Annotated in this window: 121 protein-coding genes (2 of these 121 running past the window's edge); 77 read left to right on the forward strand and 44 right to left on the reverse strand. The window is 56.1% G+C overall.

The features are described 5' to 3' along the window. The 34 genes from rpoB to P8T57_RS15585 form a co-directional block, all read left to right on the forward strand. On the forward strand, window positions 1-1,053 hold the 3' end of the coding sequence (gene rpoB, locus P8T57_RS15420; RefSeq protein ID WP_341365379.1) for a DNA-directed RNA polymerase subunit beta. 3,114 nt of this gene lie to the left of the window's left edge; the window shows 1,053 of its 4,167 coding nt (coding positions 3,115-4,167); its start codon lies beyond the left edge, outside the window; its stop codon occupies window positions 1,051-1,053. A gap of 105 nt (window positions 1,054-1,158) precedes the next feature. Then, on the forward strand, window positions 1,159-5,352 hold the full coding sequence (gene rpoC, locus P8T57_RS15425; protein ID WP_007092428.1) for a DNA-directed RNA polymerase subunit beta': 4,194 nt from the start codon (window positions 1,159-1,161) through the stop codon (window positions 5,350-5,352). Window positions 5,353-5,726: 374 nt separating this feature from the next. After that, complete coding sequence (rpsL, locus tag P8T57_RS15430) at window positions 5,727-6,098, forward strand: 30S ribosomal protein S12 (protein WP_007092427.1); 372 nt, start codon at window positions 5,727-5,729, stop codon at window positions 6,096-6,098. Between the two features lie 12 nt (window positions 6,099-6,110). Then, a complete protein-coding gene (gene rpsG / locus P8T57_RS15435) occupies window positions 6,111-6,578 on the forward strand; it encodes a 30S ribosomal protein S7 (protein ID WP_007092426.1) in 468 nt (155 codons plus the stop codon). A 27-nt stretch (window positions 6,579-6,605) separates the two neighbouring features. Further along, on the forward strand, window positions 6,606-8,687 hold the full coding sequence (gene fusA, locus P8T57_RS15440; RefSeq protein WP_037991697.1) for an elongation factor G: 2,082 nt from the start codon (window positions 6,606-6,608) through the stop codon (window positions 8,685-8,687). A 28-nt stretch (window positions 8,688-8,715) separates the two neighbouring features. Beyond that, window positions 8,716-9,906: an elongation factor Tu gene (tuf, locus tag P8T57_RS15445; RefSeq protein ID WP_040059651.1), complete on the forward strand. Its 1,191-nt coding sequence runs from the start codon at window positions 8,716-8,718 to the stop codon at window positions 9,904-9,906. Between the two features lie 118 nt (window positions 9,907-10,024). Next, window positions 10,025-10,333, forward strand: a complete 309-nt coding sequence (gene rpsJ / locus P8T57_RS15450; RefSeq protein ID WP_007091508.1) for a 30S ribosomal protein S10 — start codon at window positions 10,025-10,027, stop codon at window positions 10,331-10,333. Between the two features lie 16 nt (window positions 10,334-10,349). After that, window positions 10,350-11,066, forward strand: coding sequence for a 50S ribosomal protein L3 (gene rplC / locus P8T57_RS15455; RefSeq protein WP_007091507.1), 717 nt, complete (start codon window positions 10,350-10,352; stop codon window positions 11,064-11,066). A 5-nt stretch (window positions 11,067-11,071) separates the two neighbouring features. Next, window positions 11,072-11,692 (forward strand): 50S ribosomal protein L4, encoded by a 621-nt coding sequence (gene rplD, locus P8T57_RS15460; protein WP_007091506.1) that lies wholly within the window; start codon window positions 11,072-11,074, stop codon window positions 11,690-11,692. Next, window positions 11,689-11,991 carry a 50S ribosomal protein L23 gene (locus tag P8T57_RS15465; RefSeq protein ID WP_007091505.1) on the forward strand — a complete coding sequence of 101 codons (303 nt, stop codon included), beginning with the start codon at window positions 11,689-11,691 and terminating at the stop codon, window positions 11,989-11,991. The genes rplD and P8T57_RS15465 overlap by 4 nt, the downstream gene beginning before the upstream one ends. Before the next feature lie 3 nt (window positions 11,992-11,994). After that, window positions 11,995-12,822 carry a 50S ribosomal protein L2 gene (rplB, locus tag P8T57_RS15470; protein WP_007091504.1) on the forward strand — a complete coding sequence of 276 codons (828 nt, stop codon included), beginning with the start codon at window positions 11,995-11,997 and terminating at the stop codon, window positions 12,820-12,822. Between the two features lie 16 nt (window positions 12,823-12,838). Continuing rightward, window positions 12,839-13,117, forward strand: coding sequence for a 30S ribosomal protein S19 (rpsS, locus tag P8T57_RS15475; RefSeq protein WP_007091503.1), 279 nt, complete (start codon window positions 12,839-12,841; stop codon window positions 13,115-13,117). Window positions 13,118-13,119: 2 nt separating this feature from the next. Next, window positions 13,120-13,500 carry a 50S ribosomal protein L22 gene (gene rplV / locus P8T57_RS15480; protein ID WP_007091502.1) on the forward strand — a complete coding sequence of 127 codons (381 nt, stop codon included), beginning with the start codon at window positions 13,120-13,122 and terminating at the stop codon, window positions 13,498-13,500. Beyond that, a complete protein-coding gene (rpsC, locus tag P8T57_RS15485) occupies window positions 13,500-14,186 on the forward strand; it encodes a 30S ribosomal protein S3 (RefSeq protein ID WP_007091501.1) in 687 nt (228 codons plus the stop codon). Before rplV ends, rpsC begins: the two co-directional genes overlap by 1 nt. 12 nt (window positions 14,187-14,198) lie before the next feature. Beyond that, entirely contained in the window at window positions 14,199-14,618 is a 420-nt protein-coding gene (gene rplP, locus P8T57_RS15490) for a 50S ribosomal protein L16 (RefSeq protein ID WP_007091500.1), read from the forward strand. A 6-nt stretch (window positions 14,619-14,624) separates the two neighbouring features. Then, window positions 14,625-14,825: a 50S ribosomal protein L29 gene (gene rpmC, locus P8T57_RS15495; protein WP_007091499.1), complete on the forward strand. Its 201-nt coding sequence runs from the start codon at window positions 14,625-14,627 to the stop codon at window positions 14,823-14,825. Between the two features lie 26 nt (window positions 14,826-14,851). After that, a complete protein-coding gene (gene rpsQ, locus P8T57_RS15500) occupies window positions 14,852-15,085 on the forward strand; it encodes a 30S ribosomal protein S17 (protein WP_007091498.1) in 234 nt (77 codons plus the stop codon). 34 nt (window positions 15,086-15,119) lie between these two features. Further along, window positions 15,120-15,488 (forward strand): 50S ribosomal protein L14, encoded by a 369-nt coding sequence (gene rplN / locus P8T57_RS15505; RefSeq protein WP_007091497.1) that lies wholly within the window; start codon window positions 15,120-15,122, stop codon window positions 15,486-15,488. Then, window positions 15,488-15,805: a 50S ribosomal protein L24 gene (rplX, locus tag P8T57_RS15510; RefSeq protein ID WP_007091496.1), complete on the forward strand. Its 318-nt coding sequence runs from the start codon at window positions 15,488-15,490 to the stop codon at window positions 15,803-15,805. Before rplN ends, rplX begins: the two co-directional genes overlap by 1 nt. A gap of 11 nt (window positions 15,806-15,816) precedes the next feature. Then, window positions 15,817-16,356: a 50S ribosomal protein L5 gene (gene rplE / locus P8T57_RS15515; protein WP_007091495.1), complete on the forward strand. Its 540-nt coding sequence runs from the start codon at window positions 15,817-15,819 to the stop codon at window positions 16,354-16,356. Window positions 16,357-16,370: 14 nt separating this feature from the next. Beyond that, window positions 16,371-16,676 (forward strand): 30S ribosomal protein S14, encoded by a 306-nt coding sequence (rpsN, locus tag P8T57_RS15520; RefSeq protein ID WP_007091494.1) that lies wholly within the window; start codon window positions 16,371-16,373, stop codon window positions 16,674-16,676. A 12-nt stretch (window positions 16,677-16,688) separates the two neighbouring features. Further along, window positions 16,689-17,087, forward strand: a complete 399-nt coding sequence (rpsH, locus tag P8T57_RS15525) for a 30S ribosomal protein S8 (RefSeq protein WP_007091493.1) — start codon at window positions 16,689-16,691, stop codon at window positions 17,085-17,087. A 12-nt stretch (window positions 17,088-17,099) separates the two neighbouring features. After that, window positions 17,100-17,633, forward strand: a complete 534-nt coding sequence (rplF, locus tag P8T57_RS15530; protein ID WP_007091492.1) for a 50S ribosomal protein L6 — start codon at window positions 17,100-17,102, stop codon at window positions 17,631-17,633. 11 nt (window positions 17,634-17,644) lie between these two features. Beyond that, the gene (rplR, locus tag P8T57_RS15535) at window positions 17,645-17,998 is read left to right on the forward strand and encodes a 50S ribosomal protein L18 (RefSeq protein ID WP_007091491.1); all 354 of its coding nucleotides are present in this window, start codon (window positions 17,645-17,647) and stop codon (window positions 17,996-17,998) included. 11 nt (window positions 17,999-18,009) lie between these two features. Further along, entirely contained in the window at window positions 18,010-18,591 is a 582-nt protein-coding gene (gene rpsE, locus P8T57_RS15540) for a 30S ribosomal protein S5 (protein ID WP_007091490.1), read from the forward strand. A 6-nt stretch (window positions 18,592-18,597) separates the two neighbouring features. Beyond that, window positions 18,598-18,792: a 50S ribosomal protein L30 gene (rpmD, locus tag P8T57_RS15545; RefSeq protein WP_007091489.1), complete on the forward strand. Its 195-nt coding sequence runs from the start codon at window positions 18,598-18,600 to the stop codon at window positions 18,790-18,792. 30 nt (window positions 18,793-18,822) lie between these two features. Beyond that, window positions 18,823-19,308 (forward strand): 50S ribosomal protein L15, encoded by a 486-nt coding sequence (gene rplO / locus P8T57_RS15550; RefSeq protein ID WP_071240404.1) that lies wholly within the window; start codon window positions 18,823-18,825, stop codon window positions 19,306-19,308. A gap of 81 nt (window positions 19,309-19,389) precedes the next feature. After that, window positions 19,390-20,736, forward strand: a complete 1,347-nt coding sequence (gene secY / locus P8T57_RS15555; RefSeq protein ID WP_071240405.1) for a preprotein translocase subunit SecY — start codon at window positions 19,390-19,392, stop codon at window positions 20,734-20,736. Between the two features lie 37 nt (window positions 20,737-20,773). Further along, complete coding sequence (locus tag P8T57_RS15560; protein WP_037990968.1) at window positions 20,774-21,418, forward strand: adenylate kinase; 645 nt, start codon at window positions 20,774-20,776, stop codon at window positions 21,416-21,418. Window positions 21,419-21,538: 120 nt separating this feature from the next. Beyond that, on the forward strand, window positions 21,539-21,907 hold the full coding sequence (rpsM, locus tag P8T57_RS15565; RefSeq protein ID WP_007091485.1) for a 30S ribosomal protein S13: 369 nt from the start codon (window positions 21,539-21,541) through the stop codon (window positions 21,905-21,907). Window positions 21,908-21,922: 15 nt separating this feature from the next. Next, window positions 21,923-22,315, forward strand: a complete 393-nt coding sequence (gene rpsK, locus P8T57_RS15570) for a 30S ribosomal protein S11 (RefSeq protein ID WP_007091484.1) — start codon at window positions 21,923-21,925, stop codon at window positions 22,313-22,315. Window positions 22,316-22,435: 120 nt separating this feature from the next. Further along, window positions 22,436-23,452: a DNA-directed RNA polymerase subunit alpha gene (locus tag P8T57_RS15575; protein ID WP_007091483.1), complete on the forward strand. Its 1,017-nt coding sequence runs from the start codon at window positions 22,436-22,438 to the stop codon at window positions 23,450-23,452. A 196-nt stretch (window positions 23,453-23,648) separates the two neighbouring features. Further along, a complete protein-coding gene (gene rplQ / locus P8T57_RS15580; RefSeq protein ID WP_007091482.1) occupies window positions 23,649-24,080 on the forward strand; it encodes a 50S ribosomal protein L17 in 432 nt (143 codons plus the stop codon). A 229-nt stretch (window positions 24,081-24,309) separates the two neighbouring features. Beyond that, window positions 24,310-25,749: a DegQ family serine endoprotease gene (locus P8T57_RS15585; RefSeq protein WP_007091481.1), complete on the forward strand. Its 1,440-nt coding sequence runs from the start codon at window positions 24,310-24,312 to the stop codon at window positions 25,747-25,749. Window positions 25,750-25,848: 99 nt separating this feature from the next. Here the strand turns inward: P8T57_RS15585 and P8T57_RS15590 are convergent, their stop codons facing one another. Both P8T57_RS15590 and P8T57_RS15595 read right to left on the reverse strand, forming a co-directional pair. After that, the gene (locus tag P8T57_RS15590) at window positions 25,849-27,063 is read right to left on the reverse strand and encodes an MFS transporter (RefSeq protein ID WP_037990964.1); all 1,215 of its coding nucleotides are present in this window, start codon (window positions 27,061-27,063) and stop codon (window positions 25,849-25,851) included. 45 nt (window positions 27,064-27,108) lie between these two features. After that, entirely contained in the window at window positions 27,109-27,516 is a 408-nt protein-coding gene (locus tag P8T57_RS15595) for a PadR family transcriptional regulator (RefSeq protein WP_083379383.1), read from the reverse strand. 165 nt (window positions 27,517-27,681) lie between these two features. Between P8T57_RS15595 and P8T57_RS15600 the strand changes: the two genes are divergently transcribed. From P8T57_RS15600 to P8T57_RS15620, 5 genes are all read left to right on the forward strand, one after another. After that, complete coding sequence (locus P8T57_RS15600) at window positions 27,682-28,992, forward strand: replication-associated recombination protein A (RefSeq protein ID WP_037990961.1); 1,311 nt, start codon at window positions 27,682-27,684, stop codon at window positions 28,990-28,992. A 119-nt stretch (window positions 28,993-29,111) separates the two neighbouring features. Beyond that, on the forward strand, window positions 29,112-29,717 hold the full coding sequence (locus P8T57_RS15605) for an NAD(P)H-dependent oxidoreductase (RefSeq protein ID WP_341363605.1): 606 nt from the start codon (window positions 29,112-29,114) through the stop codon (window positions 29,715-29,717). 208 nt (window positions 29,718-29,925) lie between these two features. Then, window positions 29,926-30,453: a DUF1499 domain-containing protein gene (locus tag P8T57_RS15610; RefSeq protein WP_051682309.1), complete on the forward strand. Its 528-nt coding sequence runs from the start codon at window positions 29,926-29,928 to the stop codon at window positions 30,451-30,453. Window positions 30,454-30,554: 101 nt separating this feature from the next. Continuing rightward, window positions 30,555-30,947, forward strand: a complete 393-nt coding sequence (gene crcB / locus P8T57_RS15615) for a fluoride efflux transporter CrcB (protein WP_007091475.1) — start codon at window positions 30,555-30,557, stop codon at window positions 30,945-30,947. Then, window positions 30,944-32,041, forward strand: a complete 1,098-nt coding sequence (locus P8T57_RS15620) for an RluA family pseudouridine synthase (protein WP_037990960.1) — start codon at window positions 30,944-30,946, stop codon at window positions 32,039-32,041. The genes crcB and P8T57_RS15620 overlap by 4 nt, the downstream gene beginning before the upstream one ends. Window positions 32,042-32,129: 88 nt before the next feature. Here P8T57_RS15620 and P8T57_RS15625 read toward each other — a convergent pair whose 3' ends face one another. After that, entirely contained in the window at window positions 32,130-32,402 is a 273-nt protein-coding gene (locus P8T57_RS15625; protein WP_007091473.1) for a hypothetical protein, read from the reverse strand. A 203-nt stretch (window positions 32,403-32,605) separates the two neighbouring features. Here P8T57_RS15625 and P8T57_RS15630 point away from each other — a divergent pair, with 203 nt between their 5' ends. Beyond that, on the forward strand, window positions 32,606-33,304 hold the full coding sequence (locus tag P8T57_RS15630; RefSeq protein ID WP_341363606.1) for an HAD-IA family hydrolase: 699 nt from the start codon (window positions 32,606-32,608) through the stop codon (window positions 33,302-33,304). Beyond that, entirely contained in the window at window positions 33,294-33,779 is a 486-nt protein-coding gene (locus tag P8T57_RS15635) for an SRPBCC domain-containing protein (protein WP_341363607.1), read from the forward strand. Before P8T57_RS15630 ends, P8T57_RS15635 begins: the two co-directional genes overlap by 11 nt. 7 nt (window positions 33,780-33,786) lie before the next feature. On the opposite strand, the gene P8T57_RS15640 is transcribed toward P8T57_RS15635, so the two are convergent. After that, window positions 33,787-34,401, reverse strand: a complete 615-nt coding sequence (locus tag P8T57_RS15640; protein WP_341363608.1) for an HAD family phosphatase — start codon at window positions 34,399-34,401, stop codon at window positions 33,787-33,789. A gap of 279 nt (window positions 34,402-34,680) precedes the next feature. Between P8T57_RS15640 and P8T57_RS15645 the strand changes: the two genes are divergently transcribed. Then, window positions 34,681-35,505: a dienelactone hydrolase family protein gene (locus P8T57_RS15645; protein ID WP_341363609.1), complete on the forward strand. Its 825-nt coding sequence runs from the start codon at window positions 34,681-34,683 to the stop codon at window positions 35,503-35,505. Between the two features lie 74 nt (window positions 35,506-35,579). On the opposite strand, the gene P8T57_RS15650 is transcribed toward P8T57_RS15645, so the two are convergent. From P8T57_RS15650 to P8T57_RS15660, 3 genes are all read right to left on the reverse strand, one after another. Continuing rightward, window positions 35,580-36,350: an ABC transporter permease gene (locus P8T57_RS15650; RefSeq protein ID WP_037990952.1), complete on the reverse strand. Its 771-nt coding sequence runs from the start codon at window positions 36,348-36,350 to the stop codon at window positions 35,580-35,582. 18 nt (window positions 36,351-36,368) lie between these two features. Then, complete coding sequence (locus P8T57_RS15655) at window positions 36,369-37,163, reverse strand: ABC transporter ATP-binding protein (protein ID WP_220150879.1); 795 nt, start codon at window positions 37,161-37,163, stop codon at window positions 36,369-36,371. A 77-nt stretch (window positions 37,164-37,240) separates the two neighbouring features. Continuing rightward, window positions 37,241-38,263: an ABC transporter substrate-binding protein gene (locus P8T57_RS15660; RefSeq protein ID WP_007091466.1), complete on the reverse strand. Its 1,023-nt coding sequence runs from the start codon at window positions 38,261-38,263 to the stop codon at window positions 37,241-37,243. Between the two features lie 265 nt (window positions 38,264-38,528). Between P8T57_RS15660 and P8T57_RS15665 the strand changes: the two genes are divergently transcribed. Further along, entirely contained in the window at window positions 38,529-39,248 is a 720-nt protein-coding gene (locus P8T57_RS15665) for an ATP12 family protein (protein WP_240478834.1), read from the forward strand. 16 nt (window positions 39,249-39,264) lie between these two features. On the opposite strand, the gene P8T57_RS15670 is transcribed toward P8T57_RS15665, so the two are convergent. Beyond that, window positions 39,265-40,242, reverse strand: coding sequence for an ABC transporter ATP-binding protein (locus P8T57_RS15670; protein ID WP_341363610.1), 978 nt, complete (start codon window positions 40,240-40,242; stop codon window positions 39,265-39,267). Window positions 40,243-40,549: 307 nt separating this feature from the next. Between P8T57_RS15670 and P8T57_RS15675 the strand changes: the two genes are divergently transcribed. Beyond that, on the forward strand, window positions 40,550-42,082 hold the full coding sequence (locus P8T57_RS15675) for a carboxyl transferase domain-containing protein (protein WP_007091463.1): 1,533 nt from the start codon (window positions 40,550-40,552) through the stop codon (window positions 42,080-42,082). Between the two features lie 32 nt (window positions 42,083-42,114). Next, complete coding sequence (gene accC, locus P8T57_RS15680) at window positions 42,115-44,115, forward strand: acetyl-CoA carboxylase biotin carboxylase subunit (protein WP_341363611.1); 2,001 nt, start codon at window positions 42,115-42,117, stop codon at window positions 44,113-44,115. Between the two features lie 76 nt (window positions 44,116-44,191). On the opposite strand, the gene P8T57_RS15685 is transcribed toward accC, so the two are convergent. Beyond that, on the reverse strand, window positions 44,192-44,719 hold the full coding sequence (locus P8T57_RS15685; RefSeq protein WP_063093740.1) for a TetR family transcriptional regulator: 528 nt from the start codon (window positions 44,717-44,719) through the stop codon (window positions 44,192-44,194). Between the two features lie 66 nt (window positions 44,720-44,785). On the opposite strand from P8T57_RS15685, the gene P8T57_RS15690 reads away from it, so the two are divergent. The 5 genes from P8T57_RS15690 to P8T57_RS15710 all read left to right on the forward strand — a co-directional run bounded on the left by P8T57_RS15690 (window position 44,786) and on the right by P8T57_RS15710 (window position 48,583). After that, complete coding sequence (locus tag P8T57_RS15690) at window positions 44,786-45,862, forward strand: alcohol dehydrogenase family protein (protein ID WP_341363612.1); 1,077 nt, start codon at window positions 44,786-44,788, stop codon at window positions 45,860-45,862. 222 nt (window positions 45,863-46,084) lie between these two features. After that, window positions 46,085-46,831, forward strand: a complete 747-nt coding sequence (locus P8T57_RS15695; protein ID WP_341363613.1) for an HAD family hydrolase — start codon at window positions 46,085-46,087, stop codon at window positions 46,829-46,831. Then, on the forward strand, window positions 46,824-47,207 hold the full coding sequence (locus P8T57_RS15700; protein WP_341363614.1) for a DUF1244 domain-containing protein: 384 nt from the start codon (window positions 46,824-46,826) through the stop codon (window positions 47,205-47,207). Before P8T57_RS15695 ends, P8T57_RS15700 begins: the two co-directional genes overlap by 8 nt. 23 nt (window positions 47,208-47,230) lie before the next feature. Continuing rightward, window positions 47,231-47,545, forward strand: a complete 315-nt coding sequence (locus P8T57_RS15705) for an acylphosphatase (protein WP_341363615.1) — start codon at window positions 47,231-47,233, stop codon at window positions 47,543-47,545. 192 nt (window positions 47,546-47,737) lie between these two features. Beyond that, window positions 47,738-48,583: an HAD family acid phosphatase gene (locus tag P8T57_RS15710; RefSeq protein WP_114095331.1), complete on the forward strand. Its 846-nt coding sequence runs from the start codon at window positions 47,738-47,740 to the stop codon at window positions 48,581-48,583. A gap of 52 nt (window positions 48,584-48,635) precedes the next feature. Here P8T57_RS15710 and P8T57_RS15715 read toward each other — a convergent pair whose 3' ends face one another. Genes P8T57_RS15715 through P8T57_RS15725 form a run of 3 tightly spaced genes read right to left on the reverse strand, consistent with a single transcriptional unit; the run spans window position 48,636 to window position 51,871 of the window. Beyond that, complete coding sequence (locus tag P8T57_RS15715; RefSeq protein WP_341363616.1) at window positions 48,636-49,385, reverse strand: DUF4336 domain-containing protein; 750 nt, start codon at window positions 49,383-49,385, stop codon at window positions 48,636-48,638. A 39-nt stretch (window positions 49,386-49,424) separates the two neighbouring features. Continuing rightward, window positions 49,425-50,840: an FAD-binding oxidoreductase gene (locus P8T57_RS15720; RefSeq protein WP_341363617.1), complete on the reverse strand. Its 1,416-nt coding sequence runs from the start codon at window positions 50,838-50,840 to the stop codon at window positions 49,425-49,427. Between the two features lie 35 nt (window positions 50,841-50,875). Then, window positions 50,876-51,871, reverse strand: coding sequence for an L-threonylcarbamoyladenylate synthase (locus P8T57_RS15725; RefSeq protein ID WP_341363618.1), 996 nt, complete (start codon window positions 51,869-51,871; stop codon window positions 50,876-50,878). 258 nt (window positions 51,872-52,129) lie between these two features. Here P8T57_RS15725 and P8T57_RS15730 point away from each other — a divergent pair, with 258 nt between their 5' ends. Beyond that, complete coding sequence (locus tag P8T57_RS15730; protein ID WP_341363619.1) at window positions 52,130-53,347, forward strand: MFS transporter; 1,218 nt, start codon at window positions 52,130-52,132, stop codon at window positions 53,345-53,347. 284 nt (window positions 53,348-53,631) lie between these two features. Here P8T57_RS15730 and P8T57_RS15735 read toward each other — a convergent pair whose 3' ends face one another. Further along, the gene (locus P8T57_RS15735; protein ID WP_341363620.1) at window positions 53,632-54,675 is read right to left on the reverse strand and encodes a LysR substrate-binding domain-containing protein; all 1,044 of its coding nucleotides are present in this window, start codon (window positions 54,673-54,675) and stop codon (window positions 53,632-53,634) included. On the opposite strand from P8T57_RS15735, the gene P8T57_RS15740 reads away from it, so the two are divergent. After that, on the forward strand, window positions 54,635-55,141 hold the full coding sequence (locus tag P8T57_RS15740; RefSeq protein ID WP_341363621.1) for a DMT family transporter: 507 nt from the start codon (window positions 54,635-54,637) through the stop codon (window positions 55,139-55,141). The two genes, P8T57_RS15735 and P8T57_RS15740, sit on opposite strands and share 41 nt — an antisense overlap. 206 nt (window positions 55,142-55,347) lie before the next feature. On the opposite strand, the gene cysQ is transcribed toward P8T57_RS15740, so the two are convergent. Together cysQ and ftrA are read right to left on the reverse strand one after the other, a co-directional pair. Beyond that, entirely contained in the window at window positions 55,348-56,169 is an 822-nt protein-coding gene (gene cysQ / locus P8T57_RS15745) for a 3'(2'),5'-bisphosphate nucleotidase CysQ (RefSeq protein ID WP_341363622.1), read from the reverse strand. Between the two features lie 158 nt (window positions 56,170-56,327). Beyond that, window positions 56,328-57,323, reverse strand: a complete 996-nt coding sequence (gene ftrA, locus P8T57_RS15750; protein ID WP_341363623.1) for a transcriptional regulator FtrA — start codon at window positions 57,321-57,323, stop codon at window positions 56,328-56,330. 134 nt (window positions 57,324-57,457) lie between these two features. On the opposite strand from ftrA, the gene P8T57_RS15755 reads away from it, so the two are divergent. Both P8T57_RS15755 and P8T57_RS15760 read left to right on the forward strand, forming a co-directional pair. Then, entirely contained in the window at window positions 57,458-57,859 is a 402-nt protein-coding gene (locus P8T57_RS15755) for a rhodanese-like domain-containing protein (RefSeq protein WP_341363624.1), read from the forward strand. Between the two features lie 82 nt (window positions 57,860-57,941). After that, a complete protein-coding gene (locus tag P8T57_RS15760) occupies window positions 57,942-58,424 on the forward strand; it encodes a GNAT family N-acetyltransferase (RefSeq protein ID WP_114095340.1) in 483 nt (160 codons plus the stop codon). Here the strand turns inward: P8T57_RS15760 and P8T57_RS15765 are convergent. After that, entirely contained in the window at window positions 58,414-58,794 is a 381-nt protein-coding gene (locus tag P8T57_RS15765; RefSeq protein ID WP_007091448.1) for a DUF2750 domain-containing protein, read from the reverse strand. The two genes, P8T57_RS15760 and P8T57_RS15765, sit on opposite strands and share 11 nt — an antisense overlap. After that, the gene (gene amrB / locus P8T57_RS15770; RefSeq protein WP_341363625.1) at window positions 58,791-60,278 is read right to left on the reverse strand and encodes an AmmeMemoRadiSam system protein B; all 1,488 of its coding nucleotides are present in this window, start codon (window positions 60,276-60,278) and stop codon (window positions 58,791-58,793) included. The genes P8T57_RS15765 and amrB overlap by 4 nt, the downstream gene beginning before the upstream one ends. A gap of 102 nt (window positions 60,279-60,380) precedes the next feature. On the opposite strand from amrB, the gene amrS reads away from it, so the two are divergent. Both amrS and P8T57_RS15780 read left to right on the forward strand, forming a co-directional pair. After that, a complete protein-coding gene (gene amrS / locus P8T57_RS15775; RefSeq protein WP_341363626.1) occupies window positions 60,381-61,499 on the forward strand; it encodes an AmmeMemoRadiSam system radical SAM enzyme in 1,119 nt (372 codons plus the stop codon). Window positions 61,500-61,571: 72 nt separating this feature from the next. Then, entirely contained in the window at window positions 61,572-62,036 is a 465-nt protein-coding gene (locus tag P8T57_RS15780; protein WP_341363627.1) for a GNAT family N-acetyltransferase, read from the forward strand. Window positions 62,037-62,096: 60 nt separating this feature from the next. Here P8T57_RS15780 and P8T57_RS15785 read toward each other — a convergent pair whose 3' ends face one another. After that, window positions 62,097-63,368, reverse strand: coding sequence for a hypothetical protein (locus P8T57_RS15785; protein ID WP_341363628.1), 1,272 nt, complete (start codon window positions 63,366-63,368; stop codon window positions 62,097-62,099). Between the two features lie 232 nt (window positions 63,369-63,600). After that, a complete protein-coding gene (locus P8T57_RS15790; RefSeq protein WP_341363629.1) occupies window positions 63,601-64,836 on the reverse strand; it encodes an NnrS family protein in 1,236 nt (411 codons plus the stop codon). 276 nt (window positions 64,837-65,112) lie between these two features. Between P8T57_RS15790 and P8T57_RS15795 the strand changes: the two genes are divergently transcribed. Beyond that, window positions 65,113-66,582, forward strand: coding sequence for a leucyl aminopeptidase (locus P8T57_RS15795; RefSeq protein WP_341363630.1), 1,470 nt, complete (start codon window positions 65,113-65,115; stop codon window positions 66,580-66,582). Between the two features lie 83 nt (window positions 66,583-66,665). Beyond that, window positions 66,666-67,121 carry a DNA polymerase III subunit chi gene (locus tag P8T57_RS15800; protein ID WP_063093781.1) on the forward strand — a complete coding sequence of 152 codons (456 nt, stop codon included), beginning with the start codon at window positions 66,666-66,668 and terminating at the stop codon, window positions 67,119-67,121. A 36-nt stretch (window positions 67,122-67,157) separates the two neighbouring features. Here P8T57_RS15800 and P8T57_RS15805 read toward each other — a convergent pair whose 3' ends face one another. Beyond that, the gene (locus P8T57_RS15805; protein ID WP_341363631.1) at window positions 67,158-67,796 is read right to left on the reverse strand and encodes a GNAT family N-acetyltransferase; all 639 of its coding nucleotides are present in this window, start codon (window positions 67,794-67,796) and stop codon (window positions 67,158-67,160) included. Between the two features lie 36 nt (window positions 67,797-67,832). Further along, the gene (locus tag P8T57_RS15810) at window positions 67,833-68,792 is read right to left on the reverse strand and encodes a homocysteine S-methyltransferase family protein (RefSeq protein ID WP_341363632.1); all 960 of its coding nucleotides are present in this window, start codon (window positions 68,790-68,792) and stop codon (window positions 67,833-67,835) included. Between the two features lie 240 nt (window positions 68,793-69,032). Here P8T57_RS15810 and P8T57_RS15815 point away from each other — a divergent pair, with 240 nt between their 5' ends. After that, on the forward strand, window positions 69,033-69,698 hold the full coding sequence (locus P8T57_RS15815; RefSeq protein WP_051682163.1) for a TetR/AcrR family transcriptional regulator: 666 nt from the start codon (window positions 69,033-69,035) through the stop codon (window positions 69,696-69,698). Between the two features lie 12 nt (window positions 69,699-69,710). Here the strand turns inward: P8T57_RS15815 and P8T57_RS15820 are convergent, their stop codons facing one another. From P8T57_RS15820 to P8T57_RS15830, 3 genes are read right to left on the reverse strand one after another with little or no spacing between them, the layout of a single operon-like run. Continuing rightward, window positions 69,711-70,352: a hypothetical protein gene (locus P8T57_RS15820; RefSeq protein WP_341363633.1), complete on the reverse strand. Its 642-nt coding sequence runs from the start codon at window positions 70,350-70,352 to the stop codon at window positions 69,711-69,713. A 30-nt stretch (window positions 70,353-70,382) separates the two neighbouring features. Beyond that, the gene (locus P8T57_RS15825) at window positions 70,383-72,728 is read right to left on the reverse strand and encodes a protein-arginine deiminase family protein (RefSeq protein WP_341363634.1); all 2,346 of its coding nucleotides are present in this window, start codon (window positions 72,726-72,728) and stop codon (window positions 70,383-70,385) included. Further along, on the reverse strand, window positions 72,694-73,527 hold the full coding sequence (locus P8T57_RS15830; RefSeq protein ID WP_341363635.1) for a hypothetical protein: 834 nt from the start codon (window positions 73,525-73,527) through the stop codon (window positions 72,694-72,696). Before P8T57_RS15830 ends, P8T57_RS15825 begins: the two co-directional genes overlap by 35 nt. 312 nt (window positions 73,528-73,839) lie before the next feature. Between P8T57_RS15830 and P8T57_RS15835 the strand changes: the two genes are divergently transcribed. From P8T57_RS15835 to P8T57_RS15845, 3 genes are all read left to right on the forward strand, one after another. Next, on the forward strand, window positions 73,840-74,652 hold the full coding sequence (locus P8T57_RS15835) for an ATP-binding cassette domain-containing protein (RefSeq protein WP_063093791.1): 813 nt from the start codon (window positions 73,840-73,842) through the stop codon (window positions 74,650-74,652). A gap of 2 nt (window positions 74,653-74,654) precedes the next feature. Continuing rightward, window positions 74,655-75,314 (forward strand): methionine ABC transporter permease, encoded by a 660-nt coding sequence (locus P8T57_RS15840; RefSeq protein ID WP_007091436.1) that lies wholly within the window; start codon window positions 74,655-74,657, stop codon window positions 75,312-75,314. A gap of 67 nt (window positions 75,315-75,381) precedes the next feature. Then, the gene (locus P8T57_RS15845) at window positions 75,382-76,182 is read left to right on the forward strand and encodes a MetQ/NlpA family ABC transporter substrate-binding protein (protein WP_007091435.1); all 801 of its coding nucleotides are present in this window, start codon (window positions 75,382-75,384) and stop codon (window positions 76,180-76,182) included. A 156-nt stretch (window positions 76,183-76,338) separates the two neighbouring features. On the opposite strand, the gene P8T57_RS15850 is transcribed toward P8T57_RS15845, so the two are convergent. The 7 genes from P8T57_RS15850 to P8T57_RS15880 form a co-directional block, all read right to left on the reverse strand. Continuing rightward, complete coding sequence (locus P8T57_RS15850) at window positions 76,339-79,113, reverse strand: DUF2339 domain-containing protein (protein ID WP_341363636.1); 2,775 nt, start codon at window positions 79,111-79,113, stop codon at window positions 76,339-76,341. Between the two features lie 214 nt (window positions 79,114-79,327). Continuing rightward, window positions 79,328-80,059 (reverse strand): thioredoxin family protein, encoded by a 732-nt coding sequence (locus P8T57_RS15855; protein WP_341363637.1) that lies wholly within the window; start codon window positions 80,057-80,059, stop codon window positions 79,328-79,330. Between the two features lie 151 nt (window positions 80,060-80,210). Next, window positions 80,211-80,906: a GNAT family N-acetyltransferase gene (locus tag P8T57_RS15860; RefSeq protein WP_341363638.1), complete on the reverse strand. Its 696-nt coding sequence runs from the start codon at window positions 80,904-80,906 to the stop codon at window positions 80,211-80,213. 5 nt (window positions 80,907-80,911) lie between these two features. Then, the gene (locus P8T57_RS15865) at window positions 80,912-82,561 is read right to left on the reverse strand and encodes an MFS transporter (protein ID WP_341363639.1); all 1,650 of its coding nucleotides are present in this window, start codon (window positions 82,559-82,561) and stop codon (window positions 80,912-80,914) included. A gap of 139 nt (window positions 82,562-82,700) precedes the next feature. Then, window positions 82,701-83,159 (reverse strand): SRPBCC domain-containing protein, encoded by a 459-nt coding sequence (locus P8T57_RS15870; RefSeq protein WP_341363640.1) that lies wholly within the window; start codon window positions 83,157-83,159, stop codon window positions 82,701-82,703. A 6-nt stretch (window positions 83,160-83,165) separates the two neighbouring features. Continuing rightward, window positions 83,166-83,531 carry a metalloregulator ArsR/SmtB family transcription factor gene (locus P8T57_RS15875; protein ID WP_341363641.1) on the reverse strand — a complete coding sequence of 122 codons (366 nt, stop codon included), beginning with the start codon at window positions 83,529-83,531 and terminating at the stop codon, window positions 83,166-83,168. A gap of 37 nt (window positions 83,532-83,568) precedes the next feature. Further along, the gene (locus P8T57_RS15880; RefSeq protein ID WP_341363642.1) at window positions 83,569-84,216 is read right to left on the reverse strand and encodes a LysE family translocator; all 648 of its coding nucleotides are present in this window, start codon (window positions 84,214-84,216) and stop codon (window positions 83,569-83,571) included. A 176-nt stretch (window positions 84,217-84,392) separates the two neighbouring features. On the opposite strand from P8T57_RS15880, the gene P8T57_RS15885 reads away from it, so the two are divergent. The 6 genes from P8T57_RS15885 (at window position 84,393) to P8T57_RS15910 (ending at window position 90,165) form a co-directional block, all read left to right on the forward strand. Then, on the forward strand, window positions 84,393-85,031 hold the full coding sequence (locus P8T57_RS15885) for a VOC family protein (RefSeq protein WP_341363643.1): 639 nt from the start codon (window positions 84,393-84,395) through the stop codon (window positions 85,029-85,031). A gap of 113 nt (window positions 85,032-85,144) precedes the next feature. After that, window positions 85,145-85,471 carry a helix-turn-helix domain-containing protein gene (locus P8T57_RS15890; protein WP_007091426.1) on the forward strand — a complete coding sequence of 109 codons (327 nt, stop codon included), beginning with the start codon at window positions 85,145-85,147 and terminating at the stop codon, window positions 85,469-85,471. Between the two features lie 33 nt (window positions 85,472-85,504). Continuing rightward, window positions 85,505-86,590: an ACR3 family arsenite efflux transporter gene (arsB, locus tag P8T57_RS15895; RefSeq protein WP_341363644.1), complete on the forward strand. Its 1,086-nt coding sequence runs from the start codon at window positions 85,505-85,507 to the stop codon at window positions 86,588-86,590. A gap of 9 nt (window positions 86,591-86,599) precedes the next feature. Further along, window positions 86,600-87,019 carry an arsenate reductase family protein gene (locus P8T57_RS15900; protein WP_341363645.1) on the forward strand — a complete coding sequence of 140 codons (420 nt, stop codon included), beginning with the start codon at window positions 86,600-86,602 and terminating at the stop codon, window positions 87,017-87,019. A 10-nt stretch (window positions 87,020-87,029) separates the two neighbouring features. Then, window positions 87,030-87,725 (forward strand): arsenical resistance protein ArsH, encoded by a 696-nt coding sequence (gene arsH, locus P8T57_RS15905; protein ID WP_210766364.1) that lies wholly within the window; start codon window positions 87,030-87,032, stop codon window positions 87,723-87,725. A 277-nt stretch (window positions 87,726-88,002) separates the two neighbouring features. Further along, the gene (locus P8T57_RS15910) at window positions 88,003-90,165 is read left to right on the forward strand and encodes an autotransporter domain-containing protein (RefSeq protein ID WP_341363646.1); all 2,163 of its coding nucleotides are present in this window, start codon (window positions 88,003-88,005) and stop codon (window positions 90,163-90,165) included. Window positions 90,166-90,169: 4 nt separating this feature from the next. Here the strand turns inward: P8T57_RS15910 and P8T57_RS15915 are convergent, their stop codons facing one another. From P8T57_RS15915 to P8T57_RS15925, 3 genes are all read right to left on the reverse strand, one after another. After that, window positions 90,170-91,096: a helix-turn-helix domain-containing protein gene (locus P8T57_RS15915; protein ID WP_341363647.1), complete on the reverse strand. Its 927-nt coding sequence runs from the start codon at window positions 91,094-91,096 to the stop codon at window positions 90,170-90,172. A gap of 562 nt (window positions 91,097-91,658) precedes the next feature. Next, the gene (locus tag P8T57_RS15920; protein ID WP_341363648.1) at window positions 91,659-92,933 is read right to left on the reverse strand and encodes a calcium-binding protein; all 1,275 of its coding nucleotides are present in this window, start codon (window positions 92,931-92,933) and stop codon (window positions 91,659-91,661) included. A 119-nt stretch (window positions 92,934-93,052) separates the two neighbouring features. Next, window positions 93,053-94,963 (reverse strand): ABC-F family ATP-binding cassette domain-containing protein, encoded by a 1,911-nt coding sequence (locus P8T57_RS15925; RefSeq protein ID WP_341363649.1) that lies wholly within the window; start codon window positions 94,961-94,963, stop codon window positions 93,053-93,055. 376 nt (window positions 94,964-95,339) lie between these two features. Here P8T57_RS15925 and ndk point away from each other — a divergent pair, with 376 nt between their 5' ends. Continuing rightward, window positions 95,340-95,762, forward strand: coding sequence for a nucleoside-diphosphate kinase (ndk, locus tag P8T57_RS15930; protein ID WP_007091418.1), 423 nt, complete (start codon window positions 95,340-95,342; stop codon window positions 95,760-95,762). Between the two features lie 118 nt (window positions 95,763-95,880). On the opposite strand, the gene P8T57_RS15935 is transcribed toward ndk, so the two are convergent. From P8T57_RS15935 to purM, 5 genes are all read right to left on the reverse strand, one after another. Further along, on the reverse strand, window positions 95,881-96,015 hold the full coding sequence (locus tag P8T57_RS15935) for an aa3-type cytochrome c oxidase subunit IV (protein WP_139328191.1): 135 nt from the start codon (window positions 96,013-96,015) through the stop codon (window positions 95,881-95,883). Window positions 96,016-96,194: 179 nt separating this feature from the next. After that, on the reverse strand, window positions 96,195-96,323 hold the full coding sequence (locus P8T57_RS15940; RefSeq protein ID WP_007091417.1) for an aa3-type cytochrome c oxidase subunit IV: 129 nt from the start codon (window positions 96,321-96,323) through the stop codon (window positions 96,195-96,197). A 114-nt stretch (window positions 96,324-96,437) separates the two neighbouring features. Beyond that, the gene (locus P8T57_RS15945) at window positions 96,438-96,815 is read right to left on the reverse strand and encodes a hypothetical protein (protein ID WP_341363650.1); all 378 of its coding nucleotides are present in this window, start codon (window positions 96,813-96,815) and stop codon (window positions 96,438-96,440) included. A gap of 177 nt (window positions 96,816-96,992) precedes the next feature. After that, window positions 96,993-97,667 carry a phosphoribosylglycinamide formyltransferase gene (purN, locus tag P8T57_RS15950; RefSeq protein ID WP_341363651.1) on the reverse strand — a complete coding sequence of 225 codons (675 nt, stop codon included), beginning with the start codon at window positions 97,665-97,667 and terminating at the stop codon, window positions 96,993-96,995. Beyond that, window positions 97,655-98,728 (reverse strand): phosphoribosylformylglycinamidine cyclo-ligase, encoded by a 1,074-nt coding sequence (gene purM, locus P8T57_RS15955; protein WP_341363652.1) that lies wholly within the window; start codon window positions 98,726-98,728, stop codon window positions 97,655-97,657. Before purM ends, purN begins: the two co-directional genes overlap by 13 nt. 318 nt (window positions 98,729-99,046) lie before the next feature. On the opposite strand from purM, the gene P8T57_RS15960 reads away from it, so the two are divergent. From P8T57_RS15960 to rnd, 7 genes are all read left to right on the forward strand, one after another. After that, a complete protein-coding gene (locus P8T57_RS15960; protein WP_223305040.1) occupies window positions 99,047-100,171 on the forward strand; it encodes a DUF2066 domain-containing protein in 1,125 nt (374 codons plus the stop codon). A 96-nt stretch (window positions 100,172-100,267) separates the two neighbouring features. After that, window positions 100,268-101,365 (forward strand): AI-2E family transporter, encoded by a 1,098-nt coding sequence (locus tag P8T57_RS15965; RefSeq protein WP_007090849.1) that lies wholly within the window; start codon window positions 100,268-100,270, stop codon window positions 101,363-101,365. A gap of 7 nt (window positions 101,366-101,372) precedes the next feature. After that, window positions 101,373-102,125, forward strand: a complete 753-nt coding sequence (locus P8T57_RS15970) for a DnaA/Hda family protein (RefSeq protein ID WP_007090850.1) — start codon at window positions 101,373-101,375, stop codon at window positions 102,123-102,125. 84 nt (window positions 102,126-102,209) lie between these two features. After that, a complete protein-coding gene (locus P8T57_RS15975; RefSeq protein WP_341363653.1) occupies window positions 102,210-102,746 on the forward strand; it encodes a RimK/LysX family protein in 537 nt (178 codons plus the stop codon). Window positions 102,747-102,807: 61 nt separating this feature from the next. Beyond that, window positions 102,808-103,713: a 30S ribosomal protein S6--L-glutamate ligase gene (rimK, locus tag P8T57_RS15980; RefSeq protein WP_007090852.1), complete on the forward strand. Its 906-nt coding sequence runs from the start codon at window positions 102,808-102,810 to the stop codon at window positions 103,711-103,713. 3 nt (window positions 103,714-103,716) lie between these two features. Continuing rightward, entirely contained in the window at window positions 103,717-104,805 is a 1,089-nt protein-coding gene (locus tag P8T57_RS15985; protein WP_007090853.1) for a succinylglutamate desuccinylase/aspartoacylase family protein, read from the forward strand. Window positions 104,806-104,893: 88 nt separating this feature from the next. Continuing rightward, a complete protein-coding gene (rnd, locus tag P8T57_RS15990) occupies window positions 104,894-106,063 on the forward strand; it encodes a ribonuclease D (protein ID WP_037988767.1) in 1,170 nt (389 codons plus the stop codon). A 98-nt stretch (window positions 106,064-106,161) separates the two neighbouring features. Here rnd and P8T57_RS15995 read toward each other — a convergent pair whose 3' ends face one another. After that, window positions 106,162-106,623: a nuclear transport factor 2 family protein gene (locus P8T57_RS15995; protein WP_341363654.1), complete on the reverse strand. Its 462-nt coding sequence runs from the start codon at window positions 106,621-106,623 to the stop codon at window positions 106,162-106,164. After that, the gene (locus P8T57_RS16000; RefSeq protein ID WP_341363655.1) at window positions 106,620-107,480 is read right to left on the reverse strand and encodes an SDR family oxidoreductase; all 861 of its coding nucleotides are present in this window, start codon (window positions 107,478-107,480) and stop codon (window positions 106,620-106,622) included. Before P8T57_RS16000 ends, P8T57_RS15995 begins: the two co-directional genes overlap by 4 nt. A gap of 105 nt (window positions 107,481-107,585) precedes the next feature. Here P8T57_RS16000 and P8T57_RS16005 point away from each other — a divergent pair, with 105 nt between their 5' ends. After that, window positions 107,586-108,500, forward strand: coding sequence for a LysR family transcriptional regulator (locus tag P8T57_RS16005; RefSeq protein WP_037988761.1), 915 nt, complete (start codon window positions 107,586-107,588; stop codon window positions 108,498-108,500). Here P8T57_RS16005 and P8T57_RS16010 read toward each other — a convergent pair. The 3 genes from P8T57_RS16010 to P8T57_RS16020 all read right to left on the reverse strand — a co-directional run. Then, window positions 108,497-109,741, reverse strand: a complete 1,245-nt coding sequence (locus tag P8T57_RS16010; RefSeq protein WP_341363656.1) for a DUF1835 domain-containing protein — start codon at window positions 109,739-109,741, stop codon at window positions 108,497-108,499. The two genes, P8T57_RS16005 and P8T57_RS16010, sit on opposite strands and share 4 nt — an antisense overlap. A 192-nt stretch (window positions 109,742-109,933) precedes the next feature. Further along, window positions 109,934-111,430, reverse strand: coding sequence for an exopolyphosphatase (gene ppx / locus P8T57_RS16015; protein ID WP_007090859.1), 1,497 nt, complete (start codon window positions 111,428-111,430; stop codon window positions 109,934-109,936). A gap of 26 nt (window positions 111,431-111,456) precedes the next feature. Then, a protein-coding gene (locus tag P8T57_RS16020) for an RNA degradosome polyphosphate kinase (protein WP_007090860.1) crosses the window boundary here: on the reverse strand, window positions 111,457-111,599 show its final stretch. Its footprint extends 2,005 nt past the window's final position; only the last 143 of its 2,148 coding nucleotides appear in the window; the start codon falls outside the window, past its right edge; the stop codon is at window positions 111,457-111,459.

Consider the following 111,599-nt stretch of genomic DNA (forward strand, 5'->3'; position numbering starts at 1 on the left):
CTGTGGCGTCAGATTGCCGTTGCTGATGACAGTGTCATGTCCGACATCGAAGCCCTGAAGAAACAGTTCGAGGAATCGATTGCTGTTCTGCAGGCTCGTTTCGACGACAAGGTCGACAAGCTTCAGGCTGGTGACGAACTGCCGCCGGGCGTGATGAAGATGGTCAAAGTCTTTGTTGCGGTTAAGCGTAAAATGCAGCCGGGCGATAAAATGGCCGGCCGTCACGGGAACAAGGGTGTCGTATCGCGCATCATGCCGATGGAAGACATGCCGCATCTCGAAGACGGTACGCCTGTCGATATCGTTCTGAACCCGCTTGGTGTTCCGTCGCGTATGAACGTCGGCCAGATCCTTGAAACCCACCTTGGCTGGGCGTCACGTGGTCTGGGTGAACAGATCGGCGAGCTCGTCGATGCTGTTACCGATGGTCGTGCCGAGATGGACAGCCTGCGTGGCAAGCTCAATGAAGTGTACGAGGACGAGCAATACGTCACCGGCATCAAAGAGCTGAGCGATGGCGATGTTATCGAGCTTGGTAACAACCTGCGTCGTGGTGTGCCGATGGCAACCCCGGTCTTTGACGGTGCACGTGAACCCGATGTGGTTCGCATGCTCGAAAAAGCAGGCCTTGATGGTTCTGGCCAGGTCGACCTTTATGATGGTCGTACCGGTGAGAAATTCCATCGCAAGGTGACCGTGGGCTACATTTACATGCTCAAGCTGCATCACCTGGTTGACGACAAGATCCATGCCCGTTCGATTGGTCCGTACTCGCTTGTTACCCAGCAGCCGCTGGGTGGTAAGGCACAGTTCGGTGGCCAGCGTTTCGGGGAGATGGAAGTGTGGGCACTCGAAGCTTACGGTGCTGCCTACACCCTTCAGGAAATGCTTACTGTCAAGTCGGACGACGTTTCAGGCCGTACCAAGGTCTATGAGGCGATCGTTCGCGGCGAAGACACCTTCGAGGCGGGCATTCCGGAATCCTTTAACGTTCTCGTTAAAGAACTTCGGTCGCTTGGTCTCAATGTCGAGCTTGAGCAAGACGACGTTTAAGAGCTTGGCGGGCGGGTACCATTCGGGTAACCCGTCCGCCATCAAGCATCTTTCGGCCTGAAATTGGCGAAACCCGGCGAGACCGGGCATAGCGGGAGAGCCTTTATGAACGAGTTGATGAAGATCTTCGGGCAGCCGCAGGGCACCCAGAGCTTCGATCAGATCCGGATTCAGATCGCCAGCCCGGAGCGTATCCGCTCCTGGTCGTTTGGCGAGATCAAGAAACCGGAGACCATCAACTACCGGACCTTCAAACCGGAACGCGACGGCCTGTTCTGTGCGCGCATTTTTGGTCCGGTGAAGGATTACGAATGCTTGTGCGGCAAGTACAAGCGTATGAAATATCGCGGCATTATCTGTGAGAAATGCGGCGTCGAAGTGACTCTGGCCAAAGTTCGTCGTGAACGTATGGGCCATATCGAACTGGCGGCACCTGTTGCCCATATCTGGTTCATGAAGTCGCTGCCGAGCCGCCTTGGTCTGCTGCTGGACATGACGCTCAAGGATCTTGAGCGCATTCTGTATTTCGAAAACTATGTGGTCATCGAGCCGGGTCTGACCCCGCTCAAGATGGGTGAGCTTCTTTCAGAAGATCAGTACATGACCGCACAGGAAGAGTATGGCGAAGACAGTTTCCGTGCCGGTATCGGTGCCGAAGCGATCCGCGACATGCTTGCAGCGATCGATCTTGATGACGAACGCGAAACCGCGAAAATCGACCTCAAGGAAACCAATTCCGAAGCCAAGCGCAAGAAGCTGGTCAAACGCCTGAAGCTGATTGAAGCTTTCCAGGAGTCCGGTGCGCGTCCGGAATGGATGATCCTTGAAGTGATTCCGGTCATTCCGCCGGAACTGCGTCCGCTGGTTCCGCTGGATGGCGGCCGTTTCGCAACGTCCGACCTTAACGACCTTTACCGTCGTGTGATCAACCGTAACAACCGTCTGAAGCGCCTGATCGAGCTTCGTGCGCCCGATATCATCGTGCGTAACGAAAAACGTATGCTTCAGGAATCGGTTGATGCGCTGTTTGACAACGGCCGTCGCGGTCGTCCGATCACCGGTGCCAACAAGCGTCCGCTCAAATCGATGTCGGACATGCTGAAAGGCAAGCAGGGCCGTTTCCGTCAGAACCTTCTGGGTAAACGCGTCGACTATTCCGGTCGTTCGGTTATCACGGTTGGTCCGAACCTGAAACTGCATCAGTGCGGCCTGCCGAAGAAAATGGCGCTCGAACTGTTCAAGCCGTTCGTCTATGCGAAGCTTGAGCTGTACGGGATGGCAACCACCATCAAGGCTGCAAAGCGTATGGTGGAAAAAGAGCGTGCCGAAGTCTGGGATATCCTTGAACAGGTTATCCGTGAACATCCGGTCATGCTCAACCGTGCACCGACCCTTCACCGTCTTGGTATCCAGGCTTTCGAGCCTACCCTGATCGAAGGTAAGGCGATCCAGCTGCATCCGCTCGTCTGTACGGCTTTCAACGCCGACTTCGACGGTGACCAGATGGCCGTTCACGTGCCGCTGTCGCTTGAAGCACAGCTTGAAGCACGTACCCTGATGATGTCGACCAACAACATCCTTTCGCCGGCTTCGGGTAAACCGATTATCGTGCCGTCGCAGGATATTGTCCTTGGTCTGTACTACATCTCGATGGAACGCGACGGTCAGCCGGGCGAGGGCATGTCCTTTGTCAATATCGCTGAAATCGAACAGGCACTTGATGCCGGTGTTGTGACCCTGCATTCGAAAATCAATGCACGTTACAAAACCGTCGATGAGAACAACGAGCCGATCACCATCCGTGTTCAGACCACGGCGGGTCGCATGTTGCTGTCCGAACTGCTGCCGCGTCATCCGCGCATCCCGTTCGCGACCATCAACAAGCTGCTGACCAAGAAAGACGTGTCGAACGTTATCGACGTCGTCTATCGTCACTGTGGCCAGAAAGAGACCGTTATCTTTGCTGACCGCATGATGGGCCTTGGCTTCAACTGGGCGTGCAAAGCCGGTATTTCGTTTGGCAAGGATGACATGATCATTCCGGAAGCCAAGGAAACCCTGGTTGGTGCGACCCATGACAAGGTCAAGGAATACGAGCAGCAGTATCAGGACGGTCTGATCACCCGCGGTGAGAAATACAACAAGGTCGTCGACGCCTGGTCGCAGTGCACCGATGACGTTTCCGAAGCGATGATGAAAGTCATCTCGGCAACGGCAGAAGGTGACAATGTGAACTCGGTTTACATGATGGCGCACTCCGGTGCCCGTGGTTCTGCTGCCCAGATGCGTCAGCTGGCTGCCATGCGCGGCCTGATGGCAAAGCCGGACGGCTCGATCATCGAGACCCCGATTATCTCGAACTTCAAAGAAGGCCTGACCGTGCAGGAGTACTTCAACTCCACCCACGGTGCCCGTAAAGGTCTGGCCGATACCGCATTGAAAACGGCGAACTCGGGTTATCTGACCCGTCGTCTCGTCGACGTCGCACAGGACAGCATCATCACCCAGCATGATTGCGGTACCGAACGTGGCCTCGACATTGCTGCGGTTGTCGACTCCGGCGAAGTTATCGAGACGCTGTCTGATCGTATCCTCGGTCGTTTCACCGCTGACGAGATTGTCAATCCGTCAACCGGCGAAGTCATCGTTCCGAAGAACGAAATGGTTGTCGAAGATCACCTTGATCTGATCGAAAAAGCGGGCGTCGAAATGGCGCGTATCCGCTCGGTCCTGACCTGTGATGCCGAAACCGGCGTTTGCGGCCATTGCTATGGTCGTGACCTGGCACGTGGTACCACGGTGAACATTGGTGAAGCTGTCGGTGTTATCGCCGCACAGTCGATCGGTGAGCCGGGCACGCAGCTTACGATGCGTACGTTCCACATTGGTGGTGCGGCACAGCGTGGTGCGGAAGTTTCGGGTGTCGAAGCCAACTTCGATGCGACCGTCAAACTGAAGAACCGTGCTGTCGTTACGAATTCGAGCGGTGTCATGATTGTCATGGCACGTAACCTCGAAATCCTGCTGATCGACAAGACCGGCCGTGAACGTGCGAAATACCGCGTCCCGTACGGTGCGAAACTGCTTGCTGATGACGGTGACCAGATCACGCGCGGCCAGAAACTGGCCGAGTGGGATCCGTACACCCTGCCGATCATCACCGAGAAAGAAGGTTATGTGAACTATGTCGACCTTCTCGAGAACGTAACCATTCGCGAAGTCTATGACGAAGCGACGGGTATCGCCTCGAAAACGGTTATCGACTGGAAGAGCATGCCGAAGGCATCCGACCTTAAGCCGCGCGTTACGCTTCGTAACGAAAACGGCGAGGTCATCAACCTGGATAACGGCCTTGAAGCCCGTTACTTCCTGTCGGTTGATGCCATTCTCTCGGTTGAGAACGGTCAGAAAGTCAACGCCGGTGACGTGCTTGCACGTATTCCGCGCGAAGGGTCGAAAACCCGTGACATCACCGGTGGTCTGCCGCGTGTGGCTGAATTGTTCGAGGCACGCAAGCCGAAGGACCACGCCATCATCGCCGACATCGCTGGTCGTGTCGAGTTCGGTAAGGACTACAAGAACAAGCGCCGTGTCATCGTGCACCCGCTTGAAGATTCTGGTCTGACCGAACCGGTTGAATACATGATCCCGAAAGGCAAGCATCTTGCCGTTCAGGAAGGGGACTTCGTAGAGAAGGGCGACCAGCTGCTTGATGGCTCGCCGGTTCCGCACGATATCCTTCGCGTCATGGGCGTTCCGGCACTGGCCGATTACCTGGTCAACGAGATCCAGGAAGTCTACCGTTTGCAGGGCGTTAAGATTAACGACAAGCACATCGAAGTAATCGTTCGTCAGATGCTTCAGAAAGTGGAAGTGACCAAAACCGGTGACACCACGCTTCTGGTTGGCGAAATCATCGACCGTGTCGATTTCGATGCCGAAAACGAACGTGCCGTTAAAGAAGGCGGCGAACTGGCCGAAGCTGCACCGGTCCTTCAGGGGATCACCAAAGCATCGCTCCAGACGCATTCCTTCATCTCGGCCGCGTCGTTCCAGGAAACCACACGCGTTCTTACCGAAGCAGCCGTATCGGGCAAAACCGATACCCTGATCGGTCTGAAAGAAAACGTGATTGTGGGTCGTCTGATCCCGGCAGGTACCGGTGCGGTGATGAACCGCTTCCGCGCCCTTGCCGCCGAACGCGACAAGAACGTACAGATCGAGGCAGAAGAGGAAATCGGCGACAATTTCGGCCCGCAGGCCGGTGCCGAGTCCCCGTCCTTGCCAGCCGGCGAGTAATATCGCCGCGCAAGCTTGTTAAAGAATCAGAGGCGAACCGGGAATTTTCTATCGATGCACCGGTTCGCCTCGGCGTTTGAAGCGCCAACTCGAAGGCCCACAGGGTTTTGCTTGACGCGAAATGGGGCCGTCACTAGTATGCGCCCACCGAATCTCGGGGGGTGTAGCTGTGTCGGTGCCATTTCGTTTGGCAGCGGGCGGTTTTGCCCCCCGTCGCTTGAGTGCGACTCTAACGGCCGTCGAGGGCAGGGTGATCCTGCGTAATGGGCGGTCCGTATTTGCGTTTGCAGGTTTTGCAAAGGCATGCGGTCGTTCGTCGTGCGTCGATAGAGCAGCGCCCTTGTGGCGTCCGTTAAAGTACAAAGGGAAAGTTAATGCCCACTATCAACCAGTTGATCCGCAAATCGCGGACTCCGCGCACCCAGCGCGACATGGTTCCGGCACTGGAAGCCTGCCCGCAGAAACGCGGCGTATGCACCCGTGTCTACACCACGACCCCGAAGAAGCCGAACTCGGCACTTCGTAAGGTTGCTCGTGTCCGTTTGACCAACGGCTACGAAGTGACCAGCTATATTCCGGGTGAAGGTCACAACCTGCAGGAACACTCTGTCGTCATGATCCGTGGCGGCCGCGTAAAGGATTTGCCGGGTGTGCGTTACCACATCATTCGCGGTACCCTCGATACGCAGGGTGTCAAAGACCGTAAACAGCGTCGTTCGAAATACGGCGCGAAACGCCCGAAATAAGGAGCAGCTCAGATGTCACGTCGTCACGCTGCTGAAAAGCGCGAAGTTTTGCCTGACGCCAAATATGGCGATAAGGTTCTGACCAAATTCATGAACGGCCTTATGCTCGACGGTAAGAAATCCGCCGCAGAAAAGATCGTTTATGGTGCACTGGAAGTTATGGAAGGCAAGGGTGCCGATCCGGTTGCCCAGTTCCATGAAGCCATGGACAACGTCAAGCCGAACGTCGAAGTGCGTTCGCGCCGTGTTGGTGGTGCTACTTACCAGGTTCCGGTTGAAGTTCGTTCCGAGCGCCGTCAGGCACTGGCCATTCGCTGGCTGGTTGACGCTGCTCGCAAGCGTTCCGAAACGACCATGGTCGGTCGTCTCGCCGGTGAACTGATGGACGCAGCCAACAACCGTGGCTCGGCCGTCAAGAAGCGCGAAGACACCCATCGTATGGCCGAAGCCAACAAGGCTTTCGCTCATTACCGCTGGTAATTCAGACCTCAAGATCAAGAGTCGATTATGGTACAACGTACTCCGATCTCTCGGTATCGCAACATCGGCATCATGGCTCACATCGATGCTGGTAAAACGACGACCACCGAGCGAATTCTATTCTACACCGGCAAGTCCTACAAAATCGGCGAAGTCCACGACGGCGCCGCAACCATGGACTGGATGGAACAGGAACAGGAACGCGGCATCACGATTACGTCTGCTGCGACGACCTGCTTCTGGAAAGATAACCGCATCAACATCATCGATACCCCGGGCCACGTTGACTTCACGATTGAAGTTGAACGTTCGCTTCGTGTTCTCGATGGTGCATGCGCTGTTTTCGATGCCGTTTCCGGTGTTGAACCGCAGACCGAAACCGTATGGCGCCAGGCTGACAAGTACAACGTTCCGCGTATGTGCTTTGTCAACAAGATGGACCGTACCGGTGCGGACTTCTTCCGCTGCGTCAAGATGATCAAAGACCGTCTCGGTGCCAACGCGGCTGTCATGCAGCTGCCGATCGGTTCCGAAATGGAATTCGAAGGCGTTGTCGACCTTGTTGCCAACAAGGAAATCGTCTGGAAAGACGAAAGCCTTGGCGCCGAGTTCGAATATCGCGACATTCGCGATTCGCTCAAAGACCAGGCTGAAGAGTACCGTGAAGCTCTGATCGAACAGGCTGTTGAGTGTGACGAAGCTGCCATGGAAGCTTACCTCGAAGGCGAAATGCCGTCCGAGGAAGTTCTCAAGAAGTGCATCCGTAAAGGTACGCTGAAAGGCGAACTGGTTCCGGTCCTTTGCGGTACTGCGTTCAAGAACAAAGGCGTTCAGCCGCTTCTTGATGCCGTCATCGATTACATGCCGGCTCCGGACGATATCGAAGACGTGCGCGGCATCAAGCCGGGCACCGAAGACGAGCCGGACTCACGTCCGCTGAACGACGAAGCACCGTTCTCCGGTCTTGCATTCAAGATCATGAGCGACCCGTTCGTTGGCTCCCTGACCTTCGTTCGTATTTATTCCGGTATGCTTGAAGCCGGTTCTTACGTTCTGAACTCTGTCAAAGAGAAAAAAGAACGTATCGGCCGTATGCTGCTTATGCATTCAAACAACCGCGAAGAAATCAAATACGCTTGCTCGGGCGACATCGTTGCTCTGGTCGGTCTGAAGGATACCACCACCGGTGATACCCTTTGTGACACTGCCAAGCCGATCATCCTTGAGCGTATGGAATTCCCGGATCCGGTTATCGAGATCGCTGTTGAGCCGAAATCGAAAGCCGACCAGGAGAAAATGGGTCTCGCCCTTGCACGTCTTGCACAGGAAGATCCGTCGTTCCGCGTCAAAACCGACCACGAATCCGGCCAGACCATCATTTCCGGTATGGGCGAGCTTCACCTCGACATCATCGTCGACCGCATGAAGCGTGAATTCAAAGTCGAAGCAAACGTCGGCGCGCCGCAGGTTGCTTATCGTGAGACGATTTCCCAGGAAGTCGACATCGATTACACCCACAAGAAACAGTCGGGTGGTTCGGGTCAGTTCGCACGTATCAAGTTGACCTTCACCCCGGGTGAACCGGGCAGCGGGTTCTCCTTCAAGGACACCGTCGTTGGCGGTAACGTTCCGAAGGAATACATTCCGGGCGTTCAGAAAGGTCTTGAAACCTCGCTTAACAGCGGTGTGATCGCCGGGTTCCCGGTCACCGACTTCTCGGTCACCCTGACCGACGGTGCATACCACGACGTTGACTCGAGCGTGATGGCCTTCGAAATCGCAGCTCGTGCCGCATTCCGTGAAGGTCTTGCGAAAGCTCGTCCGAAGCTTCTCGAGCCGATCATGAGTGTCGAAGTTGTGACGCCGGAAGAATACATGGGCGACATCATTGGTGACCTTAACAGTCGCCGTGGTCAGGTCCGTGACATGGATTCCCGTGGTATTGCACGCGTTGTTAGCGCGTTTGTCCCGCTGGCGAACATGTTCGGTTACGTCAATACGCTGCGTTCCATGTCCCAGGGCCGTGCCCAGTTCGTGATGCAGTTCGATCATTACGCCGACGTCCCGCAGGCAGTTGCGGACGAAGTCAAGGCCAAGTCGGCCGGCTAAGGCGAAGCCAGAATAAACGGAGTTAGAAATGGCTAAAGAAAAATTTGCCCGTACAAAACCGCACGTGAACGTTGGCACCATCGGCCACGTTGACCACGGTAAAACCACGCTGACCGCAGCGATCACCAAAGTTCTCGCAGAGAGCGGCGGCGCATCGTTCCAGGACTACAGCATGATCGACAAAGCGCCGGAAGAGAAAGCTCGTGGTATCACGATCTCGACCGCGCACGTCGAATACGAAACGGCGAACCGCCACTATGCGCACGTCGACTGCCCGGGCCACGCTGACTATGTCAAGAACATGATCACCGGTGCGGCACAGATGGACGGCGGCATCCTGGTTGTTTCGGCAGCTGACGGCCCGATGCCGCAGACCCGCGAGCACATCCTGCTTGCACGTCAGGTTGGCGTTCCGGCCCTCGTCGTGTTCATGAATAAGGTTGACCAGGTCGATGACGAGGAACTCCTCGAACTCGTCGAAATGGAAATCCGTGAACTTCTGTCGTCCTACGACTTCCCGGGCGACGACATTCCGATCGTCAAAGGTTCGGCTCTTGCTGCCCTTGAAGGTCGTGATGACGCGATTGGCAAAGAAGCGATCCTGAAGCTGATGGAAGCTGTTGACAGCTACATCCCGGCACCGGAACGTCCGAAAGACCGTCCGTTCCTGATGCCGATCGAGGACGTGTTCTCGATCTCGGGTCGTGGTACGGTTGTGACCGGTCGTGTTGAAACCGGTATCGTCAAGGTTGGTGAAGAAGTCGAAATCGTCGGTATCAAAGACACCGTCAAAACGATTGTCACCGGCGTTGAGATGTTCCGCAAGCTGCTCGATCAGGGTGAAGCTGGCGACAACATTGGCGCGCTGCTGCGCGGCACCAAACGTGAAGACGTCGAACGTGGCCAGGTTCTGGCGCATGTCGGCTCGATCAAGCCGCACACCAAGTTCACCGCAGAAGCTTACATCCTGACCAAGGATGAAGGTGGCCGTCACACGCCGTTCTTCTCGAACTACCGTCCGCAGTTCTACTTCCGTACCACTGACGTCACCGGCTCGATCGAGCTGCCGGCAGGCACGGAAATGGTTATGCCGGGCGACAACGTCCAGATGACCGCGACCCTCATTGCACCGATTGCAATGGACGAAGGTCTGCGTTTCGCAATCCGTGAAGGCGGTCGTACCGTCGGCGCGGGCGTTGTTGCCAAGATCATCGAGTAATTTTCTCTTGATCTTTGTGAAGCGGGCGGCTATGTAAGCCGCCCGCAACACTTTTGCGGCAATCGTCAACTCCAGTTGAGGGGCCGGTGTCCTTTTGAGGGCTCCGGTACATAATTACATGGATAGTCAGAACATTCGCATTCGCCTGAAGGCGTTTGACCATCGCGTGCTGGATCAGTCCACGCGCGAGATCGTCAATACGGCGAAGCGCACTGGCGCAGAGGTCCGCGGCCCGATTCCGCTGCCGACCCGCATTGAGAAATACACTGTTCTGCGGTCTCCGCACATCGATAAGAAATCGCGTGAGCAGTTCGAAATCCGTACGCATAAGCGTCTTCTCGACATTGTCGACCCGACTCCCCAGACCGTTGATGCTCTGATGAAGCTCGACCTGGCTGCAGGCGTCGACGTCGAGATCAAACTTTAATCGGGAGTAAGCCGCAATGCGTAGTGGACTTATTACCCAGAAGGTTGGCATGACTCGCGTCTTCACGGACGAAGGCGTGCACCTTCCTGTCACCGTTCTGAAAGTCGATAACCTTCAGGTCGTTGCTAATCGTACCAGCGACACCGACGGTTACGTTGCTGTTCAGCTTGGCTATGGCAAAGCAAAAGTGAAAAACGTATCGAAGCCGATGCGCGGTCACTTTGCAAAAGCCAAGGTTGAGCCGAAAGCCAAACTTGCTGAATTCCGCGTTAGCGAAGATGCGCTGATCGAAGTCGGTGCCGAACTTTCGGCAACCCACTTTGTTGAAGGCCAGTACGTTGACGTCATCGGCACCTCCATCGGTAAAGGTTTTGCCGGTGCGATGAAGCGCCATAACTTCGGTGGTCTGCGTGCGTCGCACGGTGTGTCTGTATCGCACCGTTCGCATGGTTCCACTGGTCAGTGCCAGGATCCGGGCCGCGTCTTCAAAGGTAAGAAGATGGCTGGTCATATGGGTGCGGCGCGCGTAACCGTTCAGTCCCTGAAAATCGTCTCTACCGACGAAGCAAAGGGTCTTGTTCTGGTTCACGGTGCTGTCCCGGGTCATGCCGGCGCTTATGTCCTTGTCAAGGATGCCGTGAAACGTGCTGCACCGGAAGGTCTGCCGTTCCCGGCCGCGCTAAAGGGTGCTGCCCCGGCTGCTGAAGAAGCTGCCGCCGAGGATAAGGAATAAGCATCATGAAGCTCGACATTCTTAAACTTGACGCGTCCAAGGCCGGTAACATCGATCTCGCAGAAGAGATCTTTGGTCTGGACGTTCGTCGTGACATCCTGCACCGCATGGTGAACTGGCAGTTGGCAAAACGCCGCGCCGGTACCCACAAGGTAAAGGAAAAAAGCGAGATCTCTGCGACCACGAAAAAGTTCGTACGTCAGAAGGGCAGTGGCGGTGCACGTCACGGTTCCCGTAAAGCCGTACAGTTCCGTGGTGGTGGTGTAGCGCATGGTCCGCGTGTTCGCGATCATTCGCACGATCTGACCAAGAAATTCCGTAAGCTCGCGCTGAAAACCGCTCTGTCGGCCAAAGCAAAGGACGGTAAGCTTATCGTTCTGGACTCCGCGGAATTCTCGGACGCCAAAACCAAGAATCTGGTCGCTGCTTTCGCTAAGCTCGGCTGGAAATCTGCACTGATCATTGACGGTGCGCAGATCAATGAGGGCTTTGCACGCGCTGCGCGCAACATCCCGCAGGTTGATGTGCTGCCAGAGATTGGTGCTAACGTCTATGACATCCTGCGCCGTGACACCCTGGTGCTGACCAAGGGTGCGGTCGAAGCGTTGGAGGCACGTCTCAAATGACGATCATCAGCAAAGAGCGGATGTACGAAGTCATCCGCGCCCCGCATATCACTGAAAAGTCGACGCTGATTTCTGAACACAACGCCGTTGCGTTCAAAGTTGCGATCGACGCCACCAAGCCGGAGATCAAGGCTGCTGTGGAAGGTCTGTTCGGGGTGAAGGTCAAGGCGGTCAATACCTCTGTGGTAAAAGGCAAGACCAAGCGTTTTCGCGGTACTGTCGGTCGCCGGAGCGATTTCAAGAAAGCGATGGTTACCCTCGAAGAGGGTCAGTCCATCGACGTGACGACGGGAATCTAAGACATGGCTTTGAAGAAGTTTAAACCAACCTCTCCTGGTCGCCGTCAGCTGGTTCTTGTCGATCGTTCCGATCTCCACAAGGGCAAGCCGATCAAAGCGTTGACCGAAGGTCTTCGCAAGAAAGGTGGCCGTAACAACTCTGGTCGTATCACCGCCCGCCGTATTGGTGGTGGTCACAAGCGTCGTTACCGCATTATCGACTTCAAACGTACCAAGTTTGATGTCGTTGGTACGGTCGAACGTCTGGAATATGATCCGAACCGCACGGCGTTTATCGCCCTGGTTCGTTATTCCGATGACGAGTTGGCCTACATCCTCGCACCGCAGCGTCTTGCTGTCGGCGACAACATTGTTGCAGCCGAACGCGTAGACATTAAGCCGGGTAATGCCGCACCGCTGAAGAATATTCCGGTCGGTACCATCGTCCATAACGTCGAACTGAAAGCCGGTAAAGGTGGTCAGATCGCACGTTCGGCAGGCACCTATGTGCAGCTTGTCGGCAAGGACCAGGGTTACGCCCAGCTTAAGCTGTCCTCCGGTGAGGTACGTTTGGTTCGTGGTGAATGCATGGCTACCATCGGTGCCGTGTCCAACCAGGACCAGCAGAACACAAACCTTGGTAAAGCAGGCCGCAATCGCTGGCTTGGCAAGCGTCCTTCGGTTCGTGGTGTTGCCATGAACCCGATCGATCACCCGCATGGTGGTGGTGAAGGTCGCACTTCGGGTGGTCGTCACCCGGTTACGCCGTGGGGCAAGCCTACCAAGGGCAAACGTACCCGCTCGAACAAAAAGACTGACGCGCTCATCATGCGCCGTCGTCATAAGAGCTAACGGAGGAGGCTAGACTATGGCGCGTTCCGTTTGGAAGGGTCCGTTTGTAGACGGATACCTTCTTAAGAAAGCCGAAACAGTCCGTGCTTCAGGCCGGAATGAGGTAATTAAGACCTGGTCGCGGCGCTCGACGATTTTGCCGCAATTCGTAGGCCTCACCTTTGGGGTTTACAATGGCCAGAAGTTTCTGCCGGTACTTGTGAACGAAGATATGATCGGTCATAAGTTCGGTGAGTTTTCGCCGACCCGTACCTACTATGGTCACGCGGCCGACAAGAAGGCGAAGAGGAAGTAACGATGGGTAAAAAAGCTGACATCCGTCGGCTGGCGGACAACGAGGCTGCGGCTTCGCTCCGGGCAGTACGCATTTCCCCGCGTAAGCTCAACCTCGTCGCCGAGTCGATCCGTGGTATGAAGGCAGAGGCTGCTTTGGCAGAGCTCACCTTCTCCAACAAACGCATTTCGCAGGACGTCAAAAAGCTGCTGGAATCGGCAATCGCTAATGCCGAGAACAACCACCAGCTCGATGTTGACCGTCTCTTTATCAAAGAGGCGACTGTTGGTAAGGCATTCGTGATGAAACGTTGGCGGGCCCGCGCACGCGGTCGCGTCGGCAAGATCATCAAGCCGTTCTCCAACATGCGCATCGTCGTCTGCGAACGTGAGGAGGCCGAGTAATGGGTCAGAAAGTAAATCCGATCGGTTTACGCGTTGGCATCAACCGCACGTGGGATTCCCGCTGGTACGCCAACAAGGCCGATTTCGCTGGCCTTCTTCATGAAGACCTGGCGATCCGTAAATACATCTTCGACCGTCTGAAACAGGCGGGTGTATCGAAGGTGATTATCGAACGTCCGGCGAAAAAAGCCCGCATCTCGATCCACTCTGCCCGTCCGGGTGTTGTGATCGGGAAAAAAGGCCAGGACATCGAGAAGCTCAAGAACGATCTGCAGAAACTGACCAAGTCGGAAGTGCAGGTTAACATCATCGAAATCCGTAAACCGGAAATCGATGCCAAGCTGGTCGCTGACAACATCGCCCAGCAGCTTGAGCGCCGTGTTTCGTTCCGTCGCGCCATGAAGCGCTCGGTTCAGAACGCAATCCGTCTCGGTGCTGGTGGCATTCGTATTAATGCCGCTGGTCGTCTTGGTGGTGCTGAAATCGCTCGTACCGAATGGTACCGTGAAGGTCGCGTTCCGCTGCATACCCTGCGTGCGGACGTTGATTATGGCACTTCGGAAGCTCACACCACCTATGGTGTCTGCGGTCTGAAGGTCTGGATCTTCAAGGGCGAAATCATGGCTCACGATCCGTTGGCTTCCGAGCGTAAAGCGCTCGAGTCGGCTGGTTCAGGTCGTAAGTAAGGAGATAGAGAGATGCTTTCTCCAAAACGTACAAAGTTCCGTAAAGCACACAAGGGCCGCCTTAAAGGTGAGGCCAAAGGTGGTACGGAACTTAATTTCGGCGCTTATGGCTTGAAAGCCTTGGAGCCGGAGCGTATAACGGCGCGTCAGATCGAAGCGGCCCGCCGCGCGATCACCCGCCACATGCGCCGTCAAGGCCGTGTGTGGATCCGCGTTTTCCCGGATCTCCCGGTATCGCAAAAGCCTGCTGAAGTCCGTCAGGGTAAAGGCAAAGGCTCGGTCGAATATTGGGCGGCACGTGTAAAACCGGGTCGGATTATGTTTGAACTTGACGGTGTTCCGCTGGATCTTGCACGTCGGGCTTTCGAGCTCGCAGCGGCAAAATTGCCGATCAAGACCAAGTTTGTCACGCGTCTTGGTGAAGGGGAGTAATTAGTGATGAAAATTGCTGATCTCCGCGCGAAAAGCGCTGATGAACTAAAACAGATGCTGCTCGACCTGCGTAAGGAATCGTTCAATATGCGTTTCCAGCAGGCTTCCGGTCAGTTCGAGAACACTGCGCAGGTCCGTAAGGTCCGCCGTGATATCGCCCGCATCAAAACCCTTCTCGGAAACGAGAAGGGTGCTACTGCGGCCTAACTGGACACGCATAGGAGTTAAGACACATGCCGAGGCGTGTATTGCAGGGGACAGTCGTTTCGACAAAAAACGACAAGACTGTGGTGGTCCGTGTGGAACGCCAGGTCATGCACCCGCTGTATAAAAAGTATGTGCGCAAGTCGAAGAAATTCCACGCGCATGATGAAGAGAACCGCTTCAAGACGGGTGACGTCGTTCGTATTCGCGAATGCCGGCCGATCTCGAAATTGAAGTCTTGGGAAGTAGTGGTCGAGGAGTGAGTCCTCAGCCCAACCATAGTCAAGGGGTAAACCCATGATCCAGATGCAGTCCAATCTGGACGTTGCCGATAATAGCGGCGCTCGCCGTGTTCAGTGCATCAAGGTGCTGGGCGGCTCGAAGCGCAAAACCGCTAATGTCGGTGATGTTATCGTGGTTTCCGTCAAGGAAGCCATTCCGCGCGGTCGTGTTAAGAAGGGTGCAGTACACAAAGCTGTCATCGTTCGGACCGCAAAGGAAATTCGTCGTTCCGATGGTTCGGCGATCCGCTTTGACCGTAATGCTGCCGTTCTTATTAATGCGAACGGTGAGCCTATCGGTACGCGTATTTTCGGCCCGGTGACCCGTGAACTCCGTTCGCGTGGTTACATGAAGATCATTTCGCTTGCCCCGGAGGTGCTGTAATGGCTGCCAAGATTAAAAAGGGTGATCGCGTCATTGTTCTTACGGGTAAAGACAAAGGGAAAACCGGCGAAGTTATCGCCGCTTTCCCGACCGAGAACAAAGTTCTGGTTTCGGGCATCAACCTGGTGAAACGTCACCAGCGTCCGACCGGTGCTGATGCTGGCGGCATCGTCGAGAAGGAAGCGAAAATCAACGTTTCCAACGTGGCGATTGTCGACCCGAAAGAAAACAAGCCGACCCGCGTCGGTTTCAAGACCCTCGATGATGGTCGCAAGGTTCGCGTAGCGAAGCTCAGCGGCGAAGTCATCGACAACTGAGGGACGGAAAAATGACGCGCCTGCGCGAACATTACAAAGAAGTGGTGCGTGACGCACTCCAGAAGGAGTTCTCCTACGAGAACTCCATGGAGGTTCCGCGCCTCGAGAAGATCGTGATCAATATGGGTGTCGGCGACGCCACCCAGGATCGCAAGAAGCTGGAAGGTGCGGCTGCGGATCTCGCTGCCATCACCGGTCAGAAGCCTATCTTCACCAAGGCGAAAAAGTCGGTAGCGGCTTTCAAGCTTCGTGAAGGCATGAACATCGGTTGTAAAGTGACCCTGCGTCGCGACCGTATGTACGAGTTCCTGGACCGTCTGGTTTCGGTCGCGCTTCCGCGCGTTCGTGACTTCCGCGGCCTGAACAAAAAATCCTTCGATGGTCGTGGCAACTTTGCCATGGGCCTCAAGGAACAGTTCGTCTTTCCTGAAGTCGAGTACGACAAAGTCGACTCGGTCCGCGGGATGGACATCATCATTTGCACCACGGCAAAGTCCGACGCCGAAGCTCTCGCCCTTCTCAAGGGCTTTGATCTTCCGTTCGGAAACTAACTGGAGGTTGGCCCATGGCCAAGAAAAGCGCCGTTCAGCGCGAACTTAAACGTGAGCGCCTGGCTAAGCAGCATGCTGCCAAGCGTGCCGCCCTTAAAGCGGTCATTAACAATCGCGAGACCTCTCCTGAAGAGCGTATCGCGTGCGTGATCAAACTCGCCCAGCTGCCGCGTAACTCGGCCCGTATCCGTCAGCGTATCCGCTGCCAGGTTTCCGGTCGTCCGCGCGGTGTCTATCGCAAATTCCGCCTGTCCCGTATCGCGCTTCGTGAACTTGCTTCGCGTGGTCAGATCCCGGGCATGGTGAAGTCGAGCTGGTAAGGAGGACATCACATGTCGATGACTGATCCCGTAGGCGATATGCTCACGCGTATCCGCAACGGTCAGCGCGTTGGTAAATCCAACGTTGCTTCGCCGGCTTCAAAACTGCGTACCGGTGTGCTGGATGTTCTCCAGCGCGAAGGTTACATCCGCGGTTACAGCATTAATGAAATTCGCAAGGGCGTCAGCGAAATCAACATCGAACTCAAATATTTTGAGGGCGAAGGCGTGATTAAGCAGATCGACCGCGTCTCGACCCCGGGTCGTCGTGTGTATTCGAAGATCAAAGATCTTCCGAAAGTATACAACGGCTTGGGCATCGCAGTCCTATCCACTCCGAAAGGGGTTCTGTCGGATCAGGAGGCTCGCGAGCAGAATGTCGGCGGCGAAATCCTCTGCAAGGTATTCTAAGGAGGGCCAACGATGTCGCGAGTAGGAAAAAACCCGGTGGTCGTGCCTAGCGGCGTTACCATCACCCTGACCGAAGAACAGATCAGTGCAAAAGGCAAGCTCGGTGAGCTTCGTCTGCCGCTGACCTCGGACGTAACTGTTTCACAGGATGACAACCAGATCACCGTGAAACCGGCCAACGATACCAAGCGCGCCCGTGCCCTTTGGGGTACCACACGCGCCAATATCGCAAACCTCGTAACCGGGGTTTCGGACGGCTTCACCAAGAAACTGGAAATCACCGGTGTTGGTTACCGTGCGCAGGTCCAGGGCAATAAACTGGTTCTGCAGCTTGGCTTCTCTCATGACGTGGAAATGGAGATCCCCGCGGGTCTTAACGTCGTCGCAGAAAAGCCGACCCTTATCGCCATCTCTGGCGCAGATAAACAGCTCGTTGGTCAGTTCGCTGCAAATGCACGCGGCTGGCGCGGTCCGGAGCCTTACAAAGGCAAAGGTGTCCGTTACGAAGGCGAGTATATCTTGCGCAAAGAAGGCAAGAAGAAGTAAGGACTGGCACGATGAAAAACGCGAGAAACCTCTTCGAGCGCCGCAAACGCCGCGTTCGTTTTGCGATCCGCCAGAAAGCGGCCGGTCGCCCGCGCCTCAGCGTGCACCGTTCCAACGCGCATATCTATGCACAGATTATCGACGATCTGGCAGGCAAGACTCTTGTCTGCGCTTCGTCGGCCGAGAAAGATCTCGGTGGCAAAGGCAGCAATGCCGAAGCAGCTGTGCTGGTCGGTAAAGCTATTGCCGAACGTGCCGTTGCCGCTGGTGTGAAAACGGTCGTATTTGATCGTGGCGGGTATTTGTTCCATGGCCGGGTGAAAGCTCTGGCCGATGCCGCCCGTGAGGGCGGTCTGGACTTCTAAGGAGCACGACCATGGCACGTAATCAGAATACACAACAGCAGCAGCAGGCGCCGAAAGCCCGTGAAGAAAACGAACTCGTCGACAAGCTGGTTGGTATCAACCGCGTCGCGAAAGTCGTTAAGGGCGGCCGTCGCTTTGCTTTCTCCGCAATGGTTGTCGTCGGTGACCAGCGCGGTCGCGTCGGATACGGCACGGGCAAAGCCCGTGAAGTTCCGGAAGCGATCCGCAAGGCTACCGAAGCAGCCAAGCGCAACATGATCCGCGTTCCGTTGCGTGAAGGCCGTACCCTTCACCACGATGTGCAGGGCCACTTTGGTGCAGGTCGGGTTATTCTCCGTTCTGCTCCGGCTGGTACCGGTATCATTGCTGGCGGTGCGATGCGCGCAGTTTTCGAAACCATGGGTGTTCAGGACGTCGTGTCCAAATGCACCGGTTCGAACAACCCGCACAACGTTATCCGTGCAACTCTTGACGCTCTGGTCAACGGCGCTTCACCGCGTCAGGTCGCTGCAAAACGCGGCCTGAAGGTTGGCGAGATCGTTGCCCGTCGCGATAGCGGTTCGGCTGCGGCCGCCGTTCTCGAAAAGGAGTAATTCGATATGGCTGCTAAGAAAAAAGCGACCGTTCGCGTTACCCAGACGGGTTCGCCGATCGGACGTCCGGCTGATCAGCGCCAGACCCTTGTGGGTCTTGGCCTGAACAAACTGCACCGGACTCGTGAGCTGGAAGATACTCCGGCTGTTCGCGGTATGATCGCCAAGGTCAAGCACCTCGTCCGCGTGGACGAGGCCTGATTGGCCCCCAGATCGAAAAGGTGTTGATTAATGAAACTCAACGAACTTGCCGATAACCCGGGTGCCCGCAAGGCGCGCACCCGCGTCGGTCGCGGTATCGGTTCGGGCAAAGGCAAAACTTCTGGCGCAGGTCAGAAGGGTCAGACGTCCCGTTCCGGTGTAGCGATCAATGGCTTCGAAGGCGGGCAGATGCCAATCTACCGTCGTCTTCCGAAGCGCGGCTTTAAAAATCCGTTCCGGAAACTGTTCGGTGTCGTGAACCTTGGTACCCTTCAGACCGCCGTTGATAACGGTGTTCTTGAAGAAGGTGCGAATGTCACCATCGAAGTTCTGGTCGAAAAAGGCCTGGCCCGTCCGCAGAAAGACGGTCTGCGTCTGCTCGCTAAAGGCGAACTGAAAGCGAAACTGAACATCGAAATCACCGGTGCTTCCAAGTCGGCTATCGAAGCCGTCGAGAAAGCTGGTGGCTCGGTCAAGGTACTTGCTCCGGTTGCCGCAGCAGAAACCGCAGAATAAGCCTCTATGACTACGTGAGGGTCCGGTTCCCAAGATTACGGGACCGGACCCTCCAGTTTTAGCCTATTGGGAGATAAGTGCATGGCATCGGCCGCCGAGCAGCTTGCCGCGAACCTGAACTGGTCGTCTTTTTCTAAGGCAACCGAGCTTAAAAAGCGCATCTGGTTCACGTTGGGCGCGCTTATAGTTTACCGTCTGGGAACATATATCCCGATTCCCGGCGTTGACCCGTCCATTCTTGCTGATATTTTCCAGCAGAATGCTGGTGGCGTCCTGGGCATGTTCGACATGTTTGCTGGTGGTGCGCTTGGGCGTATGACCATCTTCGCGCTGAACATCATGCCTTACATCTCCGCCTCGATCATCATTCAGCTGATGACCACTGTTTCGCCAAGCCTTGAGGCTATGAAAAAAGAGGGCGAACAGGGGCGTAAAAAGATTAATCAATATACCCGTTATCTGACCGTTGTGATCGCCACGATCCAGGCATGGGGCATTGCAGTGGGTCTTGAAAGCATGAGCGGTTCATCCGGCTCTGCGGTTCATGATCCGGGCATGTTCTTCCGCTTTACCGCGGTTGTGACCCTGGTTGGCGGCACCATGTTCCTGATGTGGCTGGGCGAACAGATCACCCAGCGCGGTATCGGTAACGGCATTTCGCTTATCATCTTTACCGGTATTGTTGCGGGCCTTCCGGCCGCGATTGCGGGCACCCTTGAACTGGGCCGTACCGGCGCGATTTCGGCACTGGTGATCGTTGCGATCATCGTACTGGCGATTGCCGTCATTGCCTTCATCGTGTTCGTGGAACGTGCCCAACGCCGTGTTCTGATCCAGTACCCGAAACGCCAGGTCGGCATGAAGGTCATGGAAGGTCAGAGCTCGCACCTGCCGCTCAAGATCAACACGGCCGGCGTTATTCCGCCGATCTTTGCAAGCTCGCTTCTGCTGATGCCGCTGTCGGTTGCACAGTTCACTGCCGGTGCGGATGCGCCTGCGTGGCTTAGCACCGTGACAGCACTGCTTGGCCGTGGCCAGCCGCTTTATATCGGTCTGTATATCGCGCTTATCGTCTTCTTTGCCTTCTTCTACACGGCGGTTGTTTTCAACCCGGAAGATACGGCAGACAACCTGAAAAAGCATGGCGGCTTCATTCCGGGCATCCGTCCGGGCAAGAATACCGCCAACTATCTGGATTTCATCCTGACCCGCCTGACGGTCATCGGTGCAGCGTATCTGGCATTTGTCTGTATCCTGCCAGAGCTTCTGATCGCCGAATGGTCGGTGCCGTTCTACTTTGGTGGGACTAGCTTGCTGATCGTTGTCACGGTAACCATGGATACCGTAGCACAGATCCAGTCGCATATGCTGGCACACCAGTATGAAGGCCTGATCAAGAAATCCAAATTGCGTGGACGCCGCCGCTAAGGCGGCGCCACCAAGACCATCAGGGGGACGGACAACAATGAACATTATCCTTCTTGGCCCTCCGGGTGCTGGCAAAGGGACCCAGGCAAAGCGTCTTGAAACGGGACGCGGCATGATTCAGCTTTCGACCGGTGACATGCTGCGTGCAGCGGTCGCGGCCGGAACCGAGCTGGGGCAGAAGGCAAAGGAAGTCATGGATGCGGGCAAGCTCGTCTCCGACGATCTGATGATCGGCCTGATTTCCGAACGACTTGATCAGGATGATACCAAGAACGGTTTCATTCTGGACGGTTTTCCGCGCACCACAGCCCAGGCACATGCCCTGGATGTGATGCTGGAAACCAAGGGACTGGCACTTGATTATGTGATCGAGTTGCGGGTTGATGATGCCGCCCTTGTGGCACGTATCGTTGGTCGCTACACCTGCGCGAAATGCGGGCAGGGATACCATGACGAGTTCCAGAAACCCAAGCAGGACGGTGTTTGCGACGTATGTGGCAGCACCGAATTCAAACGCCGTGCGGATGACAATGCCGAGACGGTCACCTCGCGACTGGAAGCTTATCACAAGCAGACAGCACCGATCATTCCCTACTATGAGAATGCCGGTAAGCTGAAAACAGTTGACGGGATGGCCGAAATCGACGAAGTTACGCGCGAGATAGAAGCCATCCTGGGGTAATTTCCCGGGCGGGGCATTTTTTTGCTGGCGGGTTGGCAGTATTGCTGGCCCGCTTTTGCAGCGCCCCGTCCTACCGGATCTGCCGCAGGGTTTGTTAACAGGAAACAGGAGTCTCACACAGTGGCTCGTATTGCTGGCGTAAACATCCCGACCGCTAAGCGCGTCGTGATTGCGCTTACCTACATCACCGGCATTGGCCCGGCGAAAGCTAAAGAAATTTGCGCAAAGGTTGGCATCGAAGCAGCAACCCGCGTTCATCAGCTCTCTGATGACCAGGTTCTCAAGGTGCGTGAAGTCATCGACGCTGATTACACCGTCGAAGGCGACCTTCGTCGTGAAACCGCAATGAACATTAAACGTCTGATGGATCTGGGTTGCTATCGCGGCCTGCGTCATCGTCGCGGTCTCCCGGTACGCGGTCAGCGTACCCACACCAACGCCCGCACCCGCAAGGGCCCGGCTAAGCCGATCGCTGGCAAGAAGAAGTAAGGTAGGGGACAGACAATGGCAAAAGCTCCTCAGACTCGCGTGCGTCGCCGCGAGCGGAAGAACATTACGAACGGTATCGCGCACGTAAACGCGACCTTCAACAACACCATGATCACCATCACCGACGTTCAGGGTAATACCATTTCCTGGTCGACCGCTGGTGGTATGGGTTTCCGCGGTTCGCGTAAATCGACCCCGTATGCTGCACAGGTTGCTGCCGAAGACGCAGGTAAAAAAGCTGCTGAACACGGCATGAAAACCCTTGAAGTTCAGGTTAAAGGCCCGGGTTCGGGACGTGAATCTGCCCTTCGTGCGCTTCAGGCGGTTGGTTTCACCATTACGTCGATCAAAGACGTAACGCCGATCCCGCATAACGGTTGCCGTCCGCGTAAACGTCGTCGCGTCTAATCGCGCCGATCTGCGGACGACCCCGCGTTTGGGCCCGGGCGACCGGGCCTCTTCGCGTTTCTCGCGGGGGCCAATTTTGTGCCCCCCTTACCATAGGCTCCAGTTGCGAAGGTGGGTCTCGTGATTCAAAAGAACTGGCAGGAACTGATTAAGCCGACCAAGCTTGATGTTACTCCGGGTACGGATGCCAGCCGCATCGGTACGATCGTGGCGGAACCGCTGGAGCGCGGTTTTGGTCAGACTCTGGGTAACGCGCTGCGTCGCATTCTGCTGTCGTCGCTCCAGGGTTCGGCGGTTACTGCGATCCAGATTGACGGTGTATTGCACGAATTTTCGTCGATCCCGGGTGTGCGTGAAGATGTCACCGACATCATCCTGAATATCAAGACCATGGGTGTGCGCATGCATGCCGAAGGTCCGAAGAAAATGGCGCTTAAAGCGACTGGTCCGGGTGCTGTCACCGCGGGTCAGATCGAAACCGGTGCCGACATCGAAATCCTTAACCCGGATCTCGAGCTGTGCCATCTTGATGATGGTGCGACGCTGAACATCGAATTCACCGTTGATAACGGTAAAGGCTATGTTGCTGCGACGTCGCATCGTTCGTCGGATGCGCCGATCGGTCTTATTCCGATCGATGCAATCTTCAGCCCGATCCGTAAAGTGGCCTACAAGGTGGAAAACACCCGTGTTGGTCAGGATACCGATTATGACAAGCTGTCGCTGACCGTTGAAACCAACGGTTCGGTCACCCCGGAAGATGCAATGGCACTTGCTGCCCGTATCCTTCAGGACCAGCTGTCGCTGTTCGTCAACTTCGACGAGCCGGAAGCGGTTGTCGAAGAGAAGAAAGAAGACGAACTGCCGTTCAACCGCAATCTGCTGCGCAAGGTCGACGAGCTTGAGCTCTCGGTCCGTTCGGCAAACTGCCTCAAGAACGACAACATCATCTATATCGGTGATCTGGTTCAGAAAACCGAAGCAGAAATGCTTCGTACGCCGAACTTCGGTCGTAAATCGCTGAACGAAATCAAGGATGTTCTGGCGCAGATGGGCCTGCATCTTGGTATGGAAGTCGGCGGTTGGCCGCCGGAAAACATCGAAGAACTGGCGCGTAAGTTCGAAGACCCGTTCTAAGACGGGGCTTCGGCCTTCGGGTCGGTGCTTTTTGACTGACGGGGCAGGCGTTCTGCCCCAACCAGAAACCCGGTTTTCGGAATTTCTGGCGGGCTGGTGCCCAAAACCGCACGTGCATGACCTGATTTAGTCAGGGTGGCGGCGCGGTATCACAATCGGTTTCGTGCGCGAAGCCAAGGCAATAAGGAGAGTTCCTATGCGTCACGGTATGCAAGGCCGTAAGCTTAATCGTACTTCGTCCCATCGTAAGGCGATGTTCTCTAACATGGCGGTTTCGCTGCTCACCCACGAGCAGATCAAAACCACTCTTCCGAAGGCCAAGGATCTTCGCCCGTATGTCGAAAAACTGATTACGCTGGGCAAGCGGGGCGACCTGCATGCACGCCGTCAGGCCATTTCGATCCTGCGTGACGAGAAAGTCGTTGCCAAGCTGTTCGGCGAAATTGCTGATCGCTACAAAGAGCGTTCGGGTGGTTACACCCGCGTTCTGAAGGCTGGCTTCCGTTATGGCGATGCTGCTCCGGTTGCTGTGATCGAACTCGTTGATCGCAACCCGGAAGCCAAAGGCGCGGAAGACCGTGCTCGCCTTGAAGCAGAGGGCGAAGGCGAAGAAGCGTCTGCTGAATAAGCAACGTTTCGGCCTTTAAGATAGAAACGGGCGGTGCCAATGGTGCCGCCCGTTTTCTTTTGGTTTTATCGCGGCAGCGAAATATTTCAAAATTCATCATATTTCCGCCAAGGTTGCGCGTAAATCCTGATCACCCTACTTTCTGTCGGGTATCCAGGGTTCTGTCCCTGACCCTAACCAGACTGTTTTCCGCGCTGACCCGCTTTACGAAGAAAAGAGAGAGTTCGACGTGCAGGCACGATTGATTGCGACCGTCATGACCGGGATCATGATTGTATCAGGGGCCATGTTTGGCCAGATTGGCGTAGCATCCGCACAGGATCGGCGTCTGCCCGAAAGCCAGACCGAAATAAAGATGTCGCTGTCGCCGCTGGTGAAGCAAACCGCGCCGGCCGTTGTGAACATCTATACCAAAAAGGTCGTCACCACCCAGCAACGAAGCCCGTTTTTCAACGATCCGTTCTTTCGGCAGTTCTTTGGCGAACGGTTTGGCGGGGCGTTTGGTGCCCCGCGCCAGCGGGTTGAACGGTCGCTTGGTTCCGGGGTGATTGTATCGTCGGACGGCACAATCGTGACCAACCATCACGTGATTGATGGTGCCAGCGAGATCCGCGTTGTTTTACATGACAATCGCGAATTCGATGCCGATCTGGTCGGTTCGGACGAACGCACCGACCTGGCTGTTCTGCGTCTGCGTGATGTGAAGGATGAATTGCCGGCCATCACGCTTGGCGATTCTGACGCGGTCGAGGTCGGCGACCTTGTCCTTGCCATAGGCAACCCGTTCGGGGTGGGGCAGACCGTGACCAGCGGCATCGTTTCCGCACTGGCGCGTGCCGGTGTGACCGGGCAGGATTATCAATCCTTTATCCAGACCGATGCCGCGATCAATCCGGGGAACTCCGGCGGGGCGCTTGTTGATATTGATGGCAATCTGATCGGGGTGAATTCGGCAATCTTTACCAAATCGGGCGGGTCAAACGGCATCGGTTTTGCCGTGCCGGTCAATATGGTCAAGGTGGTGATGCGTGGCCTGATCAGTGGCGATCTGCGTCGCCCGTGGCTGGGGGCGGCAGGGCAGTCGGTAACCGCCGATCTGGCGGCGTCGCTTGATCTGGATCGCCCGCATGGTGTTCTGATCAACGAAGTCCGCGATGGCAGCCCGGCGGATCGCGGCGGCCTTAAACCCGGTGATGTGGTGGTTGCGGTGAATGGTCTTCCTGTCGATAACCCCAACGAGCTTAAATTCCGCATTGCAACACTGGAACTTGATCACAATGCCGAGCTTTCCGTGCTGCGCAAGGGGCAGGAAGTGATGCTCCGGATGCCGCTTGAAGTCGCACCCGAACTGCCTGCGCGTGATGAAACCGAGGTCGAAGGCCGCAATCCGTTCAGCGGATCAAAAATCGCCAATGTGAACCCCGCACTTGCCGATGAAATTGGCATTGATACGCTGAGCAACGGTGTCATCGTCCTTGCCGTGCAGCGCGACAGCCTTGCGCGCCGTGCCCGCATTCAACCCGGTGATTATATCGTCGAGGTCAATGGTGTGCCGATTGACACCGTGGCCCGCCTGAAGGACGTTATCAAAGCCGGTGAACGCGGGCGGGACTGGTCCATTGCGGTCAAACGCGATGGCAAGGTTCTGACCGCTGAATTCCAGCTTTGATTCTTATCAGCCAATAGATAGACAGAACCGGGGATCATTCCCCGGTTCTGTCGTTTTTGTCGCTGACAATCGATAGCGGCAGATGGTCGATCTGGCTTTTCATGATGCCGCTGATCTGGCCGTATCGGTTTTAAGAAACATCATCGCCAGACAGCTGAGTAAACCCAGCCCGACGGTCAGAAGCACTGCCCGGACGCCATATCCGTCGATCAGCAATCCGAACAGAAACGGGGCGGCGGCCTGCGCAAAGCGCGACGGTGCCATCAGAAACCCCTGCCGCAGGCCATAGCCAACTGGCCCGAAGAGGGCAAGGGGCAAGGTCCCCTTGGCGATGGTCAGGATACCATTGCCCGCCCCATGCAGGCTTGTGAATATCATCCCGACGGGACCGGCAAAAACCAGCAGAAGCGATGCGCCAAGCGGATGGGCAAAGCCTGCTATCCTGGCCGAAATCAGTGGATGCATGCGTTGCAATACACCGAATTCCAGCAATCGTCCCGCGACCTGTGCCGGGCCGACGAGCGAGGCGGCAATAATCGCATCCGCCGTATCCATCCCCGAAATTTGCAACAATCGCGGCAAATGGGCGGCCATGGCGGTTGCGATAAACCAGCTTGCGGCGAAAATGAATGCCAGCAGGATCATCGGTACGGTGAAATATCCCGGCGTTACCGCCGTATCCGCTTTGACCCTGACATTATCGGGATTGTCAGCAGGGGCCTTGGCTGGGGCCATATGCTGGCCGTTTCCGGCCGGGATGATCAGGCGGTTTAGCGGCAACCCGACAAGCAAATGCATCGCTGCCCAGAAAAAGCAGGCGGCACGCCAACCATATTCGATTTCAAGCCCGGCCGATATCGGCCAGCAGATCGTGCTGGCAAATCCGGCAATCAATGTGATGCCGGTGATCGGCCCGCGTGCACCACGCCCAAAGATCCCGGCAAGGGTTGCGAAGGCCGCCTCGTAAAGTCCCATCGCCATACCGGCCCCGATGATGAGCCACGCCATGCACATGGCGATCATACCGTTCGACAGGCCAAGCAAACCAAGGCCAAGCGCGAAGACAAGGCTTGAAACCGTCAGGATATTGCGCCCGCCAAACCGGTCGATCCGCGCACCTGCCATCGGGCCCAGAAGGGCCGCAACCACAAGTGCCAGCGAAAAGGCACCAAACGCCCAGCCGGTCGGAATGCCGAATTCCTCTGCCATTGGGGCGGACAGAATGGCCGGCAGATAAAGTGTCGATCCGAACCCCAGTGTTTGTGCGCTGCCAAGTGCGATAATGATCGGCATTTTTTTGGGGGCTTTGGTCATGATTTGATGCCTCGATCATCGAGGTATGATGGCCTGAAAAAAGGACTACTCACAGCATGCCTTTCCCTGTTGCGGGGAAACCGGTGCGATGCCGGTCTGGATCGCATCCCGGCTGGCAAGGATATGCCGGGTCACATCCATCCATGCCTCGGTCGCGACCCGGAATGCATCGCGCCCCTTGTCGGTCAGATCGTAAACCTTGCGCTGGCGGCCCTGAACGACTTCGGGGTGCGATGTCAGGTATCCACCGGCCTCGAATTCGTTCAGAACCGGATAGACGGTTCCTTCGGAAGGGGAACAGCAGCCATTGGTGGTTTTTTCGACGGCCTGAACGACCTCGTAGCCGTGCATCGGCTTGCGATGCAAAACGCACAGCACGAAAAACTTCGACAAGGACATTTTGATTGTGCCCTGCCAATAGGAACGGTCAGTATAATCGGCAATCTGTTTCACGTCGGTGTTTCACGTCGGTGTTTCCGGCTGGTTTGACGGCGCGAACCGTATACCTCGATGGTCGAGGTGTCAATATTCTTGCCTTATCGCTATAAACCGGTCGATGTTCGTGATAAGTTCCGCGCAAAACCGGTCGCAAGATAACAATAGGAACATCTGCCCGATATGGCGTCACTGTTTGAAAGTCAGGCATCCCGGCCCTTGGCCGACAGGCTGCGTCCGGCCAAGCTGGATGAGGTTGTCGGACAGGGGCATCTGTTCGGGGATGAGGGACCGATTACGCGCATGATCAATACCGGGCGTGTGCCATCGGTCATTCTTTGGGGGCCGCCGGGCTGCGGTAAAACGACGCTGGCGCGCCTGATGGCCGATGTTGCCGATATGGCGTTCGAGCCCTTGTCGGCGATCTTTTCCGGGGTTGCGGACCTTCGCAAGGTGTTTGACCGGGCACGCGGGCGGCGGGCAACCGGGGCATCGACCCTTTTGTTCATTGATGAAATCCACCGTTTCAACAAGGCACAACAGGACAGCTTCCTGCCGTTTGTTGAAGACGGCACCATTACCCTGATCGGGGCGACAACCGAAAACCCCTCGTTCGAGCTGAACGCGGCGTTGCTGTCGCGCTGTCAGGTGCTGGTGCTTAAACGCCTCGATGATCAGGGGCTTGAAGAGCTTCTGGTGCGTGCGGAAAAGGAAATGGGGTTCGAGCTGCCCCTGTCGCCCGAAGCACGGGTGACGCTGCGCGCCATGGCCGATGGGGATGGCCGTTATTTGCTGAACCTTGCCGAAGAGCTGTTTTTGCTGCCGCCCAGTGACGATGGGCCGCTTGGCGTTGCCGAACTGTCGCGTACCGTGCAAAAGCGCATGCCGCTTTATGACAAGGGCGATGACAGTCATTATAACCTGATCAGTGCGCTGCATAAATCGGTGCGGGGGTCGGACCCGGATGCGGCCCTGTACTGGTTTAATCGGATGCTGGCCGGGGGCGAGGACCCGAAATTCGTCGCGCGCCGCATCACCCGGATGGCGGTCGAGGATATCGGACTTGCCGATCCGCAGGCGCAGCAGATTTGTGTTGGTGCGTGGGAGGCGTATGAACGCCTTGGCAGTCCCGAAGGTGAACTGGCGCTGGCGCAGGCGGTGATCTATCTGGCGCTGGCCCCCAAATCAAATGCCGGTTATGCCGCCTATAAACGATCATTGAAGGTCGCACGTGATACCGGGTCGCTGATGCCGCCTGCCCATATCCTCAATGCGCCGACCAAGCTGATGAAGGATATCGGCTATGGCAGTGGCTATGCCTATGACCATGATCAGGAAGACGGTTTTTCCGGGCAGAATTATTTTCCCGATGGCATGCGCCGCCAGAATTTTTACGAACCGGTCGAACGCGGTTTTGAACGTGATTTGAAAAAGCGGGTCGACTATTTCGATAAATTACGCCGGGAACGTCAAAAGCAGCGCGGCGAAGACTAATCGGCAGGTGTGTTGTTCTCTTTTGGTCAACAATCTGGTGAAAAGACATCGGATAATCATCGTCATGGAAACTGTTAAAGTCGGGGTAACAGAAACAAACCCGGACTTGGAGAATTCACATGACTTCGATCCTGCATATCAATGCCTCGGTTAACGGCGAAAATTCCAATTCGCGTCAGATCGCATCAAAGCTGATCGAACGTATTGTTGCCGCAACTCCGACTGCCAATGTTGTTGAACGTGACCTCAATGACAAATCGATCCCGGCCCTGACCGGCGAGATTGTCGGCGCGTTCTATACCCCGGCTGAAAACCGTACCGAGGCACAGAAAGACGTGATCGCCGTTTCCGACAAACTGGTTGCCGAGCTTCAGGCATCCGACGTCGTTGTGATCGGTGCGCCGATGTATAATTTCTCGGTCCCGTCGACGCTTAAGGCCTGGGTTGACCTGATCGCCCGTGTCGGTGTGACCTTCAACTACACTGAAAATGGCCCGAAAGGCCTGCTTGAAGGCAAGAAAGCCTATATCGTTGTTGCCACCGGCGGTGTTCCGGTCAACAGCCCGGCCGATTTCGCGACCCCGTATCTGAAACAGGTTCTTGGTTTCGTCGGTATTTCCGATATTGACGTTATCGATGCATCCGGTTTCGCGGTAAACGCCGAAGAAGCCATGGAACGTGCGATTGCCAATGTGGCTGCTGCACCGCTTCCGACGGCGGCATAACGCCTACCCCTGTTGCATTGCCCGCGGGAAATCGATCATCGCAATCCATCCCCCCCCGTTGCGGTCCATTGGTTTCCCAAAAATGCCCGAACGAGCATCTCGTTTGGGCATTTTCGTATTTGTTAACTTGACGAATTACAGGAATTAACCGGTATTTAGGGAGTCTTGCGTTACAGCAGGGCACGCAAAACGGGAACGGGGAATTTTTGTGAAACGCGTAGCGATTGTACTGGCATGGCTTCTGTTTGTCGGCGGACTGACATTTGCCGTAATCCGTTTCAGCGGATTGCTCGACAGTATGTTGATGGCAGATGAGCCGGCAGACATCAGTCTGGGACCGGATATCGACCTGCCGCAATCACCGACCTATTTCCTGGTCTGCCCGCCGGATGCCTGCCCATCGACCGATCGCAACGTGCCAAGCCCGGTATTCGATGCATCGCCCGATACCGTCGCAACCGCCTTGCAGGCAACCGCGGGCGCACAAGGCATGAAACTTGTCGAGGGGAATGGATTGGCGCTTGAATTGCGCTTCCTTGCCCGGACGCCTGTTTTCCGTTTTCCCGACTGGGTTGATGTCAAGGTCATTCCCGGTGAAAATGGCGGCAGCCGCGTTTTTGCCTATTCCCGATCCGTCTATGGCAGTGACGATTTCGGCCAGAATGAAAAACGCCTGAAATCATGGATGGCGGCAACCGTCGCCCTGATTGGCCGGCAGGCCGCGCCGCAGAACTGATTGTTCGTTTGCGACGGGGTTTGGTTGGTGTACCGGAATGCGACCCGCCCATGATGTTTTCACACGTGACTTTTCAGAACTGAAAGACTAGGTTCCGCGCCATGCAATTTTCACCGTTGTTTATCGCATCCATCGCATTGGGCGGGGCTATCGGGGCGGTTGCCCGATATGGTGTTTCGGCCCTGATGGGGGCGACACTTGGTCACGGATTTCCATGGGGGACTTTGACGGTCAATATCGTCGGCTCCTTCCTGATGGGACTTCTGATCGAGCTTTCGGCGGTCAAGCTGTCGCTCAGTCCTGAAATGCGGGCCTTCCTTGTGACCGGCTTTCTGGGGGCGTTTACAACGTTTTCGACTTTTTCGCTCGATGTCGCGACCTTATATGAACGCGGTAATATCGGCCTTTCTGGCCTTTATGTCGCGGTTTCGGTCTGCGTTGGCATCGCAGCATTGTTCGGCGCAATCGCGCTGGTAAGGGGAGTTCTGCAATGAGTGGCGTCACTCTGCGCAAGGTTAAGAATGACGAAGCCGAAATGCGGCTGGATCGCTGGTTCAAACGGAACTGCCCGGAATTTACCTTTGGGCAGGTTCAGAAGTTCCTGCGGGGTGGTCAGATCCGTGTTGATGGCAAACGTGCCAAGGCCGGTCAGCGCCTTGAGCCCGGTCAGGAAGTCCGTGTTCCCCCCGCGCCGGTCATGTCGGGCGGCGGTATGGGGCCATGGGCGGAGGGCAATTACGATGCGGCCAATGCGGCCCAGCATGTAAAATCCGGCCCGGCCAAATCGAACGCGACCGAGGAAGAACTTCAGGCGCTGCGCGATTCCGTCATTTTCTATGACGAAGTGGTTCTGGCGATCAACAAGCCCGCCGGTCTGGCGGTGCAGGGCGGGACCAATACCGACCTTCATGTTGATGGCATGCTTGATGCGTTAAAGCTTGATAGCAAGGAACGCCCGAAACTGGTGCATCGTCTTGATAAGGACACCAGCGGCGTGCTGTTGCTTGCACGGTCGGCATCGGCGGCCAATGCCCTGACCAAGGCATTCAAGGACAAGACCACGCGGAAATTGTACTGGGCGATTGTATCGGGTGCGCCCGATGAACGCGAAGGTCTGATTGATGCCCCGCTTGCCAAACATGGCGGCAAGGGCGGTGAAAAGATGGTCATCGACGAAAAAGAAGGCAAATCGGCCCAGACGATCTATCGTCAGTTGGCCCGTGCCGGACGCCGTGCGGCGTGGCTTGCCCTGTCGCCGCTAACCGGTCGTACCCACCAGCTGCGCGCGCATTGTCAGGCGATGGAATGCCCGATCCTTGGCGATGGTAAATATGGCGGGGCCAAAGCGTTTCTTGATGGACTGTCAAACCAGATGCATCTGCATGCGCGCGCGATTGACTTTCCCCATCCGGTGACCGGCCATCGCGTCGTGATCGAAGCCCCGGTGCCCGAACATTTCAGCGCAACCATCAAAGCGCTGAACTTTGATCCGAAAACGCCAACCAAATTCCTGACGCCGGAAATCCACCGGGAAAAGGAAATCAAACCGAAACCCAAGGCAAAGCCGTCCCGGTTGCGGAAAAGATAACGGATGCGTTCAGTGTCCGAAACGCGAAAAGCCGACGCAGTGCGTCGGCTTTTTCGTCCCTGTCAACGGCGTTGATGACAATCGATCTTTAAGGGCGCGCGACCATTTTGTCGAAGCGGTTGATAAACGCATCATGAACCCGGCGCAGATGTTGGGCGTGGACCGTATTTCCCGTACGTTCGCACATTTCCGCCTGGCTTTTGATCATAATAGCAATCCGTTTGCGCCCCCGTGGGGTGTGCACCATGCTTTCGCCTTCCTCAAGGGCGGTCAGAAGGGGGATGTGTTCACACTCGGCAATCGCGAGGATTTCCTCCTCGCTCAGATCGCTAAAATCGATGCAGTCCCGCAGTGTGAGCATGTTCAGCCTCCGCAGTTTGCGTGCTAACAGGATCATCCTAACCCTACCTTGGGGTGTTCGAAAGCGTGTTGAAATTTACCATTGGTTTCCATTGCTTGCCGCAGAGCAAAAAATGCGTCGACTTTGCATGGGCTAGAGACTCGATCTTTGGCGGACTTTGGAATAGTCTCCGCCGCGATATGAACAGAACTGGATGACTTTTGATGGCGAACGATCCGCTCAGGCTTGTGGTTTTTGATTGTGACGGTACGCTGGTTGATAGCCAGCATGCGATTGCGCATTGCATGGATCATGCCTTTGCCGCACATGACCTTGATTGCCCCGGCCTTGAAAAGACACGTACCATCATCGGTCTGAGCCTGCCTGAAGCGATCCGCAAGCTTGCCGCACCGGGCATGATCGATGACGCAATTATTGAAGGCGTCACCGCGGCCTATAAGGCGGCATTCTTTGAATTGCGCCAGACCCCGGATTTTTACGAGCCGCTTTTCCCCGGTGTGCGCGAAATGCTGGCCGCACTGGATACGCGCAACTGGCTTTTGGGGGTTGCGACGGGCAAGGCGCGCCGCGGTCTTGATGCCGTTCTGGCGCGCAACGCACTTGAAGGCCGGTTCGTTACCCTTCAGACATGCGACAATCATCCGAGCAAACCCCATCCGTCGATGTTGCATGCGGCCATGGATGAAACCGGTGTGGATGCGCCCAATGCGGTGATCATTGGCGATACCGCCTATGATATCGAAATGGGCCGGGCGGCGGGGATGCTGTCGATTGGTGTCAGTTGGGGCTATCACGATATTGAAACGCTGAACAATGCCGGGGCGCATGCCGTGATTGATCATTTCGATCAGCTGCCCGGATTGCTGGAAACCATGTGGGGAACTGGCCGCGATGCTGCCTGAAGCCGATCACAAAGATGACGATCTGAAACCGATCCGGGTGGAAATCACCGTTCCGGTCGAACCGGAATACGCGTTCGAGGCATTCACCAATGGCTTTGGCAATTGGTGGCCGACCGACAGCCATTCGCTGGCGCGTGAAAACTGCAAATCTGTCGAAATCAATCCGGGCCTTGGCGGCAAGATTGTCGAGCATGCCAAGGGCCGCGATCCGGTGGTCTGGGGCACTGTCGATATCTGGCAGGCAGGCGAACATGTTGCCTTTACCTGGCATCCGGGCTGGGAAGAAGGGGCTTATACCCGCATTAGTGTCACGTTCGAACAGAATGCCTTTGGCCGCTGTGTGATCCGGCTCAAGCATTGGGACTGGGAAAATCTGGGCGAAATCGCCCCGATGGTCCGCGACGGCTATGAAAGCGGCTGGAAATATGTTTTCGAACAGTGCTTTGCCAATTACCTGACGGCCAAGCGCCACTGACTGCTTTTTAAAGCAGGCCATATTCCATCAAATCGCGGCGCAGGCGGATCGGGTCACGGAACCAGTGGGTGGCAAAGCCCATTTCGCGCGCCTGCTGGATATTCTTTTCGCTGTCATCGATAAACAGGGTTTCGCGCGGATCAAGCTTGAACCGCGCGGCGGTCAGATCGAAAATCTGCGGGTCGGGCTTGGCCAGTTTTTCCTGACCCGATACCAGAATGCCTTCGAAATGGCTTAGGAAACCGAACCGTTCAATCGCATGCGGCCAGGTATCCGCCGACCAGTTGGTCAGCGCAAACAAACGCACATTGCCGCGTGATTTCAGTTCTTCAAGAATATGAACGGTGCGGTCAATCGACCCCTTCATCATTTCCGGCCAGCGGTCCATCCATGCCGCGATCTGGTCGCTATATTCCGGATAGCGATGCTGAAGATCGGGTATTGATTTGGTAAAGCGAAGCGCACCCTTGTCATGCAGGAAATTCCAGTGCGGATGACAGATTTCTGTCAGGAAACGTTCCATTTCGGCATCATCTTTGAAAATCTTGCGATACAGATGCCGTGGATCCCAATCGACCAGAACGCCGCCCAGATCAAAAAGAACCGTTTCGATAGTACGCATGATTTCCTCGGATGATTGGGAACGGGATCGACGTTTGGCTGTTAAAGCAGGCAACAGCAGACAGGGCAAGGGGACATTTGCATGACAATTGCCAGGATGGCGGTACAAAGGGTTGATCTGTAACGGGTTTGAGTGCGTACTCTTTGGGGTGACAGGGATTTATGACGCGCGCGTGATTTGCAAATTCTTCGCTTCTTGCGAAATGATGACGCTAAGAGCATCATGCAAAATACAACCTGATAAAACGCCTGATCGTAACCAGACAGAGGAGGCTTGAATATGTGCACGCTTGACGGATGTGGCGTAAACGACCATCTCGGCCCGCCGCCGAAGGCCACGGATGAAGATCGCCGTCTGTTCCTTAAAGGCGCGGTTGCCTTGCCGCTTGCGGTTATTCTGGCCGATCCGATTTTGGCCCATGCCGCCGGATCGACATTGTCCCCCGTGACCATCACCACGCCGGGCGGGGAAAAAATGACCGCCGAAATCGCCATGCCGGCAACCCTTCCGGCCCCGACCGTCATTCTGATCCATGAATGGTGGGGCCTGAATGATCAGATCCGCGCGGTTGCGGCAGAATATGCCAAGCAGGGCTATATCGCGCTTGCGGTTGATCTGTATGGTAAGCCGCCCGCAACCTCGGCCGACGGGGCAAAGGCGCTGATGTCGGCAGTCAATCCGGCGATTGCCACCGAAAAATTGCAGGAATCCGTCAAATTCCTTAAAAATCACAAGGATTCAACCGGCAAGGTGGGAACGGTTGGCTGGTGCTTTGGTGGTGGCTGGTCGCTCAATACCGCGCTTGCCGCCGATGTCGATGCGGTTGTTGTCTATTACGGCAATGTCAAAAAGACCGCCGAGCAGGTTTCAACCCTGAACGCGCCGCTGATGGGGCATTTCGGCACCCTTGATAAAAGCATCAACAAATCGATGGTCAACGGGTTCGAGGAATCCCTCAAGGAAGCCGGGAAAGCCGACTATCAGATTTTCTGGTACGAAGCCGATCACGCCTTTGCCAATCCGACCGGCGGCCGTTATGACGCCGAGGATGCCAAACTGGCGTGGGAACGCACGATGGGTTTCTTTGACGCCCATCTGTCCTAAGGCTTTATCGCAATCGCCAGAACATCAAAAGGCCGGGGTTTTCCCGGCCTTTTGCGTGCCCAAGCGGTGCGATCTTAATTGGTCGGATTTCCGCGATTGGCCCATTTGGTGGACCGGCGTTCGATGATGTTAAACAGCTCGTACATCGCAATCCCCATCACCGCGATCACCAGCAACCCGGCAAACACCAGCGGCATGTTGAATTTCGACGATGCCGACAACATCAGATAGCCAACACCAAGGTTTGATGCGACGGTTTCGGAAATCACCGAACCGACAAAGGCCAGCGTGATCGCAACCTTGAGCGATGCAAAGAAATAGGGCATCGCACGTGGGAATCCTACCTTGATCAGAATATCGCGCCGGGTCGCGCCAAGGGATCGCAACACATCGCGCAATTCCGGTTCAAGCGTTGCCAGTCCCGTCGCCACATTGACAACAATCGGGAAAAACGAAATCAGGAATGCGGTGATGATCGCGGGCACCGTACCGATGCCAAACCACATGACAAGAACCGGGACAAGTGCCACCTTTGGCACCGAGTTGAACCCGACCAGAAGCGGGTTGGCCGCGTCATAAACCGCCTTGCTGGACCCGACAAGCGCGCCCAGAACCACACCAAACACGACCGCAATGGCAAAGCCCGCCAGGGTCGTATAAAGCGTATGAACCGCATGCATCCAGATCGCACCGCGGAAATCCCAGCCGACCATGATGCTTTCCGACGGGGTCGGCAGGATATAGACCGGAATATTGAAAATCCGGACAATCAGTTCCCAGATCACGAAAAGCCCGATTGCACTGATCCAGGGGGTGGCTTTGGACAGGTCTTTTTTCTTGGCCATGATGCTTTCAACCTTCCCTTATGCCGCGCGCACGTCACGGATGTGACTGCGCAATTCGTGGACCAGATCGGTGAAGGGCTGCGTGAATGTCGTTTCCTGATCGCGCGGGCGGGGCAGGGTGTTTTCACGCTGGACCAAAATCGTACCCGGGCGCTTGGACATCACATAAATCGTATCGGCGAGATAGGCTGCTTCGCGCAGATCATGGGTCACCAGGATCACGGTAAAGGGCCGCACCATCCAAAGATTTTGCAGGATGTCCCAAAGCTCTTCGCGGGTGAAGGCATCAAGGGCACCGAACGGCTCGTCGAGCATCAGAAGATCGGGTTCATGGATCAATGACCGGCAGAGCGATGCGCGTTGCTGCATCCCGCCTGACAATTCCCACGGGTATTTGTTTTCTTGGCCTTCAAGCCCGACACTGGCCAGAAGCTTTCGCGCGCGGTCTTCATATTCGGCACGGTGCTTGCGCAGGCGGTTGCGATGCGGCTTGACGATTTCCATCGGCAGCAGGACGTTATCAAGGGTCGTTCGCCACGGCAGAAGGGTCGGGTTCTGAAACGCCATGCCGACGATCTTAAGCGGCCCGGAAACTTCCTTGTTATCGACGATAACCGTGCCTTCGCTGGGCGGCATCAATCCTGATACCAGTTTCAGCAGCGATGACTTGCCACATCCCGAAGGTCCGACAACGGCAATGAATTCGCCCTTGTTGATCTTCATGTTTGTTGTTTCCAATGCCAGATCGTCACCTTCGCTGTAACGAAGCCGGACATTGTCGAGTTCGACAAAGCTTTTCGACACGGCAGTCATCCCCCTGCGTATCCTGATGATTTATTATGTGTCGGGGCCGGTTTGCCCGGCCCCGTTTGCGTGGTCTGGCGTGGCAGTTATTTCAGCATCCGGTCTTTATCGCCGGGCATGAAAATGTCGGTGAAGATATCCGCAACGGTTGGCTTGTTTTCAATGCCAAATGCCAGGCTGACCTGGTCAATCGCCTTGTTCATGCGGTCGGTCTTGATCTGGCCCATGCCTTCTTTAAGCGTCACCTCGGTGACGACATTGTCATCAATCGTCATCTGAAGGCGCTGCAATTCAAGGGCCGGGTCAATCAGCGGATCGGTATCCTTAAGGGCCGCAATGGCTTCTTCGGGGTTGGCAATCGCATCACGCCATCCCTTGACGACCGCACGCAGGAATGCGCGCAGTTCTTCCGGATGGTTTTCCATCATGTCGGGCGATGCAATCATCGCATTGCCATAGAAATCCATGCCGTAATCGAAATATTTGAAAACGGTCAGATCATCCTTGGAAATGCCCTGTGCCTGAAGGTTCAGGATTGATGTGAAATAGTGACCGGTGATCGCATCAACGTCACCACGCACCAGCATCGGTTCGCGCAGCGGCGGGTCCATGCTTTCCCATTTGACATCGTCAAGCTTAAGCCCGGTTGCCTGTGCAAAGGCCGGGAAAAGTTTGCGCGATGCATCGAAAACCGGCGCGCCCAGCGTCTTGCCAATCAGGTCTTCGGGCTTGGTGATGCCGCTTTTTTTCAGCATGAACAACGAAAACGGCGGGCGGTCATAAACCATGAAGACCGACTTCATCGCGCGATCCGGGTTCGATGCATTGAATTCCAGCATCGAGTTGATATCGGCAAAGCCGACATCATAGGCGCCGCTGGCAACGCGTGTGATCGAACCGACCGATCCGTTCCCGGAATCAATCGTCACATCAAGGCCCTCGTCGGAGAAATAGCCCTTTTTCTTGGCCAGCACATAGGGGGCTGCCGGGCCTTCGAATTTCCAGTCGAGTGTAAATTTGATCGCCATCTGGGCCATGGCGGATTGCGCACCAAGTGCAACGGCAATGCCGACGGTCGCGCCAAGTAGCCGCGCTTTAAGTCTCACCATTAATGAAGCCTCCTGTTTCGGGTCTTTTTGACGACCCATTGACCGAATGATACCCCTGATCGCACAGCAATGCCTGTGCCAAATCCCTTTTTTGCCGGTTTTCCTGATATGAAGGGACTGTTACGGGCAGAGTACGGTTGTTTAATAAATGGTCAATGGGGTAAATTGATCAAAAATTATACAGAAATTCTTGATAATCGCCTTTGAACATGGCGGTCCAATCAAATCGCTTGCACATGGAAACGGATTTGGGCATATCGCCATCATGCTTACAAAATCGATCAAACGTTTTTACAAAAAAGCCGAAGCCGTGCGCGACGAAGATGCGCAGGGCTGGCGTATCCATCTGGACGGAAGGCCGGTAAAATCGCCGTCCAAGGCCGAATTCGTGTTGCCGGCGGAACCGTTGGCGCATGAAATTGCGGCCGAATGGGATGCGCAGGGGGAAAAGGTTCTGCCGACCACGATGCCGATCATGCAACTGGCCGCAACCGCGATTGACCGCGTGCGCCCGCACCGGTTTGGCGTGATTGCGGAACTGACCGGATTTGGCCGGTCTGACCTGTTATGCTATCGCGCATCCTTCCCCGATGACCTTGTCCGCCAGCAGGCCGAAGCATGGCAGCCGTTGCTTGACTGGGCGCATCATGAACTGGGTGTGTCGCTTAAAGTGACCGAGGGCGTGATGCCGATCTCGCAGGAAGACGAGGCCCTTCTGCGTATTCAGGACGAGATCGAGGCACTTGATGATTACTACCTGACAGCCCTTCACACCCTGACGACGGTGTCGGGATCGGTGATCATCGGGCTTGCGACCCTGCGCGGCCGGATCAGTGCCGAGCAGGCGTTTGAGGTTTCCCAGCTTGATGAAAGCTATTCCATCGAGCATTGGGGTGCTGATGCCGAGGCGGTTGCGCGCCGCGAACGTCATCGCGCGGAACTGCTGGCCGCGGGGCGGTATCTTGATCTGATCGGGCAGCGATAAACATTCGTTGCCCTGATCAATTCATCCATTTCGCGATCATGCGATGCTGTACGGCGGCCTGTGCCGCCATCCGGTAATAGGACAGCAATTCGCGCATTGGTGATGACATCCGGTCAAAACCGGAAATGAACGCGACAATAATCCCGACCGATGTTTCGCCTTTGATCGCAAGATAGCCGCCCACAATCAGCACCGAAAGCGGGGCAAGCGCATTAAGCAGATTGATCAGGGTTTTCATTCCGAACTTGAGGATGAAAAACCACATGCGGTTGTTATAAAGGTAACTGATGCCGCTATGGATCGGGTCCAGAAGTTCCTTGTGATCGTCATCTTCGCCAGGGTGGAGTTCGCTTAGTTCGTCGCTGACTTCGCGCATTTTTTCCACGCGCTTTTCAATCAGCCGGTTGATCTGTTTTTGAATGACCGGCACCAGCGCGATTTGCGGGATCAGCGCCAGAATACCGATCAGTCCGATGATCGGCTCGACACTGACCATATAGCCAATTCCGAAAATCAGCATCCCCGCATTCACGACCGGCTGCGACAATCCATCGCCCACAAAGCCGCCCAGTTTTTCGATTTCCGATCCGATGATCGAAACTGCCCGGCCATTTTCGCCTTCGCCATTGCCGGTGCGGTCTTCGGCATAAAGGCGGCTGAGATGGCGGCGGTTGTGGCGGATCGCACTTTCACTGAGCCAGCCTTCATACATCCGAAGCATGAATTTGGTCGCCGAATGAACCACAACAACCGCCAGATAGATCACCGCCAGCATGGTCAGAAGCGACATATCCTGTTTGCTGATCGCATCGTCGACCAGGCGGCGTTGCAGTTCCAGCGGCACGATGCCAAGGGCCGCCACCGATATGGCAATCAGGCATACAACGATCTGGTGTCGGCCGCTCATAAGCCAGATATAACGCCATAAGGATTGCGCAGGGCGATTATCGCCGGTGGATTTCGGCTCGTGCGGGCGGATGCGAAACAGCTTCATGAAAGGACCGTTCTGATGGATATCATAAGGCCTTAACGCGCCAGAAGCCGTTTGGTGCCCGGCTTGTCCTGAATATTGGTATTTGTCGACCTGCTTCTAGACTTTAGTCCAGCCCGTCCTCACATATCGCAATGACGTTAGGGAAATCAGGCCTTTACAGGCTATTTTCATCTTGTGCCAGACTGTGAAAAATAATTGGCATTCCAGTACCGAATAATGCTATTCCAAATCATCATTCAGATTGCATCACCGGCATGACCATCGTCATGAACGCATTCCGGGCGGCCCAAAGTAAGGATCACGCAATATGCAGGATATTATCGCCAAGCTCGAAGTCAAACGCGCAGAGGCGGCCATGGGCGGCGGTCAGCGCCGCATCGACAATCAGCATGCCAAGGGCAAATTGACCGCGCGCGAACGGCTTGATGTTCTTCTTGACGAAGGCTCGTTCGAGGAATGGGACATGTTTGTCGAACATGATTGCGTTGATTTCGGCATGCCCGAAAACCGCATTCCCGGCGATGGCGTGGTCACCGGGCATGGCACGATCAATGGTCGGTTGGTGTTCGTCTTTTCCCAGGATTTCACCGTATTTGGCGGTGCGCTTTCGGGTGCCCATGCGCGCAAGATCTGCAAGATCATGGATCAGGCGATGAAAGTCGGCGCGCCCGTGATCGGGCTTAACGATTCCGGTGGGGCGCGTATTCAGGAAGGTGTCGAAAGCCTTGCGGGTTATGCCGATGTGTTCCAGCGCAATGTCGAGGCATCCGGCGTTATCCCGCAAATTTCCCTTATCATGGGGCCGTGCGCCGGCGGGGCAGTTTATAGCCCGGCCATGACCGACTTCATTTTCATGGTCAAGGACAGTTCCTATATGTTCGTGACCGGCCCCGATGTGGTCAAAACCGTCACGCACGAGGAAGTCACCCACGAGGAACTCGGCGGGGCGATGACCCATACCAGCATTTCCGGGGTGGCCGATCTGGCGTTTGAAAACGATGTTGATCTGTTGTTGCAGACCCGTCGTTTCATGGATTTCCTGCCGCTATCCAATAAGGAAAAACCGCCCGCACGCCTGTGCGAAGACCCGATCATGCGCGATGATTTCTCGCTTGATACGCTGGTGCCGGAAAATCCCAACATGCCTTATGACATGAAGGAACTGATCACAAAGGTCGTCGATGAAGGCGACTTTTACGAAATTCAGCCCGATCATGCCAAAAACATCATCATCGGCATGGCGCGCATGGATGGCCGCACGGTCGGCATCGTTGCCAATCAGCCGATGGTTCTGGCGGGCTGTCTTGATATCGCCAGTTCGAAAAAGGCCGCGCGGTTTGTACGGTTCTGTGATGCCTATAATATCCCGATTGTCACCTTTGTCGATGTGCCGGGCTTCATGCCGGGAACCGCACAGGAATATGGTGGCATCATCAAGCACGGTGCCAAACTGCTTTATGCCTATGCCGAAGCGACGGTGCCGAAGGTCACCGTGATTACGCGCAAGGCTTATGGCGGGGCCTATGACGTGATGGCATCCAAGCATCTGCGCGGTGACGTCAACTATGCCTGGCCGACCGCCGAAATCGCGGTGATGGGGCCAAAGGGCGCGGTGGAAATCATTTTCCGGGCCGATATGAACGATCCCGAAAAGATCGAGGCCCGCACGGAAGAATACCGTGAAAAATTTGCCAACCCGTTTGTCGCGGGGCGCAAGGGTTTCATTGACGATGTCATCATGCCGCATGGCACGCGCAGGCGCGTGTGCAAGTCGCTTGCGATGCTGCGCAACAAGGACATCAAAAACCCGGCCCGCAAACACGGCAACATTCCGCTTTAACGCCGCGACAATCCATTGGGGAGAGCACCTTTATGTTCAAGAAAATCCTGATTGCCAACCGCGGTGAAATTGCCTGCCGCGTGATCAAATCGGCCCGCAAAATGGGCATTGCCACGGTGGCGGTTTATTCCGACGCCGATAAAAATGCTCTGCATGTGCAGATGGCCGACGAGGCCGTGCATATCGGTCCGGCACCCTCCAATCAGTCCTATCTGGTGATTGATAAAATCATCGATGCCTGCAAATCCACGGGGGCGGAGGCCGTCCATCCCGGTTATGGCTTCCTTTCGGAAAATCAGGCCTTTGCCAAGGCGCTTGATGCCGCCAAAATCGCCTTTATCGGCCCGCCGGTTGGCGCGATTGCCGCGATGGGCGATAAGATCACGTCCAAGAAAATCGCATCTGAGGCCGGTGTTTCAACCGTTCCGGGCTATATGGGCGTGATCAAGGACACCGACGAGGCGATCAAAATCGCCAATGATGTCGGCTATCCGGTGATGTTGAAGGCGTCTGCTGGCGGTGGCGGCAAGGGCATGCGCATTGCGCGCAACGATGCCGAATGCCGCGAAGGGTTCGAGCGTGCCACGTCAGAAGCCGCAAGCTCGTTTGGTGATGATCGTGTCTTTATCGAAAAATTCGTCGAAGAACCGCGCCATATCGAAATTCAGGTGCTTTGCGATAAACACGGGCATGGCATTTACCTTGGCGAACGCGAATGTTCGATCCAGCGCCGCCATCAGAAGGTCGTCGAAGAAGCCCCGTCGCCTTTTATTGATCCCGAAACCCGAAAGGCCATGGGCGAACAGGCCGTCGCACTGGCGCATGCGGTGAATTACTGCTCTGCCGGGACGGTGGAATTCATCGTCGACAAGGACAAGAACTTCTACTTCCTTGAAATGAACACAAGGCTTCAGGTCGAACATCCGGTGACCGAACTGGTGACGGGCGAGGACCTTGTGGAATGGATGATCCGCATCGCCAATGACGAAAAACTGACGCTCGCGCAGGATGATGTCAAGCTGACCGGCTGGGCGATGGAAACCCGCATTTATGCCGAGGACCCGTTCCGCGAATTCCTGCCTTCCACCGGGCGTCTGGTGCGGTATCAGCCGCCAGCCGAGAGCGCATCCGTGCGTGTTGATACCGGTGTGTTCGAAGGCGGCGAGATTTCGATGTATTACGACCCGATGGTCGCAAAGCTGGTGACATATGGCGAAACCCGCGATGATGCGATTGCGGAAATGCGGGCCGCCCTTGACGCCTATTACATCCGTGGCATTTCGCACAATATCCCGTTTGTTGCCGCCGTGATGGCCAATAAACGGTTCCAGTCGGGCAATATCACCACCAATTTCATCGCCGAAGAATATCCCAACGGTTTTTCCGCCGATGATCTGCCCAATGATGATCCGGCGATGCTGGTGGTGGTTGCCGCATACCTCAATCAGCGGGTGGCCGAACGCAATGCGCGCGTGACCGGACAGGTCAGCGATCATCCGTTGCAGGTTGCCGAAAGCTGGGTCGCGGTATCGGGCGATGATCACACCGCGTTCGATATCGAAATTGACGGTGTTAACAATGACTATATCGTCGCCATCGGGGACCGCAGCTATGGCGTGTCATCCGACTGGAAAATCGGCGATGCGCTGTTTGTCGGCGAAATTGACGGCGCGCCGGTCTGTGTGCAGATCGACGTCGAAGGGGTGGGCTATCGCCTGTCGGCCAACGGCATCCAGCGCAGCTTCAAGGTGATGCTGCCCCGTGTCGCCGAATTGCAAAAACTGATGCCGTTCAAGGCACCGCCCGATCTGTCAAACTTCCTGCTGTCGCCGATGCCGGGCTTGCTGGTCAAGGTATCGGTGACCGAAGGCCAGACCGTCCAGCCGGGCGAGGAACTTTGCATCCTTGAAGCGATGAAAATGGAAAATGTGCTCAAGGCCGAAAGCAAAGGTGTCGTCAAAAAAATCCACGCCGAGCAGGGCGCGAACCTTTCGGTGGATGCGATCATCATCGAGTTCGAGAAGGACGAATAAGCCGCCTGATCCCTTGAAGGTGCAATAAAAGGTGCTAGTCTTCGGGCCAGCGCCTTTTCCTTTCGGAGCAGAAATCCTATGGGTTGGAGTGCGTCGGTATCCCACCCGCCAGACGCTTCGCTGCGGCAATGGCTTTTGCGCCGTGCAGGGTGAAGCTTTGCGTTAATCCTTCAAGGATCAGGTTAAGCTCGATCTCGTATCCCTGTCGCCCTGTGGCGATGGCGGCTTTGGTTGCGACCTCGACCTTATGGCGTGATAGCAAATCGCGCAGCACCTGATCGCCCGGTGATGCGGCAACGGCGGCGTGGAACAGGCAGCCGTGGCTTGCCTCTGTTTCCATCCAGACACCGACGCGATCAATGATTGCCGAGAGGGCTCTGTCGGGGGCTTCGGGCAAATCGGTAAACAGCAAATCAATGTAGCGCTGATGGCGGTGTTCAAGGGCGAGATGCACCATGTCGGCCCGCGATGGTGTGTATTTATAGAGCGTGCGCAGGCTGACATCGGCGGCTTCGCGCAGGTCGTCAACACTGGGTTCGGCAAAGCCGCCCTTGGCAAAGGCCCGCTCAAGACCGGCGGCGATTTTCAGTTTTGTATCCGTCATGTTGACAAATGTAGAACGTTCCCTTTACCTTGGCAAGTAGAGTAATCGTTCTACATGGAGTAACCAATGACCGATATCCCGACAAAAATGCATGGCGTCGTCCTGACCGGGCACGGCGGGCTTGATAAGCTCGAATGGCGCGAAGACCTGGAAACGCCAACCCCCGAAGCCGGACAGGTCCTGATCAAGGTCGGGGCATCGTCGGTCAACAATACTGATATCAATACGCGCATCGCCTGGTATTCAAAGGCCGTTCGCGGTGCCACGAGCGACGGCAGCGATGCCGGTTTTGGCGAGGATGCCCTTGCCGATGCCACCTGGTCGGGCGGGGCTTTGGCCTTTCCCCATATTCAGGGGGCGGATTGTTGCGGCACGATTGTCGCGGTCGGGCAGGGTGTTGATCCCGCGCGCCTTGGGCAGCGTGTTCTGGTTCGCGCCCTGCAATCCGTTCCCAACGAGGACGGAACACACCGGGTCGAAACATTCGGCAGCGAGACGAACGGGGCCTTTGCGCAATATGCCGTGGTCGCGGATAAAAACGCGATTGCCATCAAATCGGACCTGTCGGACACCGATCTTGCATCCTTCCCATGCGCGTTTTCAACCGCCGAGGGGATTATCCAGCGCACAGGCCTTGGGGCGGAACGCGTTCTTGTAACCGGGGCATCGGGCGGTGTCGGTTCTGCGGCCATTCAGCTTGCCAAGCGGCGCGGGGCCTATGTCGTTGCGGTGTCAAGCGGGTCAAAGGCCAAGGTCCTGCGTGATCTTGGTGCGGATGAGGTTCTTGACCGTGCAGATGAATTGCCGCGCAACCGCTTTGATGTCGTGATCGATCTGGTCGGCGGGCCCCGCTGGCCCGAACTGCTTGAAACCCTTGCTTCGGCTGGTCGGTATGCCACGGCCGGGGCAATCGCCGGGCCGATTGTCGAGCTTGATCTGCGCACGCTTTATCTTAGGGATTTAACACTTTATGGCTGCACCCATCAGGAAGATCGCGTTTTCACCGATCTGGTGAAATATATCGAAAAGGGTGAAATTCGTCCGCTGGTCGCGGAGGTTTACGACCTTCGCGATCTCGCCAAGGCACAGGAAGCATTCGTTGCGAAATCGCATATCGGCAAGATCGGTATTCTTGTCAGCTAGGCTTGGGAAAAGAACCGGGAAATGCGCCGGGGGAACATTCCCCCGGCGTTTTTGTTCCATACCTGTTCGATCCGACGGGTTTGCAACCCCTTTCGAACAGTTGTTGCGCATATTAAATACAGGAAACGGGGCTTTACGGGGATTTCCGGCTGACTTATGGTCGCGGATTGAGGCCGGGTGCTTTCTGCAAGGCCATCCAAGAACAAGAAACGAGGCGTGAATATGTATAAACTGATTGCTTTTGATGGCGACGATACGCTGTGGCATAACGAACCGCTGTTTCGTGACGCCCATATCCGCCTGCGCGAAATGCTTTCCCACTATGTCGATGCTGATACGGTCAATGATCGCCTCTATCAGGCGGAACTGTCCAACCTTTCGATTTATGGATACGGTATTACCGGCTTTACCCTGTCGATGATCGAAACCGCGATTGAGCTTTCCGACAAGAAAATAAGTGCTGCCGACATTCATGAACTGGCCGAAATCGGCAAATCCATGCTACGCGCGCCAACCCGTCTGATTGACGGGGCCGAAGAGGTGCTGCGCCATTATGTCAAACAGTCTGATCGCAAGATCGTCCTGATCACCAAGGGTGATCTGATCGCCCAGCAGCTCAAGATCGAGCGTTCCGGCCTCGAAAGCCTGTTTGCCGGGGTCGAGATCGTTTCGGAAAAAGACCCGCTGACCTATCGCAATATTTTTGGTCGCTATGGTGTGGAGCCGTCCGAAGCCGTGATGATCGGCAATTCATTGAAGTCCGATATCCTGCCGGTGCTTGCGTGTGGCGGGTCGGCGATCCACATTCCCTATGAAATCACCTGGGTCCATGAAATGGTCGATCAGACCGAAATCGACAATGATCATTTCGTGACGGTCGAAAGCATTGCCGAGGTCCCGGAGAATATCGAAAAACTTGAACAGGACCTGCCTGCCTATGGCACGGTCGGGAGTATGGAAAATGTCTGATTGCGCCGGTTCGGAAATGTCGACCGAGGCATCCCTTGCCAATGGCCCCGCGGCAAATCTTGATCCGCAAACAAAGCTGGAACTTGAAGCCGCCGCCTTTCGCGGCCTTGTGCAGCATCTTCAGGACCGCAAGGATGTGCAGAATATCGATCTGATGAACCTTGCCGGGTTCTGCCGCAACTGCCTTGCCAAATGGTATCTGGCGGCAGCGCGTGAACGCGATGTGCCTATGGATTATGATGGTGCGCGCGAGGTCGTTTACGGCATGACCTATGATCAATGGAAAGACAATCATCAGGCCCCGGCAACAGCCGAACAGAAACAGAAGTTTCAGGACACCGCCCATCTGCACGCCAATATCCCCGGCGCGAAGTAAACATCACATCAAAGGATGTTGCCATGACCACCACCGAACCCGACCCGCAAACCGGCACCGGAAACATTTCCGTCCTTGCCCGGATCGAAGGCCGGGTGCAGGGCGTGTGGTATCGCGCCTGGACGGTCGAGGAAGCCCGCAAACGCGATTTGACCGGCTGGGTACGCAACCGTGCGGATGGTACGGTCGAGGCGCTGTTTTGCGGCCCGGTGGCCGGGGTGCAATCCATGATCGCGGCCTGCCATGATGGCCCGACGCATGCGAATGTCACCCGCGTGCATGAAGAACCCGGGCTTGAAGACGGGTTCACCACATTTGAAAAACGCCCGACTGTCTGATTTCGGGGCAGCCTGAGTGGCGCCTTTATCCAATCGCGTCCAAAGCCTTTTTCCGCCCCGATGCAGAAAAAGGCTTTTTCTTTGGTGCGGTGCGGTGGCATGCTCTTGCAATCCTGTCCGGCTGGTCAGATCGCTGTTTTGCGTATCGGGTGTGCGATGGCCGGATCGGGAACCAAACAGGGAGAATAAAACATGAAATTGACGACGAAATCATTTGGCGTTGCTGTTCTTCTGGCGGGTTCGGCCTTTGGTGCGCAGGCCCAGGAACCGGCACAGAATGACGGTTTGAATGCCTCGCTGTGGTATCAGACCTCGGTCGAATATAAAACCACCGCCCTTTCGGTTTATGCAGGCGCGCAGCGTCTTCTCGATGCGGCGATTGGTGATCATGGCTGGACCGCCGCCCTTGAACAGGATGGCAATTATTCGGCCAAGCCGCCCGCGATCATCCTTGATGTTGATGAAACCGTGCTCGATAACTCGGCCTATCAGTCATGGGTTGTGACCGCCAATACGTCTTACAGCTCCAAAACCTGGGCGGCATTTGTCGAAGATGCGATTTCAACCCCGACCCCGGGCGCGCTGGAACTGACCAAGGCCGCGGCCGACAAGGGCGTTGAAGTCTTCTATGTCACCAACCGCAAGGCCGCCGAAGAAGCCGCGACCATCAAAAACCTGCAGGAATATGGCTTCCCTTATGCTGATGCGGATCATGTGATGGTGCGCGGTGAAAAGGAAGAATGGGGTTCGGCCAAGGCCACCCGCCGCGAAGCGGTGGCGGCGGATTTCCGCGTCATCATGATGTTTGGCGATAACTTCGGCGATTTCACCGATGATATCGATGGCACCATCGACGAACGCCTCGAAGTCATGGACAAATACGCGACCTATTGGGGGGAACGCTGGTTCATGCTGCCAAACCCGACCTATGGATCATGGGAATCCGCGGCATTTGGCAATGACTGGAAAAAATCCCCCGAAGCCCGCCGTCAGGACAAGCTTGACGCGCTCAATAGCTGGGGCGGCCCGAAAGAATAATTTCTTTCGCATCTGACGGTAGAAAGGGGGCGTGCCATGATCGGCGCGCCCCTTATTTCATGACCCAGCGGAATGCGCGTTTAAGCTCGGCTGTGCCGTTGTGATCATACCAGCGACCATGCGACATAATCACCCGTTCCGGGTTCCAGTCGATCATCTGATCGACTGCCTTGCGCAGGCTTTCCTTATGCCCGGCAAAGGTCATGCGCATATCACGCGGCGCACATCCATCCGGGTCCATCGAGCCAAACATCCGCACCAGCCACCGCCAGATCGGGCTTTTGATCTTGTGCGCCTCGAAATTCTCGATCAGGTCGGTCAGGATCAGGCTGTTTGATTTCGGGTGATAAAACACGGCCTCGGATAAATAGCCGCCGCGTACCATCACCTGTTTGATTTCATCCGCCCATTCCGGTTCGGCAGTATCGGCCAGTTCGGCATCAAACGATACCGTCATGTCGACCGACTTCGCCCGCTTGATCACACCGGGCGCACAGAAACTTTGCGCAGCCGGATAGGCCGCCTGCCATTCCGGCACACCAGCATAATGGATGGTGTTGGGTGCAATCAGACAGGCAACTTCGCCCAGCGCATCAACACGTGCCTTAAGCTCCGCCGTCAAACGGATCGGTGAATGGACAAACAGCTTCTCTGACGCCAGCCGGATGATCGTCATCCGGGTCGGAAACGGCAATTTCATGCCGAGATACTGAAACCCGATCACCGGGCCGTCAATGATCCAGATTTCGTCCCCAACAGCCTTGGGAACATTCAGCGGATCATAGGTATCAATCGAAAACATCGCAGACCTTTATGGGGTTGGGGGCGCCCATGATGTGGTTTATTTTACGATCTTGCCGGGATTGAGCATACCATCGGGATCAATCGCGTCCTTGATCACACGCAAAAGCTTCATCTTTTCCGGGCTGGCATAGCGCACGAGTTCATCAAGCTTCAGCTTGCCAATGCCATGTTCGGCACTGATGGAGCCGCCAAGATCGGCGACAATGTCGTGGATCAGACGGTTAAGCGTTTCCCAGCAATCGAGAAATGCCTGTTTTTCCATCTCGACCGGCTGGGTGAAGTTGAAATGGATATTGCCATCGCCGACATGGCCAAACGGGCAGGGGCGAATGCCCGGAATCAGATCCCCGGCGGCTGCCATGCCACGTATAAGCAATTCCGGCACCTTGGAAACCGGGACCGACACATCATGCTTGATACTGCCGCCTTCAAAACCTTGCGCCTCGGGGATGCCTTCGCGGATCGCCCAAAGATTGGCGCGCTGGGCTTCGGACTGCGCCAATGCCGCATCGCTGGCAAGGCCGGCCTCAAGGGCGGCTTCCAGAAGGTCGCTTAGGACCTCGTTCAGGTCATCCTTGGGCCGTGACGAGGTCAGTTCGATCATCACATACCAGTCCGAAGGGGCGGCAAGCGGGGCGGATAGCCCCGGCAGGTGTGCCACCGTCATATCATGGGCAAAGCCGCAGATCAGTTCGAACGCGGCAATTGCATCACCGCTTTCGCGCCGTGCGAGTGCCAGAAGGTCAAGGGCCGCATCCGGTCCGGGGACGGCAACCCATGCGGTCGCGACATGGCGGGGCTTTGGAAACAGTTTCAAACTCGCCTTGGTGATAATGCCAAGCGTCCCTTCGGCCCCGATAAACAGATCGCGCAGGTCATAGCCGGTATTATCCTTGCGCAATTTCGAAAGCCCGTTCCACACGCTGCCATCGGGCAGAACAACCTCAAGCCCCAGCACCAGATCGCGGGTATTGCCATACCGGATGACGTTCAACCCGCCGGCATTGGTCGCAAGGTTACCGCCAATCTGGCAGGTTCCCTCCGACCCAAGGCTAAGCGGGAAGATCAGATCACGATCAAGGGCAGCTTCCTGAAGAGTTTGCAGGATCGCACCCGCCTCGACGGTGGCGGTAAAATCGCGCGCATCGATATCAATGATCCGGTTCATCCGTTTCAGGTTCAGGATCACCTCGGCTGCATTGGCAACCGCCCCGCCGCATCGCCCGGTATTGCCGCCCTGGGGCACAATCGCAATGCCATGGGTTGCACAGATCGCGACACATTTGGCGACTTCATCGGTATTGGCGGGATAAAGCACCATGCCCGCGTCGCCTGCAAACTTGCCACGTGCCTCGGCATTGTGCGTGGCCAGTATATCGGCCTCCATGCTCCAGCCTTTCGGGCCAAGGGCATCCTGAAGTTCCTTGATCGCGCTGGCGGGCAGGATGTGCATGGGGGCTGTTTTCCGCTCGGCTGAGGTTGGAAGAATTACGGGGTCGGATGAAGGGTGCGGGGCGCGCTGGCGCGTTTCATCCGGTCATTGATCGCAAGCCCAAGACCGTGATCCGGGATTGGCGCAATCGCGATCCCGTCAAAGCGTGGCTGATCGGCTTCGTGCAGTTTGGCAAACAGGTTGGCGGCGGCCTCGCGGTCATCGCCGGTTTTCGAAAGCCACAGGACCTTGTCAAACCCCTTGGTCACGCAATCGCCGAATGCCAGCAATATTTCATGGCCGTATTTCTTCTGATCCGGTGCCGTCGCATTCAGCCGCACCGGCAATCCCGGCGCATAATGGCTGGTCAGCATTCCGGGGCTTTTGGGCGCGTTGTCATCGGTTTCGGCCATCACGACGTCGCATCCCAGAACTTCCGCCACCTGATCGCGGGTAATCCCGCCGGGGCGGAGCATCACGACGCGGTCGGTGGTCAGGTCAATCACCGTGCTTTCAAGCCCGACCCCGCACGGCCCGCCATCCAAGATCATGCCAATCGCATTACCAAGGGATGCTGCCACATGGGCGGCTGTTGTCGGGCTGATCCGGCCGGATCGGTTGGCCGAAGGTGCTGCAATCGGGCGGCCAACTGCACGCAACAGCGCGCGCGCCATTTCGTGGGCGGGCACACGCACCGCGATGCTTGGCAAGCCGGCGGTGGTCAATTGCGATACATTGCTGTCGGAACGCTTTGGCAAAACAAGCGTCAGCGCACCCGGCCAGAACGCATCGGCAAGCTTATCGGCACGCGCATCGAAAACCGCATGTTTGGCGGCGGCATCGCGATCAGGGAAATGGCTGATCAGGGGGTTGAAGCTTGGCCGTTGCTTGGCGGCAAAAATGCCCGCAACCGCATCGTCATTGGTGGCATCCGCGCCCAGCCCGTAAACCGTTTCGGTCGGAAACGCGACAAGCTCGCCCGCGCGCAACTTGGCCGCGGCCTGCGTCAGGGCACCTTCGGAATAGGGGCGGATCGTCAAAGCCGGGGACATCAAGCATTCCATAAAAAATATAGCTCTATGAAATACCTAGCGATGATAGTCGGGAATGACAAGCTGGAAGCGACTTTATCGCTGTTTGCATTGATCGAATGATCGTCCCGGTTTAGGGTGTCGGTCGCAGGAAGAACCCCATGATTGATCCTGGTTCGCGCGTGGTGCGTGTCAAAGCCTGCATCCTTCATATCCGGCCTGCTGCAAACACCCGCTCAGGCCCTCGGAACGGTGTAATCCATCGCAAGGAGGGCCATTATGCCTTTGCACATGCCATCACTCTCCAAGGCAGCAACGATCCCGACCCATATTGCCGTGCCGCTGGCCCTGATTAATCTGGCTTCGTTTGTTTCGCAGATCATTCAGATCGGCGTGATCGACACACTTCTGCCGCTGGCACTGACCAATGCCGGATTGGGCGAACGGCATGGCGGCATGATGCTGTCGCTTTACTGGATTGCCGATCTGATCGGCGGGTTCTTTGTCGCGGCGATTTTACGTAAAACCCATCCCGTTATCCCGCTTGTCGTCAGTGGCCTGTCGTTTTTCACCCTGATTGTCGTGGTGATGTATGCGCCGCAATCGGCGCTTGTCCTGCCCGCAACCCTGTTTGCCGGGGTGGGGCTGATTTTGCGGTGGGTGGTGTGTGACGGGCTGATCGTGCAACTGGCCCCGCGTGATAAACTGGGCCGGGTGGTTGGTTTTCATGAAACCCTGATGGGGCTTGGCATTGTTCTAGGGCCGATCCTGATCGGCTGGTTTGGATCGGATGCACTCGCCATGTCTGGCATTGCCCTTGTTGCGGCCATCATCCCGCTTTTCTGTGCTGTTGCCATGCCGCGCCTTGAAATGACATCAACCCAGAAGGGCGCGGGGGCAGCATTGCGGCGCTGGATTGATCATTGGGATCTGGTGCTGATTGCCTTTGTCGCGGGGTTTGTTGAAATCTGCTTTTTATCGGTCCTGCCGTTGCAATCGCAACGTGACACCGGCCTTGCCGAAGCTGGTTTGTGGCTGGCGGCGGTCTTTGTGTTTGGCGGCACGATCTGCCAGCCGCTTGTCGGTTATGTTTCGGATAAAAGCGGTCCGATCAAACTGGCTTGGCTGTGCTTTGGTCTGCTTCTGGTTGGCGCTGTCCCCATGGCGCTTGCCGGATATGGCATCATGGCGGCGATCATCCTGTTTGCGCTCGGTGTTGCGGTGGCCGGGCTTTATACCGCCGCTGTCCTGATCGCGGCCAGTGGCCGGGTGAAAGGACAAGGCGCAGGAGGAGGAGCGGGGCAGGGATATCAGGTCGGCGTTCTGGTGATTGTCTCGCAAAGCTATACGCTGGGGGCCATCGTTGGCCCGTCGGCTGGGACGTCGCTTCTGGTGATGATCGGGAACTGGGCCCTGCCGGTTCTGGTCTTGCTGGCGGCGGGGATTTCGGTGCTGTTTTTGATGATGCGCCGGACCACACCTGCACCGGGGCAATAGCCCAGACAGCGCAGAGCCGCCATCAGGATGGCGGCTCCATTTTACGCTCTAGCCCGGCAGTCGCCCTGCAGCAGTGACCCGGACCGCGTCGCCGTGATTCCGGCGGCTATTTACGTCACCTACACGTTGTGTGGCGATAAAGATTGTATAGCAAAAAATACGCTCAAAGTCAATAAAACTGCGGTGTTTCGGTTCTTGAGTGAAAGCAAGGTGATAGCCGGATATCACCGATTTTCTTTCGGTTTTTGCCATCTCCAAGACCATAAAAAAAACTGTCCCAAGGATCATTGATCTTGCATCAGGTCCGCAACGTTTTGGCGTAGCCACATATGTGCTGGATCGTCATTGCGTCTGCGATGCCAAATCTGGCGAAAGGCAAATTGGGGGATATCTATAGGCGGGTGAAATGATACCAACCCGCTAAGGTCATTCTGTACCGAGAGAATGCGCCGTGCCACGGTCAAAATCAAATCGGTACCCTGTACAAGGTCAACCGCAACACGCCAGTGCGGCACAATCGCTACAGTGCGGCGAAATGCGTTTTGACGGCTCAGGGCGGTATCGATTTCATTGGTACTGTCGGCGTGAACGGCTACCAGAATATGCGGGCTCTCCTGATATCGGCGAAGGTCGCACTGTAAAGGATCCGGAAAGCGGCTTTTATCCGCCACACAGATAAAATCTTCCCAGAATAGCACCTGATCACAAATATCAGGCCAGCGTTCGGGAAATACCCCCAACGCCAAATCAATTTCCCCTTCAATGAGTTGTGATTGCATGGTTTCACGCCCGCCCTGACTGATAATCAGATCACAATCAGGCGCTTCGTTGCGCATCACTTTAATCAGACGCGGCAGTAAAAGCGCTGTTGCGTAATCTGACATGGCAAGCCGGAAGGTGCGGCGTGCTGCGGCCGGATCAAACCCCTGTGGCGCCAGCAAAGCCTGGAGCTTCCCTAGAATAGCGGCCAATTCCGGGGCAAGGCTGCGTGCAAACGGCGTTGTTTCCAGCTTGCCGCCCCGGCGTACCAGCAATGGATCATCCAGCAGATCGCGCAAACGCCTTAAGGCGTGGCTGACAGCCGGCTGGCTTTTATGAATGCGCAATGCGGCACGAGAAACATGCTGTTCCGCCAAAAGCGCATCCAGCACCACCAGAAGGTTGAGGTCAATTGACGAAAGATTATTCATGAAACGTATATTGGTTGTTTTGAATACGAATTTCCATTCATCATTTGAATGATAGATACCATCACGCATACGCATTCCAAGTTTGGGAAACATCGTTATGCAAAATATGTCGTCATTCCTGTTGATCTTTTTCGCCATTCTGGCTGGGGCTTTTGTCCCGTTTCAGGCCGGGAGCAATGCCACCCTTGGCCGTATGTTGGGGCACCCCTTATGGGCAACACTGGTGTCGCTTGTGATCAGTATCGCCATTATCATTCCTGTGATGATGGCTTTTAAGGTATCCCTCCCGACATTTTCCGAAACCACCAAAGGGCCTTGGTGGATATGGGTAGGAGGTGCCGCAGGGGTTGTTTATATCACCGCAGCGCTTTTGCTGGCGCCCAAGCTTGGCGCGACCAGTTTCATTATTGCGGTGATTGCCGGCCAAATGATTGCGTCCCTGTTGATCGATCATTTCGGATTGGTCGGTTTGATGCCAAAGCCGTTAAATCTGCTGCGCATTTCTGGGGTTGTCATGATCCTTGCCGGGTTGGTTATCACCCAGCTTGGCAATCAACCGTCCCGCATTACTTCAAGCCCCGAAAAATCAACGCTTTTGCGCTAGAGCACGTCCTGTCATAGGTATGCAAGCATATAAAACAGATCGGGCAGCAAGTTTGGATGCTGCCCGATCTGTTTTATACTCACAATTTTTGGGTGAAGGGCTGAGATGACCATGGCTGCACAAAGAAACTCATTGACTTCACGTCGCGGTGTATCCGTCTTTATGTGGCCTTGTGACAATGAAGTTGCGGCGTAAAACACGGCAAGTCAGTCTTGATGCGTCACCGGCACGGACGGGCTGCGTGCGATGAAGAACGGATTGCGGAAATCGGCCTTGCCATAGGCAAACCGGCTCCCGTCCATATTCTCGACCACACCACCGGCGGCCGCCAGAACCGCATGACCGGCCCCGATATCCCATTCCATGGTCGGGCCAAGGCGGGGGTATAGGTCGGCCACCCCTTCGGCCAGAAGGCAGAGTTTAAGCGAACTTCCCGCCGGGCGCAGTTCCTTGACCGCGAGGTCGCCCAGAAACGCCTTCATCGCCTCGGGATCGCCATGCGAACGCGAACCGACGACGACTACCCCGTCTTCGGGCATGTCGCGCACCGTGATGGCGCGGGTTGTGTCATCAATATCGCCATTGCCTTCAATCAGCTTCGCCCCATCCGGCCCGCCGTAATAAAGCTTTTCAATTGCCGGGGCATAAACCACGCCCAGAACCGGGACGCCCTTGGCAATCAGGGCGATATTGACGGTGAATTCGCCGTTGCGTTTGATGAATTCCTTGGTCCCGTCCAGCGGATCCACCAGCCAGAAGAAATCGGTATCCCCGTTCACATCGGGAATGTCACCCGCTGCTGCACTTTCCTCGGACACGATTTTGACATCGGGGGTCAGGGCGCGAAGACCGGGCAGGATCACCGCCTCGGCGGCGTCGTCGGCCTCGGTCACCGGGGATGTGTCATCCTTGGACCGGACTTCGAAATCGGTGTCATAGATTTTCATCATGGCGGCACCGGCGCGGCGCGCAATTTCAATCAACCCGTTTTCAAGGGCACTGGCATCGGCCGGAAGGGCAATCGTCATGGCAATCTCGTCTGGTTAATCTTTTGCGTGCAAAGGGCATAGGGAATTTTGCCCATCACGTCCAGTAAGACCGTCCCACTATGGCGAGATCACGTTCACTTTCCTGTTCACGTTCATCATCGCCATCGCCATCGCCTCTCATCAGGCCATATGCCCGGTCACGCCGGTTGACCGATCCGAAACCGGTTGCGATAGCGGGCCGGGGGCACGTGGGCGATATCGCGAAACGCGATGCGAAATGTTTCCATCGACTGGAACCCGCATTGCTCGGCAATGTCACCCAGCGGCAAACTGGTTTCTTCAAGCAATTTCATCGCCCGCAATACCCGTTCACGCCGCAGCCATTTAAGCGGCGCCATGCCGGTGCCTTCGCGGAAACGCCGTAAAAACGTTCTTTCGCTTAGTCCCGAAAAGTTGGCCATTTCGCCGATTTCAATCGGTTCGGCCAGTTTGCCGCGTGCCCAGTCCAGAACGGCTGCAATCGATTTGCCCGGTCGTTCCTGCACAGGTGCTTCGACATATTGCGCCTGTCCCCCATCACGATGGGGCGGCATCACCAACCGCCGTGCGACCACATTGGCAACCTGCGCGCCATGATCGGACCGGATCACATGCAAACAGGCATCAATCCCCGCACTGCTGCCCGCCGATGTGATGATCTGGCTGTTTTCGACATATAAAACATCATCGACAATCTCGATATCGGGATACATCGCGTGCAGCCGGTCGGTATATCGCCAATGCGTCGTCGCCCGCCCGTTTGCCAGCAACCCGCTTGCCGCCAGAACAAACACGCCCGAACAGATGCTTACCAACCGGCATCCGCGGGCATGAGCACGCCTTAACGCATCACAAAGTGCCACATCGGGCATCACATCCGCCCCGCGCCAGCCGGGGATGATCACGGTGTTGGCCTGATCAATCAATTCGATCCCGGCATCGGTCGCCACCCGAAATCCGCCCATCGCCCGGATTTCCGGGTCAATTCCCGCAATCGAACAGCGATACCACGGAAAATCAAACTCCGGTCGGGGCAGGGCAAATGCCTCTAGGGCGATGCCAAATTCAAATGTGCAAAGCCCGTCATAGGCCAGCACCACAACATGATGCAGGGCGTCGGTTGGTTTGATATCTGCGGCACGATGATCGGGCATGACCGGATTTGATTCCGTTAAAATGCGGTTTGGCGAAAAATTACCGAATAATGGCATTTTGGCCACTATCGAAAAAAATGGCAATCGTTACGATCATCCCATTACCCATGATGATTGAAAACGGAGCCACTCGAATGAAAAGCCTGATCAATGAAATCAACCCCGCACCGTCGCATATTGCACGCGCCCATTTTGATGCGATGCTGCAATTTGAAACCGATTGCTGGGATACTCATGCAAGCATGCAATCCGGGGCCGATGATTTCATTCTTGTCGATGTCCGGTCCCCCGCGCTGTATCACGGTGGCCATATCGAAGGCGCGATCAATATCCCGCACGGCAAGATGACCGAACGCCGCATGGCCGAATATCCCGCCGGTAAAACCTTTGTGGTTTATTGCGCCGGTCCGCATTGCAATGGTGCCAACAAGGCCGCCTGTCGGCTGGCCGCCCTTGGCCTGCCGGTCAAACTGATGATTGGCGGTGTGACCGGTTGGATCGACGAAGGGTTCAACCTGACGGAACCGGTTGCCTGATCTGACGGTAACCATCGCTAATACTGGCCGACAGGATCGCTGCCTGTCGGCCCATCCTATTCTTTGCCACCGGATCGCACCAATGACGTCATCACCAGTGCCATATGAAATCCGCACCGCAGTCCCTGATGATCTGCCCCGTCTGATTGACCTGATTGCCGATCACGCGGATTTTGAACGCCAGAAGGTCAATCGCGCCCATCTGGCCGAAAACCTGCCCCGATATCTGTTTGGCGCGGATGCCCGCCTGAGCGTGATGGTGGCGGGCAGGGGTGGGCAGCTGGTCGGCTATGGTGCGGCCAGTATCGAATTTTCAACATGGAAGGCCGCCTGCTTCCTGCATCTGGATTGTCTTTACCTTGCGCCGCAAAGCCGTGGGGCCGGGCTTGGCGCGCGAATGCTGGCCGCGTTTGAAAATCTGGCACGTCAGCAGAACCTTGGCTGGATGGAATGGCAAACGCCCGACTGGAATATCGATGCTGCCCGGTTTTATGAACGCAATGGGGCACGGGCCCTGCCAAAGCTGCGCTTTGCGAAAACGCTGTCCCACATCCCTAGCCGGTGATCGATTTCTTTAACGCCGCCATCAAATCATCATGCAATGCCAAATGCCCCGGCAGGATCGGGCCATCATCGCCGGTCGGTGAAATACCGGGTTCAATCCTGTTTCGGGCAAGATCGGGCAACAGATTTTCGGTCAGTTCAACCAGGGTGATCGCGGTCGGGACGTAGCCGGTTTGCGCAATCTCGTTCCACGCATCCGCATGGTCATGGCTTGCGAAAAACGGGCAATATCGGGTGCCATCATTGCCGGGGCACAACAGCCAGCCTTTGTCATAAAGCCCCCAAACCCCTTCCCACGCGATCACGCTTTCAATGAAGTAACGATAGCGTCCTTCACGGGCATTGATGTTGTCCGATCCTGCAATGCTCATGACATCGGGGTCGGTTGCTGCCAGAAATCCTTGGGCGAGATGTCCTTGCCCGATATGCCGCGCGTGACAAACCGTTGTGCGCGCATGCGATCCGACCAGTGATCCGTCGAAAGCCCGGCCTTGCGTTTCAATTGTGCCACGAAATCCGCCGGATCAGGCAATTGCTCCCAGACTTGAGGCAGGAACAAGCCACGATGATTGCCATCCGACAGGATAATGCCATCCTCATCGGGTGTCAGTTTGGCGATCAGATCGGCCTCGTTTTCAAACGGAAAATCACGCGGCGGGGAGAGGGCCGAGATGGATAATTCCAGATCGTCATTCAATTCATCTTGGCGAAGGCCCGGAAAGCGCGGGTCGCCAAATCCGGCCTTAAACGCATTTTCACACAGATCCGTGGCCAGATCCCGATGCGCCATCACCGATCCTATGCAGCCACGAAGCTGGCCGGATTTCTTTAATGTCACAAAACACGCGCCCGGTGCCAGAAGGGCCGGGGAAACCGATGCCGGATCAATGCGAAGCGGCCCGCCATGCGTGATCCCGTGCCAGATCGATTGCCGTGCAAGGTCAATCATCTCCGCCCCGTGGTCGGCCAGAAGCTTTTCGGTCATGCCGACAAAGCCGCCTGATGATTTGCTCGTCTTTTCATCCTCGCGCATATCCGCTGATCCCGCATAAACCGCCCACGCGCCATAGCCGACAACGCGCGATTTATCGCCCGTCACATCGCCGGAATTACACATGCCAAGTGTCCTGATCCGCATACCGCGTTTGCGTGCCGACATCAACATGCCCGCCACTGGCAAGGCACCACACGCATCCCCGCTTGTGATGCTTTCGGCGTCAAACCGCTCGATCATCACGCGCGTATTATCGTCGATGCGCTTGGCGGTGTCGTAATCATGAAAATGCGACAGATCCGATGAAATCACGATCAGGGTCTCCGAACCGCCCCAAAGGGCTTCGATCACCTCATGCACCTGCCGTGCGCTGCATCGGCTGACCAGCAGGGGCACAATGCCGATATCGGCATCTTCGCCAAACAATCGCTGGATAAACGGCAATTCGATCTCAAGCCCGTGCTCAAGCCGATGCGCCTCGTCAAGAACCTGCACCTGTGGCCATGCAAGGGCCGCCTGCAACCCTGCCAGATCACAGAGCACATCGCCAAGCGGTGTGGCAAACCCGTCCGCCTTGGCAATCGCAATCCCCTGAAACGCCATGCGATGCGCCGGGCCAATGATCACGATCCGTTTGACCGTACCCTTTAACGCCCGAACGGTGGCAAAACCCAGACCGGCAATCGCCCCTGAAAACATCAGCCCGGCATGGGGCACAATGATCGCCTTGGGGATTGGTGTATCATTCTCTGTCTGGCTCTCGACCGCCGCATGGATCAATCCGTCAATCTCGCTGCGCAACATATCGGGTGCAGCGGGATAAAACGTTCCGGCAATGGCGGGCGGGCGGATAATCGTCATTACGCTTCCAATGATGGGCTTCCTTTGAAAAAGATAGCGATCAGGACTACACTTTGAAAGGACAAGCTAACAATCGTGAACCCGGTCAGGGTCCAAAGCGCCATGAATGTCACGACCCCGCAAATAGGAACCGTCCCCGGACGCTACTGGCACCATCTTGAGGATGGCCGTATCCAGTGTGATGTCTGCCCGCGCTTTTGTAAGCTGAAGGACGGGCAGCGGGGGCTTTGCTTTGTCCGGGCGCGCGAGGGCGATCAGGTGGTTTTGACCACATGGGGCCGGTCATCGGGTTTTTGCATCGACCCGATCGAGAAAAAGCCGCTCAACCATTTCCTGCCCGGCACCCCGATCCTGTCATTTGGTACGGCGGGCTGCAATCTGACCTGCAAGTTCTGCCAGAATTACGAGATTTCCAAGGCGCGTGAAATGGACAGGCTGGGATCGCTCGCGACGCCTGAAATGATCGCCAGAACCGCAAAGGCCTATGGCTGCTCGGCAGTTGCCTTTACCTATAACGACCCGGTGATCTTTCTGGAATATGCGGTGGATGTGGCGCAGGCCTGCCGGGAGGCTGGCATTCGCACCGTCGCCGTCACGGCGGGATATATTGGCTATAAAGCCCGCGAGGAATTCTTTCGCCATATGGACGCGGCCAATGTGGACCTCAAGGGCTTTACCGAGGATTTTTATCACAAGCTCTGTTCCGCCCATCTGGCCGATGTTCTTGAAACCCTGAAATACCTTAAACATGAAACCGGGGTGTGGTTTGAGCTGACCAATCTGGTGATCCCCGGCGAGAATGACAGCGACGCCGAATTCGATGAAATGACGTCATGGGTGGCGGGCGAACTTGGCCCCGATGTGCCGATGCATTTCACCGCCTTTCATCCCGACTGGAAAATGATGGATCATCCGCGCACCCCGCCCGCGACCCTGATCCGGGCGCGCGATATCGCGATGAAAAACGGCATTCGGTATGCTTATGTCGGCAATGTTCATGACAAGGCCGGGTCAAGCACCTTTTGCCATCATTGCGGTCGCATCCTGATCGGGCGGGACTGGTATCAGTTATCGGACTGGAACCTTGATGCGCACGGGGCCTGCACCCATTGCGGCACCCATTGTGCGGGTGTGTTCCAACCGTGCCCCGGCACATGGGGGCCAAAGCGCCAACCGGTGCGTCTGGTCGCGCCAAGTGCGGGTTCGGCACCAGCATCCTGATGGCGTTTTTGCTTCCATTTCGGGCAAAGCAGGCTAAATTGCCGCCAGTTTAGTCTGGACCCAAAATCACCCATGAAAATCCGCAAAGCCAGCATTTCCGACGTCAGTGCCATTTTCGCCATCCGAAGCCGGGTGCGCGAAAATCATCTATCCGTCGATCAGCTTGCCGAACGCGGGATTACCAAGGCCGCCTTTGGCAAATGGCTTGCTGATGGCTATGGCATGTGGGTGGCCGATCTGGATGGCGCGGCGGCGGGCTTTGCCATTGCCATCCCGCGTGAGGCAACATTATGGGCGCTGTTCGTTGATCCCGATTTCGAAGGCCGCGGGGTGGGCAGAGCGCTTTTGCGCGTGGCCGAGGAATGGTTGTTTGCCCAAGGCTGCAGCGACATTTCGCTGACCACCGATGCCGATCCCAAAATCCGCGCGCATGGCTTTTACGAAAGCCACGGCTGGCATTGCACCGGCGATGCGGACAAGGGGCAGGTTGAGTACATCAAATCCAACCCGACCCTGTCGCTGTTTGATTTTGGTTAGGCGGCCTGACAGATGAAACGGCGATCTGACAGGCCATAAGATATGGCCTGATACGGAACCTTAACTGATGCCCGGCAAATACTGCACCGGCGGAACCTGCATGATGTAGTGATACTGATAGATATGTGTCGCATAGATCAGATTGCCAATTTGTGCGCCCGACTTATCCAGGGTTGCATCGTTTTCAGGGTTGGTGTCCGTGATCGGATTATCTGTTGTAAAGGGTGGCCATTTCTGCCATTGCGGATCTGTTTTTAGAATATAGGGTGCGTATGTCGCATCGTCCGTCCAGCTATAGAAACCCCATGCGTCCGAGAAATCAGTCTTTCCAAGAAGATCATGGGTGATATTGGCATAGTCGACACCTTCGGGCCATTTTTTGACCTTTTCAACCAGCCCATCTATTTCGTCGCCTACGGGGCCATGGATGACCCCGAAGATGCTGTCATATTTCTGAAGTCCTGTGCACGATATGATCGCGTCCATCATGTTCCAGCCATGCGGGACGACATCGTGGATATTCATGTGATCGTGGACGTGAGGATAGGTCTGCGCAAATTCCTTGATCCATGCCGCATTGCCCGGTGTCGCGCCTGCATAGGGATAAATTTCGACACCGGCCCAGCCACTGTCTATGTCGGGATAAAGATAGAACGCCAAAGCCGGTGACAATGCCCCGCCCAGACTATGGCCGGTAAAGACTAGTTTTTCGGTTGGTTTTTTCTTCTCTTTAAGGAAGTCAGACACACTTTGCCGGGTTTTCGGGTCTTTCATCTCCATAAGCAAATTGCTGATGCCCAATGCGGTTCCGCCTGAAACCTGCGGTTTGGTTTGATCTATCGGATCGTGCTTTTCGACGGTAAACGGAAATTTCGGGGGCCAAAGCGATGTTTTTTCGGCTGAAACATCGAAATCCTCCTCGGTCCAGTCGGAAATGTTTTTGGGATTTGTGCCCGCGATTGCGACCACATAGGTCGCAAGTTCATCGCTGTGGGCGACAAACATCGAATTGGTGGCATAACCGCCATGCGGTTTGGGAAGTTCTTTGTAAGGATGTTCGATATAGACGCTCGGGCCCCATACGACCTCCCAGTCACCACCAGCAAGAGTACTGTTCTGTTGGGGGAAATATCCAACCCATTCCGGACCTTTCCAGTCCTTGAACGGCCCGGTCGCAGAGGCTGCTTTCAAATCGCCACCGCAAAGCGCAATCTTCATGTATTTTGTCAGATCGTTCTGGTCGCCTGGCTCTTTTGCCTGAACCTGAATATCGGCTACCGCGTTTGCAGCCATGCACAAGCCAAAATAGGTTTGCCCTACGCTGTAAGTCATCGTCACCTCCCTCATCCGGACGCAATAGATTGAAAACTCAACGTGTATTGTCATACGTGGGCGAGAATTCTCGTGGCGTTCAACAGATCGGCATGCTGTCAGTATGGAGTAACGCTAGGCGAGAAATTTCCTCAAAAATATAACCTACAGGTTGACGTATCTACTATTCTCAAGGGTTGGGAAGCGTGATCATTATGTGATGCAAAGGTTGCAGTTTTCATGCACGGACAGATTATCTGACCGGAATGCCGCGCGTTTTCTTCTGGCTCGGCCCGATCAGGATCGGCGCATAGCCAATCAGAAACGCCAGCCACCCGACCAGCCAGCACAGGGTCGCCGCCGCCAGAACCGGAAGGTAAGCATCCGGGAACTGCCCGACCAGAAGCCGCAGCACGGTCGACATCCACACCAACCCGAATGCCGCATTCAAGGCCCAGCTTGCGCGCAATTCCCGCCCGGTATGGCCAAGGGCTGCCCGCCCGCCAATCGCAATGATCATGCAGGCCATCGCCCCGCCGGTAAGCCCGTGCAGGGCATCACGCGCCGCGATCACGTCCGGCCAGATATGGGCGATGCCAAACGCCGCCAATCCGGCAGGCACCCAGAAATAGGCGAAATGCAACATCGCCACCAACGGATCGCGCAGCGTCAGGTGCCCGCGCCAGCGTACCATGCGAAGCCCGTGCAAGGTGGCGGTGATCAGCAATGCCGCGCCAGAGATGGTGCCATCCGTATCCACCATCCCGATCACGATGGTGATGGCAAGGGCGGCAAGGCACACGCCGTCAAAACGCGTAAACATCACCGGCATCTTGGTATCCGGCCGTTCGCGTTGCAGCCAGTTGCGCGTAAAGGCCGGGATGATCCGCCCGCCAATCAGCGCGATCAGAAGCACGATCAGCAAAATTGCACTTTGATAAATCACCATCGCATCAAGCGCGATCAGGCCAAGTGCGCCTGCAATAAACATCCCGTCAAAGGCGGTAATCAGCCCCAGAATACCAAGGATTTTAAGGTTGCGATAATTCCGCCCCAGCACAAGCTCCCGCCCGGCAATCACGATAAGGGCGACGAAATAACCAAGCCCGCCGATGATGGTCAGGGCGGGCGGCAATGCCTCGCCAAAGCCAATCGCCAGCCGCGCGATGAGCCAGCACGCGGCAAGCACCATCAGCAATCCGCCCGCAACGCCGGGCCGCCCCGTCCAGTTGGCAATCGCGGTCAGCAGGAACCCGCCAATCGCCGCCCCGCCAAAGCCGAAAATCATTTCATGCCCGTGCCAAAGCGACGGCGTGCCAAGCGACGGCGTCGGTACGCCATGCGCCATCCCCGCCACCCACCAGACCACGGCCACCACCGCAATCAGCCCGGCAAACAGAAACATCGGGCGAAACGCGCCACTCCAGAATGGGTGCGGTGCGGGGGCGGGTTCGGATATCGAGATCGGCGTGGTTTTCGCATTCATCATGGCACCGTCAAACAAGCAGGGGACTAAGTTGGAACAGTTCCATCATAGGCCGCGATTGTGCGCCTGCCTTGACATTGAGCAATCGGCCAAAATCACCGTGGAAACACGTGGGTGGTCGTCATGGGCCTGTCATATCGGTAAAATCCCGCAGGTTTTTGAGCAATAAGCCTTTTCTTCGCCATTTAACGCGCTAGATTAGGGAAAGCATTCAAGCATCGGCGGGATTGCCGGTGCAGACACCACATATGCCCGAAACATGACAGGAGCCTTTTTCTCATGAAGATCACGTTCTCCGATCTCGCCATCCCGACCTCGGGCGCTGTGATCGCCTTTGCCACCGATGGCGGCGATCTGATGCCAAGTGCCGTGGCGCTGGACGAAGCAACCGGCGGCGCACTTGCCAAGGCGATCAAGGGATCGACCTTCAAGGGGAAAGCAGGGCAAAGCCTGCAGCTTCTGGCACCGGCCAATACCGATCTTTCGCGCATCATCGTGTTCGGGATTGGCAAGGAAGCCGAATTTGACGTGATCGCCGCCCAGAAACTTGGCGGCAATGTCACCGTGCGCGCCCTTTCGACCGGCGAGAAGGACGTGACCGTCCTGTTTGACATGGAAGGCATGGCCTGCGATTTTGCCACCGGTGCGATGCTGCGCGATTATCGTTTCGATAAATACCGCACCACCGAAACCAAGGAAGATAAACCGGTCCTGAAATCCATTGCGATTGCCGCGCGCGATCATAAGGACGCCAAAAAACAGTTCGACAATGCCAAAAAGGTCGTCGAAGGCGTGTTCTTCACCCGTGATCTGGTGTCTGAGCCTGCCAATGTACTGTATCCCGAAAGCTTCATGAAAGAAGTCAGCGCGCTTGAAAAGCTCGGTATCGAGATTGATGTGCTTGACGAAAAGGAAATGAAAAAGCTTGGCATGGGTGCGCTTCTGGGCGTGGCGCAGGGTTCGGCGCATAAGCCTTATATGGTTGTCATGCGCTGGAACGGCGGCAAGAAAAAAGACGCACCGGTTGCCTTCGTCGGCAAGGGTGTGACGTTTGATACCGGCGGTATTTCGATCAAACCGGCCGCTGGCATGGAAGACATGAAATTCGATATGGGCGGGGCTGGTGTGGTTTCCGGCCTGATGAAGGCACTGGCCGGGCGCAAGGCCAAGGCCAACGTGATCGGCGTCATCGGTCTTGTTGAAAACATGCCATCCAGCACGGCACAGCGTCCGGGCGATGTTGTGACCTCGATGTCGGGCCAGACCATCGAAGTCATCAATACCGACGCCGAAGGCCGCCTTGTCCTGTGTGATGCCCTGACCTATGTGCAGGAAAAATATGATCCGAAACTGATCGTCGATCTGGCGACGCTTACCGGCGCGATCATCATTGCCCTTGGCCATGAAAATGCCGGGCTGTTTTCCAACAATGATGAATTGTCCACCCAGATCACCAATGCCGGTCTTGCAGTCAATGAAACCGTCTGGCGTCTGCCGCTGTCGAAGGCCTATGACAGCCAGCTTAAATCCGACATCGCCGATATGAAAAACGTTGGCGGCCGTCCGGCCGGTTCCATCACGGCGGCCCAGTTCCTGCAACGCTTCATCACCAAGGATCGCCCGTGGGCGCATCTTGATATCGCTGCCATGGCCTGGGCGACGAAGGATAGCGAAGTCACGCCAAAGGGCGGCACTGGCTTTGGCGTGCGTCTGCTGGATCGCTTTGTGGCCGATAACTGTGAGTCCTGATTTCACGGCGGTTTGACCAGAAACTTGCGGGGCAGGGTGACGATCACCTTGCCCCGTTTTCATGTTCGCGATAGAAATCCACCATGGCTGACATCTGGTTCTATCATCTGACCGCGTCCCCGCTGGAACGTGCATTGCCGACCCTGCTGTCCAAGACATTGGAGCGGGAAAAACGTGCTGTCGTCATGACCGGGACGGAGGAACGGATCGAGGCGCTCAATACCCTGCTTTGGACTTATGACGCCGCAAGCTGGATGCCCCATGGATCGAAATCTGATGGTGATCCGGAAATGCAGCCGGTCTGGCTGACATCCGAGGATGAAAATCCCAACGGCGCACAGTTCCTGTTTCTGACCGACCGCGCGATTAGCGAGAAGATCGCCGATTATGAACGGGTCATCATGCTGTTTGACGACCGCGATCATGAGGCGGTGGCCGAGGCGCGCACCCGCTGGAAAGACTGGAAAGATGCCGGGCACAAGCTGTCTTACTGGCAGCAGACCCCGCAAGGGGCGTGGGAAAAGAAGGCCGAAAGCTGAGGGCTTCCGGCTTTTTGTTTGGTCTCCTGCTTCTGATCAGAACTGCTTGATCAGCAATATCCAGTTTTTACCGGGATTTTCCCAACCTTCCTTGATCATCGCGCGTTTGGCGCACTGGGTATAGCCATGCCGTTCATAAAGACGGATGGCACCGGGATTGCCGTCTGATGCGATGATGCTGATCGCCTGTTTTCCGGCATTGATCGCATTGCGTTCGGCCGCCCGGATCAGTTCTGATCCGACCCCGCGATTGCGAAACGGCGGAAACACCGCCAGCACATTGATGTACCAGCTTCCCGGTGCCAGGCTTTCAAGCTCAAGCAACGGCACAAACATCGCCGGTATTTCCGTCGGATCAATCGGATCAAACGTATCGGGCTGGGCATAATCAATCAGAGCACCCATCACCTGATGTTCGCCAAAGGCAAGCGTGGTATTGCGATAGGAAAATCCGCCTTCGTCGCGCCGGGCGCGTCGGCGCCCGACATCCCAGACGGTCTCGTCGCCTTCGATCATGTCCTGCCACAGATAAACCGGCAGGCCTTCGCCCGCGATATTGATCAGCTTGGCCATGACATCGGCATCATTAACGCTTGCGCGCAGTAAATCCATTGGCGGTGTCGGGCGGTCGGTGTTTGATTGTGCCAATGGCCGCGCGGCTGGTTTAAAGCTCATATTCATTGCTCGTGTCCCTTTTCTTTGTCTTTGCGATCATCCCGCCGCCACAAGACGTGGCAGGGCATGTTTGGCCATGGCATGGACATGGCGATGATCGGTCCCGCAACAGCCGCCAATCACCGCAAGGTTCGGCAGCAATTCGGCCAGATCGCAATAAAGCCGCCCCAGTTCGTCCGGGTTGCCGTCGTCAAGATGTTCGCAGGCATCAAGTTCCGCATGGCTTTGGCGCGATGCATTGGCCCGAACACCACAAATGCGGTTCTTCCAGGCGTTGTTGCCGTCAAGCTTGTCGCGGAAATGGTCAGGGTGGGCGCAATTGATCATGTAATAAACCGGATAGGCACCGGTTTGCGCATCAACCATTTCAATCACGTCGCCAATGCCGTCACCGCTTGGCAACTGGCCATCGGTTTCAACGGTAATGGAAATCACGCAGGGCAAATCGGCATCCTTGCAGGCCAAGGCGATGCCAATCGCTTCTTCAGGGTAATTCATCGTGATCGCCGATACCATATCGATCGGCGTACCGGCAAAGGTGCGCACCTGAACCGCGTGATAGTCGTGTGCCTGCTGGGTGGTCATGCGGTCGGTCGGGCTATACCCATCGCCGCGTGGTCCGATGCAGCCACTGATCAGGCACGGGGTTTCGGCGGTCTGATACCGGTCGCGCAGATCGGCCATCATCCGGACCGACTTGTGGTTCATGTCGGCAAGTTCGACCGCACTGTAACCCATGCGCAGGCCCCAGTCGCCATTGGCGCGCCATGTCGGGCTTTCCAGTACAAAACCGACCTTGGCGTTGCGCGCGATTTCAAGGTAGCGCGCGTAATAGTTGGCAACGCGATTGTAGCCGTCCTGTGTCTGCAAAAGATCAAAAGATGCGAAATAGGGGATATCAATCCCGTCATGGAAAATCAGGGTGGTTTCAAGCCCGCCGTCGGTAATGAATTTGGTTGGCGCGAAAGGGGGCAGATGGGAATGGCGTGCGGTCATGACTTCAAATTTCACATTTTGGGGTTTCAAAAATTCTACCCGGACGCTATTCAAACCAGCGAAAGAGCAGGGGCCGAAGTCTCGCCCCGGTTGGGTTTTGCTTCTAGTAAGCATGCGGTGCAGTTTTTGAAATTACTGAAAACCTTTTTAAAACAATGGAATATCGGAGCTGGTCGGCTTTCTGGCGCATTCGGGGTTATGCTGTGCGACGGAAAACTGTACCGCCGGTAGGGTAAAGTGATGAACCAGACGATTGATCAGGCCGCCGATGCGGCATCAGAGCAGGCCAAGGGCAAGGGTGAGCGCACCCGCGACCGTATCCTCGAAATTGCCGAAAACTCTGTGCTGAACAAGGGGTTTGGCGCAACCTCTATCGAGGAGCTCATCTGCGAGGCTGGCATCACCAAAAGCGGATTTTTCTATCACTTCAAGGATAAGAACGAACTGGCGCGCGCCCTTTTGCTGCGTCATATCGAACAGGATGAAAAGATTCTCGATCAGGTGTTTTTGCGCGGGCAGGAACTGGTTGATGATCCGCTGCAACAATTCCTGATCGGGCTTAAAATCCTTGCCGAACTGGTCGAAGATCTGCCGCAGGGTCACCCGGGATGCCTGATCGCGGTTTACTGTTATCAGGAACGGCTGTTTGACAATGAAGTCCGGCTTTTGAACCGGCAGGCGGTGCTGGGCTGGCGCACACGGTTCCGCGCCATTCTGGATCGGATCGTTGATGTTTATCCGCCCAACGAGCCGGTCGACCTTGATGAACTTGCCGACATGGTTTCAACCGTGGTGGAAGGTGGCATCGTGATGTCAAAGGCGCTTGGTCGCCCGCATATGCTTGCCAATCAGATCATGTTGCTACGCAGTTTCGTCAAATTGCTGTTTACCCGGCAACCGGTCTGATTTGATACGGGCTCAAGGCGTGCCGGTTTTGCCGCTACCACCAGTACCACCAGTGCTCATGACATCCTCAAACAGGATTTCCACCAGCGCCTTGGTGACGTCATTCTGGCTTAGTTTTCCGGCGGCCATTTCATTGATTGCCGGGAAACTGTCCGCCGACAGGGCAAACAGCTTTGTCTGGATTTCCGATGCGCGCACCGGCCAGTCCGGGTCAATTTGTGCCAGACCCAGCAACATTGCGCGTGCCATCTGATCGGCATCACCACTTTTGATCGCGTCCTGAACCTGCGGGATTTGTTTGGCCTCGGACACGGCAACGTCAAGCGTCGCCAGAAGATCGGCCAATGCCTTTGCCTGAATCTGAATATCCGTCACCGGGTAATTCTGTTCGATGTCGCGCAACGGGGCGACGGCGGCCGATGTGCCGTAGCTCGACAGATAGGCAATCGCTCCGCCCAACTGCCAGCTTTCCCACTTTTTCCACGAACCGGCTTTAAGGTCATCGATCATCGGCGTGGCGATGGTGCCGCCATATTGCCGGAAAATCTGGTCAATCGCCTGTGGGGCCGGGCGGCCTGTCACTCGGGTTGCTTCCTGCGTTGCAAGGGCGGCGATATCTTTCAGGGCCTGTTGATAGTCGCTTTGTGCCGTCATCGGAAAGCTCCCGTTTCATATGTCACGATATCACGCATCAACCGCTGTCCACCAGTTGGCATAGCGCACATTGCCAAACGCCGCCTGACCGTCATAGGGCGTGCGCAATTCGTTGGTGCCACAGTGAATTTCGCCAAGTGCAACGTGATAGTCATCCCAGTCATCAATGAAGTCGCAGGTGGGGCCATTGACAATGGCAGCGATTTTCTGGGTCAAATCACGTTCAAAAAGATCATATCCGTGATTGGGATTTGTATTGTCCTCGATCCACGGGCCGAAAGGCTTGGGAATCATCAGGCGGTCATTACCAACAAACATATTGGGCATGTCACCGGTCAAGGCACCGCACTGGAAGCCGCCCTGTTTGCCCGGATAGACGTTAAAGCCGTTATCCCGCCCGATTGTCCAGCCAGAAACCTTGTCGGCAAAGGTGAAATCACCGGGATTATAGCCTTCCGGGAAGAAGATGACCGGAACTTTGATGATATCGGTATCGACCAGATCGAATGCATTTTTCAGGAGTGTGACATTTCTGGCGATAACTGTTTCAACCCCGCCAATGTTCCAGTCGCGCAGTTGCTTGTATGTGTAATTGCTGTGATCGCGTGGATTGGTCAAGGGTGCCGGGCCGTTGCCCAGAAAGGCATTGATGGTCGCGCCAACATTGGTCCCGTTGATTTGCAGGCTGGTATAATCAAAACGATTATGAACACCATCCCATGCCGCACGATTAAGCACATTTGCGGCACCATGTGCACCTTGGGCGGCCGTCATCAGGCGGTATGCCTCTGCCGGGCTTGCCACCAGAAGCTTCCATTTTTTGAAGGCACTGGCCGGATTGTTGTCAGGTACAAAGGTCATCATTTCATCGACATGACCAACCAGTAGCCAGTCCGTATCCAGAATGATCGGTGTTTGCATGTTCTGGGCGGCCATGAAGTCGCGGCTGCTGGCATCGACCCTGTGATACCGGTTATGGCCGTAATAAATCCGGCCGTATCGATATGGTGTGACGATGCCATTCGCCGTTTTCTGAACCGGTGGGGTTACTGCGATATTTCCACCCGAATTGGCCGAGGCAATGGCATCTGCGCTTCCCGCTGCCGGATAGGAAATGCCGACATTTGCATTCAGCAATGTCTCATACACCCAGTTTTGCAGGGGCCGCCAGCGGTGGGCCTTCATGAAAACATCCTTGTTTTCAACACCTATTCCGTTACCGGGCCATGAACAGTGACCCGATACAATGGTGTCGCGCATCCAGCGGTCATCCCCGGCGGGAACGGTGCCCCCGCGATAGTTTGCCCATGCATTGCCGTTCAGATAAGGAACACCTGTTGGGGTTGCTGCGGCGGGATCGCCAACCGTGACCGGGATAACCGGATTGTCTGCACCGGCTGCCGCGCCAAGATCAACGCGAAACTGTGCATTGTTTGCGTTGGCGACATACATGCGGGCAACTGTTTGCAAATGGTGATTGCCGACCCACCGTGCTGCGACAACCCGGTCTGCATAAAGATAGCTTGGATTGCCTGCTCCTGTGACCTCGGGCTGGATCACATGCAAAACGATGCGGACTTGACCAGAGGTAAACCCGGTGCCGGCAAACCGGACGGCTTCAAGGGCAAAGAGTTTGGAAGCGGCGACATTGCCGGTTGTAATTACTGCGATGTCCGTCGTTTCGGGACCAATGATTTCGGTGCTGTTATTCAGAATACCATTGAATATCCGCAAATGTTGCCGGGCCGGGTTTTCACCCCCAGCCCCGATAACGCGCAGTTCCAAACCCCAACCGCCGGGTACAACAGGGGCACCTGCATTCGGGCCAAGTGCATTTCGCCGGATTTCAAGGCGGGAGGTGCCGGTCACCAGGTCATTGTTACCGTTTACCCGCTGATCCTGATTGTCGGCATAGCCGACAGCGGTGTTATTGCCATCGCGGTTGCAGTTAACCGGAATGATCGCACCAACACCCCCTACGCCATATGTGATGGCGGGTGGTGTCACCTGATTAAGGATACCGGCATCGTCCAGATTGCCGTCACGATTGCGATCCGTATGAAGCGTATACCAGACAACATCAAGATTTTTGGCATTGGTGGCATCACCATTCACGACAATACCCGGCTCGTCCACCGGGACGAACCCGGCTCCGCTAACCTTCAGCCGCCACGTACCATCCGCAATATCAAAAACATGCGAAACCGTGACATTTGGTGTCACAACCAGATCCTGTGTCTTTTGCGGATGGGCATCGCTGGTGAGCGAGATGCGTACCGAGTTGAACGGATAAACTCCGGCGGGGGCATTAAGCTGGACGGTGTAATTTGCCATGACGTCCTCAGCGGCTGGTAGGGGCGGGTGATCGGCTGTCATTCATCGCATCGGCCATCAGAAGCCGTGCCTGAAGCGCGTTGTTCAGAATGGCAATCCGGTCATCGATGGTGCCAAGGCCGACATCCTTCAGGATTGCACTGGCCCATGGCTGGCTGGTGATGTCCGGGCCACCTGCGAATTGTATGGTGGCGTAATCGGTAATCCCGTCCGGCGTTTTGACGCCAAGCCTGATCGCGGCATCCCCGGCGGCCTTGCTGGCAATCGCCAGGCTGTCGGCGTCATATCGGGCAACCGCATCGGGAATGGTGATCTGCAAATAACCGGGAAGCGATGCGATGACATCGTCAAGCGACGGCACCGGTGACGGGGTGGGGGATGGTGTTGGCGTCGGCGTGGGTTGCGGTTTGGGACCACAGGGCGAAGCTGGCAGGGCGGCAACGCTGCTGGCCTCTGCCGCCATCAGTTTCGCCACCTCGTCGGCAAAGCGTTTCTCGGCCTGAAGGCGGCTTGCAGCACTCGCATCGAATTTCTGTTTGCTCATGATGCTCAGCGTCTTGAGCCGTTCGGCATCCTGTGCGCCAAATGCCGCCAGAAGATTGCCGACCTGTGGGCCGGCATCGGCAATGCGTTGCGACAATGCCTTGGCGTCCTTGCCGCTACCTGCCGCAATCAGGGCATCGCCATCACGTGCAAGCTTCTGATCGTTGCTGATCTGCGCATTCAGGCTTTCAAGCTGCTTGGCGGTGCGAATGTCGATCCTGGTGCCGGTGATGGTCACACTGGTCGGGTATTGCGCCAGTGTTCGGGCAAGGTCGCTGATCCTGTCGGCATAGGCCATTTGTCCGGTCCCGCTTTGGTGAAGACGTCCAATGACGCCGGCAGGCGGGGTTTGTGATGGGCGGGATTAATACAAATATTTCATGTTGATCGTGCCCGTCTCATGCAAGCCATGCGTAAATTGCATGTTGATGGGGATTGATGAATGACGTCCGGTTCGCTATACATGTCATATCGAACGCGCCGATTTGCTCCTCAGCTTGCGGGCGCGCTAAAAATGCGGCTAAAGCGAGAGGGCGTGCACGCTCCGACATGTACGACCGCCTCGGTTTCGCCGCGGCGGTTTTTTTATGTTCGGAAAAGGTTGGGATCCATGATCAGGCTCTCGAACGTCCAGAAGACCTACCCTGCACGGCGCGGAAGCCCGGCGCATACTGCGCTGCACGGCATCGATCTTGATATCGCGGCCGGTGAAATCGTGGGGGTGATCGGTCGGTCCGGTGCGGGCAAGTCCACGCTTATTCGTTGCATCAACCTGCTTGAAGTCCCGACATCGGGCAGCGTGATTGTTGATGGCACCGATGTCACGCAACTGGCGAAACGCGATCTGCCGCTGTTTCGCCGTCAACTTGGCATGGTGTTCCAGCATTTCAATCTGCTGTCATCGCGCACGGTTTACGACAATATCGCCCTGCCGCTTGAACTGGCCGGGGCCAGCAAGGCCGATATTGCCGCGGCTGTTGATCCATTGCTGCCGCTGGTCGGGCTAGAAGACAAACGGGACCGTTATCCCGCCGAACTTTCCGGCGGCCAGAAACAGCGCGTTGGCATCGCACGCGCCCTTTCAAGCAATCCCAAGGTCGTTCTGTGTGACGAGGTCACATCGGCCCTTGACCCGGAAACTACCCGCCAGATCCTCAGCCTCCTGCGTGACATCAATAAACGCCTTGGCCTGACCATGGTGGTGATCACCCATGAAATGGCGGTGGTCAAACAGCTTTGCGACCGGGTGGCGGTCATGGATGGCGGCGTGATTGTCGAGGAAGGCAAGGTTGACGCGATTTTCGCCAATCCGACCCACGCCACGACGCAATCGCTTCTGGCCGATGAATTCCTTGATTACCCGGCGCGGGCGAATGCGGCTGCGACCGCGACCGTCGATACAACCACCGGGCAGGAGGCTTAATCATGTTTGCAACACTTGCACCGATCCTGCTTCAGGCAACGCTTGAAACCTTTGCGATGGTGATATCCGCCCTTGCACTTGGCACGGCGTTCGGTCTGCCGCTTGGCGTTTTGCTGGCGACGTCTGGCCGGGGTGAACTGTTCGAAGCCCCTCTGTTTCAGAAATCCATCGGGCCGATTGTCAATGCCACCCGATCCGTGCCCTTCATCATTCTGGCCGTCGCGATCATTCCGTTTACCCGCCTGATTGTCGGCACATCAATTGGTACGTCGGCTGCTATCGTGCCACTGACCGTTGCGGCCATTCCGTTCATTGCCCGCATCATCGAAGGTGCCATCCGCGAAGTCGATGGTGGCCTGGTCGAAGCCGCCCAGGCGATGGGCGCCCGCCCGTTTCAGGTGGTGACCAAGGTGCTGCTGCCCGAAGCATTGCCCGGCATCATTCACGGCCTGACCTTAACCGCGGTCACCCTGATCGGGTATTCGGCGATGGTTGGCGCGGTGGGTGCCGGTGGCCTTGGCGATCTTGGCATTCGCTATGGTTATCAGCGTTTCCGTCCCGATGTGATGGCGGCGGTTGTCATCACCCTGATCGTGGTGGTGCAGATGGTGCAAAGCCTTGGCGACTGGATGGCGCGCAAGGCGGACAAGCGCAATATCTGAACCCGTTTTCGTTTCTTTATCTTCTTTGAATTCCCGCAAAACACCACAGTAAACAAGGAGTTTTACCATGCGGTTTCTGCTTAAACTGACGGCTGCTGCCGTTCTGACCGCCGCCCTGACCGGGCAGGCACTGGCGAACGAGAAAATCAAGATCGGCGTTACCCCCGGTGCGCACGAAGAAGTCATGGAAGAAGTCGTCAAAGTGGCGGCGACCAAGGGCCTTGATATCGAAATCGTCAGCTTCTCGGACTATGTCATTCCCAACCAGGCGCTTGATGATGGCGACCTTCAGGCCAACAGCTTCCAGCACAAGCCCTATCTTGATAACCAGATCAAGGATCGCGGTTATGATCTTTCGGTGGTCGGCTATAACATCCTGACCCCGATGGGCATCTATTCCGACAAGATCAAGGATCTGAGCGAGCTTAAAGACGGTGCTGAAGTCGGGATTCCGAACGACCCGACCAATGGCGGTCGTGCGCTTCTGGTCCTTCAGTCCGAAGGCCTGATCAAGGTTGATCCGGCGGTTGGCCTTGTCGTCAGCCCGCTTGATGTCATCGAAAACCCGAAAAACATCAAATTTGTCGAACTTGATGCGGCACAGCTTCCGCGTTCGTTGGCTGATCTGGATGCCTCGGCGATCAACACCAACTACGCGCTTGAAGCCGGTCTGAACCCGATCAAGGATTCAATCGCGATTGAAGGCAATGACAGCCCGTACGCCAACGTGATTGTCACCCGCACCCAGGATAAAGACGCGCCTTGGGTCAAAACGCTGGTTGAATCCTATCACGATGATGCAATCCGTGAATTCATCGAAACCAAATATGAAGGCTCGGTCCTGCCGGTTTTCAAAATTTCTGAATAATCCCCGCGATTATCCATAAAAAATTGCGCCCGCGCTCGGATTAGAGCGCGGGCGCTTTTGTTATGTGCAGGCATATGCACGATTTAACGCGGTTCAACCATATCGCTGATCGTCTACGACACCCGGTTTCTGATCTTCTCAGACATAAAAACCGGTTTAGTCCTGATCTCCTTTTGGTGGCTCTGGCGGCGCATTTTCAGCGATTTCCCCGTTCTCATGATCGTTTTCGGGGCTGGGGCCGTTTTGGCGTGCCAAAAGGCGCTGATAGAACAGCCCGATACAGATCAGAACGACGCCAAGCCCGATAAAGGACAGCGCCCGCCAGATGCCTTCAAGGCCCGACATATCAAACAGGAACGCCTTGGCAACCGCCATAAAGACAAAGGCCGCCGATGCCATGCGGACATGCAGCGATCCACGCCACAACCCATAGGCCAAAAGCGCAATCCCAAAGCCCAGCCACGCCGCGGAATAGCTGTAAAGTTCCGGCGATGTCCAGGGCTGATACATGCCGATATAACCGCCGTGGAAGAAATGGCGGATTTCAAAGGTGATCCAGCAAAAGGCCAGCAGGATCGACAGAACCCCCGCCGTCCGGCGATAGCTTTCCGGTTTGCCCCCCGAAAGCCGGGTCGCCAGAAGGCCGGTCAGGATCGCAGGCAGCAGATAGGCCGAAAGCAGCAGGTTAAAGAACAGGCCATTGCCGACAAACTCGCCGCTCATCAACGGGTTGAGCAACAGCAGGTTCAGCATGCCGAGCATGAAGAACCCGGCAAAACCAAGCCCCAGAATGCACCGGGACATCACCGGGCTTGCCAGCGACCGGTCAAGCCGCTGCAAACCGATTGCCGCCGAAAGCGCCAGAAGGGATTGAAGGCTCCATTCCATCAGGGTATCGGGCACGGTATGGAAAATACCCTGATTGGTGGCGTGATGCAGGATCACCGCACCGGTCGCAAGGCTTGTGAAAATCGCAAGTCCTTCGAAAACAAGACGATGGCGCATATCACCCGATTGGCGAAGCATCCAGACGCAGGCCCAGAATGCCATCGCCGGACCGCCATAGCCCCACAGCAATGCATTGAAAACCGGTGTGGTGCCAAGCTGATCAGCGGGAACAATGGTCGGCTGCCAGAAGATCGTCACAAGAACCAGACCGGCAATGCCAATCGCCGTCTTGGCAAGCCCCGGCAGGGGCCAGCGCCCGCCAACCCAAACGGTCGCAACCGCAAGGGCGGCAAGCCCCAGCGGCAGCCAGCCATCCCCCAGCAGGATGAACATCGCGGTGGCAATCATGCCGATGGTGCCCACCGTATAGGTGGCAAGCGCCCCGTCCCGGCCATGTGCGGTGGCGGGCATTCTGCGGTCGATGATGCTTAAGGCACCAAGGAACCCTGCCGCTAGCGCAAGGGCAAAACCGCCAAAGAACATATCGACATCAAGAATATCACTACGCCAGAGCGCAATCAGGAACAGCCCGATCGGGCCCGACACCCCGGCAACCGCCATAAACAGGCGGGCGGTGGAAAATACCGCCCCGGCAAAGCCACCAAGACCAAGAATCAGGCCAAGCCCAAGCCCGATCAGAAGGAAGGATTGCGTATCGGGCAGGACGGAAAATTTATCAATCGCATCGGTGATGATTGGCTGATCATACAGCAGCGGATCGATGGAAAGACGGATATCCCAACCCAGATAGCCAATCAGTGCCAATACTGGCGCACCGAGTGCAACCGGCCCCAGAACCGGGAACAGGGCCGCCGTCGCCAGCAGCAGGGCCAGCATGATCATCAGGGTCGCGGTGCCGGTCGCATCAAACCCGCTGTGATGAAGCAGATAAATCACAAGCCAGCCATTCCCGGCGACCATAAGCGACGATTTCCAGTCGATGCGTTCGGGAATGCGGGCAGGATCGCGGGGGTAAATGCCAATGGCATAGGTCGCAATCGCGGCCAGCAGAATGGCAATATCATAAACCGCAAGCGACGCCCCCATATCGGACGGGGCGGCAAAGGCCAGAAGATGGCCCCAGACAAAACCCGCAATCGCGGTTGTCATGGCAAACCAGTGCCAGCCACGCAATCGCGCAATCCCATAGCTGCCCGCCGTGATGATCAAACCGTAAAAGGCCAGAACCCAGGGGGCGGGTTCACCCGACTGCACCATAAACGGCACGATGTAACTGGCCAGAAGCCCGGTTGATGCCACCAACGGACCCTGCAAAAGCGAAAGTGCGAGCGTGCCCAGCGCCACAAGCGCCATCAGGACAAAGGCCATCGGCGGGCCGATCATGCCATAAAGCATATGGGCCGAAAAAACCGTGGCAAAGGCGGTGGTCGTCCCCGCAAGGGTCAGAATGCCCGGAATATAACCGGCATTGTTGCCGGTCTTGGCCGCAAGCAGGGCGGGCTGACGGCGAAGATATTCGCCACTGCCAAACAGGGCCGCGGCAAACAGGGCCGCAAGCAGAATGCGCACCAGCGGGCTGAGCAAACCGGCCTCAATGGAATAATGCACAAGGAAAATGCCGCCAAACACCAGCGCGATGCCGCCAATCCACACCGCCCAGCGCGTGCCGATCTTTTCTTCAAAGCCGATGGCGCGTTTGGGGGCTGCTTGCGGCACGGTGCGTTGTGGTCTTGGCGCGACCGCCGCCGGTTTTGCTGGGTGGGCGGGTGTGTCGGTCCTGGCCGGTTTGGCCGGATCGACCGGATCGACCGGATCGGTTTTTGCCGTTTTATCCGGTGGCACCGCAGCAGGTGTGACCGAAGGAGCCGGAGGCACCGGCAGACCGGCTTTCAAAAGCCCGATCTGTTGTTCCAGCATTTGCAGTTTCTGTTTGAAACCGCGTATCCGGAAAAAAGCGATGATGCCCATGATCGCCCCGACCAATATGGTCAGGCTGAAGACACCTGTGAAAAACAGCTCCATGTAATCCTCTTTTTCGCATTGCTCGTGCGGGGGCGGATTTTTATCCGCGATTATTTCCGCCATCATAGCGCGAAAAAGCGAATTGTCTTGTCTTTACAGGAGTGTATAGGATTGCGCCGGGTTTGGCCGCGGCAGAGGGATATTTATGGGTATTGCCCCGCAACCCCGACAAGGGGGAGGCAATACCCGTAAAGCAAATGTCAGAGCAGCCTGATCAGTGACAGCAGGAATGCACGGGTTGGTATTCCTCGTACTGATCATGCAGCTTGACCCAGTCCATCACCCCGTCCTCGTTACGGCCAAAGGGCGTCATGTCAAGGAAGGCATGTGCCCCGATCAGGGCATCACCGGCGCGCGCATAACTGGAATAGGTGTGGAAAATCTCGCCGCTGTGGGGATCACGGACAAAGACGCTTTCGCCGTGAAGGTCTTCCATCTTGCCGGTATAGGGCGCGTAGTTATAGGTCGCCTTGCCGGCCTTGACGTCATCAGGGCGAAACGACGCATCGAAATCGTAATTGAAATCTGATCCCGCCGAAGAAAACCAGGGGAAGTTCCAGCCCATCCGTTTCTTGAAATCCTGAAATTCCGAAAGCGGGGCCCGCGAAACGACCGCGAGTGTCACGTCATGATGTTTGAGATGCAGGTTAGCACCGTCAAAGTGATCGGCCAGAAACGAACAACCGACACAGCCCTCTTTCCAGCCGGGGCCAAACATGAAGTGATAGACGATTAACTGATTGCGGCCATCAAACAGATCGGCGAGCGATTTTTCACCGTCCGGCGTGTCAAAGACATAATCCTTGTCCACCCGCACCCATGGCAGGGCACGGCGTTCCTCGCACAGGCGGTCATAGGCACGCATATGTTCCTTTTCCCTTGCAAGATGCGCCTTGCGGGCATCAAGCCATTCCGCACGAGAGACGATTTCGGGGCGTTTCATCATATTCTCCTTGTTGATCGGTTGGCGCGCTGATCAAAAGGCAATGCAAATACGTGTCGTCCGGGAAATGGGCGGGCAATTCAAGCAGGCATCAGGCACCGATCAGGGGGCAAGACCGTTTTACCGGCAATATGTCCGTCCAATCGGATCTGACTTACATTCCCTCACAGGCCTGTTTTTGCATCTCAGCGGCAGTGCCGGTTTTGTGATTGCAGTTGGCATAGGCAAAGTTGTCGGTACGACGTGACGCATCGGGTGTACCATGGTCCCAGAGATTGCGTTTAAGCGACCAGTCGACCTTTGCGGTGCCGCATTCGGTAGTCCATTCGGTGGTAAATTCGGGGGAATTTTCCGACCCATGGCGTTCTGCCACGACTTCGGCCCCGAACCAGTCAGCCAGACGGGCAATGCGTTTATTGTCGCTGGCCGTAACGCCCATGATCGACGCAAGATCAAGCTCGCGGAAACCAAAGGCGATCATCATCGTGCTGGCCTCGATGGCGGCGCGGTAACGCCCCCAATGGCTCGGTGACAGCTCGATCCCGAAAATCGCGCTATCCACCGGTAGGTCCTTGCCGCGCAGGCCGACACAGCCAAGCAGATCGCCCGACGATTTATCAAAAATCCCGACCTGAAAATTGCGCCGCGGCTGTTCTTCCTGCCATGCAAGGAACCGGTCAAACAGCGCATTGCTGCTGGCGCGCGTGCTGTCGTTATCAGCGGTACCGTAAAGGGCGCGATACCGTTCATCCATCTGATAGGCGACAAACGCCGCCCGATCCGAGGGCGTGAAATCGCGCAGGATGAAACGCTTGCTTTCAAGTCTTGGGGGGAGTTCCGGACTTCGCATTGTGATTACTCCACATTTCCGGTGGCGCAGGCCGCCTGTTTGATGGCCGGGTCGTAAGGGGTATCGCCATTTACCCCATCGGTCCCATCATCGTTATTTGTGTCACAATGCACATCGCGCAACGCGAACAGGGTGCCAATCGCCGATAAAACCATCAAAATTGTGCAGATAATCGAAATAACCTGTAAACCGTCCGTAAAGGCCGCGCGCGCCAGTGGCAAAATATCCGATGATATTGCCGCAGGCAGATCATGCAGCGCATTGACCGCCCCGCCAAGGGTGCTGCGGATGGCGTCTGCGGCCTCGTTCCCGATCCCGGTCGGTACGGCTTCGACCATGACATCGCGATAGATCGCGGTGCCGACACTGCCCAGAATGGCAATGCCAAGTGCCCCGCCAAGCTCCGCACTTGTTTCCGACATCGCGGCGGCCGATCCGGCCCGATCAGACGGGGCCGATGCCACCACCATATCCGTACAGATCATCGCAACCGGCGTAATGCCAAGCGAGAAGATCGTCGCACCAGCCACAAGGACATAAAGGCTGACGACGCTGCCCGGCCATGACAGCATGCCAAAGCCAGCCGCGGTCAGGATCAGGGCACCGGTCATCACCTGTCCCGGTTTGAACCGGCCCATAAGGACCGGCGCCCCCATCGAGCCGACAATACCGGCGACGGTTGCGGGCAACATCGAAAGCCCGGCCTGGATCGGGGTAAGGCCGATGACCAGTTGCAGGGCCTGGGACAGGAACAGGAAATAAGCCATCCCGGCAAAGATCACCGCGGTCTGAATGACGATGGGAAGTGCGATGGTCTTCTGTTTGAGCAGATCAAGATCCAGCAGCGGATCGGCAAGCTTGCGCTGACGGCGGATGAAAACCCATGCGCCAAGCAGGCCAAAGACAAGGGCAGAAAGGGCATCACTGTCAAAGCCATAGGCAGCAATGACCTTGACCCCATAAATGATTGCCAGTACCGAGCCAAGCGACAGCGCGGCACTGAACAGGTCCAGCCGGCCAAAGCTTTTGGCCTTGTGTTCGGGCAGCAGGATCGGAGCGACAATCAGCAAAAGCCCCATCACCGGCACATTGAGCAGGAAAACAGCGCCCCACCAGAAATAGCTGAGAACAAGCCCGCCCAGAAGCGGCCCGGCAGCCGTGCCGACCATAAAGGTCGTCATCCATGCGGCAATGGCAAAGGACCGTTCCTTGTCATTGTGAAACATCGATCGGATCAGCGACAGGGTAGAGGGCATAAGCGTCGCCCCGGCAATGCCCAGAACCCCACGGGCAAAAATCAGCATTTCGGGCGTATCGGAAAAGGCCGCCAGCACGGAGGCCGCGCCAAAGCAGCCACCGCCGATCATCAGCAATTTGCGCCGTCCGATCCGGTCACCCAGTGTCCCCATGGTGATCAGCGACCCGGCAATGAAAAAGCCATAGATATCGACAATCCACAGCAACTGGTCACTTGTCGGGTTCAGGCTTGCGGTCAGGGCCGGTACGGCAAGATGCAGAACCGTCATATCCATCGCGATCAGAAGGCACGGCAGGGTCAGCACCAGAAGGCCGATCCATTCGCGGCGGGTGGCCTTGTTGTCGGTCTGGGCGGTATCGTCGGTTGGTGACGCGACGGGGGTGTTCGGGGCGCTCATGTCTTGTGTTTCCAGTATTTCTTATGGTGGCGCAGGCCGCAATGGATTGGGGCATCGCGGAATTTATTCTGCGCTCGTTATTCGGGGCGATGTTGGGACCTTAACCGTGGTTGAGGTCAAGACTGCAATCGGGGCAAATTCATTCCGAGGTGCAATAGGCTTCAAGCTTTTCAAGCGTACTGCTCCAGCCTTTCTGATGTCCATCACGCGCAGCCTCGTCAAAGAACTGCGTGTGATGGAGGGTTAATATGGTCGCCGCCCCGCGATCCTCGGCCATAAAGGTCAGGGTCACATGCGATTTGCGTTCGGGCATTGTGATCCATTGCCAGGAAAAGGACAGCTTTGCATCGGTTTCAACCGCATCATAGGTGCCGCTGACATCGTGGATTTCACCATCAGGCCCCGGTTCCTTGAAACGGATGCGAAAGGTGCCGCCGATTTTTGCATCAATGCTGGCATCAATCATCTCGCAACCTTCTGGTCCCCACCATCTGGCGAGTTTTTCGGGCTGGGTCCATGCGGCGTAAACCTTTGCCGGTGGGGCGGCAATCCGGCGCCGGATCATCAGGCTCGGCTTGGCTGGTGTTGTATCGGGCATCAGTCCCTAATCCTGCTGCTTTTCGGTTTTGGTGGCGTCGTCATCTTCTTGTTCAAGGAAGGCGGCAAGCTGATCGAGTTTGTGCGACCAGAAGCGCTGATAGCGGGCCAGCCATTCCATGGCGTGCTCCATCGGTTGGGCATTCAGGCGCACATTGACCGTCCGTCCGGTCTTCTGCCGCGCAATCAGCCCGGCATCGGACAGAACATCCAGATGTTTCATCACCGCAGGCAGCGAAACGTGAAACGGCCGCGCCAGTTCACTGACCGACAGGTTTTCTTCCGTCTCCAGCCGGGCGAGAAGCGCACGGCGGGTTGGATCGGCAAGGGCGGCAAAGATGTCGTTCAGTTCGGCTTCTTGATACTTAACCATTAAGTTAAGTATTGATCAGGCCACACCGCCCTGTCAATCAAAAGTTGATCCCGGTTGTCACCATCCCCTGCCACGCGGTCAGAAGGGCAACACCGATAAACAGCAAACCCGCCGCCCGCCCGATGAAAATCGTTGCCACCGGATTGCCGGTAATCAGGTTGCGGCTGGTTCCGGCGGCAAGGGCAATCGCGCCATAAACTGCAAGCTGTACCGCAGCGGTCATGATCCCCATGATCAGCGCCTGTGACCAAAGCGGCCCGTAATGCGGGCGGATGAATTGCGGATAAACCGCGAAAATGAACAGATAGGCCTTGGGATTAAGCATGCAGGTGATCATGCCCTGACGAAATGCGACCCAAAGCGATGCGGTTCTGGCCGCCCGGATGCGTTCCACCGTGATGGCGCTGCGCAAAAGCGTAATGCCGATCCAGACCATATAGGCCGTCCCGGCAAACAGCATGACATTCAAAAGCCATGGCGCGATTGCAAGAAGGGCGCTGATGCCGACGGCACCCAGCAGCGTGTGATACACCCCGCCCAGCATGATCCCGGCAGTGGCCGACAACCCTGCGCGTTTGCCCCCGGTCAGGGAATTGGCAATAACGAAAAACATATCCATGCCGGGCACGATGATGATGCCCGACAGCAGAACAAAGAACAGCCAGAGATTTTCAGCATATGTCATGGGGCGCTCGTAATTTATCCACCGAACGGCTTGATCGGCAGGGGTAAACTAGCAGGGCGCTCCTGACAGGCTCATGTCAGGATGGTGGAGGGGGGCTGTGTTCGATGTTGAATTTACTCTTCGTGTCAGATTGGATCAAATGCATGCATTGGGTGGCATTGGAGTTTTCCCCAAGCATGCTGAAACTTGACCATATCACTGTTATCGCGCCAACATTGGCCGAAGGTGTGGCGCATGTCCGGGCGTGTCTTGATCTTGATGTACCGTTCGGGACGCGTCATGGTTATATGGGCACGCATAATCACCGGCTTCAGCTTGGTAAAAATGTCTATCTGGAAATCGTGGCGCTGGACCCGGACGGTATTACGCCGGGCAGGGCGCGATGGTTCGGATTGGATAATCAGGACAAGATCAGATCGGATTGGGAAGAAGGCCGTCGTCTGCGGGGCTGGGTTGCCGCGACCAAATCCATTGATACCGTTGTTTCAGCCCATGGCGCGATTTTTGGCGAAAAGGTGCTTTTGCCGACAGCGGACCCGACTTTCGCCTTTGCCATTCCTGCTGATGGCTCGTTACCGCTGGATGGTGCTGCACCATCGATCATTGATCATCAGGGTGACCCGACATCAATGGCGGAAATCCCCGATTTGGGCGCGCGCCTTGTTTCGATGAGGATGGAGCATCCCGACCCAGCGTTCGTCGAGGCACTCTATCGCGAACTTTCCATTGATCGTCCACCTGCGATCATTCGGGGGGCTGAAGTCCTTTATCGGGCGCAGATCGAGACACCGACAGGATTGAAAGAGCTGACTTGAGGCAGTTTTGAAACTGTGCCAGTTCTGGGTGGGGGGCAGGTCACGGGAACCTGATCGTGATTTGCGCATATTTTCCATTGCGCTTATCTTGATAATTCGATATTTCATGAATTATGGAAAAGATAGATACCTTAAACGCATTATCGGCGCTGGCGCATGATGTTCGGCTTGATATTTTCCGGCTGCTGATCAAGGCGGAACCGGAAGGCATGATTGCCGGGGATATTGCCGCAGCACTTGATATCCGCGCCAATACGCTTTCGAACAATCTGAACATCCTGTCGACTGCCGGATTGGTTCGGTCGGTGCGCGAAGGGCGGGCGATCCGCTATTTTGCCGAGATCGGCACGATGCGCGATCTTCTGGTGTTTCTGATGGAAGATTGTTGTGGCGGGCGGGAGGATATCTGTCTGCCGATGTTGAACAAAACCTGCCGATAATCACAGCGCCCACAGCGATCACAGGGAATTCCGATGACAGAGAATAATCGCGCAAACAATGGTGCCGATTGCAGTGCCGATAGTGGCAAACTTGGCGTGTTCGAACGGTTTCTGACCCTTTGGGTCGGGCTTGCCATGATTGGCGGGGTTGTGATCGGCGTGGTTGCCCCGGGGCTTGTCGATGCGATTGCCGCAAGCGAGGTGGCGTCGATCAATCTTGTGGTCGCCGTCCTGATCTGGGCGATGGTCTATCCAATGATGGTCGGGGTTGATTTCGCCGCCGTGGCCGGGGTGGCCCGCCAGCCCAAGGGGCTTCTGGTGACGCTGGTGGTCAACTGGCTGATCAAGCCGTTCACCATGGCGTTTTTGGCGGTGGTGTTTTTCGAACATGTTTTTGCCCCCTGGATCGCACCAGCTGACGCCGCACAATATATCGCCGGTCTGATCCTTCTGGGGGCGGCACCGTGCACGGCGATGGTGTTTGTCTGGTCGCAACTGACGCGGGGCGATGCGACCTACACGCTGGTGCAGGTATCGGTCAATGATCTGATCATGGTCGTGGCATTTACGCCGATTGTCGCATTGTTGCTCGGCGTGACCGACATTGCGGTTCCTTGGGAAACACTGGTTCTGGCAACCGTGCTTTATGTGGTTCTGCCGCTTCTGGCCGGGTTGGTAACGCGCCGGATCCTGGGATCAAAGGACGCAATCGAAAGATTTTCCGCCCGGGTCAAGCCATGGTCGATCCTTGGCCTGATTGCGACGGTCGCCATTCTGTTCGGGCTTCAGGGCGATGTGATCCTGCGACAGCCCCTGGTGATTGTCCTGATTGCAGTGCCGATCCTGATTCAAAGCTACGGGATTTTCGCGCTGGCCTATGGGGCGGCGTTCCTGCTGCGTATTCCGCATCGGATGGCTGCCCCCTGCGCGATGATCGGGACATCAAACTTTTTCGAACTGGCGGTTGCGGTGGCGATCAGTCTGTTTGGCCTGAATTCCGGGGCGGCATTGGCAACCGTGGTGGGTGTTCTGGTCGAGGTGCCGGTGATGCTGTCGCTGGTGGCTTTTGCCAACCGGACACGCGCCCATTTCCCCGAAGCACAAAACAAGTTTTCATAAGGTTCTGCCATGATCGTTGTCCACCACAATCCGGATTGCGGCACATCGCGCAATGTCCTCGATATCATCGAGAAATCCGGCGATCCCTATCAGGTGATCGAATATCTGAAAGAAGGCTGGACCCGACCGCAGCTTATCGCTCTTTTTGCCGCTGCCGACCTGACGCCGCGCAGGGCATTGCGCACGACCAGATCACCCGCCGCAGAATTGGGCTTGCTTGATGACGCGATATCGGACGATGCCCTGATCTCGGCGATGCTGGCACACCCGGTTCTGGTCAACCGGCCGATTGTCGCATCGCCCAAAGGGGTTCGGTTGTGTCGCCCATCCGAAACGGTACTTGATCTGCTCGATCACCTGCCGGCCGGGCCGCTTTACAAGGAAGACGGCGAAATGATTTTAAACGAGAAAGGAGCGCGCGTTGGCTGATACCCCCAATATTCAGGACGAACAGTTCGCACCAATCCCGGCTGCGGCATTGTTCCCCAAGGCACACAGTACCCATGCGCCGCGCATATTGGTGCTTTATGGCTCGCTTCGTGAACGCAGCTTTTCGCGTTTCGCCGCCGAGGAAGCCGCGCGCATCCTGACCCGGTTTGGTGCAGATGTCCGGATATTCAACCCCGCAGGCCTGCCCCTGGTCGACGAAACCGGTGCCGATCATCCCAAAGTGGCGGAGCTTCGCGATCTGGTAAGCTGGTGCGAGGGGATGGTGTGGTCCTCGCCCGAGCGGCATGGGGCGATGACCGGCCTTATGAAAAGTCAGATCGACTGGATACCGCTGTCGCTTGGCGCGGTGCGCCCGACGCAGGGCAAGACATTGGCCGTGATGCAGGTGTGCGGCGGCAGCCAAAGCTTTAACACGGTCAATCAGTTGCGTATTCTGGGGCGCTGGATGCGGTTATTGACCATTCCCAATCAGTCATCGGTTGCCAAGGCATGGAACGAGTTTGATGAGGCGGGCCGCATGAAGCCGTCCCCGTATTACGACCGGATTGTCGATGTGATGGAAGAACTGGTGAAGTTCACGCTGTTAACCCGCGATGTTCGTGATCACCTTGTCGATCGGTATTCCGAACGGGTGGAAAGCCACGCGGCCCTTTCGGCCAGGGTCAATCAGCCCACCGCAACCTGAACAGAACAAAGGCCGCCCTGTCATAATCGGGCGGCCTTTCGTTTTTCTGGATCAGGGCAGGTGAAATCGCGACGAAGCCTGAGAATAAATCTTTGTCTTTAAATGCGTTACTCACCGAATTATTGGCGCATCAATGCCCAGCCAAAGTCAGGACTGGTTTCGGATCAAAGCATGTCGTTCTGTACGCTCGTAACAATAATTTGGGATGCTCAGTCAAAACAAAGATCTTAGGCGTGTTATTCTCTCCGGCATCATTGGGGGCGTCCGAGGGGGATAAATGGCTAAGGGATTCAGATTGTTACGTCGACGGGTAGTTCCCTTGGCGTTTGTTGGTGCAGCATTATCGGGTCATGCGGCGCAGGCCGCAGATTTTACCGTTTCTGGCGGTGTCACCGATACGGTTGCCAAAACCCTGAGCGCCGGGGAAACCGGATTGATCGAGCAGGGCGGGGTTCTCAGTGTTACGGCGCCGGCGAATAGCGCCGCCATCACCACCAACGCGGACGGCGTGCGTGTGACCAATAACGGCACGATCACGACGGTGGGTGGTGGCCGCGTGGGCATATTTGGCTCTGGCGGCGGTGCTACAAATGCGCAGTTTGTTAATAATGGTACAATTCGGACAGACGCAAACAACGGTTACGGAATGGGCAGTCTCGGGGAGCGGTCTACAATTATTAATAATGGCACCGTTACGACAAGCGGTACGACTGCCTATGCCATATATAGCAACGGAGCCAATTCGACCCTTGTCAATAACGGCACGATTACGACAAGCGGAAATAGTTCCTACGGTCTATACAGCGTCCAAGGCAATTCGACCCTTGTCAATAGCGGTACGATCACGACAAGCGGAGATGACGCCTATGGCATGGACAGTGCCGGAGACAGTTCGACCCTTTCCAATAGCGGTACGATCACGACAAGCGGAGTTGGTTCCCGTGGCATGTACGCTGACGGGAATGGCGTAACAGCTGTCAATAGCGGGACGATTACCACAAGCGGCAGCGATGGCGAGGGCATGCGGAGCGACGGGAACAATTCGACACTTGTCAATAGCGGTGCGATTACCAGCACGAATGCCGACGGAATACGATCAGTCGGTAGCGGCAGCATCCTTACGGTCAGTGACGGCGGGACCGTTACCGTATCGGGTGCAGGACGGGCCGGGATCAGATCCACTGGGGCCAACGGGACGATCAATGTCAGCGGGAAGGTGATCGCAACCGGGTCGGCGACCGAGGCGATTGTGGGGTCTAGCAACCAGACCCTGAACATCAAGCCGGGTGCGACGATTGTCGGGACGATTAATCTTGGTGCAGGCACCAATGTGGTCAATATCGATACATCGGCCGGGGCGCGGTCATCGACCCTGAGCATCAGCAATGCCGGTACGGTGAATACATCGGCTGGCGGTGAGGGGCTTGTCCGGCAAAGTGGATCGACGGTGGTGATCGCAGATCCGACAGGGCTTGCTGCCAATCGGGCGGCGCTGGGAACGACGGCAGCCGGCATTCATCAGGCGGTCAGCCAGCAACTGGCACGATCAAACAAACCGCAATCGGTTGTGGTCGCGGCCAGCGAACTTGAACCGGGTATGTTATATGCACCGCAGATGCCTTTTGTCTGGGGACATGTTTTTGGTGGGTACAAAAAACGCGGCGATGACGGGGCGAATTTGGGCTATCGCAGCCGGGTTGGTGGCGTGATCGGCGGATACGAAAAGCCGATTGATGACCACAGTATCGGTGTGTTTGGCGGGGCGTCCCTTGCAGGGATGAAAACCGACGAGGCATCGGTCGAAAGTGACAGCAACGGCTTTTTTGTCGGCGGATATGGTGAATATGTTGTCGGCGACTGGGCTATCGACGGGGCGTTGGTCGTTGGCTATCAACGCCATCAGGATAAACGTCTTGTGGTCGATAACCTGACCGGCGAGGAAACCGCACAATCAGATTACAACAGTGTCTATATCAGTCCGTCACTGGCGGTGATCCGGTCGATTGATATCGGCAGCGGGATTGAATTGCGGCCATCTGCCGAGGTTAATTACACCTATGGCTATTACGGTGAATATACCGAAACCGGCACGACATCATCGAACCTTCGCGTTCAGGGGCATGGTGTGGATGTGATCAACGGGCGTTTGCAATTGGCAGCCCGTCAGGCGCTTGCAGATGGCCGGGGCGAGATGGAACTGCGCGGCGGGATGAAATACAGCTATTTCGGTCGTGACAGCGTTGATGTCGGGCTCGGCAACGGTCCGGTTTTACGCTATCAGGGAACCGGTGATACGTCCGCGTACGGGGGATATGTCGGGGGCAATATGCGCTATGACGTGGACCGGCGGATGACGGTTGTCGCAGACATGGAACTGGGGCTTGCAACTGGCGACGAACGCACTGCTTCAGGCTATCTGGGGCTGGAATACCGGTTCTAAAGCGTTACAGCCGCCGCACCCAGTTTGGCAACCCTGCGGCGTAGCCGGTTGGCGTTGTGGCTTTGCCGTGATGATGCAATTGGGCGTTCACGGCATCGGCACGGGTCTGACTTGGTGTTGAATGGAATTTGGCGCGGAATGCGCGGCTAAAATGGGACTCACTGTTAAAACCGCATTCAAAGGCAATGCTGCCAATGTTCTTGTGGCTGTAACGCTGTTGCGACAGCAATTGAAAGCTCCGCTGCAAACGGCGATCCCAAAGATAATTTGCCACCCCGCCATGCGGGGCAAAAATGCGATAGATATGTGTTCTTGACATTCGAAAGGTCAGGGCAAGGCTTGCTGGCGTGATGTTTTCGGAAAGGTTGGCATCAATATAGCGGTAGATGACCTTTGCAAGGGCAACTGATGTTGGCGCGTCGATTTCCTCGGGAAGCAGGCCTTCGCACAGCAAGCATCCTTGCATCAGGCCGAGAGTTCCTTGCACGGCACTAACAGCTTGTTGAGTTGTCATGTCAGGAATGTTCTTCCAAAGGTTCAGAAAACCGGTGGCCATGAAGCGAACCATCGGGTTGTCCTTGGAAAGCTTCAGTCCATGCAGTGGCGCGAGCATATCCGATATATCTGGTCGCAATTCCCGTGGTAGAACAAGCATAAGGTTTTCAAAATCACCCGTGATCATGTCGTGGGGGTAAGAAAGATCGATGATAAGCATGTCGCCCGCGACAATGCGCTCATTCTCTTTGGTAAGGCCGCCGCCCTGCAGGAAAAGCTGAACCAGAATGTGGTCCATATCATCATCGATCACTCGGCGGGGATGCCGTGAAAATTGCTGGGCTTGTGATCTGGTGACACCAAAAACCGTTTCCTGAAGGTCGTAAACATCGATCTGTGCAAAAAAATTCGTGAGATGACATTCATGATCGGACATCGTTACATCAAAAAAGATACCGATATTTTCCTGCCATGCGTCAAAACGATGACGTGGCTCGATATCATTAGTGTCAAAGTTTGATACGGGAACCGGTTTCAGTTTTGTCAATCCGGGGATTCTTTCGCATTAATGGCAGAACGATAAATTGGTACAATTAATCGCCCGCACTTTTGCGCCCGGACTAAATCAATGATTGATGTGATTGTTGTTTTTTCTACATTAGGGATATATTTTTTGCAAGTTCTTATGGTTTGACAATAGCTTGCTGTGTCATCCTTTCCAGACGGTTTCGGTCGCTGGTTATTGGCATTGGGACATGGTTTTGACGCATCAGGCGCAAGGATTTAACCAAATCGCCTGAAGGGTTTGGTTAACCCGCAACATTCGCGATCACCTTGTTGATCGGTATTCCGAACCGTTCGAAAGCGATACAGCTATTTCGTGCCAGGGATCTATCAACCAACTGCAACCTGACGGACAAGACCAGAAACGGGAAATGCCGAAGAAAAAGGCCGCCTTGCGATAAACCGGGCGGCCCTTGGTGTTTCGGGGGCGGGGCCTAGCCGAACTCGACATTGTCGGGTGTCAGGTCGTCCTTGGTGATGTCTTCGATAATCACCCCAAAGGTCCATGGGGCGCCGTTGCTGAAATCGATGTAAAGATCACCGCCATCGGTTTCGGTGGCATGATCAAGCAGGCTGTTGAAATCGGTAATGCCCGATCTGGCCTGAAGATCAGCGGTGAGGAGCAGGGTATCGCCGTCATTGCCGCTTTCGAAATCAACCACACGATCACGGCTGGAGGCTTCGGCGTCGAAGACGAAAGTATCGTCGCCGATATTGCCCTGAAGCCAGTCATTGCCGCCGCCACCCGAAAGGATGTTGTCGGAGAAGGCTTCATGGGCGATGGGGCCAGCATCAAGTGTGTCATGGCCGTCGCCGCCATAAAGCGAGACATCATACCATTCGCCGGTGAGCGTATCATTTCCGGCTTCGCCATGGATGTTTTCGCCGACAATGACGTCGTCGCCATCGCGGCCATAGATGGTGTCGCCGCCCTTGTTGCCGATCAGGTGGTTATCGTTTTCATCACCGATGATCAGGTCGCTTTGATTGCTGCCATCGACATTTTCGATGCTGATGAAATGATCGCCTGTGCGGCCCGATCCGGTTTCAAGGTTGATCACCGGTTGCGGACCATATTCACCATAGGGCGCATCATTGCCCCAACCGGCGATATAGCTGATGGTGTCAGACCCTTCGCCGCCGATGAAAATGCTTGTCTGTTCCTCAGAAAAAGCAGAGCCATATGCGGCATAGAAAGTGTCATCGCCGCCGCCGCCATTCATCACATCACCGTCGCCAGCACCAGTTTGGAAAAAGGCGTTGTTGCCGTCATCGCCGATCAGAATGTCGCCATAGCGTGAATCACGGATGTCTTCGATATTGAAATAGCGGTCGCCATCCGCATCGCCGCCCACACCAATGCCGGTGGCAAGATTGACGATGACGCCTTCCTTGGCCGAGTCATTTGAATAGGAAAATCGAATTTCATCGCGGCCAGGACCGCCGTCAATGACATCGGCCCCCGGGCCGCCATCAAGTTTGTCATTGCCCGACCCGCCAAGCAGCGTGTCGTCACCGATACTTGCATGAAAATGATCATGACCGGCACCGCCATCAAGCGTATCGTTCCCCGGTCCGATCTCATAGAAGCGGTCATTGCCGCCAAGCCCGCGAATATCATCACTGCCCGCGCGCCCAAAAATATGATCGTCCTGCTCTGTTCCGACAAGCACATCTGCGCCGTCGGTCCCATAGATGAGTTCAACCATGGTCCGTCTCCCGCATTGTTTGCTTTGCCCTTGGGAAAAGCTGCGGGGAGAATTCGGCGACTTGATGGCAGGGGGGCGGGATTGACGTCAAAACAGGGGAGACGCCAGAAGGCGGCGGCTTACGCCACCTTCTGTTCGTATTCTTCCTGCTTTTCCATCCAGCGCATTTCGATCTCGGCCAGTTCGTTTTCGATCTTGCCAAGGTCTTTTTGCAAGGTGGTCAGTTTGGTGGCGTTATCAGGCTCGTAAAGCGCCGGATCGGCCATCTCGTCCTTGATTTTGTCACGACGCCCGGTCAGCTTTTCCATCTGCTTTTCAAGGTTTTCAATCTCGCGCTTGATGGGGGCTGCGGCCTTGCGTTTTTCGGCAGCCTGCTGGCGGAGCGCCTTTCGGTTGCCCTTGTCCTCTGGCCGTGCCGGTTCGCCGTTTTCGTTGGCTTCTGCCTTGTCCGCGCGGCGTTCATCACGCGCCCGGTTCAGCAGATACTGGCGATATTCGGCAACGTCGCCGCCAAAGGCGGTGACCGCACCATCGGCAACCAGAATCAGCCGATCCGCACAGGCTTCGATCAGATAGGGATCGTGGCTGATGATGATCACCGCACCTTCATAGGCATTAAGCGCATGGTTCAGCGCATCGCGGCTGTCGATATCAAGGTGGTTGGTCGGTTCGTCAAGGATCAGCATATGCGGGGCATCAAGCGTCATCAGCGCAAACAGCAGACGCGCCTTTTCCCCACCCGAAAGGTCCTTGACCTTGGTGTCGCCTTTCTGGCCTTCAAACGCAAAGCGGCCAAGCTGGGCCCGAACCTTGTGTTCGATCACGTCAGGCATCAGGGCAGCCATATGCTGATACGGGGTTTCATCGGGGCGAAGCTCGTCGGTCTGATGCTGTGCAAAATAACCGATGCGCAGCTTGCCCGACGCAACCTTTTCCCCGGCCATCAGTTCAAGCCGGTTGGCAAGAAGCTTTGCCAGTGTCGATTTACCGTTACCGTTGGCACCCAGAAGCGCGATGCGGTCATCCATATCAATGCGCAGGCTGATATTGCGCAAGACCGGTTTTCCGGGTTCATAGCCGACATCGCCGTTATGTATATTGATCAGGGGCGGAGGCAATTCCTTGGGGCTTGGGAAGTCGAACGAAATGCTGCGGTCCTCGACAACGGCAATCGCCGGTCCCATTTTTTCCAGCATCTTGATACGGCTTTGCGCCTGTTTGGCCTTGCTGGCCTTGGCGCGGAACCGGTCGATGAAGGACTGGATGTGTTTTTGCTGGGCGACCTGTTTTTCGTAATGCTTGGACGCCAGTTCCATCTGCTCGCGGCGCGTTTTGGCGAATTTGTCGTAATTGCCGCCATACATCGTCACTTTGCCATCGGTCAGATGGGCAATATGTTTGACCGCCTTGTTCAGAAGGTCACGGTCGTGACTGATCAGGATGATCGTGCCGGGATAGTTGATCAGATAGTTTTCAAGCCAGATGGTGGCTTCAAGATCAAGGTGGTTGGTCGGCTCGTCAAGCAGCAGCAGGTCGGGTTGCAGGAACAGGGTTGCCGCCAGTGCCACACGCATCCGCCAACCGCCGGAAAAATCATCACACGGGCGTTGCTGGGCTTCGGCATCGAAACCAAGACCCGACAGGATCGATGCCGCGCGGGCTTCTGCGGTGTGGGCATCGATATCGGCAAGCCGGGTATAGATATCGGCGATCCGGTTCGGATCAGTAACGTTTTCGGCTTCATGCAGAAGGGCCGCACGTTCGGTATCGGCATCCAGAACCGTATCAAGCAGGGATCGCGACCCTGCCGGGGCTTCCTGCGATACCACACCCATGCGGGTGCGGTTAGACAGCGATACATCGCCGCCATCCGATGCGATTTCGCCGGAAATCAGTTTCAAAAGCGTGGATTTGCCGGCCCCGTTACGTCCGATCAGGCCCAGTTTGTACCCGTCGGGTACGGTCAGGGTCACGTGATCAAGGATCATACGGCCGCCAATGCGGTAGGTCAGGTCGGTAATTTGCAGCATTTCGGGTCCGCGTTCGGGAATCGTTTGAAAATCTGTGCTTTCAATAGGGCAGGGAGGGCCGTGACGCAAGGATTCTTGAAACTGTCATGAACACTCGATCACAGGACCAACAGGACAAAATGCGTGCGTGATGGGGCGGCAAGGCGCGCAGTTTCACGGGATTTGGCGGCTTTTCACACCTCTTCAACCCCCGATGCAAGGGGCGCAGGTCTGAATTGCGCGGACCGAACTATGTGTTGCGTTGCGAACCAAGGGCGTTTATATAGCGCCAACCTTAGGGTCTGCGGATGATAAGGAAGCCTTGTCGTCGGCTTTTTTATCTTCCGCAGTCCCTTCTTGGGGGTAACGAATTTTTACAAGTAGCTAGGTGAAACCAATGGCTATCGAACGCACTCTTTCGATCATCAAGCCGGACGCAACGCGCCGCAACCTGACGGGCAAAATCAATGCCGTCATCGAAGACGCAGGCCTTCGCATCGTCGCGCAGAAGCGTGTCGCTCTGACCCGTGCACAGGCCGAAGGCTTCTACGCTGTTCACAAGGAACGTTCGTTCTTTGGCGAACTCGTGGACTTCATGGTTTCCGGCCCGGTCGTCGTCCAGGCTCTGGAAGGCGAAAACGCTGTTGCCAAATACCGCGAAGTTATGGGCGCCACCAACCCGGCCAATGCCGAGGAAGGCACCATTCGCAAACAGTTTGCAGAATCCATCGAAGCGAACTCGGTCCATGGTTCGGACTCGCTTGAAAATGCTGCAATCGAAATTTCCTATTTCTTCGCCCAGACCGATATTGTCGGTTAAGCCTTAAAGCTCCGACATCGTCGGTTAAGCGATATGAAATACGGTTTCCGGTTCGCCGGATAAGAAGCGCCCCGCATCATGTGCGGGGCGTTTTTTTATGCCTGAAATATACAGCCGATCAGAGCAGAAATGCCGCCATCAATAACAGCAGGACGGCAATTGAAATGACGCTCCAGAGCATGAATTTGGTCCAGTTTTCCCAGCCATGCTGGTGGACATCAACCAGATTGTTATCGTAGTCGCTTCCCTGCATTGTTTCCTCCCTGACTTGTTACAGGTGTGGCGTGACCCTTGGCGGGAAATGCCAAACGCATCGTAACACATTTCAGGGGTGAATAAAGATCATCAAAATAACGTAAGGCGTTTGTTTTTGGCCAAGAAAAAAGCTGCCGAAACCGGCAGCTTTGCATTGTTTACCCCGCGATCAGGCGATCACAGCAGGAAGATGGCCATCAGGATCAGAATGGCGACAACAGAAAGAGTGCCCCACTTCATAAAGACGGTATAGCCGTTATAGATGTCGACGTGGGTCTTGGTCAGTTCGTAGTCTTTACCCTGCAAATTAGCCTCCTGCGTTTAGAATTTCTCCAGTGTATAGACGTGAAGTTGTTGCGACGCAAGACGCAGATTAACTGGCGATATCATTCATTTGGCCAATAAAGCCCGATGCGGATGTCAGTCTGTCGGGGCGCAGGAATAGGGCAGGAAGGAACCCGTGGCGCCTTCATTCATCATTCTCAGGGACATTTTATTGGCGTAATCGAGTTCAGCCTCGGTGGTCGGACAGACATGGATGCGTCCGGTGCATCCCGATGCAACAAAGGCATCTTCGCTTTTTAGAAATTCCTCGCCAAGCTCGCTTTTATCCCGGCTCGTTTGAAGCTGGTCGCGAAACGACTGGTAAAACTGGCACTTGCGTTGGGACCAACTCGGCTCATCGGCGCGGGCTTCATCGGCACAAAGCAGCATCGGTGCCACCAATACAGCAGCCAGAAGGGATGTATGCATCAGGATGGCTTGGGGAATATTCAGGCGCAGCACGGATAATTTCATGTTTTTGGGGCTCTGATCCGGTGGACAGGTCGCAGGAGAAAAGACCTGAAAAATGCGAATGAAATATGACCAATATCAGAAACTGCCAGATCATTTTTCGTGATACCAGCAGACAAAAAAAGGGACAGGTTTTTACCTGCCCCTGAACCATGTGCGGATCGCCCGCCACGGGCGCAGTCAATTCGGTTCAGGCACCGGATTGATTTGCGCGAAATCCGGGGCATTCGCATCGGCGACCGTAACGATCCCGGCTTCATCGACCGAAACCCGGCCCTCGGCGATCCAGCGGATCACCTGCGGATAAATACGATGTTCCTGTTTCAGGATGCGCTGCGCCAGCGTACCGGCATCATCACCGGGCAGGACCGGCACCACGGCCTGCGCAATGATCGGGCCGCTGTCGACTTCTGGCACGACGTAATGCACCGTGCAGCCGGAATATTTCACCCCGGCATCAAGGGCAGCCTGATGAACGTGCAGGCCCTTGAAGCTTGGCAGAAGGGACGGGTGGATATTGATCAGGCGGCCTTCCCAGCGCGTCACGAAGCTTTCACTGACCAGACGCAGATAACCCGCCAGAACCACCAGATCGGCAGCGGATTCTTCAATCAGGTTGCTGACCGTGCTGTCATAGGCCTCGCGCCCACCTTCAAAGCCCTTATGCGAAATGGCTTCTGCCCGGATACCGGCACGGCGCGCCCGTTCAAGCCCGCCTGCGTCAAGCTGGTTGGAAAACACCAGAACGATTTCCGCCGGATAATCAGGCGTCTTGCAGGCATCAATGATCGCCTGAAGGTTCGACCCGCCGCCCGAAACCAGAACCGCGAGTTTTAGCGGCGTTACTTTTCCCATGCAGCGGCCATGTTTTTGATGATGACCTGCGGGCCATCACCGGCACGCGGGCCGATCACACCGATCTGGCTGACGGTTTCGCCGTGTTCACGCAAAAGCGCTTCGGCCTCATCGGCCTTGTCGGCCGGAACCACAACGCACATGCCAATGCCGCAGTTAAAGGTACGCGCCATTTCAACCGACGGGATGCCGCCCTGTTTGGACAGCCATTTGAAAATCGGAAGGAATTCCCAAGTGCTGGCGTCAAACACCGCCGTCAGGTTTTCGGGCAAAACGCGCGGGACGTTTTCGGTCAAACCGCCGCCGGTGATATGCGCCAGCGCCTTTACCAGACCGGCCTTGTGCGCCGCAAGGCAGCTTTTGACATAGATTTTGGTCGGTTCAAGCAGCGCCTCGCCAACATTTTTGCCCGGTGCAAACGGGGCATCATCGCCGTAACCAAGACCAGCCATGTCGACAACCTTGCGCACCAGCGAATAACCGTTGGAATGCACACCACTGGATGCCAGGCCAAGGATCACATCGCCCTCGGCAACGTTGGAACCGTCAAGCAGTTCGCCGCGTTCGGCGGCACCAACCGCAAAGCCGGCCAGATCATATTCACCGTCGGAATACATGCCCGGCATTTCGGCGGTTTCCCCGCCAATCAAAGCGCAGCCCGCCTGTTTGCAACCCTCGGCAATACCGGCAACAACGTCGGTTGCCTTATCAACGGCAAGTTTGCCGGTGGCAAAGTAATCAAGGAACAGAAGCGGCTCCGCCCCCTGGACCACAAGGTCATTGACGCTCATCGCGACAAGGTCGATGCCGACGGTATCGTGTTTGTCGGCCAGAAAGGCGACTTTCAGCTTGGTACCGACACCATCGGTGCACGACACCAGAACCGGGTCGTTATAACCGGCAGCTTTCAGGTCGAACAAAGCGCCGAATCCCCCCAAACCACCGGTAACGCCGGCTCTGCTGGTTGCTTTGGCCAGCGGTTTGATAGCATCGACAAGGGCATTGCCAGCATCGATATCGACACCGGAGTCCTTATAGGTAAGGCCGTTGGAGGCGGTCATTGGGTGATCCTCGGCTTAAGCGCATGGATAAAACAAAGCGGGCAACCCGCGTTTTTCATCAGTAAGGGCGATCAGGCCGGGTTTTGGCAACCGGGGCTGGAACTTTCGCCTTGGTTACGCCTTTAATCAGGGCAATAAGAAGCCAAAAGTCATCATACTGATAAAAAACGCGGGCTTGATAATTTCCGCTGGGCCGAAAATACTCAAACGTGGGCAATATGCAATGCTCAGGTGCGCATGGGAGAGTTTTCTTTCCAGAATGCTTCACTCGTGCCACAAGAAGCATCAAACCATCGAAAAATGGGCAAAGAGGCAAACGTGCTTACAAGACTCAAAAGTTTCAGGCTGTTGGCAGGTGTCGTCGGACTTTCGGCGTCCTTATCCTTTCCGGTATTTGCGCAGGATATCTTTTCGGTATCGGGGGTGCATGTTGACGAAAGTGCGGAAACCGCCGCCGCCGCACGTGATCAGGCCCTTGCCATCGGTCAGCGCAAGGCCTTCGATGAGGTTGTGGCACGCCTGACATTGCCCGAAGACCGCAGAAGTCTTGGCACGCCAAACCAGAACGACATCAATAATATGGTGCGCGATTTCGGCGTTTCGAACGAGAAAACATCCTCGGTGCGCTATATCGCCGACATGACGGTGCGCTTCAAGGAAAACGAACTTCGCAATTATTTGCGTTTCCGCGATATCCCGTTTGCCGAATTGCAGTCCAAGCCGGTGATCATTGTGCCGATCTATCATTCGGGCGGTTACACCAGCCTGTGGGATGACCCCAATCCGTGGCGCGATATCTGGAGCCGCAATTTCGCATCGGGCGGTCTGGTCCCGGTCAAGGCACCAATTGGCGATTTGCAGGATATCGGCATTGTTTCGGCCGAGCAGGCTGAAAATGGTGCGATCGACCGCTTGAACGAGCTTGCCCGCCGCTATGGTGCGAATGTCGCCGTTGTCGCCAGCGCCACGGTCCGTGGTGAAACCGGCGCGGAAACGGTTGATGTGACCGCCACCCGATATGACGCGGGCGGTGCGCCACAGATTTTTGGCGTGACCGAAACCACCCAGCCGGGCGAAAGCCTGAACGAAACGCTGGTTCGCGCGGCCAAAGGCGTACAGGACCAGCTTTCGGACGGCTGGAAACGTGCCAACCTGATCAATTACGGCACCGGCGGGCAGTTGATGGTGTTCATTCCGATCACCGGTCTTGATGACTGGGCCAGGATCGAGGAACGCATTATCGACTCTCCGGTGGTACGTAACAGCCGGGTCGTCGCAATGTCGCGCCGTGAAGTACAGATTGCTGTGGATTATGTCGGTTCGACCGATCAGCTTCGCACCGCCCTGGCACAACAGAATCTGAGCCTGAGCCAGATGGGGGATATCTGGTTCATCCAGCCTGCCGGGTCGGAGCGTTTGCAGGACCTGTCGATTGGCGGATAATGCCGCCTGAGGCTTAACCGTGCAGGATGTTCGCAAATATTTTGGGGGCGGGCATCATCACGGCGACATGACAGCGAAACAAGGGGAAAAACGGATATGACGTTTCGGCAACAGGCCCGTTTCTGGCTGATTTTCATTGTCGGTTTTTTCGTTCTGATCTGGCTTTTTTCCGGCATCCTGCTGCCGTTTGTGGCCGGGATGGCGATTGCCTATTTCCTTGATCCGCTGGCCGACCGGCTGGAAGCACGCGGGATCAACCGGACGATTGCCACGACGATCATCACGGTTCTGTTTTTTCTGATTTTCATTTTCGTGTTGTTGCTGATCGTGCCGATGATCGGCAGCCAGCTTGCAGGCTTCCTTGAAAGACTGCCCGGTTATATCGACACATTGCGGACGACCGTAGCACCGTATGTGCAGCACATCATCGACCGCATCGCGCCCGAAACGCTTGAAGGCATATCGGATTCGGTCAAAGGCCAGACCGCGAACGCGATCAAATGGGTCGGCAACCTTCTGACCAATGTGCTTTCGGGGGGGCTGGCGTTGCTGAACTTCCTCAGCCTTGTGTTCATTACCCCGGTTGTGGCGTTTTACCTGCTGCGTGACTGGGACAAGATCGTTGCCAAGATCGATGGATATCTGCCGCGCCGTTCGGCCGAGGATATCCGCCAATGCGCGCGCGAAATTGATGAAACCCTGGCTGGCTTCGTGCGCGGGCAGGCCACGGTTTGCATTTTGCTTGGCCTGTTCTACGCGCTGGGCCTGACGGCGGTTGGGCTTGAATTCGGCTTTGTCATTGGCCTGATGACCGGGCTCGTGTCCTTTGTACCCTATTTCGGCATGTTTGCCGGGTTCGCCGTTGGCATGGGCGTGGCATTGGCGCAGTTTGGCGTCAGTGTCGATCTGGCGCTGGTCGCCCTTGTTTTCGGGGCCGGGCAGGTGATGGAAGGCAACTTCCTGACCCCGAAACTGGTCGGCGACAAGGTCGGTCTGCATGCGGTCTGGGTGATGTTTGCCCTGCTGGCCGGGGGTGCTGTTTTCGGATTGCTGGGTGTGATGCTGGCCGTACCGGTGGCTGCGGTGATCGGTGTGCTTGTGCGATATGGCTTAAGGCAGTATCTGGATAGCCGGTTATATGATCACGGCCCTGACAATCCGGCCTATGATCCGTTAAAAGACGCCGAGAATTGAGAACACAGTGACCCGCGCACCCCAAAAGACGGCCCCGGACGAAACGCCCGCTGCACCCGAAAAGGGTGGCGACGGCCATATGCCGGAATTATCGCCGCAACAGTTGCCGCTGGAACTGGAACTGCGCCCGGCATTGGGGCGGGCCGATTTCATGGTCGCCGATTGTAATCGCGAAGCCGTTTCATGGATTGATCACTGGCCGGAATGGCCGGTTCCTGCCCTTTGCCTTTATGGTCCGCGCGGATCGGGCAAAAGCCACCTTGCGGAAGTATGGCGGGCACGGTCGGCCGCGCTAAGCGTTTCGGGGCGTGACCTTGTCGGGGCGAATCCGGACGTGCTTCTGGGCGATGCCACCGGGCTTGTCATCGAGGATGCCGATCTTGGCCTCGACGAGACGGTGTGTTTCCATCTTTATAATATGCTCAAAGAACGCGGCGGGCATTTGCTGATGACCGCACAGCAGCCCCCATCGCGCTGGAAAGTCGATCTGCCGGATTTGAAATCACGGCTGGGGGCGGCACTGGTCTGCGAAATTTCCCCGCCCGATGACGACTTGATGGTCGGACTTCTGATCAAGCTGTTCGCCGACCGGCAGATGGCACCTGGCCCGCAGATCATTGCCTATATCCTGCCACGCATCGAACGCAGCTTTGTCGCGCTTACCGAACTTGTGGCCGCGATTGACCGGCAGGCATTGGCGCAAAAGCGCGCGGTGACATTGCCGCTGGTGCGGGCTGTTATGGATGGTCAACAGGATTGACGTAGCAGTCAGACGCATTTTCGATAGGCGAGGCAAGATGTTGCGCGTTATATTCGCCCGATTGCAAATTACCGGATAGTGCATGTGACCCCGTGCAAGACCAAGGTTAAACCGTCCCTGAAATCCAAGACCGATGCACTGGTCCAGTCCGGACATGTTCTGGGCTGGCGCGAATGGATCGGACTACCGGATTTTGACGTGCCGTTGATGAAGGCCAAGGTCGATACCGGGGCGCGGACATCGTCGCTTCATGCGCTTAATCCCCGCATGGTTGAACGCGATAACCAAAAATTCGTAAAATTCATCTTGCCGCATTACCGCGGTGACGGGCATGGTCGTATCGAATGCACGGCACCGCTTGTTGAAACCCGCGAGATTCGCAGTTCCAACGGCGAGGCCGAGGAACGTTATGTGATTTCGACCCATATTGCCGTCGGGCATCATAAAATCCGGGTCGAGATTTCATTGGCAAACCGTTCATTGATGGGCTTTCCCATGCTGCTGGGGCGCACGGCAATGAAGGCAGGAAGATTTTTGGTCCAACCGTCAAAATCTTATCTGGCGGGGAAACCGGAACAGGTTTATACGGCGCTGCAATCCGGCACCGTTTCGGAACAATGATCCGACGCTGTCGTTGAACCTTCGACACATTCTGTAACGCTCGACCACGGGAGTCCATTGCATGAAAATCGCAATGCTTGCGCGCAATCCTAATCTGTACTCCCACAAACGGCTGGTCGAGGCGGCCGAAAGTCGCGGGCACGAGATTGATGTCATCAACACCTTGCGCGTGACGATGAACATCACGTCGCTGAAGCCGGAAATCTATTACGGCGGCAAGAAACTGACCGGGTATGACGCGGTTATTCCGCGTATCGGCGTTTCGGTGACGTTTTTCGGACTGGCGGTGCTGCGTCAGTTTGAAATGATGGGGGTTTATCCGTTAAACGAATCCGTGGCGATTGGCCGGTCACGTGACAAGCTGCGCTCCTTGCAGATCCTGTCGCGGCGTGGTGTCGGCCTGCCGGTGACGGCCTTTGCCCATGATCCGAAAAAAACCGACGAGGTTCTTTCGATTGTCGGCGGTGCGCCGGTTGTGATCAAGCTTCTGGAAGGCACCCAGGGCATTGGCGTGGTTCTTGGCGAAACCGAAAAATCCGCCAAATCCGTGATCGAGGCCTTTCGCGGGGCCAATGTCGATATCATGGTGCAGGAATTCATCAAGGAAGCCGGCAATACAGATATTCGCTGCTTTGTAATTGGCGAGAAAGTCATTGCCAGCATGGAACGCACCGGGGCGGAGGGTGATTTCCGGTCCAACATTCATCGTGGTGGTTCGGCGCGTGCCGTGCGTATTACTCCGCAGGAACGTGCAACAGCAGTTGAAGCCGCCAAGGCGATGGGGCTAAATGTCTGTGGTGTCGATATTCTTCGCTCCAACCACGGTCCGGTGGTGATGGAAGTCAATTCATCGCCCGGGCTGGAAGGCATCGAAGGGGCAACCGGCAAGGACATTGCCGGAATGATTATCGAATTCATGGAAAAGGATCACCGCCCCGGCAAGGTGCGGACCAAAGGCAAGGGATAAACTGTGAACGAGATCGGGAAGAAAGTATCCAACGCCAGATCGGCAAAGGTAGCCAGGACCCCGGACTTCGAGATTGGCGATAAAAGGGTGCCTGCGGGCACCCGCCAGATCGTTGATATTCCGATCTCGCTTTTATCCAATCACACGCCGGTCAATCTGACCGTCAATGTGGTGCATGGCAAACGGCCCGGCCCGGTTCTGTTCGTTAGTGGTGCCGTGCATGGCGATGAAATCGTCGGGGTGGAGGTCATCCGCCGGGTTCTGAAATCGCCCGCCCTTCGCGGGATGCATGGAACCTTGCTGGCGGTTCCGGTCGTCAATGCGTTCGGGTTTCTGAACCATACGCGCTATCTGCCCGACCGCCGCGACCTTAATCGATGCTTCCCCGGTCATTCGGCGGGCTCCCTTGCCGCACAGCTTGCCCATCTTTTCCTGACTGAAATTGTCGAACGGTCCGACTTCGGCATCGATCTGCATTCTGCAGCCGTGAACCGCGTGAATCTGCCCCAGATCAGGGTCAATGAAGATGACGAGGATATCATGGCCTATGCCGAGGCCTTCGGTGCCCCGATCATCCTGACCAGTCCGCTGCGCGAAGGCTCGCTGCGCCAGGCCGGCAAGGAGGCCGAAGTGCCGATCCTGCTCTATGAAGCGGGCGAGGGGCTGCGTTTTGATGAAATGTCGATCCGGGCCGGTGTTTCGGGGGTTTTGCGCGTGATGCGCAAGCTTGGCATGACGTCGGGCCGCTCGATCCGTGATCCGAAAGTCCCCCCTTTCAAATCATCGAGCAGTTATTGGCTGCGTGCGCCGGTCGGCGGGATTTTACGGACCTTCAAGATCGCGGGCGAGTTCGTCAACGAAGGCGATGTGGTGGCCGCAGTTTCCGATCCGTTTGGCCTTCGCGATGCAGAGGTCGTGGCGAAACATGCCGGATTGATCATCGGGCGGACCAATCTGCCGATTGTCAATCAGGGCGATGCGCTTTTCCATGTGGCGGCGATCAAACGGTCATCGGAATTGCAGGAACGCATGGACGCCATCGAAACCCATCTGCAATCCGATCCGCTGCTTGACGAGGATGAAATCATCTAAGACGTCGTTTTTAAGTGCTTTTTGCGCATGATAGCTGCCATATCGAAGCTACTGGCGGATCACGCCCGGCAATGTTATAGCAAGGTTTATGGAACCAATTACAAATACAGAAGAACTGCGCGCGTTGTGCGAAAAGCTCCGGCAGTTCGAATATGTCACGGTCGATACCGAGTTCATGCGCGATTCGACCTATTGGCCGCAGCTTTGCCTCGTGCAGCTTGCAAGTCCCGAACCGTCGGATAATGGTGCGGCGGTTGATCCGCTGGCCGAGGGCATTGACCTTGCCCCGCTGTTCGACCTGATGCAGGACGAAAGCGTGGTCAAGGTGTTTCACGCCGCCCGTCAGGATATCGAGATTTTCGTCCATCTCAGCGGCAGGGTCCCGCACCCGGTATTTGATACCCAGGTGGCGGCGATGGTGCTTGGCTATGGCGATCAGGTCGGTTACGAGACGCTGGTCAACAAGGTGGTGCGCAAGAATATCGATAAATCGATGCGCTTTACCGACTGGTCGCACCGCCCGCTTTCGACCAAACAGCTCAGCTATGCGCTGTCGGATGTGACCCATCTGCGCGTGATTTACGAAGCCTTCCACGAACGCCTCGAAGCCAATGGCCGGGCCTATTGGCTGGCCGAGGAAATGGAACGCCTGACCGATCCGTCGATCTATTCGATTGATCCGAAAGAAGCCTGGCTTCGGCTTAAAACCCGCTCCAACAGCCCGAAATTCCTGGCGGTGGCGCGCGCGCTTGGCGAATGGCGCGAGACCGAGGCACAGCGCAAAAACCTGCCGCGTAACCGTGTTCTGCGCGATGATACGCTGCTTGATATCGCCGCCCGTCAGCCATTGACCGACAAGGATCTCGACAAGACCCGTGGTGTTGGCCGCAATTTCGGCAGCAGCAAACCCGGTCAGGCGATCATCGAAGCCATTCAGGCCGCGCTTGACAGCCCGCAGGAAGATTGGCCACAACCAAAATTCCGCCCCGACCTTCCATCGGGCATCGGCCCGACGGTGGAGCTGCTCAAGGTGCTGCTCAAACTCTGTTCCGAGGAAAAGGGCGTGGCCCAGCGTCTTGTGGCATCCAGCGACGATTTGCAGAATATCGCGGCTGATGACAATGCCGACGTCCCGGCGATGCATGGCTGGCGGCGCGAATTGTTCGGGCAATATGCCCTGCAACTCAAACACGGACAGATCGGGCTCAAGCTCAAGAACGGCGAAGTTGTGTTTGTCGAACTTGAAGCCGAGGACTAAATCCTTTCACCCAATCGAAGACATGAAAAAACGGGCCAAAGTCGGCCCGTTTTTCATTTTTGCAACAGGGGAGGAAGCCCGGTTTTAGAACCCCGGTTTTAGAACATCGTGTTGTCATGCGCCTGTTCGGCCGGGACCGGCTGGGCGACGTCCCAGTGTTCGATGATCTTGCCGGCATCATCAAGGCGGAAGATATCCATTACCGCACTTTCGCCTTCTGCCGAAAGGGACCTGACATGGGTAACCACCAGATTGCCCTCGGCGACAGTACGGACGATTTCGGCATGGATCGACGCATCAGAATTCAGCCAGCCGGTAATGCCCTCGCGGAAGCCGTCAATGCCATCGGCAACAAACGGGTTATGCTGGATATATTCATCGCCGATATATTTCGTGATCGCGCCGTCAACATCGCGCTGATTGAAAACCATGTCATAAAACGCGACGACATTGGCGGTGTTGCGGTCTTCGACCTCGCCCGCATGGGCGGGCAAGGCGAAGCCGATGGCAACCAAGGTGACGATCAGGCTGGCAGCAAGGATTGTTTTGGTGCGGCTCATTTCAGTGCCTCTTTCAGAAAGTCCGCGGTGCTTTGCGGTGCGCGGCCAACAACCTTGGCGAAATCATCGCTGGTCTGTTCATAATCGCCATTACGCGTGCCGACATACATGCCGCTTAGCGCCTCAACCAGATGGCCGGGCAGGCCAAAGCTTGCCAGAATGCCGGTATGGACCTCGGGCGGCAGATCGACATAACGGATCTCCTTGCCGGTTGCGTCGGCGATGATGGCGGCGATATCGGCAAAGCCGATCGGCGTGCCCGAAAGCTCGTAGGTCTGATTGACGTGATCGGCCGGGTTGGCGAGGACGGCAGCGGCGGCTTCGGCAAGGTCGTTACGCGGAATATAACTGACCTTGCCATTGCCGGCCGGGGCACCGAAATCGCCGGTTTCAAGCGCATGCGGCACGCCTGCCATCAGAAGGTCGGTATAGAAGCTGTTGCGAAGCAGGGTGAAGGACAGGCCGCTTGCCTTGATGTAGCTTTCGGTGTCGGCATGGATCGCGGCATAGGTAAACGGGCTTTCAGGGCGCGCATCGATAAAGCTGGTATAGACAAGATGGCTGACACCGGCTGCTTTGGCGGCATCAACGGCGGTACGGTGCTGTTTGATGCGGGTTTCAACATCGGTTTCACCCGAAATGATCAGCGCGATATCAATGCCTTTGAACGCATTGGTCATCAGGGCAAGATCATCAAAATCGCCATGGCGGACATCGATGCCTTTGACGACCATTTCCTGTGCCTTGGCAACATTGCGGACACTTGCGGCAATCTGATCGGCGGAAACGCGGGTCAGCAGATGTTTGACGACAAGGCTTCCGAGCTGGCCGGTTGCGCCGGTAACAAGGATTTTCATGGTTTCATTCTCCGGTAATCGGGGGTGGGCATTGGCCCGTCAATGGAATGAAACTGCACCTGATTTCTCATATGATCAATTCGATCAAGGTGATAGTATTCATGTATGAATATCGATGAATTGGACCTTGATTATCGTTTGCTGCGGCTTTTCCTGACCATCTATGACGAGGGATCAGTAACAGCCGCCGCCAACCGCCTTGGCGTCGGCCAGCCGACCGTCAGCCACGGGCTCGACCGGTTGCGCCAGATTGTCGGCGATCCGCTTTTTGTCCGGTCAGGCCGGGGGATCACGCCAACCGCCCATGCCGATGAAATGGCCGGGCGGGTGCGCATCCTGTTGCAGGATTTGCGCAACCTTGCCCGCGTTGATGCCTTTGATCCGAACGATCCGAACCAATCCGCGCGCTTTGTGATCGGCACCAATGATTACGAGGTGGCGGTGATCATGCCCGAACTGTTTCGCATCATTCGCGGTTATGCCGCGGATATCCGGCTTCGGATTTTACCGATCCATGGTGATGTAAACGTGATTGACCGGCTGCGTAGCGGTCAGCTTGATCTGGCGATTGGCCTGCATATGACTGAAAATGTTGGCGATATCGCGCAACAGACCCTGTTTCGCGAACATATGGCGTGCTTTTACGATGCGGATTGCCATGATGTGCCACCCGATACGCTCGATCAATATTGCGCCGTGCCCCATGCGCGCGTGATCATCGGCAATAACGAGCATTCGGCGGTGGACGAGATGCTCGATGCCTGCGGACGCAAACGCCGCACGGTTTTGCAGGCATCGACCTTTGCCAGCATCGCCAGCCTGATCCGCGGGACGGACGTGATCGCATCGCTGCCCTCGCGGCTTGAACGCGATGTCATGGCGGGCTTTGCCAAATGCACCTTCCCGCTTGATTTCCCTGAATACAGCTTCGCCCAGTCCTGGCATGTGCGCAACGCCGCCAGCGCCCCGCATAAATGGCTGCGCGGCGAGATTTTCAGGGTAACGCGAAAGCTGGTTTAACCGACCGCGGCTCCCTTAATCCTGATCCCGCCAACCCAACGTTCGCCGGTGTAAAGTTCCATGAAATTCCGGGTGCCGGAAAGGACTTCGTGGCCGGTTTCAGTCAGTGACAATATCTGTTCGGGCCAGGGCGTGTGCGGTTGATTGTCGGCGAAGTCAAAAAGCGGTGAGCTGGTTTGCTTCATATCGGCCAGAATTTCCCGGAACATCAGATCGCCCAGAAACGGCAGCGGTTCGTAAGACAGCATAAGATGACCAAAAACCTTGCCGACCGGAAGCGGACCGAAATCGGCAAGGATTTGCAGGGTCAGTTCCTGCGTCAGGCCAAGACCGTTTCCGGGATCGGGCAATTCGCGCAGATGGCGGTCAAGGGCTGCGATCATATAGGGGATCGGCGATTGGCCGTTATCGATGATGGTACGCAGCACATCGGGCTTTGAGGCACGGATCGCGGGCCAGACCGTTTGACCGCATTCCAGCATGGCATCCGAAACCGGCGCACGGGCATTTTCCCAGCACCAGATCAGCAGTTCGGGCGAAAGCTGACCAAGGCCGATGAAACGCTCGACCCCGGGCACCCGATCCACACAGATCAAATCAAGCCGGGTTTGCGGGCGAAGGTTCGCGATGAAATCAAGCAGGAAGACGAGGATCAGCTGATCGTAGCTGTCATGTTCAAACCACAGCACGACATGATCGTAATCGCCCAGTGTGGCCAAGCCCGCATATTCGCGTTGCAGGCGCGAAAACGCATCGGGAAAATCGATGCGATAGGATGATGCAATGAAACGCGCACGGGTTTCGATGAAGTCGGGCAGGGGCAAATCCGGCACCGGCCCCTGACAGAAGGGATCGGAAAATTCCATGAAAGCACCAACAAACCCGGCCAGTTTCAGGCAATGCGAAATATCCGAGCCACAGCGCAGATGTAGGGTTTGCGCCGTATCGAGCGTTGGCAGGTGGCCCGATGCGATCTGGCGCTGATGTTCGGTAATCCGGTCGATATGGGATTTCAGCTTCGGCCAGCTGGCAAAACCGTTTTCGCGCGCGATGACAAGCTGCCCATCGGCCAGTTGCAGATCATCAATGCTTTTGCCGGGCAGGTGGGTCCTGATGCGGGTTTGGGCATCGCCCTGTTGGGCGCGGGCGGATTTCAGCAGCTCCTTGGCGCGTTTTCGCTGCTGCTCAAGGTTAAGGCGACCGTCAAAGATTCCGGATTTCGATGTGCGCGAAGCAGACATACGATTCCCCTGTGCTTAAGCCTGTGTCCGCCAGACAGGCAAGGAAACCGTGTGGTTCATATGTCGATTAGACCGGGCGCAGCCCTTTCCGCGGACGGGGTGCTTTGGGAAGCAACGGCACCATAGCATTGCGGGCTTTCCGGTTCAAAATAAATGAACCGGAAAGCCCTGAATAAACAGAAGGAAACGGGATCAGGGCTGGGGAAGCTGATCGACAATCACGACCCTGCTGTCGCAATCCATCAGTTTGGCAAGCTTCGATAAACGCTGTTCAACGACTTCACCGTTGAGTGCCGCGAAGTCCCTGTGCATCTGAAGTGTAAGCGTCTTGTCTTCATGAACAAGCGCCGTACCGGGAAGGATGCCTTCAACCCCGCCCGAAAGGGTATGGCCAAGGCGGATGGCGTGACCGTAAAGGCGGCCAATCGCGCGTGTGTCTTCGTCAAGCAGACGGTCGCTTGACTCGTCACCCTTGAAATTGCCGGTATAGCGTGACCCGATGGTATAAGCGAGGAACACCCGGTCATGATGGTTCAGATCAAGATAGGGATGATGCAGAATACGGTTATAGCTCTGGATCGCGCGGTAATCGGGGTGTTCGCTCCATCCTACGTCGCCGATGATGCAGGCGGCAAGGCGCAGACGGCCAAGATTGCCCGGCTGATCGCGGAAAATCGGTGCCGACCAGCGATACAGTTCTTCCCCATGCTGATGGAACCTTTCGCCATCTTCGGCAAAGCTGAGACAGGCATCAAGCAATGGATCACGTTCGCGCAATTCATCGGGCAGGGCTTCGTACATCCAGCCTTCGCGAAGCCCGTGACTGGAAAACACGACCTCCTTGGCCTGCATGCGTTCAAGCAGCAGGTTCATGACAAGCCCCGCATGAGGCAGGCTATCGATACGGCGCTTGGAAACACCTCCAACCTTGTCAAGCGACACGCGGCTCTGCTGGGATATGATATGCGTCAGTTCGGCGATTTCGGCACGTGGCATGGTCAGGTTATGCACCACCGAAATCGGATAATTTTCCTGGGCGATATAAAGCTTGGCAATCGAACGCCACGAACCGCCAACCGCAATCAATGGCTTGCCCGCCCCTTCATGCAGCCAGTCGATGCTTTCAAGGTGGGTTTTGACTTCGGCTTCCAGACGGGCACGGTCCGAACCAAATACCGCATGCAGGCGCATGGCACCCAACGGAACGCTGACGCGTTTTTTGATCTCGCCTTCATCAAGCAATACCAGTTCCAGCGACCCGCCACCGATATCACCAACAATGCCGGTTGCGCGCCGATCCCCCGAAATCACGCCAAGGGCGGAAAGGCGGGCTTCTTCAAGGCCGTCAATGACCTTGACGGTCAGGCCGGTCTCGGCAAGGACCCGATCACAAAAAGCCTGTCCGTCGCTGGCGGCACGGACAGCCGCGGTCGCCAGGATGTCGACCCGTGTGACCTTCATCGCGCGGAGCAACCGGGCAAAACGCCGCAGGGCGGCGGTTGCCATTTCAACACCTTCGGGGTTGAGACGGCCGGTGTTTTCGGGGTCGCGCCCCAGACCGCACATCACCTTTTCGTTAAAAATCGGGGCCGGTGCGCGTGTCATGCCATCAAACACAACAAGACGCACCGAGTTCGAGCCAACATCAATGATGGCGATACGGTTGGAAACCCTTTGGTCAGTCAGCATGCGGTTGGTTGAACCTGCCTGTTTTCTTAGTCATCAAGCTGCAGCACGGGGACATTTGGATCTTCCTCGCTAAGCGCGCTGCCACGGCCCGAAAGTGACGGGTTGGTCATGAAATACTGGTGAGAGGAGAAAGCATTTTCATCGGCTTCGCACCGCTCGTAAGTCCCGT

Source organism: Thalassospira sp. SN3W (assembly GCF_038070535.1).
GTDB lineage: Bacteria > Pseudomonadota > Alphaproteobacteria > Rhodospirillales > Thalassospiraceae > Thalassospira > Thalassospira xiamenensis.

What these genes read in the sequence shown, in the direction of transcription:
- P8T57_RS15880 (WP_341363642.1), bottom strand. Translation starts at nt 84,216, where the DNA reads ATGACATATGCTGAAAATCTCTGGCTGTTCTTTGTTCTGCTGTCGGGC.
- P8T57_RS15860 (WP_341363638.1), bottom strand. Translation starts at nt 80,906, where the DNA reads ATGCGAAGTCCGGAACTCCCCCCAAGACTTGAAAGCAAGCGTTTCATC.
- rpoC (WP_007092428.1), top strand. Translation starts at nt 1,159, where the DNA reads ATGAACGAGTTGATGAAGATCTTCGGGCAGCCGCAGGGCACCCAGAGC.
- fusA (WP_037991697.1), top strand. Translation starts at nt 6,606, where the DNA reads ATGGTACAACGTACTCCGATCTCTCGGTATCGCAACATCGGCATCATG.
- P8T57_RS15875 (WP_341363641.1), bottom strand. Translation starts at nt 83,531, where the DNA reads ATGGTTAAGTATCAAGAAGCCGAACTGAACGACATCTTTGCCGCCCTT.
- amrS (WP_341363626.1), top strand. Translation starts at nt 60,381, where the DNA reads ATGAATGTCACGACCCCGCAAATAGGAACCGTCCCCGGACGCTACTGG.
- P8T57_RS15730 (WP_341363619.1), top strand. Translation starts at nt 52,130, where the DNA reads ATGCCTTTGCACATGCCATCACTCTCCAAGGCAGCAACGATCCCGACC.
- rplQ (WP_007091482.1), top strand. Translation starts at nt 23,649, where the DNA reads ATGCGTCACGGTATGCAAGGCCGTAAGCTTAATCGTACTTCGTCCCAT.
- P8T57_RS15740 (WP_341363621.1), top strand. Translation starts at nt 54,635, where the DNA reads ATGCAAAATATGTCGTCATTCCTGTTGATCTTTTTCGCCATTCTGGCT.
- rplR (WP_007091491.1), top strand. Translation starts at nt 17,645, where the DNA reads ATGAAAAACGCGAGAAACCTCTTCGAGCGCCGCAAACGCCGCGTTCGT.
- P8T57_RS15465 (WP_007091505.1), top strand. Translation starts at nt 11,689, where the DNA reads ATGACGATCATCAGCAAAGAGCGGATGTACGAAGTCATCCGCGCCCCG.
- P8T57_RS15600 (WP_037990961.1), top strand. Translation starts at nt 27,682, where the DNA reads ATGGCGTCACTGTTTGAAAGTCAGGCATCCCGGCCCTTGGCCGACAGG.
- P8T57_RS15650 (WP_037990952.1), bottom strand. Translation starts at nt 36,350, where the DNA reads ATGGCCAAGAAAAAAGACCTGTCCAAAGCCACCCCCTGGATCAGTGCA.
- rpsE (WP_007091490.1), top strand. Translation starts at nt 18,010, where the DNA reads ATGGCACGTAATCAGAATACACAACAGCAGCAGCAGGCGCCGAAAGCC.
- P8T57_RS15760 (WP_114095340.1), top strand. Translation starts at nt 57,942, where the DNA reads ATGACGTCATCACCAGTGCCATATGAAATCCGCACCGCAGTCCCTGAT.
- ppx (WP_007090859.1), bottom strand. Translation starts at nt 111,430, where the DNA reads ATGCTGACTGACCAAAGGGTTTCCAACCGTATCGCCATCATTGATGTT.
- crcB (WP_007091475.1), top strand. Translation starts at nt 30,555, where the DNA reads ATGCAATTTTCACCGTTGTTTATCGCATCCATCGCATTGGGCGGGGCT.
- P8T57_RS15765 (WP_007091448.1), bottom strand. Translation starts at nt 58,794, where the DNA reads ATGAGCATTGCAGGATCGGACAACATCAATGCCCGTGAAGGACGCTAT.
- ftrA (WP_341363623.1), bottom strand. Translation starts at nt 57,323, where the DNA reads ATGCCCGATCATCGTGCCGCAGATATCAAACCAACCGACGCCCTGCAT.
- rpsH (WP_007091493.1), top strand. Translation starts at nt 16,689, where the DNA reads ATGTCGATGACTGATCCCGTAGGCGATATGCTCACGCGTATCCGCAAC.
- cysQ (WP_341363622.1), bottom strand. Translation starts at nt 56,169, where the DNA reads ATGACGATTGCCCTTCCGGCCGATGCCAGTGCCCTTGAAAACGGGTTG.
- P8T57_RS15700 (WP_341363614.1), top strand. Translation starts at nt 46,824, where the DNA reads ATGTCTGATTGCGCCGGTTCGGAAATGTCGACCGAGGCATCCCTTGCC.
- P8T57_RS15915 (WP_341363647.1), bottom strand. Translation starts at nt 91,096, where the DNA reads ATGTCCGATCATGAATGTCATCTCACGAATTTTTTTGCACAGATCGAT.
- P8T57_RS15830 (WP_341363635.1), bottom strand. Translation starts at nt 73,527, where the DNA reads ATGGCCTATGCCGACAGGATCAGCGACCTTGCCCGAACACTGGCGCAA.
- rplX (WP_007091496.1), top strand. Translation starts at nt 15,488, where the DNA reads ATGGCTGCCAAGATTAAAAAGGGTGATCGCGTCATTGTTCTTACGGGT.
- secY (WP_071240405.1), top strand. Translation starts at nt 19,390, where the DNA reads ATGGCATCGGCCGCCGAGCAGCTTGCCGCGAACCTGAACTGGTCGTCT.
- P8T57_RS15695 (WP_341363613.1), top strand. Translation starts at nt 46,085, where the DNA reads ATGTATAAACTGATTGCTTTTGATGGCGACGATACGCTGTGGCATAAC.
- rplN (WP_007091497.1), top strand. Translation starts at nt 15,120, where the DNA reads ATGATCCAGATGCAGTCCAATCTGGACGTTGCCGATAATAGCGGCGCT.
- P8T57_RS15910 (WP_341363646.1), top strand. Translation starts at nt 88,003, where the DNA reads ATGGCTAAGGGATTCAGATTGTTACGTCGACGGGTAGTTCCCTTGGCG.
- P8T57_RS15835 (WP_063093791.1), top strand. Translation starts at nt 73,840, where the DNA reads ATGATCAGGCTCTCGAACGTCCAGAAGACCTACCCTGCACGGCGCGGA.
- accC (WP_341363611.1), top strand. Translation starts at nt 42,115, where the DNA reads ATGTTCAAGAAAATCCTGATTGCCAACCGCGGTGAAATTGCCTGCCGC.
- rplD (WP_007091506.1), top strand. Translation starts at nt 11,072, where the DNA reads ATGAAGCTCGACATTCTTAAACTTGACGCGTCCAAGGCCGGTAACATC.
- P8T57_RS15720 (WP_341363617.1), bottom strand. Translation starts at nt 50,840, where the DNA reads ATGCACATCCTGCCCGCCAGCGCGATCAAGGAACTTCAGGATGCCCTT.
- P8T57_RS16010 (WP_341363656.1), bottom strand. Translation starts at nt 109,741, where the DNA reads ATGTCTGCTTCGCGCACATCGAAATCCGGAATCTTTGACGGTCGCCTT.
- rplV (WP_007091502.1), top strand. Translation starts at nt 13,120, where the DNA reads ATGGGTAAAAAAGCTGACATCCGTCGGCTGGCGGACAACGAGGCTGCG.
- rplP (WP_007091500.1), top strand. Translation starts at nt 14,199, where the DNA reads ATGCTTTCTCCAAAACGTACAAAGTTCCGTAAAGCACACAAGGGCCGC.
- P8T57_RS15995 (WP_341363654.1), bottom strand. Translation starts at nt 106,623, where the DNA reads ATGAGCCGCACCAAAACAATCCTTGCTGCCAGCCTGATCGTCACCTTG.
- P8T57_RS15630 (WP_341363606.1), top strand. Translation starts at nt 32,606, where the DNA reads ATGGCGAACGATCCGCTCAGGCTTGTGGTTTTTGATTGTGACGGTACG.
- P8T57_RS15705 (WP_341363615.1), top strand. Translation starts at nt 47,231, where the DNA reads ATGACCACCACCGAACCCGACCCGCAAACCGGCACCGGAAACATTTCC.
- P8T57_RS15840 (WP_007091436.1), top strand. Translation starts at nt 74,655, where the DNA reads ATGTTTGCAACACTTGCACCGATCCTGCTTCAGGCAACGCTTGAAACC.
- rpsG (WP_007092426.1), top strand. Translation starts at nt 6,111, where the DNA reads ATGTCACGTCGTCACGCTGCTGAAAAGCGCGAAGTTTTGCCTGACGCC.
- P8T57_RS15665 (WP_240478834.1), top strand. Translation starts at nt 38,529, where the DNA reads ATGCTTACAAAATCGATCAAACGTTTTTACAAAAAAGCCGAAGCCGTG.
- purN (WP_341363651.1), bottom strand. Translation starts at nt 97,667, where the DNA reads ATGGGAAAAGTAACGCCGCTAAAACTCGCGGTTCTGGTTTCGGGCGGC.
- P8T57_RS15655 (WP_220150879.1), bottom strand. Translation starts at nt 37,163, where the DNA reads ATGACTGCCGTGTCGAAAAGCTTTGTCGAACTCGACAATGTCCGGCTT.
- P8T57_RS15885 (WP_341363643.1), top strand. Translation starts at nt 84,393, where the DNA reads ATGCTGAAACTTGACCATATCACTGTTATCGCGCCAACATTGGCCGAA.
- ndk (WP_007091418.1), top strand. Translation starts at nt 95,340, where the DNA reads ATGGCTATCGAACGCACTCTTTCGATCATCAAGCCGGACGCAACGCGC.
- P8T57_RS15935 (WP_139328191.1), bottom strand. Translation starts at nt 96,015, where the DNA reads ATGCAGGGAAGCGACTACGATAACAATCTGGTTGATGTCCACCAGCAT.
- amrB (WP_341363625.1), bottom strand. Translation starts at nt 60,278, where the DNA reads ATGACGATTATCCGCCCGCCCGCCATTGCCGGAACGTTTTATCCCGCT.
- rpmC (WP_007091499.1), top strand. Translation starts at nt 14,625, where the DNA reads ATGAAAATTGCTGATCTCCGCGCGAAAAGCGCTGATGAACTAAAACAG.
- rplB (WP_007091504.1), top strand. Translation starts at nt 11,995, where the DNA reads ATGGCTTTGAAGAAGTTTAAACCAACCTCTCCTGGTCGCCGTCAGCTG.
- P8T57_RS15635 (WP_341363607.1), top strand. Translation starts at nt 33,294, where the DNA reads ATGCTGCCTGAAGCCGATCACAAAGATGACGATCTGAAACCGATCCGG.
- P8T57_RS15855 (WP_341363637.1), bottom strand. Translation starts at nt 80,059, where the DNA reads ATGATGAAACGCCCCGAAATCGTCTCTCGTGCGGAATGGCTTGATGCC.
- P8T57_RS15815 (WP_051682163.1), top strand. Translation starts at nt 69,033, where the DNA reads ATGAACCAGACGATTGATCAGGCCGCCGATGCGGCATCAGAGCAGGCC.
- rpsJ (WP_007091508.1), top strand. Translation starts at nt 10,025, where the DNA reads ATGGATAGTCAGAACATTCGCATTCGCCTGAAGGCGTTTGACCATCGC.
- P8T57_RS15790 (WP_341363629.1), bottom strand. Translation starts at nt 64,836, where the DNA reads ATGATGAATGCGAAAACCACGCCGATCTCGATATCCGAACCCGCCCCC.
- P8T57_RS15825 (WP_341363634.1), bottom strand. Translation starts at nt 72,728, where the DNA reads ATGACAGCCGATCACCCGCCCCTACCAGCCGCTGAGGACGTCATGGCA.
- P8T57_RS15920 (WP_341363648.1), bottom strand. Translation starts at nt 92,933, where the DNA reads ATGGTTGAACTCATCTATGGGACCGACGGCGCAGATGTGCTTGTCGGA.
- P8T57_RS15965 (WP_007090849.1), top strand. Translation starts at nt 100,268, where the DNA reads ATGACGTTTCGGCAACAGGCCCGTTTCTGGCTGATTTTCATTGTCGGT.
- rplF (WP_007091492.1), top strand. Translation starts at nt 17,100, where the DNA reads ATGTCGCGAGTAGGAAAAAACCCGGTGGTCGTGCCTAGCGGCGTTACC.
- P8T57_RS15900 (WP_341363645.1), top strand. Translation starts at nt 86,600, where the DNA reads ATGATCGTTGTCCACCACAATCCGGATTGCGGCACATCGCGCAATGTC.
- P8T57_RS15850 (WP_341363636.1), bottom strand. Translation starts at nt 79,113, where the DNA reads ATGGAGCTGTTTTTCACAGGTGTCTTCAGCCTGACCATATTGGTCGGG.
- P8T57_RS15725 (WP_341363618.1), bottom strand. Translation starts at nt 51,871, where the DNA reads ATGTCCCCGGCTTTGACGATCCGCCCCTATTCCGAAGGTGCCCTGACG.
- rpsL (WP_007092427.1), top strand. Translation starts at nt 5,727, where the DNA reads ATGCCCACTATCAACCAGTTGATCCGCAAATCGCGGACTCCGCGCACC.
- P8T57_RS15870 (WP_341363640.1), bottom strand. Translation starts at nt 83,159, where the DNA reads ATGCCCGATACAACACCAGCCAAGCCGAGCCTGATGATCCGGCGCCGG.
- rpsN (WP_007091494.1), top strand. Translation starts at nt 16,371, where the DNA reads ATGGCCAAGAAAAGCGCCGTTCAGCGCGAACTTAAACGTGAGCGCCTG.
- P8T57_RS15945 (WP_341363650.1), bottom strand. Translation starts at nt 96,815, where the DNA reads ATGAAATTATCCGTGCTGCGCCTGAATATTCCCCAAGCCATCCTGATG.
- rnd (WP_037988767.1), top strand. Translation starts at nt 104,894, where the DNA reads ATGGAACCAATTACAAATACAGAAGAACTGCGCGCGTTGTGCGAAAAG.
- P8T57_RS15735 (WP_341363620.1), bottom strand. Translation starts at nt 54,675, where the DNA reads ATGGCGAAAAAGATCAACAGGAATGACGACATATTTTGCATAACGATG.
- P8T57_RS15560 (WP_037990968.1), top strand. Translation starts at nt 20,774, where the DNA reads ATGAACATTATCCTTCTTGGCCCTCCGGGTGCTGGCAAAGGGACCCAG.
- P8T57_RS16005 (WP_037988761.1), top strand. Translation starts at nt 107,586, where the DNA reads ATGAATATCGATGAATTGGACCTTGATTATCGTTTGCTGCGGCTTTTC.
- P8T57_RS15670 (WP_341363610.1), bottom strand. Translation starts at nt 40,242, where the DNA reads ATGAAGCTGTTTCGCATCCGCCCGCACGAGCCGAAATCCACCGGCGAT.
- P8T57_RS15755 (WP_341363624.1), top strand. Translation starts at nt 57,458, where the DNA reads ATGAAAAGCCTGATCAATGAAATCAACCCCGCACCGTCGCATATTGCA.
- P8T57_RS15865 (WP_341363639.1), bottom strand. Translation starts at nt 82,561, where the DNA reads ATGAGCGCCCCGAACACCCCCGTCGCGTCACCAACCGACGATACCGCC.
- arsB (WP_341363644.1), top strand. Translation starts at nt 85,505, where the DNA reads ATGACAGAGAATAATCGCGCAAACAATGGTGCCGATTGCAGTGCCGAT.
- P8T57_RS15625 (WP_007091473.1), bottom strand. Translation starts at nt 32,402, where the DNA reads ATGCTCACACTGCGGGACTGCATCGATTTTAGCGATCTGAGCGAGGAG.
- rplO (WP_071240404.1), top strand. Translation starts at nt 18,823, where the DNA reads ATGAAACTCAACGAACTTGCCGATAACCCGGGTGCCCGCAAGGCGCGC.
- P8T57_RS15590 (WP_037990964.1), bottom strand. Translation starts at nt 27,063, where the DNA reads ATGACCAAAGCCCCCAAAAAAATGCCGATCATTATCGCACTTGGCAGC.
- P8T57_RS15795 (WP_341363630.1), top strand. Translation starts at nt 65,113, where the DNA reads ATGAAGATCACGTTCTCCGATCTCGCCATCCCGACCTCGGGCGCTGTG.
- P8T57_RS15820 (WP_341363633.1), bottom strand. Translation starts at nt 70,352, where the DNA reads ATGACGGCACAAAGCGACTATCAACAGGCCCTGAAAGATATCGCCGCC.
- P8T57_RS16000 (WP_341363655.1), bottom strand. Translation starts at nt 107,480, where the DNA reads ATGAAAATCCTTGTTACCGGCGCAACCGGCCAGCTCGGAAGCCTTGTC.
- P8T57_RS15620 (WP_037990960.1), top strand. Translation starts at nt 30,944, where the DNA reads ATGAGTGGCGTCACTCTGCGCAAGGTTAAGAATGACGAAGCCGAAATG.
- rpsK (WP_007091484.1), top strand. Translation starts at nt 21,923, where the DNA reads ATGGCAAAAGCTCCTCAGACTCGCGTGCGTCGCCGCGAGCGGAAGAAC.
- tuf (WP_040059651.1), top strand. Translation starts at nt 8,716, where the DNA reads ATGGCTAAAGAAAAATTTGCCCGTACAAAACCGCACGTGAACGTTGGC.
- rpmD (WP_007091489.1), top strand. Translation starts at nt 18,598, where the DNA reads ATGGCTGCTAAGAAAAAAGCGACCGTTCGCGTTACCCAGACGGGTTCG.
- rimK (WP_007090852.1), top strand. Translation starts at nt 102,808, where the DNA reads ATGAAAATCGCAATGCTTGCGCGCAATCCTAATCTGTACTCCCACAAA.
- rplC (WP_007091507.1), top strand. Translation starts at nt 10,350, where the DNA reads ATGCGTAGTGGACTTATTACCCAGAAGGTTGGCATGACTCGCGTCTTC.
- P8T57_RS15605 (WP_341363605.1), top strand. Translation starts at nt 29,112, where the DNA reads ATGACTTCGATCCTGCATATCAATGCCTCGGTTAACGGCGAAAATTCC.
- rpsC (WP_007091501.1), top strand. Translation starts at nt 13,500, where the DNA reads ATGGGTCAGAAAGTAAATCCGATCGGTTTACGCGTTGGCATCAACCGC.
- P8T57_RS15660 (WP_007091466.1), bottom strand. Translation starts at nt 38,263, where the DNA reads ATGGTGAGACTTAAAGCGCGGCTACTTGGCGCGACCGTCGGCATTGCC.
- P8T57_RS15810 (WP_341363632.1), bottom strand. Translation starts at nt 68,792, where the DNA reads ATGACCGCACGCCATTCCCATCTGCCCCCTTTCGCGCCAACCAAATTC.
- P8T57_RS15710 (WP_114095331.1), top strand. Translation starts at nt 47,738, where the DNA reads ATGAAATTGACGACGAAATCATTTGGCGTTGCTGTTCTTCTGGCGGGT.
- rpsS (WP_007091503.1), top strand. Translation starts at nt 12,839, where the DNA reads ATGGCGCGTTCCGTTTGGAAGGGTCCGTTTGTAGACGGATACCTTCTT.
- P8T57_RS15845 (WP_007091435.1), top strand. Translation starts at nt 75,382, where the DNA reads ATGCGGTTTCTGCTTAAACTGACGGCTGCTGCCGTTCTGACCGCCGCC.
- P8T57_RS15785 (WP_341363628.1), bottom strand. Translation starts at nt 63,368, where the DNA reads ATGACTTACAGCGTAGGGCAAACCTATTTTGGCTTGTGCATGGCTGCA.
- P8T57_RS15715 (WP_341363616.1), bottom strand. Translation starts at nt 49,385, where the DNA reads ATGTTTTCGATTGATACCTATGATCCGCTGAATGTTCCCAAGGCTGTT.
- P8T57_RS15645 (WP_341363609.1), top strand. Translation starts at nt 34,681, where the DNA reads ATGTGCACGCTTGACGGATGTGGCGTAAACGACCATCTCGGCCCGCCG.
- P8T57_RS15805 (WP_341363631.1), bottom strand. Translation starts at nt 67,796, where the DNA reads ATGAGCTTTAAACCAGCCGCGCGGCCATTGGCACAATCAAACACCGAC.
- P8T57_RS15685 (WP_063093740.1), bottom strand. Translation starts at nt 44,719, where the DNA reads ATGACGGATACAAAACTGAAAATCGCCGCCGGTCTTGAGCGGGCCTTT.
- P8T57_RS15690 (WP_341363612.1), top strand. Translation starts at nt 44,786, where the DNA reads ATGACCGATATCCCGACAAAAATGCATGGCGTCGTCCTGACCGGGCAC.
- P8T57_RS15780 (WP_341363627.1), top strand. Translation starts at nt 61,572, where the DNA reads ATGAAAATCCGCAAAGCCAGCATTTCCGACGTCAGTGCCATTTTCGCC.
- rpsQ (WP_007091498.1), top strand. Translation starts at nt 14,852, where the DNA reads ATGCCGAGGCGTGTATTGCAGGGGACAGTCGTTTCGACAAAAAACGAC.
- P8T57_RS15640 (WP_341363608.1), bottom strand. Translation starts at nt 34,401, where the DNA reads ATGCGTACTATCGAAACGGTTCTTTTTGATCTGGGCGGCGTTCTGGTC.
- rplE (WP_007091495.1), top strand. Translation starts at nt 15,817, where the DNA reads ATGACGCGCCTGCGCGAACATTACAAAGAAGTGGTGCGTGACGCACTC.
- P8T57_RS15925 (WP_341363649.1), bottom strand. Translation starts at nt 94,963, where the DNA reads ATGCTGCAAATTACCGACCTGACCTACCGCATTGGCGGCCGTATGATC.
- purM (WP_341363652.1), bottom strand. Translation starts at nt 98,728, where the DNA reads ATGACCGCCTCCAACGGCCTTACCTATAAGGACTCCGGTGTCGATATC.
- P8T57_RS15890 (WP_007091426.1), top strand. Translation starts at nt 85,145, where the DNA reads ATGGAAAAGATAGATACCTTAAACGCATTATCGGCGCTGGCGCATGAT.
- P8T57_RS15800 (WP_063093781.1), top strand. Translation starts at nt 66,666, where the DNA reads ATGGCTGACATCTGGTTCTATCATCTGACCGCGTCCCCGCTGGAACGT.
- P8T57_RS15675 (WP_007091463.1), top strand. Translation starts at nt 40,550, where the DNA reads ATGCAGGATATTATCGCCAAGCTCGAAGTCAAACGCGCAGAGGCGGCC.